The sequence below is a fragment of the Pseudomonas sp. 273 genome (assembly GCF_029201425.1).
GTDB lineage: Bacteria > Pseudomonadota > Gammaproteobacteria > Pseudomonadales > Pseudomonadaceae > Pseudomonas > Pseudomonas delhiensis.
In genome coordinates, this window is record NZ_CP116775.1 from 2,465,564 (window position 1) to 2,580,906 (window position 115,343).

General features: G+C 67.0%; 90 protein-coding genes and 1 pseudogene (1 of these 91 cut by a window edge). 47 read left to right on the forward strand and 44 right to left on the reverse strand.

Features of this window, described 5'->3' with window-relative positions; all coding sequences use genetic code 11:
* The first annotated feature begins 40 nt into the window (after positions 1-40).
* The 16 genes from PKO50_RS11795 (at position 41) to PKO50_RS11870 (ending at position 44,122) form a co-directional block, all read left to right on the forward strand.
* Positions 41-670: a response regulator gene (locus tag PKO50_RS11795; RefSeq protein WP_109935704.1), complete on the forward strand. Its 630-nt coding sequence runs from the start codon at positions 41-43 to the stop codon at positions 668-670.
* 342 nt (positions 671-1,012) lie between these two features.
* The gene (locus tag PKO50_RS11800) at positions 1,013-1,537 is read left to right on the forward strand and encodes a BapA prefix-like domain-containing protein (protein ID WP_275629781.1); all 525 of its coding nucleotides are present in this window, start codon (positions 1,013-1,015) and stop codon (positions 1,535-1,537) included.
* Entirely contained in the window at positions 1,483-13,704 is a 12,222-nt protein-coding gene (locus tag PKO50_RS11805; RefSeq protein ID WP_275629782.1) for an Ig-like domain-containing protein, read from the forward strand. Before PKO50_RS11800 ends, PKO50_RS11805 begins: the two co-directional genes overlap by 55 nt.
* Before the next feature lie 328 nt (positions 13,705-14,032).
* Positions 14,033-16,816 (forward strand): Ig-like domain-containing protein, encoded by a 2,784-nt coding sequence (locus PKO50_RS11810; protein WP_275629783.1) that lies wholly within the window; start codon positions 14,033-14,035, stop codon positions 16,814-16,816.
* A gap of 312 nt (positions 16,817-17,128) precedes the next feature.
* Positions 17,129-26,419, forward strand: coding sequence for an Ig-like domain-containing protein (locus PKO50_RS11815; RefSeq protein ID WP_275629784.1), 9,291 nt, complete (start codon positions 17,129-17,131; stop codon positions 26,417-26,419).
* Between the two features lie 242 nt (positions 26,420-26,661).
* Positions 26,662-30,741 carry a VCBS repeat-containing protein gene (locus PKO50_RS11820; protein ID WP_275629785.1) on the forward strand — a complete coding sequence of 1,360 codons (4,080 nt, stop codon included), beginning with the start codon at positions 26,662-26,664 and terminating at the stop codon, positions 30,739-30,741.
* 290 nt (positions 30,742-31,031) lie between these two features.
* Positions 31,032-32,288, forward strand: a complete 1,257-nt coding sequence (locus PKO50_RS11825; RefSeq protein ID WP_176450310.1) for an HlyD family efflux transporter periplasmic adaptor subunit — start codon at positions 31,032-31,034, stop codon at positions 32,286-32,288.
* Positions 32,289-32,300: 12 nt separating this feature from the next.
* Positions 32,301-34,442: a peptidase domain-containing ABC transporter gene (locus PKO50_RS11830; RefSeq protein WP_275629786.1), complete on the forward strand. Its 2,142-nt coding sequence runs from the start codon at positions 32,301-32,303 to the stop codon at positions 34,440-34,442.
* A complete protein-coding gene (locus tag PKO50_RS11835) occupies positions 34,439-35,206 on the forward strand; it encodes a TolC family protein (protein ID WP_275629787.1) in 768 nt (255 codons plus the stop codon). Before PKO50_RS11830 ends, PKO50_RS11835 begins: the two co-directional genes overlap by 4 nt.
* Positions 35,158-35,844, forward strand: coding sequence for a TolC family protein (locus PKO50_RS11840; protein WP_275629788.1), 687 nt, complete (start codon positions 35,158-35,160; stop codon positions 35,842-35,844). The genes PKO50_RS11835 and PKO50_RS11840 overlap by 49 nt, the downstream gene beginning before the upstream one ends.
* A gap of 334 nt (positions 35,845-36,178) precedes the next feature.
* Positions 36,179-36,556, forward strand: coding sequence for a hypothetical protein (locus tag PKO50_RS11845; protein WP_177412040.1), 378 nt, complete (start codon positions 36,179-36,181; stop codon positions 36,554-36,556).
* Positions 36,557-37,110: 554 nt separating this feature from the next.
* The gene (locus tag PKO50_RS11850) at positions 37,111-37,512 is read left to right on the forward strand and encodes a hypothetical protein (protein WP_109933529.1); all 402 of its coding nucleotides are present in this window, start codon (positions 37,111-37,113) and stop codon (positions 37,510-37,512) included.
* Between the two features lie 559 nt (positions 37,513-38,071).
* Positions 38,072-39,448, forward strand: coding sequence for a TolC family outer membrane protein (locus PKO50_RS11855; RefSeq protein WP_256595838.1), 1,377 nt, complete (start codon positions 38,072-38,074; stop codon positions 39,446-39,448).
* The gene (locus PKO50_RS11860; RefSeq protein ID WP_109933527.1) at positions 39,445-41,610 is read left to right on the forward strand and encodes a type I secretion system permease/ATPase; all 2,166 of its coding nucleotides are present in this window, start codon (positions 39,445-39,447) and stop codon (positions 41,608-41,610) included. The genes PKO50_RS11855 and PKO50_RS11860 overlap by 4 nt, the downstream gene beginning before the upstream one ends.
* Positions 41,611-41,665: 55 nt before the next feature.
* Entirely contained in the window at positions 41,666-42,865 is a 1,200-nt protein-coding gene (locus PKO50_RS11865; RefSeq protein WP_275629789.1) for an HlyD family type I secretion periplasmic adaptor subunit, read from the forward strand.
* 9 nt (positions 42,866-42,874) lie between these two features.
* A complete protein-coding gene (locus PKO50_RS11870; protein WP_275629790.1) occupies positions 42,875-44,122 on the forward strand; it encodes a tetratricopeptide repeat protein in 1,248 nt (415 codons plus the stop codon).
* Positions 44,123-44,323: 201 nt separating this feature from the next.
* Here the strand turns inward: PKO50_RS11870 and PKO50_RS11875 are convergent, their stop codons facing one another.
* Positions 44,324-45,046: a transporter substrate-binding domain-containing protein gene (locus PKO50_RS11875; protein ID WP_109936926.1), complete on the reverse strand. Its 723-nt coding sequence runs from the start codon at positions 45,044-45,046 to the stop codon at positions 44,324-44,326.
* Between the two features lie 151 nt (positions 45,047-45,197).
* On the opposite strand from PKO50_RS11875, the gene dnaX reads away from it, so the two are divergent.
* The 4 genes from dnaX to PKO50_RS11895 all read left to right on the forward strand — a co-directional run bounded on the left by dnaX (position 45,198) and on the right by PKO50_RS11895 (position 49,716).
* A complete protein-coding gene (gene dnaX / locus PKO50_RS11880) occupies positions 45,198-47,360 on the forward strand; it encodes a DNA polymerase III subunit gamma/tau (RefSeq protein ID WP_275629791.1) in 2,163 nt (720 codons plus the stop codon).
* Positions 47,361-47,402: 42 nt separating this feature from the next.
* Entirely contained in the window at positions 47,403-47,729 is a 327-nt protein-coding gene (locus PKO50_RS11885) for a YbaB/EbfC family nucleoid-associated protein (protein WP_009619439.1), read from the forward strand.
* Positions 47,730-47,867: 138 nt separating this feature from the next.
* Positions 47,868-48,461: a recombination mediator RecR gene (recR, locus tag PKO50_RS11890; RefSeq protein ID WP_275629792.1), complete on the forward strand. Its 594-nt coding sequence runs from the start codon at positions 47,868-47,870 to the stop codon at positions 48,459-48,461.
* A 106-nt stretch (positions 48,462-48,567) separates the two neighbouring features.
* Entirely contained in the window at positions 48,568-49,716 is a 1,149-nt protein-coding gene (locus PKO50_RS11895) for an acyl-CoA dehydrogenase family protein (RefSeq protein ID WP_275629793.1), read from the forward strand.
* 408 nt (positions 49,717-50,124) lie between these two features.
* On the opposite strand, the gene PKO50_RS11900 is transcribed toward PKO50_RS11895, so the two are convergent.
* Positions 50,125-51,009, reverse strand: coding sequence for an SDR family NAD(P)-dependent oxidoreductase (locus PKO50_RS11900; RefSeq protein ID WP_109936930.1), 885 nt, complete (start codon positions 51,007-51,009; stop codon positions 50,125-50,127).
* Positions 51,006-52,590, reverse strand: a pseudogene (locus PKO50_RS11905) (NAD(P)/FAD-dependent oxidoreductase). The gene PKO50_RS11900 and the pseudogene PKO50_RS11905 overlap by 4 nt, the downstream one beginning before the upstream one ends.
* A 78-nt stretch (positions 52,591-52,668) precedes the next feature.
* Here PKO50_RS11905 and PKO50_RS11910 point away from each other — a divergent pair.
* Positions 52,669-53,358, forward strand: coding sequence for a TetR family transcriptional regulator (locus PKO50_RS11910; RefSeq protein ID WP_275629794.1), 690 nt, complete (start codon positions 52,669-52,671; stop codon positions 53,356-53,358).
* Positions 53,359-53,531: 173 nt separating this feature from the next.
* Here the strand turns inward: PKO50_RS11910 and PKO50_RS11915 are convergent, their stop codons facing one another.
* Both PKO50_RS11915 and PKO50_RS11920 read right to left on the reverse strand, forming a co-directional pair.
* Positions 53,532-54,362 (reverse strand): metal-dependent hydrolase, encoded by an 831-nt coding sequence (locus PKO50_RS11915; RefSeq protein ID WP_275629795.1) that lies wholly within the window; start codon positions 54,360-54,362, stop codon positions 53,532-53,534.
* Positions 54,363-54,743: 381 nt separating this feature from the next.
* Complete coding sequence (locus tag PKO50_RS11920) at positions 54,744-55,673, reverse strand: LysR family transcriptional regulator (RefSeq protein ID WP_275629796.1); 930 nt, start codon at positions 55,671-55,673, stop codon at positions 54,744-54,746.
* Positions 55,674-55,839: 166 nt separating this feature from the next.
* Between PKO50_RS11920 and PKO50_RS11925 the strand changes: the two genes are divergently transcribed.
* Positions 55,840-57,069, forward strand: a complete 1,230-nt coding sequence (locus PKO50_RS11925; protein WP_109932525.1) for an acyl-CoA dehydrogenase — start codon at positions 55,840-55,842, stop codon at positions 57,067-57,069.
* A gap of 597 nt (positions 57,070-57,666) precedes the next feature.
* Here PKO50_RS11925 and PKO50_RS11930 read toward each other — a convergent pair.
* The 32 genes from PKO50_RS11930 to PKO50_RS12085 form a co-directional block, all read right to left on the reverse strand.
* Positions 57,667-58,461 (reverse strand): DNA adenine methylase, encoded by a 795-nt coding sequence (locus tag PKO50_RS11930; protein WP_275629797.1) that lies wholly within the window; start codon positions 58,459-58,461, stop codon positions 57,667-57,669.
* Entirely contained in the window at positions 58,431-58,622 is a 192-nt protein-coding gene (locus tag PKO50_RS11935) for a Com family DNA-binding transcriptional regulator (protein WP_275629798.1), read from the reverse strand. Before PKO50_RS11935 ends, PKO50_RS11930 begins: the two co-directional genes overlap by 31 nt.
* Positions 58,623-58,760: 138 nt before the next feature.
* The gene (locus PKO50_RS11940) at positions 58,761-62,156 is read right to left on the reverse strand and encodes a phage tail protein (protein WP_275629799.1); all 3,396 of its coding nucleotides are present in this window, start codon (positions 62,154-62,156) and stop codon (positions 58,761-58,763) included.
* On the reverse strand, positions 62,146-62,370 hold the full coding sequence (locus PKO50_RS11945) for a hypothetical protein (RefSeq protein WP_275629800.1): 225 nt from the start codon (positions 62,368-62,370) through the stop codon (positions 62,146-62,148). Before PKO50_RS11945 ends, PKO50_RS11940 begins: the two co-directional genes overlap by 11 nt.
* Positions 62,367-62,594, reverse strand: coding sequence for a hypothetical protein (locus tag PKO50_RS11950; RefSeq protein WP_275629801.1), 228 nt, complete (start codon positions 62,592-62,594; stop codon positions 62,367-62,369). Before PKO50_RS11950 ends, PKO50_RS11945 begins: the two co-directional genes overlap by 4 nt.
* Before the next feature lies 1 nt (position 62,595).
* Complete coding sequence (locus PKO50_RS11955; protein ID WP_275629802.1) at positions 62,596-63,630, reverse strand: phage BR0599 family protein; 1,035 nt, start codon at positions 63,628-63,630, stop codon at positions 62,596-62,598.
* Positions 63,620-64,816 carry a hypothetical protein gene (locus tag PKO50_RS11960; RefSeq protein WP_275629803.1) on the reverse strand — a complete coding sequence of 399 codons (1,197 nt, stop codon included), beginning with the start codon at positions 64,814-64,816 and terminating at the stop codon, positions 63,620-63,622. Before PKO50_RS11960 ends, PKO50_RS11955 begins: the two co-directional genes overlap by 11 nt.
* The gene (locus tag PKO50_RS11965) at positions 64,813-68,595 is read right to left on the reverse strand and encodes a tape measure protein (protein ID WP_275629804.1); all 3,783 of its coding nucleotides are present in this window, start codon (positions 68,593-68,595) and stop codon (positions 64,813-64,815) included. The genes PKO50_RS11960 and PKO50_RS11965 overlap by 4 nt, the downstream gene beginning before the upstream one ends.
* Positions 68,596-68,692: 97 nt before the next feature.
* Positions 68,693-68,836 carry a hypothetical protein gene (locus PKO50_RS11970; RefSeq protein ID WP_275629805.1) on the reverse strand — a complete coding sequence of 48 codons (144 nt, stop codon included), beginning with the start codon at positions 68,834-68,836 and terminating at the stop codon, positions 68,693-68,695.
* 14 nt (positions 68,837-68,850) lie between these two features.
* The gene (locus PKO50_RS11975; RefSeq protein WP_275629806.1) at positions 68,851-69,339 is read right to left on the reverse strand and encodes a DUF6631 family protein; all 489 of its coding nucleotides are present in this window, start codon (positions 69,337-69,339) and stop codon (positions 68,851-68,853) included.
* Between the two features lie 2 nt (positions 69,340-69,341).
* Positions 69,342-70,082: a hypothetical protein gene (locus PKO50_RS11980; RefSeq protein ID WP_275629807.1), complete on the reverse strand. Its 741-nt coding sequence runs from the start codon at positions 70,080-70,082 to the stop codon at positions 69,342-69,344.
* Between the two features lie 6 nt (positions 70,083-70,088).
* A complete protein-coding gene (locus PKO50_RS11985) occupies positions 70,089-70,286 on the reverse strand; it encodes a hypothetical protein (RefSeq protein ID WP_275629808.1) in 198 nt (65 codons plus the stop codon).
* Positions 70,283-70,735, reverse strand: coding sequence for a hypothetical protein (locus tag PKO50_RS11990; RefSeq protein ID WP_275629809.1), 453 nt, complete (start codon positions 70,733-70,735; stop codon positions 70,283-70,285). Before PKO50_RS11990 ends, PKO50_RS11985 begins: the two co-directional genes overlap by 4 nt.
* Positions 70,732-71,247, reverse strand: coding sequence for a DUF1320 domain-containing protein (locus tag PKO50_RS11995; RefSeq protein ID WP_275629810.1), 516 nt, complete (start codon positions 71,245-71,247; stop codon positions 70,732-70,734). The genes PKO50_RS11990 and PKO50_RS11995 overlap by 4 nt, the downstream gene beginning before the upstream one ends.
* Positions 71,248-71,249: 2 nt before the next feature.
* A complete protein-coding gene (locus tag PKO50_RS12000) occupies positions 71,250-71,813 on the reverse strand; it encodes a hypothetical protein (protein WP_275629811.1) in 564 nt (187 codons plus the stop codon).
* 14 nt (positions 71,814-71,827) lie between these two features.
* Positions 71,828-72,721 (reverse strand): Mu-like prophage major head subunit gpT family protein, encoded by an 894-nt coding sequence (locus PKO50_RS12005; RefSeq protein ID WP_275629812.1) that lies wholly within the window; start codon positions 72,719-72,721, stop codon positions 71,828-71,830.
* Between the two features lie 14 nt (positions 72,722-72,735).
* Positions 72,736-73,140: a hypothetical protein gene (locus tag PKO50_RS12010; protein WP_275629813.1), complete on the reverse strand. Its 405-nt coding sequence runs from the start codon at positions 73,138-73,140 to the stop codon at positions 72,736-72,738.
* A gap of 3 nt (positions 73,141-73,143) precedes the next feature.
* On the reverse strand, positions 73,144-74,253 hold the full coding sequence (locus PKO50_RS12015) for a phage protease (protein ID WP_275629814.1): 1,110 nt from the start codon (positions 74,251-74,253) through the stop codon (positions 73,144-73,146).
* A 211-nt stretch (positions 74,254-74,464) separates the two neighbouring features.
* On the reverse strand, positions 74,465-75,040 hold the full coding sequence (locus PKO50_RS12020) for a phage virion morphogenesis protein (RefSeq protein ID WP_275629815.1): 576 nt from the start codon (positions 75,038-75,040) through the stop codon (positions 74,465-74,467).
* 2 nt (positions 75,041-75,042) lie between these two features.
* Positions 75,043-76,287 (reverse strand): PBECR2 nuclease fold domain-containing protein, encoded by a 1,245-nt coding sequence (locus PKO50_RS12025; protein ID WP_275629816.1) that lies wholly within the window; start codon positions 76,285-76,287, stop codon positions 75,043-75,045.
* Positions 76,277-77,863: a DUF935 domain-containing protein gene (locus tag PKO50_RS12030; protein ID WP_275629817.1), complete on the reverse strand. Its 1,587-nt coding sequence runs from the start codon at positions 77,861-77,863 to the stop codon at positions 76,277-76,279. The genes PKO50_RS12025 and PKO50_RS12030 overlap by 11 nt, the downstream gene beginning before the upstream one ends.
* Complete coding sequence (locus PKO50_RS12035; RefSeq protein ID WP_275629818.1) at positions 77,857-79,530, reverse strand: hypothetical protein; 1,674 nt, start codon at positions 79,528-79,530, stop codon at positions 77,857-77,859. The genes PKO50_RS12030 and PKO50_RS12035 overlap by 7 nt, the downstream gene beginning before the upstream one ends.
* Entirely contained in the window at positions 79,530-79,721 is a 192-nt protein-coding gene (locus PKO50_RS12040) for a hypothetical protein (protein ID WP_275629819.1), read from the reverse strand. The genes PKO50_RS12035 and PKO50_RS12040 overlap by 1 nt, the downstream gene beginning before the upstream one ends.
* A complete protein-coding gene (locus PKO50_RS12045; RefSeq protein WP_275629820.1) occupies positions 79,721-80,269 on the reverse strand; it encodes a phage protein Gp27 family protein in 549 nt (182 codons plus the stop codon). Before PKO50_RS12045 ends, PKO50_RS12040 begins: the two co-directional genes overlap by 1 nt.
* A gap of 2 nt (positions 80,270-80,271) precedes the next feature.
* Positions 80,272-80,574: an ArsR family transcriptional regulator gene (locus PKO50_RS12050; RefSeq protein ID WP_275629821.1), complete on the reverse strand. Its 303-nt coding sequence runs from the start codon at positions 80,572-80,574 to the stop codon at positions 80,272-80,274.
* Complete coding sequence (locus PKO50_RS12055; RefSeq protein WP_275629822.1) at positions 80,574-80,891, reverse strand: DUF2730 family protein; 318 nt, start codon at positions 80,889-80,891, stop codon at positions 80,574-80,576. The genes PKO50_RS12050 and PKO50_RS12055 overlap by 1 nt, the downstream gene beginning before the upstream one ends.
* Complete coding sequence (locus PKO50_RS12060) at positions 80,891-81,502, reverse strand: lysis protein (protein WP_275629823.1); 612 nt, start codon at positions 81,500-81,502, stop codon at positions 80,891-80,893. Before PKO50_RS12060 ends, PKO50_RS12055 begins: the two co-directional genes overlap by 1 nt.
* Positions 81,495-81,713: a hypothetical protein gene (locus tag PKO50_RS12065; RefSeq protein WP_275629824.1), complete on the reverse strand. Its 219-nt coding sequence runs from the start codon at positions 81,711-81,713 to the stop codon at positions 81,495-81,497. The genes PKO50_RS12060 and PKO50_RS12065 overlap by 8 nt, the downstream gene beginning before the upstream one ends.
* Positions 81,710-82,453: a transglycosylase SLT domain-containing protein gene (locus PKO50_RS12070; protein WP_275629825.1), complete on the reverse strand. Its 744-nt coding sequence runs from the start codon at positions 82,451-82,453 to the stop codon at positions 81,710-81,712. The genes PKO50_RS12065 and PKO50_RS12070 overlap by 4 nt, the downstream gene beginning before the upstream one ends.
* A 2-nt stretch (positions 82,454-82,455) precedes the next feature.
* On the reverse strand, positions 82,456-82,758 hold the full coding sequence (locus PKO50_RS12075; protein ID WP_275629826.1) for a putative holin: 303 nt from the start codon (positions 82,756-82,758) through the stop codon (positions 82,456-82,458).
* 142 nt (positions 82,759-82,900) lie between these two features.
* Positions 82,901-83,725 carry a TIR domain-containing protein gene (locus PKO50_RS12080; protein WP_275629827.1) on the reverse strand — a complete coding sequence of 275 codons (825 nt, stop codon included), beginning with the start codon at positions 83,723-83,725 and terminating at the stop codon, positions 82,901-82,903.
* Positions 83,726-83,754: 29 nt separating this feature from the next.
* Positions 83,755-84,354, reverse strand: a complete 600-nt coding sequence (locus tag PKO50_RS12085) for a hypothetical protein (RefSeq protein ID WP_275629828.1) — start codon at positions 84,352-84,354, stop codon at positions 83,755-83,757.
* A gap of 541 nt (positions 84,355-84,895) precedes the next feature.
* On the opposite strand from PKO50_RS12085, the gene PKO50_RS12090 reads away from it, so the two are divergent.
* Positions 84,896-85,198, forward strand: a complete 303-nt coding sequence (locus tag PKO50_RS12090) for a hypothetical protein (protein ID WP_275629829.1) — start codon at positions 84,896-84,898, stop codon at positions 85,196-85,198.
* A gap of 33 nt (positions 85,199-85,231) precedes the next feature.
* Positions 85,232-85,480: a DNA-binding protein gene (locus tag PKO50_RS12095; RefSeq protein ID WP_169887547.1), complete on the forward strand. Its 249-nt coding sequence runs from the start codon at positions 85,232-85,234 to the stop codon at positions 85,478-85,480.
* A gap of 408 nt (positions 85,481-85,888) precedes the next feature.
* On the opposite strand, the gene PKO50_RS12100 is transcribed toward PKO50_RS12095, so the two are convergent.
* On the reverse strand, positions 85,889-86,176 hold the full coding sequence (locus tag PKO50_RS12100; RefSeq protein WP_275629830.1) for a hypothetical protein: 288 nt from the start codon (positions 86,174-86,176) through the stop codon (positions 85,889-85,891).
* Positions 86,177-86,392: 216 nt separating this feature from the next.
* Here PKO50_RS12100 and PKO50_RS12105 point away from each other — a divergent pair, with 216 nt between their 5' ends.
* From PKO50_RS12105 to PKO50_RS12185, 17 genes are all read left to right on the forward strand, one after another.
* Entirely contained in the window at positions 86,393-86,785 is a 393-nt protein-coding gene (locus tag PKO50_RS12105) for a hypothetical protein (RefSeq protein ID WP_275629831.1), read from the forward strand.
* Complete coding sequence (locus PKO50_RS12110; RefSeq protein WP_275629832.1) at positions 86,778-87,038, forward strand: hypothetical protein; 261 nt, start codon at positions 86,778-86,780, stop codon at positions 87,036-87,038. Before PKO50_RS12105 ends, PKO50_RS12110 begins: the two co-directional genes overlap by 8 nt.
* Positions 87,035-87,346: a helix-turn-helix domain-containing protein gene (locus PKO50_RS12115; RefSeq protein ID WP_275629833.1), complete on the forward strand. Its 312-nt coding sequence runs from the start codon at positions 87,035-87,037 to the stop codon at positions 87,344-87,346. The genes PKO50_RS12110 and PKO50_RS12115 overlap by 4 nt, the downstream gene beginning before the upstream one ends.
* A gap of 117 nt (positions 87,347-87,463) precedes the next feature.
* Positions 87,464-88,330, forward strand: coding sequence for a hypothetical protein (locus tag PKO50_RS12120; RefSeq protein ID WP_275630467.1), 867 nt, complete (start codon positions 87,464-87,466; stop codon positions 88,328-88,330).
* A gap of 3 nt (positions 88,331-88,333) precedes the next feature.
* The gene (locus PKO50_RS12125; protein WP_275629834.1) at positions 88,334-90,115 is read left to right on the forward strand and encodes a DDE-type integrase/transposase/recombinase; all 1,782 of its coding nucleotides are present in this window, start codon (positions 88,334-88,336) and stop codon (positions 90,113-90,115) included.
* Positions 90,115-91,290, forward strand: coding sequence for an AAA family ATPase (locus PKO50_RS12130; protein ID WP_275629835.1), 1,176 nt, complete (start codon positions 90,115-90,117; stop codon positions 91,288-91,290). The genes PKO50_RS12125 and PKO50_RS12130 overlap by 1 nt, the downstream gene beginning before the upstream one ends.
* Before the next feature lies 1 nt (position 91,291).
* Positions 91,292-91,618: a hypothetical protein gene (locus PKO50_RS12135; RefSeq protein WP_275629836.1), complete on the forward strand. Its 327-nt coding sequence runs from the start codon at positions 91,292-91,294 to the stop codon at positions 91,616-91,618.
* Positions 91,615-91,899: a hypothetical protein gene (locus PKO50_RS12140; RefSeq protein ID WP_275629837.1), complete on the forward strand. Its 285-nt coding sequence runs from the start codon at positions 91,615-91,617 to the stop codon at positions 91,897-91,899. Before PKO50_RS12135 ends, PKO50_RS12140 begins: the two co-directional genes overlap by 4 nt.
* Positions 91,899-92,435, forward strand: coding sequence for a hypothetical protein (locus PKO50_RS12145; protein ID WP_275629838.1), 537 nt, complete (start codon positions 91,899-91,901; stop codon positions 92,433-92,435). The genes PKO50_RS12140 and PKO50_RS12145 overlap by 1 nt, the downstream gene beginning before the upstream one ends.
* Positions 92,428-93,063, forward strand: coding sequence for a DUF3164 family protein (locus tag PKO50_RS12150; RefSeq protein ID WP_275629839.1), 636 nt, complete (start codon positions 92,428-92,430; stop codon positions 93,061-93,063). The genes PKO50_RS12145 and PKO50_RS12150 overlap by 8 nt, the downstream gene beginning before the upstream one ends.
* Before the next feature lies 1 nt (position 93,064).
* Positions 93,065-93,487: a host nuclease inhibitor protein gene (locus tag PKO50_RS12155; protein ID WP_275629840.1), complete on the forward strand. Its 423-nt coding sequence runs from the start codon at positions 93,065-93,067 to the stop codon at positions 93,485-93,487.
* Between the two features lies 1 nt (position 93,488).
* A complete protein-coding gene (locus PKO50_RS12160) occupies positions 93,489-93,878 on the forward strand; it encodes a DUF2528 family protein (protein ID WP_275629841.1) in 390 nt (129 codons plus the stop codon).
* A 1-nt stretch (position 93,879) separates the two neighbouring features.
* On the forward strand, positions 93,880-94,095 hold the full coding sequence (locus PKO50_RS12165) for a hypothetical protein (protein WP_275629842.1): 216 nt from the start codon (positions 93,880-93,882) through the stop codon (positions 94,093-94,095).
* A 1-nt stretch (position 94,096) separates the two neighbouring features.
* The gene (locus PKO50_RS12170) at positions 94,097-94,570 is read left to right on the forward strand and encodes a hypothetical protein (protein WP_275629843.1); all 474 of its coding nucleotides are present in this window, start codon (positions 94,097-94,099) and stop codon (positions 94,568-94,570) included.
* A complete protein-coding gene (locus tag PKO50_RS12175; RefSeq protein ID WP_275629844.1) occupies positions 94,557-95,126 on the forward strand; it encodes a regulatory protein GemA in 570 nt (189 codons plus the stop codon). The genes PKO50_RS12170 and PKO50_RS12175 overlap by 14 nt, the downstream gene beginning before the upstream one ends.
* Positions 95,126-95,752 (forward strand): hypothetical protein, encoded by a 627-nt coding sequence (locus tag PKO50_RS12180; protein WP_275629845.1) that lies wholly within the window; start codon positions 95,126-95,128, stop codon positions 95,750-95,752. The genes PKO50_RS12175 and PKO50_RS12180 overlap by 1 nt, the downstream gene beginning before the upstream one ends.
* Positions 95,736-96,038 carry a Mor transcription activator family protein gene (locus PKO50_RS12185; RefSeq protein ID WP_275629846.1) on the forward strand — a complete coding sequence of 101 codons (303 nt, stop codon included), beginning with the start codon at positions 95,736-95,738 and terminating at the stop codon, positions 96,036-96,038. Before PKO50_RS12180 ends, PKO50_RS12185 begins: the two co-directional genes overlap by 17 nt.
* A gap of 492 nt (positions 96,039-96,530) precedes the next feature.
* Here PKO50_RS12185 and PKO50_RS12190 read toward each other — a convergent pair whose 3' ends face one another.
* Together PKO50_RS12190 and PKO50_RS12195 are read right to left on the reverse strand one after the other, a co-directional pair.
* Entirely contained in the window at positions 96,531-98,609 is a 2,079-nt protein-coding gene (locus PKO50_RS12190) for an EAL domain-containing protein (protein ID WP_275629847.1), read from the reverse strand.
* Between the two features lie 66 nt (positions 98,610-98,675).
* Positions 98,676-100,307 (reverse strand): methyl-accepting chemotaxis protein, encoded by a 1,632-nt coding sequence (locus PKO50_RS12195; protein WP_275629848.1) that lies wholly within the window; start codon positions 100,305-100,307, stop codon positions 98,676-98,678.
* A 220-nt stretch (positions 100,308-100,527) separates the two neighbouring features.
* Here PKO50_RS12195 and PKO50_RS12200 point away from each other — a divergent pair, with 220 nt between their 5' ends.
* Positions 100,528-100,875: a helix-turn-helix transcriptional regulator gene (locus PKO50_RS12200; protein WP_109933727.1), complete on the forward strand. Its 348-nt coding sequence runs from the start codon at positions 100,528-100,530 to the stop codon at positions 100,873-100,875.
* A 36-nt stretch (positions 100,876-100,911) separates the two neighbouring features.
* Here the strand turns inward: PKO50_RS12200 and PKO50_RS12205 are convergent, their stop codons facing one another.
* The 3 genes from PKO50_RS12205 to PKO50_RS12215 form a co-directional block, all read right to left on the reverse strand.
* Positions 100,912-101,097, reverse strand: coding sequence for a hypothetical protein (locus PKO50_RS12205; RefSeq protein WP_109933981.1), 186 nt, complete (start codon positions 101,095-101,097; stop codon positions 100,912-100,914).
* Positions 101,066-102,148: a TerC family protein gene (locus PKO50_RS12210; RefSeq protein WP_275629849.1), complete on the reverse strand. Its 1,083-nt coding sequence runs from the start codon at positions 102,146-102,148 to the stop codon at positions 101,066-101,068. Before PKO50_RS12210 ends, PKO50_RS12205 begins: the two co-directional genes overlap by 32 nt.
* A 155-nt stretch (positions 102,149-102,303) precedes the next feature.
* Positions 102,304-103,683 carry a substrate-binding domain-containing protein gene (locus PKO50_RS12215; RefSeq protein ID WP_275629850.1) on the reverse strand — a complete coding sequence of 460 codons (1,380 nt, stop codon included), beginning with the start codon at positions 103,681-103,683 and terminating at the stop codon, positions 102,304-102,306.
* On the opposite strand from PKO50_RS12215, the gene PKO50_RS12220 reads away from it, so the two are divergent.
* Complete coding sequence (locus PKO50_RS12220; protein ID WP_275629851.1) at positions 103,622-107,428, forward strand: transporter substrate-binding domain-containing protein; 3,807 nt, start codon at positions 103,622-103,624, stop codon at positions 107,426-107,428. The two genes, PKO50_RS12215 and PKO50_RS12220, sit on opposite strands and share 62 nt — an antisense overlap.
* Here PKO50_RS12220 and xthA read toward each other — a convergent pair whose 3' ends face one another.
* On the reverse strand, positions 107,429-108,241 hold the full coding sequence (gene xthA / locus PKO50_RS12225; RefSeq protein WP_109933723.1) for an exodeoxyribonuclease III: 813 nt from the start codon (positions 108,239-108,241) through the stop codon (positions 107,429-107,431).
* A 149-nt stretch (positions 108,242-108,390) separates the two neighbouring features.
* Here xthA and PKO50_RS12230 point away from each other — a divergent pair, with 149 nt between their 5' ends.
* From PKO50_RS12230 to mgtA, 4 genes are all read left to right on the forward strand, one after another.
* Positions 108,391-109,038 carry a GNAT family N-acetyltransferase gene (locus PKO50_RS12230; RefSeq protein ID WP_275629852.1) on the forward strand — a complete coding sequence of 216 codons (648 nt, stop codon included), beginning with the start codon at positions 108,391-108,393 and terminating at the stop codon, positions 109,036-109,038.
* 82 nt (positions 109,039-109,120) lie between these two features.
* The gene (locus tag PKO50_RS12235; RefSeq protein ID WP_275629853.1) at positions 109,121-110,851 is read left to right on the forward strand and encodes an autotransporter assembly complex family protein; all 1,731 of its coding nucleotides are present in this window, start codon (positions 109,121-109,123) and stop codon (positions 110,849-110,851) included.
* Positions 110,848-114,513: a translocation/assembly module TamB domain-containing protein gene (locus PKO50_RS12240; RefSeq protein WP_275629854.1), complete on the forward strand. Its 3,666-nt coding sequence runs from the start codon at positions 110,848-110,850 to the stop codon at positions 114,511-114,513. Before PKO50_RS12235 ends, PKO50_RS12240 begins: the two co-directional genes overlap by 4 nt.
* Before the next feature lie 86 nt (positions 114,514-114,599).
* Positions 114,600-115,343: the 5' end (the start) of a magnesium-translocating P-type ATPase gene (gene mgtA / locus PKO50_RS12245; protein WP_109933719.1), read on the forward strand. The gene runs 1,977 nt beyond the window's last position; 744 of the gene's 2,721 nt are visible here — the first part of the coding sequence; it begins with the start codon at positions 114,600-114,602; its stop codon lies beyond the right edge, outside the window.

The following is a 115,343-nucleotide window of genomic DNA, read 5'->3' on the forward strand; positions in this document are numbered from 1 at the left end:
AGCCGCGAAAGTTGCGGTTATCGTCGTTTGTGAGGTTGCCTTGAAAAAGATCAAGATCGTTCTGGCGGATGATCACGCAGTCGTATTGATGGGAGTTCGTGGAGTTCTGGAACGCCACCCGCAGTATCAGGTGGCATGTGAGGTGCGAACTTCCGGTGAGTTGGTCGAGGCATTGCGACGGGAGCATTTCGATATCGCGATCATCGACTTCAGCATGCCCGGGGACGAAGTCTACGGCGACGGCGTGCGCTTCATCGGCTACCTGGTACGTAACTTCCCCGAGGTGAAGTTCCTGGTCTTCACCATGCTGTCCAACCGCCTGGTGCTGGACCGCCTGTGCGAGCTCGGGGTGCAGGGGGTGGTGCGCAAGGACGCGGGCATGCCCCAGCTGTTGTCGGCCCTGGACGCCCTGTGCAAGGGCCGCAGGGTACTGAGCCCGTGCGCGGGCGAGGGCGGCGACCTGCACAGCCGCCTGACCTCGCTCTCGGTCAAGGAGTACGAGGTGCTGCGTCTGTTCGTCTCGGGCCTGCGCGTCTGCGAGATAGCCCGCCTGCTGCGGCGCAGCGACAAGACCATCAGCGCGCAGAAGGCATCGGCCAAGCGCCGCCTGGGCGTGACCACGGACCAGGAACTGCTGGCCTGTTGCCTGGAGGGGCATTTCTTCGACTGATGAACTTCATCTTATATACAACCTGAAAAAGCGGGCTTGCATGGCCCGCTTTTTTTATTTCTCTTTGGAATTCATTTCGGCGAAAGGGTTAGTTGGGATTTTAAAAGGGCTAAGAATTTTCCGATACGGCGTCGGAATTTATCGCCTGGAGCCGTGAATAAGAAAATTCCCAATTGTATGCCCTGGAGGGCGCCTTATTCTTTCTGGCTAGTAATTAAGGAAGTCCTGGTTTTCCTTGATTTGAATCAAACAGGGCGCTGGCCAAGTGTTTCGGGGGCGAGTCCTCGAATCGCCAGTGTCCTTTTAATTGCAGAAAGATAGCCTCGTCAGGCGGGAGTTCACATGGCCGCAATTCAACTGATTGCGAAGAGTTCGGGACAGGTCAGCGATGTCAGCGGCAAGAACCTGTTGTTGCTGACGCACCCGTGCGTGGTGAAGATCGCGGCCGCGCCGGACAGCATCCAGTCTGTCAGCCGCAATGGCGACAGCTTGGTGATACGTCTGAAGAACGGCGAGGTCGTCACCGTCGACAACTTCTTCCAGGCCGTGGACGGCCTGCGCCACGACCTGGTGCTGGAGGCTCCTGACGGCCAGCTGTGGCTGGCGGACCAGAGCGAACCCTGGCTGACCACCGAGCTGGATTCCATCGAGCAATTGTTGGCCGTGCAGTCCGATGATTCCTACTACGCCTTCGGCCTGCTGCCCATGGCCGGCCTGGGCGCCCTGGGCGTCGGTGGCCTGGCCGCCGCGGCGGGGGCGGTGGCGGCGGCTCGGGTGGCGGCGCCGGCGGCGCGGCCCCGGGCAAGCCGGCCGTGCTGTCCAACAACCTGCAGGGCCTGGCCGGCACCGCCGAGCCCGGCAGCCTGATCACCCTGACCCGCCCGGACGGCAGCACCCTCACCACCACCACCGACGGCAACGGCCACTGGAGCTTCCAGCCCAACCCGCTGGACAACGGCCAGGCCGGTACCGTCACCGCTTCCAACGGCAATGGCACCAGCGAGCCGGTCGGCACCGGCGCGGCCGACCTGCTGGCGCCGCAGGAGCCCACTGTCACCGAGAACAACGCCGGCGGCCTGTCCGGCACTGGCGAGCCGGAAGGCATCGTCACCGTCGAACTGCCCGACGGCAGCACCGTGACCACCGTCGTCGATGGCAACGGCAACTGGGAGTTCCCGGAGAATCCGCTGGAGAACGGCGAGAGCGGCATCATCACCATCACTGATCCCTCGGGCAACATCAGCCCGCCGACCGTGACCGAGCCGGCCGACCTGGTTCCCCCGGAACCGCCGGTGGTCACCGAGAACAACGGCAACGGCCTGGGCGGCACCGGTGAACCGGAAGGCATCGTCACCGTCGAGCTGCCCGACGGCAGCACCGTGACCACCGTCGTCGACAGCAACGGCAACTGGGAATTCCCGGAAAACCCGCTGGAGAACGGCGAGAGCGGCAGCGTCACCATCACCGATCCGTCGGGCAATGTCAGCCCGCCGACCGAAACCGGCCCGGCCGAGATAGAGCCCATCGACACCACGGCTCCGGAACCGCCGGTGGTCACCGACAACAATGGCAATGGCCTGGGCGGTACCGGCGAGCCGGAAGGCATCGTCACCGTGGAACTGCCGGACGGCAGCACCGTGACCACCGTCGTCGATGGGAACGGCAACTGGGAGTTCCCGGAAAACCCGCTGGAGAATGGCGAGAGCGGCATCGTCACCATCACCGATCCCTCGGGCAACGTCAGCCCGCCCACCATCACCGAACCGGCTGACCTGGTTCCCCCGGAGCCGCCGGTCATCACCGACAACAACGGCAATGGTCTGGGCGGCACTGGCGAGCCGGAAGGTATCGTCGCCGTCGAACTGCCGGACGGCAGCACTGTCACCACCGTGGTCGACGAGAGCGGCAACTGGGAACTCCCCGAAAACCCGCTGGAAAACGGCGAGACCGGTATCGTCACCATCACCGATCCGTCGGGCAACATCAGCCCGCCGACCGAAACCGGTCCGGCCGATACCATCGCGCCGGAGCCGCCGGTGATCACCGATAACAATGGCAACGGCCTGGGCGGTACCGGCGAACCGGAGGGCATCGTCACCGTCGAACTGCCGGACGGCAGTACTGTCACCACCACTGTCGACGAAAACGGCAACTGGGAGTTCCCGGAAAACCCGCTGGAAAACGGCGAGACCGGCACCGTCACCATCACCGACCCGTCGGGCAACGTCAGCCCGCCGACCGAAACCGGTCCGGCCGATACCATCGCGCCGGAGCCGCCGGTGATCACCGACAACAGTGGCAATGGCCTGGGCGGTACCGGTGAGCCGGAAGGCATCGTCACCGTGGAACTGCCGGATGGCAGCACCGTCACCACCGTGGTCGACGAGAACGGCAACTGGGAGTTCCCGGAAAACCCGCTGGAGAATGGCGAGACCGGCACCGTCACCATCACCGACCCGTCGGGCAACATCAGTCCGCCGGTGACTACTGAGCCGGCCGACGTCATCGCGCCGGAGCCGCCGGTGATCACCGATAACAATGGCAACGGCCTGGGCGGTACCGGCGAACCGGAAGGCATCGTCACCGTCGAACTGCCGGACGGCAGCACCGTCACCACCGTCGTCGACGGCAACGGCAACTGGGAATTCCCCGAAAACCCGCTGGAGAACGGCGAGAGCGGCACCGTCACCATCACCGATCCCTCGGGCAACATCAGCCCGCCGACCGAAACCGGTCCGGCCGATACCATCGCGCCGGAGCCGCCGGTCATCACCGACAACAGTGGCAACGGCCTGGGCGGCACCGGTGAGCCGGAAGGCATCGTCACCGTGGAACTGCCGGATGGCAGCACAGTCACCACCGTGGTCGACGAGAACGGCAACTGGGAGTTCCCGGAAAACCCGCTGGAGAATGGCGAGACCGGTACCGTCACCATCACCGACCCGTCGGGCAACGTCAGCCCGCCCACTGTGACCGAGCCGGCAGACAACCTTGCCCCCGATATTTCCGAGGCCGAGGCGAGCCTCAGCCTGATCGACGATGTCGGCGCCATCACCGGGCCCATCGCCCAGGGCGGCCACACCGATGACAACCAGCCCGAGTTCAAGGGCCAGCTGGTCGGCGGCGATGCCGTGCTGGTGAACGTCTACGACAATGGCGAGCTGATCGGCAGCACCCCGGTGAACCCCGACGGCAGCTGGAGCTTCACCCCCGAGCAGCCGCTGGAGGAGGGCGAGCACAGCCTGCAGGCCAGCGCGGTGGATGCCGCCGGCAATGCCAGCGCCATGCTGCCGGCCGATGGCTGGAGCTTCACCGTCGATACCCTCGCGCCGGTCACCCCGCCTGAGGCGGTCGGTGCGCTGAGCCTGGTCGACGACGTCGGCGGCGTCATCGGCGAGATCGCCCGTGGCGGCGTGACCGACGATGCCAAGCCGAGCTTCGGCGGCAATGGCGTACCGGCCGATATCCTGAGCGTGAACGTCTACGACAACGGCGTGCTGATCGGCAGCGCCAGTGTCAGCGCTGGCCAGTGGAGCTTCGAACCCGCGCTGCCGCTGCTGGCCGGCGAGCACAACTTCCAGGCCGCGCTGGTGGATGCCGCCGGCAACGAAGGGCCGAAGAGTGCCGACTGGCACTTCACCCTCAAGCTGATGCCGCCGGCCGCGCCCTCCATCGAGCACGTCAGCGACGACCAGGCGCCGCTGACCAGCGAGCACCTGCAGCCCGGTGCGCAGACCGACGACCGTACCCCGACCATCAAGGGCACCGCCGAGGCGGGCACCCTGATCCACCTGTACGTCAATGGCAGCGAGGTCGGCAGCGTCGCCACCGACGCCGAGGGCAACTGGTCGATCACCCTGGACGACCTCGGCGCCGACGGCCTCAAGACCCTCACTGCCAAGGCCGTGGACACGGCCGGGCAGTGGAGCCCGGCCACCGGCGGCTTCGACATCCTCCTCGACACCCGCGCACCGGCCACCCCGGACGCGCCGAGCGCGCTGGACAACGTCGGCGCCGTCACCGGCCCGATCATCGGCGGCATAACCGACGACAGCACCCCGACCTTCAGCGGCAGCGCCGAACCGGGCGCCACCGTCACCATCAAGGATGGCGACAGCATCCTGGGCACGGCCATCGTCGATGGCGAAGGCAACTGGAGCTTTACCCCGGCCGAGGCGCTGGGGGAGGGCGAGCACAGCATCACCACCGTGGTCAGCGATGCCGCCGGCAACGTCAGCGAGCCCAGCGATGCGCTGGTGCTGGTGGTCGACACCCGGCCGCTGGTGGTCAGCGTCGCCAAGGCGCTGGATGACGCCGGCAGCCTGACCGCCGAGCTGGGCAACGGCGCGGTGACCGACGACCGCACGCCGACCCTGGTGGGCAGCGCCACCGCCGGCGCCCTGGTCACCGTCATGGACGGCGCCAGCGTGCTCGGCTCGGTGGTGGCCGATGCCGCCGGTGCCTGGAGCCTGGAGCTGCCGGCGCAGGCCGATGGCAGCTACAGCTACGACGTCACCGCCAGCAACGGCGCCAACAGCGCCAGCACCCGCTTCGAACTGACCATCGACGGCAGCGCGCCGGCCAAGCCGGGGGCGATCCTCGCCGTCGACAACCAGGGCGGCGTCACCGGCCCCATCGACAACGGCATCACCGACGACTCCACCCCGACCTTCAGCGGCAGCGCCGAGCCGGGCAGCGTCGTCACCATCCTGGATGGCGGCAGCGTGCTGGGCACGGCCGTGGCCGATGGCGACGGCAACTGGAGCTTCACCCCGGCGCAGCCGCTCACCGATGGCGAGCACGCCATCAGCGTGACCGCCACCGATGCCGCCGGCAACGTCAGCGAGCCGAGCGACGTGCTGGCGCTCACGGTCGACACCAGTGATGTGTTGGTGAGCATCGAGGCCGCCATCGACGATGTCGGCGAACCCCAGAGCCTGAGCAACAACGCCCTGACCAATGACGCCACCCCGACCCTGGTCGGCAAGACCCTTGCCGACGCGGTCGTGGTCATCTTCGAAGGCGAGGTCGAGATCGGCAGCGTCACCGCCGATGCCGAGGGTAACTGGAGCTTCCAGCTGCCGGCCCAGGCCGATGGCGAGCACACCTATACCGCCAGCGTCTCCAATGGCGCCAACAGCGGCAGCGCCGAGTTCAGCCTGAACGTCGACACCGCCGCGCCGGCCACCCCGGCAGTGGTGCTCGCCACTGACGACCAGGGCCTGGTCCGTGGCCCGATCGCCGCCGGCGGCGTCACCGACGATGCCCAGCCGGTGTTCTCCGGCACGGCCGAGGCCGGTGCCGTGGTCACCCTGCTGGACGGTGCCGAGGTGCTGGGCAGCGTCACCGCCGATGCCAACGGCGACTGGAGCTTCACCCCGGCGCAGCCGCTGGCCGAGGGCAGCCACAGCATCAGCGCGCAGGTCAGCGATGCCGCCGGCAACGTCGGCCAGCCCGGCCCCGCGCTGGCGTTCAGCGTCGACACCGCGCCCATCAGCGTCAGCGTGATCAAGGCCAGCGACAACGTCGGCGCCAAGCAGGGCGACCTGGCCGACAAGGCGCTCACCGACGACAACCGCCCGACCCTGGTCGGCACCGCCAGCGCTGGCGCCATCGTCAGCATCCTCGACGGTTCGACGCTGCTCGGCTCGGTGCTCGCCGACGCTTCCGGTAACTGGAGCCTGGAGCTGCCGGAGCAGGCCGACGGCAATCATGTCTACGACATCCTGGCCACCGCCGCCAACGGCAACGAGGCCGGCACCCGCTTCGAACTGACTCTCGACACCCAGGCCCCCGACGCCCCGGCCGGCATCGTCGTGACCGACAACGTCGGTGCGCAGCAGGGCGGCCTTGAGGCCGGCGCCGCCACCGACGACAGCGCCGCGGTGATCAGCGGCAGCGGCGCCAACCCCGGCGACCTCATCACTGTCCATGACAACGGCAGCGTGATCGGCACCGCCATCGTCGACGCCGACGGCAACTGGAGCTACAAGCCGGAAACCCCGCTGGCCGAAGGCGAGCATGCGATCACGGCCTCGGCCACCGACGCCGCCGGCAATGAAAGTGCCCAGGGCCCGGCCCTGAGCTTCGTGGTCGACACCACCGCGCCGGGCGCGATCACCGGCCTGGCGCTGGTCGACGACGTGGAGGGCGGCATCCTCGGCAGCATCGGCCAGGGCGAGCTGAGCAACGACGCCACGCCGACCTACAGCGGCCATGTCGAGGGCGGCGCCGCGCTGGTGCGCATCTACGACAACGGCGAGCTGATCGGCTCGGCGAGCGTGGACGAAGCCGGCAACTGGAGTTTCGAGCCACAGACGCCGCTGGCCGATGGCGCGCACAGCTTCCAGGCCGAGGCGCTGGACGCCGCCGGCAACCTCGGCCCGCGCAGCGAGGCCTGGGACTTCCTGGTCGATGCCGCCGTCCCCGAGACGCCGCGCATCACCCGCGTGCAGGACGACTTCGGGCCGCAACAGGGCGACCTCGACAAGGGCGCCGGCACCGACGACGCCAACCTGAGCCTGAGCGGCACCGGCAGCGCCGGCGCCACCCTGTTCCTCTACGTGCGCCTGAGCGACGATGCGCAGGCGCCGAGCGAGCTGCTGGGCTCCACCGTCATCGACGCCAACGGCCAGTGGAGCCTGACCACCGACGACCTCGGCCAGTTCGGCGGCGACGGCATGAAGTACCTGTGGGCCAGCTCGCAGAGCCCCTCGGGGCAGATGAGCGAAGCGCCCAGCGAGGACTTCCCGGTCGAGCTGCAGAGCGCGTTGCCGGAGGTGCCGCAGCTGCTGGCGCTGGAGACCGAAGCCTTCACCAGCCTGGTCTCCGGCAACCTCACCAGCGACACCACGCCGAGCATTTCCGGCAGCGGTGCGCCGGGTTCGCTGGTGGTGGTCTACGACAATGGCCAGGAACTGGGCTCGACGCAGGTGGACGAGGCCGGCCACTGGAGCTTCACCCCGCAGGCGCCGCTGGCCGATGGCTCGCACGCGCTCACCGCGACCCTCACCGATGGCGTGGGCAACGTCACCGAGCCCAGCGCGCCCTGGCTGTTCGTGGTCGATACCCTGGCGCCGAACGTCGGCCTGGACATCAACACCGCCGAGCAGCTGGCCGGGCAGACCGAGCCGGGGGCGATCGTCACCGTGGTCGACAAGGCCGGCACGGCGCACAGCGTCACCGCCGACCAGGACGGCCGCTGGAGCATGCAGCCCAACCCCCTGGGCCTGGGCGAGGACGGCAGTCTTTCGGTACAGGACGCCGCCGGCAACCCATCGCAAGCCATCGTCATCCAGGGCGACGTGCTGGCCAGCTACGACCTGAGCCGCTATACCAGCCAGGTCAACACCACCGAGGCCGGGCCCCAGGCCAACCCGAGCGTGGCGACCCTGGCGGACGGCAGGATCATCGTGGTCTGGCAGGGTGGTGATACCAGCAACGATGCCGTCGAAGTGTTCATGCAACTGTTCGAGGCCGACGGCATCACCCGCATCGGCGGCGAGCAGCAGGTCAACCAGCGCAGCGCGTACAACCAGGACAGCCCGCAGGTGGTGGCCCTGGCCGACGGCGGCTACCTGGTGGTCTGGGAGTCCTACCTGGCCGGCCCGGACACCAGCGGCGACGGCATCATGGCACGCCGCTACGGCGCCGACGGCAGCCCGCTGACCGACGAGTTCGCGGTCAACCTGAATACCGCCGGCGGGCAGAAATCGGCCGTCGCCATCGCCCACCCGGATGGCGGCTACACCATCAGCTGGATGAGCGACCCGAACGGCAGCAGCACCGACCTGATCGTGCAGCGCAGCTTCGATGCCGACAACCAGCCGCTGACCGGCGACGTGATCGTGGGCAGCGGCGAGGCATACGGTGCCTCCGGCGCACCGGCCATGGCGGCCTTCGCCGACGGCATGTACGTGACCGTGTGGAGCGGTGCCAAGGGCCCGGGCGACACTTCCGCCAGCGGCGTCATCGGCCAGCTGTACAAGGCCGACGGCACGCCGCTGGGCGGCAACTTCCAGGTCAACGGCAGCACCGGCAACAGCCAGGACTACCCGGACGTGATCACCCTCAGGGACGGCAGTTTCGTGGTGGTCTGGGAGGGCAACCCGCCGGGCAGCAGCGGCTACGACGTCTACATGGCGCGCTACAGCGTCGACCCGGCCAGCGGCGCCGTGCAGCAGATCGGCATGGGCGATGTCCGCGTCAACAGCAACGTGGCGGGCGACCAGTACAAGCCCACCGCGGTGGCCCTGGACGACGGCGGCTACCTGGTCCTGTGGGGCTCGGCCGGCGGCGACGGCAGCGGCTCGGCGGTCTACGCCCAGCGCTACGACGCCCAGGGCCAGCCGCTGGGCCGCGAGTTCCTGGTCAACCCGACCACCGAGGGCAACCAGGGCTGGGCCGGCGACAGCGTCGACATGAAGAACCTGCTGGACGCCACCGTGATGGACGACGGCAACGTCTACGTCACCTGGCAGAGCGACAAGGCCGACAGCAATAGCTGGGGCATCGAAGGCACCGTCATCGACATCGATGCCGGCTACTACTCGGAATTCCGCGTCAACGGCACCCTGGCCGGCGATCAGGACCGCTCGGCCACGGCCAAGCTGCCCAACGGCGGCTTCGTGGTGGTCTGGGAGTCGGCCACGGGCGACGGTTCCAACGACTGCGTCATGGCCCAGTTGTTCGACGCCAGGGGCATGCCGCTGGGCGGCGAGTTCGTGGTCAACGGCAGCACCGCCAACTACCAGGGCCAGCCCGCGGTGGCAGTGCTCGCGGACGGCAGCTTCGTGGTCAGCTGGACCAGCCACGCCGGCGGCAACGACGCCATCCTGCAGCAGAAGTACGGCTACACCTACGACCTCGATGGCCAGATCATCGGCGCGGTACGCGAAGGTACCGAGCACATGGTCAACGTCAACGATGCCGGCCACCAGCGCTTCTCCAGCATCACCGCGCTGGACGACGGCGGCTACATCGTCAGCTGGAGCTCCAACCCCACCGGCACCAGCGGCAAGTGGCAGATGTTCCTGCGCCAGTACGCGGCCGATGGCTCGCCGCAGGGCGGCGACCAACTGGTCGGCGATGCCACCTACCACACCTCGGCGGGGCCGGACGCGCCGTCCCTGGCGACCCTGCCGGACGGCACCGTGGTGATCGCCTACAACCGCGACGCCGGCGCCGCCGCAGGGGTGGAGTCGTACTTCCGCCTCTACGACCCGGCGACCCAGAGCCTGGGCGGCGAAGTGCTGGTCAACCAGACCTCGGCCAACAAGCAGTCCTCGCCGTCGGTCTCGATGCTGTCCAACGGCAATTTCATCGTCACCTGGGACTCCAACGACAATAGCGGGCCCGACCAGTCCGGCGCCAGCATCTGGGGGCGGATCTTCGATGCCGCCGGCCAGCCGCTGGGCAACGAGTTCCTGGTGTCCAACAGCACCCTGGGCGACCAGGCGGAACCGCTGGTGGTGGCGCGCGAGGATGGCGGCTTCGTGGTCATCTACGTGTCCCGCAGCGAGGCGGCGCCGGGCGCCGGAACCTACGGCGTCTACGCCCAGTACTTCGACGATGCCGGGCACAAGGTCGGCCAGCAGCTGCACATCAACCAACTGGTGAGCGGCGACCAGGTCGAGGTCGACGCCACCTTCCTGGACAGCGGCAAGCTGTTCGTCAGCTGGACCGACAAGGGCGTCAGCGACGGCAGCGGCAGCGCCATCAAGGGCAGCCTGGTGGACCTGGACGAGAGCCTCGGCCTCATCGCGCCGCCGCCCGTGGGCGAAGGCGTGACCGGCATCGACTACGTGCCGGCCGACCCGCCGGCCATCAGCGTGCTCAGCGTCGGCTTGGACAGCAACAGCGCCGAGCAGCTGGGCGGCCGCACCGAGCCGGGCGCCATCGTCACCGTGGTGGATGCCAAGGGCGTCACCCACACCGCCACCGCCGACGAGCACGGCCGCTGGGCCATCTACCCCAACCCGCTGGCGGAGGGCGAGCAGGGCAGCCTGTCGGCCCGCGACGCGGCCGGCCACGAGGCGCCGCCGGTGGCCATCCAGGGCGCGGCCCTGGCCGACTACCAGCTGGTCCGCCACACCGTGGAGGTCAACACCACCGAGGCCGGCCCCCAGGCCAACCCGAGCGTGGCGACCCTGGCGGACGGCAGGATCATCGTGGTCTGGCAGAGTGGCGATGCCAGCGCCGGCAATGCCGAGGTGTTCATGCAACTGTTCGCGGCCGACGGCGTCACCCGCATCGGCGGCGAACAGCAGGTCAACCAGCGCAACGCCAGCAACCAGGACAGCCCGCAGGTGGTGGCCCTGGCCGACGGTGGCTACCTGGTGGTCTGGGAGTCCTACCAGGCCGGCCCGGACACCAGTGGCGATGGCGTCATGGCGCGCCGCTACGGCGCCGACGGCACCCCGCTGACCGACGAGTTCGCGGTCAACGTCGCCACTGCGGGCGGCCAGCGGTCGCCCATCGCCATCGCCCACCCGGACGGCGGCTACACCATCAGCTGGCAGAGCGACCCGGATGCCGGCACCACCAACCACATCGTGCAGCGCAGCTTCGACGCCGACAACCAGCCGCTCACCGGCGACGTCATCGTCGGCAGCGGGAACCTCTACGGCAACGAAGGCGCGCCGGCCATGGCGGTCTTCGCCGACGGCATGTACGTGACCGTGTGGACCGGCCACGGCGGCCCCGGGGACAACTCCGCCAGCGGCGTCATCGGCCAGCTGTACAAGGCCGACGGCACGCCGCTGGGCGGCAACTTCCAGGTCAACACCGGCACCGGCAACAGCCAGAACTACCCGGACGTGATCACCCTCAAGGACGGCAGCTTCGTGGTGGTGTGGGACAGCAACCTGCCCGGCTCGGTCGGCTCGGACGTCTATGCCGCGCATTACCGCGTCGACCCGGCCAGCGGCGAGCTGTCGCTGGTGGGCGCGGGCGACTTCCGCGTCAACAGCGGCCTGGCCGGCAAGCAGTACAAGCCCACCGCGGTGGCCCTGGAGGACGGCGGCTACCTGGTGGTGTGGGGCTCGGACGGCGGCGACGGCAGCGGCTCGGCAGTCTACGCCCAGCGCTACGACGCCCAGGGCCAGCCACTGGGCCGCGAGTTCCTGGTCAACCCCACCACCGAGGGCAACCAGGGCTGGGGCGGCGACATGAACAACCTGCTGGACGCCACGCTCATGGCCGACGGCAACGTCTACGTAACCTGGCAGAGCGACAAGGCCGACAGCAACAGCTGGGGCATCGAGGGCACCGTCATCGACATCGACGCCGGCTACTACTCGGAGTTCCGCGTCAACGGCACGCTCTCCGGCAACCAGGACTTCTCGGCCAGCGCGCGCCTGCCCAACGGCGGCTTCGTGGTGGTCTGGGAATCGGCCACGGGCGACGGCTCCAACGACTGCGTCATGGCCCAGCTGTTCGATGCCAGGGGCATGCCGCTGGGCGGCGAGTTCGTGATCAACGGCACCACCGCCAACTACCAGGGGCGGCCGTCGGTAGCGGTGCTCGAGGACGGCGGCTTCGTGGTCAGCTGGACCAGCTACGCCGGCGGCAACGATGCCATCCTGCAGCAGAAGTACGGCTACACCTACGACCTCGACGGCCAGATCACCGGGGCGGCGCGCGAGGGCGGCGAGCACATGGTCAACGTCAACGACGCCGGCAGCCAGCGCTACTCCAGCATCACAGCGCTGGACGACGGCGGCTACATGGTGACCTGGAAGTCGTCGGTGGGCGGCGAGTGGCATGTCTATGCCCGCCAGTACAAGGCCGATGGCTCGCCGGCGGGCGGCGAACAGCTGGTCAGCGATACCAACTATGCCGACAGCCTCGACACCCGCGCACCGTCGCTCAGCACCCTGGAGGATGGTCGCGTGGTGTTCGCCTACGGCCGCAACCTGGGCGGCGGCGCCGGTGGCGAGGTGTTCTTCCGTGTCTACGACCCGGCGACCGGGAGTTTCGGGCCGGAGATCCTGGCCAACCAGACCAGCGCCAACAGCCAGGCCTCGCCCAGCGTGTCGCAACTGGCCAACGGCAACTTCGTGGTGACCTGGGATTCCAACGACCACGGCGGCCTGGACCAGTCCGGCTACGGCGCCTGGGGGCGGGTCTTCAATGCCGCCGGCGAGCCGCTGGGCGACGAGTTCCTGCTCAACACCCGCACGGCCGGCAACCAGGCCCTGCCGCTGGTGGTGGCCCGCGAGGGCGGCGGCTTCGTGGTGGTGTACCAGTCCGCCAGCGATGGCGCGCCGGGGACGGGCAGCTACGGCATCTACGCCCAGTTCTTCGACGACACCGGGCGCAAGGTCGGCCAGGAGCTGCACATCAACCAGCTGCTCAGCGGCGACCAGACGCAGGTTTCCGCGACTTTCCTGGACAGCGGCAAGCTGTTCGTCAGCTGGACCGACAACGGCGTCAGCGACGGCAGCGGCAGCGCGGTCAAGGGGCGCCTGGTGGACCTGGAGGAAACCCTCGGCCTGCCAGCACCCGCCGTGGAAGGCGGCGCCACCCACGTCGACTACCACCCGGTATCGGACATCCTCGGCACCGCCGGCGACGACATGCTCGACGCCCGTGGCTACACCACCGCCAGCGGTGGCGAGGGCAACGACGCCATCCTCATCGACGGTACGGGCTTCGCCCACATCGACGGCGGCGCCGGCTACGACATCCTGGTCTGGGCCTCGAGCAATTCGCTGGACCTGGGCACGATCGCCGACAGGGTGGCGAACATCGAGGCCATCCACCTGGGCGAGGCGCTGGGCCAGACGCTGAGCCTGAGCCTGGCCGACCTGCTGAAGATAGTCCCGCAGGAGGGGGACGCGCAGCGGCTGAGGATCACCGGCGACACCGGCCAGAACGGCGTGACGGATAGCGTCGACATCGATCTCTCGGCATGGGCCCTGGACGCCGGGCAGGCCAAGGTCACCGAGGGGGCGGTCACCTATGACGTCTACACCTCGGCCAGCGCCTCCCATGTGCAACTGCTGATCCAGGAGGGGCTGTACGTGGTCTGAGTGATGCCCGCGGCGAGGGACCGCCGCGTGGCAACGGAAAAAGGCACGAACCTCGGTTCGTGCCTTTTTTCGTTTCCGGCTGGGGCGATGGGCGTTCTTGAGGAAATCCCTAAAGCCCGGCCGGGGCAGGGGGCTTTAGGGGGATTCCTAATGGTTGGGAGCCTGCGGCGCTGTAGCCTTCCCGGCGCCCTCGGCCATTATCCGCGGTCCCGGGGGCGCCGGGCCCTTGGTGCCCACCTGGAAGCTGGCTGTCGGGCAGCCCGCGTTTCGTATCTTCATTGGCTGCCCTAGCCGGGGCGACGCTTCACTGTTTCGGGAGGAATTGAAAATGGACGCGATTGAACTGATTGCGAAAAGCTCGGGAGAGGTGACGGGCCTGACCGGCAACAGCCTGTTGGCCTTGTCGCACCCGAGCGTGGTGAAAATCGCCGCCGCGCCGGAAGACGTCAAGTCCATCAGCCGCGACGGCAACCACCTGGTGGTGCGCCTGAAGAGCGGCAAGGTCATCACGGTCGACAACTTCTTCCAGGACTTCGACGGCGTGCGCAACGACCTCGTTCTGGAAGCCCCCGACGGCAAGCTGTGGCTGGCCGGCTACGAGGAACCCTGGCAGGGCGCGGAGCTGACCGAGCTGGGCTCGGTCGAAGAACTGCTGGCGCTGCAGTCGGACGACCACAACGTCGCCTTCGGCCTGCTGGTGCCGGCCGCCGGGCTCGGCGCCATCGGCGTGGGCAACATGCTGACCCAGCGTGGCGGCGGCGGTGGCGCCTCGCCGCGCAATGGGGACCCCCTGCCGGGAGAGGCGCCGGCCGCGCCGAAGGTCCTCTTCAACAACCAGCAGGGCCTGACCGGCACCTCCGAGCCCGGCAACCTGATCACCCTGACCCGCCCGGATGGCAGCACCGTCACCACCATCGCCAGCACCGACGGCTCCTGGGCCTTCCTGCCCAACCCGCTGGAGGATGGCAAGGGCGGCAGTGTCACCGCCAGCAACGGCAACGGCACCAGCCCCGCGGTCGATACCGGCCTGGCCGACCTGACCCCGCCGAAGGACCCGGTCGTCACCGAGAACAACGCCAACGGCCTGTCCGGCACCGGCGAGGCGGGCGACACCATCATCCTCACCAAGCAGGATGGCAGCACCGTCACCACCACTGTGGACGAGAACGGCAACTGGACCTTCCCGGAGAACCCGCTGGGCAATGGCGAGTCCGGTTCGCTGGTGGAGGTGGACCCCGCCGGCAACCACAGCGGCAGCGTGGACACCGGCCCGTCCGACACCGAGGTGCCGGAGGCGCCGAAGGTGGAGCAGAACAACGGCCAGGGCCTGGCCGGTACCGGTGAGCCGGGTGGCACCGTCACCGTCGAACTGCCCGGTGGAAGCACCGTCACCGCCACCGTGGATGAGGACGGCAATTGGAAGCTCCCGGAGAATCCGCTGGAGAACGGCCAGACCGGAATCGTCACCATCACCGATCCCTCGGGCAACGTCAGTCCGCCCACCGTCACCGAGCCGGCCGATACCATCGCGCCTGAACCGCCAGTGGTCACCGAGAATGGCAATGGCCTGGCCGGCACCGGTGAGCCGGGTGGCACCGTCACCGTCGAGCTGCCGGGTGACAGCACCGTGACCACCGTCGTAGACGAGAACGGTAACTGGACGTTCCCGGAGAACCCGCTGGAAAGCGGCGAGGAAGGCACGGTCACGGTGACCGACCCCGCCGGCAACGTCAGCGGGGAAACGCCGACCGGTCCGGCCACGCCCGATCCGGAAGAGCCGGGCGATCCGCTGGCGGCCCCCGTCATCGACTGGATTCGCGATGACCAGGAAGCGCAGGTCGGCGAAGTCGCGCCCGGCGAAAGCACCAACGACCGCAGCCCCACCGTGGGCGGCAGCGGTGTGCCCGGCAGCCTGCTGACCCTGTACCTCGATGACCAGGTCGTGGGCAGTACTACCGTGGGCCAGGATGGCAAGTGGGAGATCGCTGTCGCCGACCTGGGCGAGGACGGGGCCAAGCGCTTCAGTGCCGAGCAGTCCATCGATGGGAAGGACAGCCCGAAGAGCGAGGTGGTGGAGATTGTGCTGGATACCCAGGCGCCCGGACGGCCGCTGATCGAGGATGTGTACGACAACTTCGGTCCTGACCAGGGCTCGATCGCCAATGGCGGGCAGACCGACGATTTCTGGCCGACCATCAGCGGCCGCATCGAAGGTGGCGATATCGCCTACGTTAAGCTCTTCGACAAGGGCATGCTGGTCGGCTCGGCCGTGGTCGACGCATCCGGTGCCTGGGTGTTCGAGAGCCCCCTGCTTGGCGCTGGCAACCATGGCCTGCAGGTATCGGCGGTGGACAAGGCCGGGAACGAGGGGCCGCTTAGCGCATCCTGGAGCTTCTCCGTTCCCCAGACGGTTCCCCCCTATCCGGTCATCAGCATGGTTGTCGACGACTTCGGCGGCCAGCTCGGTCCGCTGGAAAAAGGCGACTTCACCGATGACCGGACACCCACGGTGAAAGGCACCGGTACGCCGGGGCACACCATGGAGCTGTACCTGCAGCTGCAGGACGACGGCAGCGGGGTGGACCTCGACACGGCCATCCTCCTGGGTTCGGCCACGGTGGGTGTCGATGGCAGTTGGACGATCGATTGCCCGGACCTGTTCGACTACGGCGGCTACGGCGAGAAGTTCCTCTATGCATCGTCCTACGATGCCCAAGGTGACCGCACGCCGGCCACCGGTGCCTACGACATCATCCTCGAACCGGTGGAAGAGGCCGGGTTGCGCGCGTTGTCCGGCGAGGCGACACCGGAGCCGGCCTACGCCCTGGATGAGGGTGGCAGCCTGGTCCTCCAGTTGTTGACCCATGGCGCTGCGCTGGAGGACGTCCAGCCGCGCGGACAGTCCGCCTGGGAGCAGGAAGGACGCATCGACCTGGCCGGGCTGCTGGGTGAAATGGGGCAACCGGGAGAAGGGTTGCTGGCGGCCCTGGCCGGCGCGGGCGACGACAGCGCCACCGGCGCTGTGCCCACCGTCGACGCCGCGGTGCCGATGGCGGCATTGGAGCGCGTCGACCTGCTCGAACTGCTGCAGGGCCAGCAACTGGTCCTCTAAGACCGAGCGGCCGGCCGCCGTTGATGGCGGTCGGTCTCTTTCCCCATCAAGGGCGCGAACCGTGTTCGCGCCCTTTTTTCATCCGCGCCCGAAGTGCCCCGGGAGGCGATTTACGCCCGCCGGCCGGGTGCTTTAGGGGGTTCCCTAGATACCTTCCCGGGCAACTTTCCTAGCATCGCCGGTGGGACTTCAGCACACAACCAACACTGCCAGAAGTGAGTGCGCCCACGCTGGTGGCGATCTGCCCAATGCAATCGGCCGCCCATCCATGGGCGCTATTTCATCATTGAACAATCAAGGAGTTTTCGGCCCATGACCGAAAAGAACTGGAGCGACGATCAGGACAGCATGCAGGCCAACACATCGGCTGCCCAAGAGGCATCGGCGGGGCGAGTCGCGCCCGCTCCGCAGGCCGAGGAAACCACCCAGGCCAAGCCCACATTCCAGATATGGGATGACTATGGTTACCTCAAGGGAGAGGTGACAGAGGGGACGCGTACCGACGATCCCGCCCTGTCCTTCAAGGGGCAGGGGCTGACCGAAGGGCAGGAGGTGACCGTCAAGGCCGTGCTCGAGTCCGGCGAAGTGATGGCGCTGGGCGTCGCAACGGTGCGTAAGAATGGTCACTGGTCCATAAGCCCGAACCTCTCCTTCGTGCAGGAAGGCATGGAAGGCGTGGTGGACTTCTTCATCACCGTCGAGGGTGTCGATTCCGACCCGGTCAAAGGGGTGGTCATCGATCGCATCAGGCCGGAAGAGATTGCGCTGGAGTCGATGCAGGTGCTGGGTGGCGTCCTGCCGGTGACCATCGAGGGTGCCCAGAGCCAGGTCCAGATCAATGCCCAGCGTCCGGTCTTCGACGGGAAATTCAGCCAGGCGGCCAGCCCGGAAGACCTGCAGCACGTGAGGATCGTCATCAAGAAGGATGGCAAGACGATTCTTGGCGACCTGCCGATCGTGGTGAGTGTCGCGGCCGATGGCTCCTGGCATTACGATTGGCCCGAGGAACTGGTTGGGCAGGGCGGCGACTACACGCTCGCCTTCTACATGATGGACGATGCCGGCAACTCCCCCGAGGCGGCTCCGGGCTCCCAGGTTGACAAGCCCTTCCTGCAACTCGAACTGCAACTGGACTTCGTCGCACCCGATGAGGCCGAGCTCAGCCTCACCCTGCACGACGACTTCGGGCCCGTCACCGGTATTATCGCCGCGGGCGGGAAGACCGACGACGCCACCCCGGCGTTGAAAGGGAAGGTGGAGAATTTCGACGCCACCGACGTCAAGTGGGTGGAAATATTCCTCGATGGCACCTCGCTGGGCACGGTGCTGGTGGATGACCAGGGCAACTGGGAATTCACCCCGGAGGAGGGGACGGTGCTCCTTGGCGAGCACAGCTTCGAGGCATACCCGGTGGATGCAGCCGGCAATCGGGGCGCCAATGGGGCAGCCATCGACTTCGAGGTGGTGGACCCCGCAGTGTTGCCGAACGCGCCGGTCATCAATCAGATCGAGGATGGCCATGGTTCTGTCACCGGCCTGCTGAACGATGGCGACGTCACCGACGACACCAGCCTGAGCGTCAGCGGTACCGCCGAAGCCGGTAATCTCGTGCTGCTGTACGTCGACGGCGAACTGGTCGCCAGCGCCACCGCCGACGAACAGGGCAACTGGACGACGGAGCTGCCGCTGAACGGTGAGGATGGCGAACAGGTCATCACCGCCAAGGCGCAGGACGAGGCTGGCCGCCACAGCGACGAGACCGCTCCGGTTTCCATCGTCCTCGACACCACTGCGCCGGACAAGCCGGGGCAGGCTGGCGCCGAGGACAACGAAGGCGTGGTGCAGGGGCCGATCGGCCAGTATGGAACCACCAATGACAATACTCCGGAATTCAGCGGCCAGGCCGAGCCGGACGCCGTGGTCATCATCAGCGACAACGGCAAACCCCTGGGCAGCGTGGTGGCCGACGCCGAAGGCAACTGGAGCTATACGCCCGAGCCGCCGCTGGACGATGGCTCGCACAGCATCACCGTGCAGGCCCAGGACGCCGCCGGCAACCTCAGCGAGCCCAGCGACGCGCTGGAGTTCAGCGTCTGGAGCGAAGCGCCGCAAGTGCAGATCCTGCATGCGCTGGACGCTGTCGACCCGACCACCGGGCCGGTGGCGGACAATGGCAGCACCAACGACAACCGTCCGACCCTGGTGGGGACCGCGACGGCGGGCGCGCTGGTGATCATCTCCGAAGCCGGGATCGTCCTCGGTAGCGTACAGGCGGACGCCGGGGGCAACTGGAGCCTGCAGCTGCCCCTGTTCCAGGGCGACGGCCCGCACACCTACAGCGCCGAGGTCCAGAGCGCCACCGGCGAATTCGGCCGGGACGACTTCACCCTGACGATTGATACCCGGGTTCCGGACCGTCCGCTCATCGACAGCGTGCTGGACAATGTTGGTGCGGTCACGGGCGCCCTGCAGTCCGGCGATACCACCGACGATGCCAACCCGATCCTGGAGGGCAGCGATGCCGAGCCCAACGGGCTGGTCAAGGTCTATGACAACAATGGCCCTGATCCGATCGCCAGCATCACGGCCGACGAAAATGGCAACTGGAGCCTGGAACTGCCGGAGCTGGCTGACGGCGAGCACCGCCTGACCGTCACCGTTTCCGACACCGCGGGCAACGAAAGCAAGCCGAGTCGTCCGTTCGAGCTGACCGTGGACACCGCTGTGCCGACCGACCTGCGTATCGACCGCATCGAGTTGGTCGACGACTTCGGTCCGGTCACCGGGGTGATCGCCAATGGCGGCTCCACCGACGACGCCGCGCCGCTCGTGCAGGGCCATGTCGAAGGCGAGGCCCAGTACGTGGAAATCTACGACGGCGCGACCCTGCTGGGTACCGCCCTGGTGGACAGCGAAGGCAACTGGAGCTTCCAGGCGCCTGACCTGGCTGCCGGCGAGCACAACATCTCCGCCCGTCCGGTGAATGCCATCGGCCAGGTGGGCGAGGCCAGCGAAAGCATCGGCTTCACCGTGGTGGGCGAGGAAACCCCGCTGCCGCCGATGCCGGTCATCAGCGAAATCATCGATGGCGAGGGCTCGGTCACCGGCCTGCTGAACGACGGCGACGTCACCGACGACGCCAGCCTGAGCCTCAGCGGTACCGCTGAAGCGGGTGACACCGTGCTGCTGTACGTCAACGGTGAACTGGCCGCCAGCGTCGTCGCCGACGAACAGGGCAACTGGAGCGTGGACCTGCCGCTGACCGGCGATGGCGAGAAGGTCATCACCGCCAAGGCGCAGGACGAGGCCGGTCGTCACAGCGACGAGACCGCTCCGGTCTCCGTCATCCTCGACACCACCGCCCCGGAGCAACCGGACGTGGTCAGCGCCGAGGACAACGCCGGCGCCATCACCGGGCCGATCGAGCCGGGCAGCGTGACCGACGAGGCCCAGCCGACCCTCAGCGGTTCGGGCGAGCCGGGCGATACCGTGAGCATCCTCGACAACGGTGAAGAGATCGGCACCGCCGTCATCGACGAGAACGGCCACTGGGAATTCACCCCGGAACAGCCGCTGGAAGAGGGCGACCACAGCATCAGCGTGGTCATCACCGATCCGGCCGGCAACGCCAGCCAGCCCAGCGAGTCGCTGGACTTCAGCGTCGACACCAGTGTGCCGCCGATGGTCATCGACCGCATCGAGCTGATCGACGACGTCGACCCGCTCACCGGGGTGATCGCCAACGGTAGCTCCACCGACGATGCTGCGCCGCTCGTACAGGGCCATGTCGAAGGCGAGGCCCAGTACGTGGAAATCTACGACGGCGCGACCCTGCTGGGCACCGCCCTGGTGGATGACGAAGGCAACTGGAGCTTCCAGGCACCCGAGCTGGCCTCCGGCGAGCACAGCATCTCCGCCCGTCCGGTGAACGCCATCGGCCAGGAGGGCGAGGCCAGCGAGAGCATCGGCTTCACCGTGGTGGGCGAGGAAACCCTGCTGCCGCCGATGCCGGTCATCGGTGAAATCGTCGATGGCGAGGGCTCGGTCACCGGCCTGCTGAACGACGGCGACGTCACCGACGACGTCAGCCTGAGCGTCAGCGGTACCGCCGAAGCCGGCAACCTCGTGCTGCTGTACGTCAACGGTGAACTGGCTGCCAGCGTCGTCGCCGACGAACAGGGCAACTGGAGCACCGACCTGCCGCTGGCCGGCGATGGCGAGAAGGCCATCACCGCCAAGGCGCAGGACGAGGCCGGCCGTCACAGCGACGAGACCGCCCCGGTCTCCGTCATCCTCGACACCACTGCGCCGGAGCAACCGGACGTGGTGACCGCCGAGGACAACACCGGTGCCATCACCGGCCCGATCGAAGCGGGCAGCGTGACCGACGAAGCCCAGCCGACCCTCAGCGGCTCGGGCGAGCCGGGCGATACCGTCAGCATCCTCGACAAGGGTGAAGAGATCGGCACCGCCGTCATCGACGAGAACGGCCACTGGGAATTCACCCCGGAACAGCCGCTGGAGGAGGGCGACCACAGCATCAGCGTGGTCGTCACCGATCCGGCCGGCAACGCCGGCGAACCGAGCGATGCGCTGGAATTCGTGGTCGATACGGCTCCGCCGTTCGTGACCATAGACGTGGCCATCGACGAGGTTGGCAACATCACCGGCGAGGTTCTCGACGGCGGCGTGACCGACGATCGACGCCCGACCCTGAAGGGCACCGCCACCCCGGACGCCCTGGTGGTCATCAAGGAAGGCCCGGTGGTCTACGGCAGCGTGGTCGCCGACGCCGAGGGCAACTGGAGCCTGCGCCTGCCGCTGTCGCAGAGCGACGGTGATCATGTCTACATCGCCGAGGTGCAGAACGCCGCCGGCAATTCGGCCCAGGCCGAATTCGTCCTGGTGATCGATACCCAGCTTCCGGATCGCCCGGTCCTCGACAGCGTGCTGGATAATGTCGGTGCGATCACGGGGCCACTGCTTTCCGGCGATACCACCGACGACGCCAACCCGACCCTCAAGGGTGGCGACGCCGAGCCCAACGGGCTGGTCAAGGTCTATGACAACGGCAAACTGATCGCCAGCACCACGGCCGACGAATACGGCGAATGGAGACTGGACCTGGAGCTGGAGGAAGGCGAACACCGCCTGACCGTCACCGCTTGCGACGAGGCCGGCAGCGAGAGCCGGCCGACCCGTCCGTTCGACCTGACCGTGGACACGTCGCAGGCCGACCTGCGCATCGACCAGATCGGACTGATCGACGACTTCGGCCCGGTCACCGGCGCCATTGTCGATGGCGGCAAGACCGATGACACCACGCCGGTGCTCAAGGGGCACGTCGAAGGCACCAACGTCGCCTATGTGGAAATCTACGATGGCGAAACCCTGCTGGGCTCCGCCCCGGTGGACGAAGACGGCAACTGGGAATTCGAGGTGCCGGAACGGGCCACGGGCGAACATGTCCTCAGCGCCGTTCCGGTGGACAGCCTCGGCAAGAATGGCGAGGCCAGCGACAGCATCCGCTTCGAAGTGGTGGGGCCGGAGGTGACGTCGCCGAGCGCGCCGGTCATCAGTGAGATCGTCGATGGCGAGGGCTCGGTCACCGGCCCGCTGAACGACGGCGACGTCACCGATGACACCAGCCTGAGCGTCAGTGGTACCGCCGAAGCCGGCAATCTCGTGCTGCTGTACGTCAACGGCGAACTGGCTGCCAGCGTCATTGCCGACGAAAACGGCAACTGGAGCACCGACCTGCCGCTGGCCGGCGATGGCGAGAAGGCCATCACCGCCAAGGCGCAGGACGAGGCTGGCCGTCACAGCGACGAGACCGCCCCGGTCGCCGTCATCCTCGACACCACCGCCCCGGAGCAACCGGACGTGGTCAGCGCCGAGGACAACGCCGGCGCCATCACCGGGCCGATCGAAGCGGGCGGCGTGACCGACGAAACCCAGCCGACCCTCAGTGGCTCGGGCGAGCCGGGCGATAGCGTGAGTATCCTCGACAACGGTGAAGAAATCGGCACCGCCATCATCGACGAGAACGGCAACTGGGAATTCACACCCGAAGAGCCGCTGGAGGAGGGCGACCACAGCATCAGCGTGGTCATCACCGATCCGGCCGGCAACGCCAGCCAGCCCAGCGAGTCGCTGGACTTCAGCGTCGACACCAGCGTGCCGCCGATGGTCATCGACCGCATCGAGCTGATCGACGACGTCGACCCGCTCACCGGGGTGATCGCCAACGGCGGTTCCACCGACGATGCTGCGCCGCTCGTACAGGGCCATGTCGAAGGTGAGGCCCAGTACGTGGAAATCTACGACGGCGCGACCCTGCTGGGCACCGCCCTGGTGGACGGCGAAGGCAACTGGAGCTTCCAGGCACCCGAGCTGGCCTCCGGCGAGCACAGCATCTCCGCCCGTCCGGTGAATGCCATCGGCCAGGAGGGCGAGGCCAGCGAAAGCATCGGCTTCACCGTGGTGGGCGAGGAAACCCCGCTGCCGCAGCTGCCGGTCATCAGTGAAATCGTCGATGGCGAGGGCTCGGTCACCGGCCTGCTGAACGACGGCGACGTCACCGACGACACCAGCCTGTCGCTCAAGGGCACCGCCGATGCCGGCAACCTCGTGCTGCTGTACGTCAACGGCGAGCTGGCTGCCAGCGTCATTGCCGACGAAAACGGCAACTGGAGCACCGACCTGCCGCTGGTCGGCGATGGCGAGAAGGTCATCACCGCCAAGGCGCAGGACGAGGCTGGCCGTCACAGCGACGAGACCGCCCCGGTCTCCGTCATCCTCGACACCACCGCCCCGGAGCAACCGGACGTGGTCAGCGCCGAGGACAACGCCGGCGCCATCACCGGGCCGATCGAAGCGGGCGGCGTGACCGACGAAACCCAGCCGACCCTCAGTGGCTCGGGCGAGCCGGGCGATAGCGTGAGCATCCTCGACAACGGTGAAGAAATCGGCACCGCCATCATCGACGAGAACGGCAACTGGGAATTCATCCCGGAACAGCCGCTGGAAGAAGGCGACCACAGCATCAGCGTGGTCATCACCGACCCGGCCGGCAACGCCAGCCAGCCCAGCGAGTCGCTGGACTTCAGCGTCGACACCAGCGTGCCACCGATGGTCATCGACCGCATCGAGCTGATCGACGACGTCGACCCGCTCACCGGGGTGATCGCCAACGGTAGCTCCACCGACGATGCTGCGCCGCTCGTACAGGGCCATGTCGAAGGTGAGGCCCAGTACGTGGAAATCTACGACGGCGCGACCCTGCTGGGCACCGCCCTGGTGGACGGCGAAGGCAACTGGAGCTTCCAGGCACCCGAGCTGGCCTCCGGCGAGCACAGCATCTCCGCCCGTCCGGTGAATGCCATCGGCCAGGAGGGCGAGGCCAGCGAAAGCATCGGCTTCACCGTGGTGGGCGAGGAAACCCCGCTGCCGCAGCTGCCGGTCATCAGTGAAATCGTCGATGGCGAGGGCTCGGTCACCGGCCTGCTGAACGACGGCGACGTCACCGACGACACCAGCCTGTCGCTCAAGGGCACCGCCGATGCCGGCAACCTCGTGCTGCTGTACGTCAACGGCGAGCTGGCTGCCAGCGTGGTCGCCGATGAAAGCGGCAACTGGAGCACCGAACTGCCGCTGGCCGGCGATGGCGAGAAGGTCATCACCGCCAAGGCGCAGGATGAGGCCGGCCGTCACAGTGAAGAGACCGCTCCGGTCTCCATCACTCTCGACACCATCGCGCCGGAACAGCCGGACGTAGTGACCGCCGAGGACAACACCGGCGCCATCACCGGCCCGATCGAGCCGGGCAGCGTGACCGACGAAACCCAGCCGACCCTCAGCGGCTCGGGCGAGCCGGGCGACACCGTCAGCATCCTCGACAAGGGTGAGGTGATCGGCACCGTCGTCATCGACGAGAACGGCAACTGGGAGTTCACCCCGGAACAGCCGCTGGAAGAGGGCGACCACAGCATCAGCGTGGTCATCACCGACCCGGCCGGCAATGCCAGTGAACCCAACGAGTCGCTGGACTTCACGGTGCAGGCCCAGGTACCGACCCTTACCCTCGACTCGGTGTACGACGATGTCGAAGGCATCGTGGGCGAGATCGCCCAGGGCGGGTTGACCAACGACGCGCAACCGATGCTGTCCGGCACGGCCGGCAATGGCGCGGTGCGGGTGCTCATCCATGACGGCGAGGTCCTGCTGGGCAGCGCGCTGGTCGATGGCGACGGCAACTGGCAGTTCGAACTGCCGGAGCTGGCCGACGGCGAGCACAGCCTGCGCCTGGTGGCCGAAACCGCCAGCGGTACGCCGAGCGCAAGCCTCGAATGGGGCTTCACCGTCGACACCGAGGTGCCCGGCGCCGTCAGCGGCCTGGACCTGGTCGACGACGAGCCGCTGATCACCGGCACCATCGCGCAGAGCGGCCTGACCAACGACGCCACGCCGACCTTCAGCGGCCAGGCCAGTGGCGCCCAGTGGGTGAACATCTACGACGGCAGCCTGCTGATCGCCAGCGTCGCCGTGGACGCCGAGGGCAACTGGAGCTTCACCCCGGACGAGGCGCTGTACGAAGGCGTGCACCGCTTCAGTGCCGCGGCCGTGGACGAGGCCGGCAACGAAGGTGCGCGCAGCGTTGGCTGGAACTTCACCGTGGATATCACCGCACCGGGCCGGGTCACCAACCTCGGGCTGTACGACATGATCGGACAGAATCCGGAGACGGACTGGGGCGATGTGCCGAACGGCGGCAAGACCGATGACCCCTGGCCGAACTTCTACGGCCAGGTGGACACCTTCGGCGTGAAGTACGTGTACGTCTACGACAATGGCACCTTCCTCGGCTCGGCCACGGTCAACCAGCTCACTCTGGAGTGGGCCTTCGAGCCCTACCTGCAGCTGTCGACCGGAAGCCACAGCTTCCAGGCCTGTGCCGTGGATGAGGCTGGCAACATGGGACCGCTCAGCGACGCCTGGGACTTCACGGTGGCCATTCAAGCGTCGCCCTACCCGTCGATCATCAATGTGTATGACGACGTCGCGGGCGTGTTCCTGCAGAAGGAGGACTTCACCGAGGATACCAATCTGACGGTCAAGGTTTCCTGTGCCCCGGGCAACCTGGTGACGCTCTACGCCAACGGCGTGGCGGTGGGTTCCCATGTGGTGGACGCGGATGGCTACTGGACCTTCTCCACCGGTGAACTGGCCCACCTGGCCAAAGACGATGGTTCGGTGGACCTGGTGGTTGGCGCCGAGGACCTGCCGTCGTCCGGGCCTTACACCATCTTCCTGGAGGACAGCGTACTGCAGCCGCAGGTGCTGGCCGAGCCTTACGAGGCCGGCGATGGACTGGTGGCGGGGCTGCTCGGCGCCCTGGCGTCGGGGCAGGAAGCCCGCGCCGAGGCGAAGCCGTTGTCGCTGGCGGACCTGCTGCAGGCCCGGGAGCCGGTGGCCGAGCCCGCCGCGCCCGAGCTGCTGAGCGCAGCCGCGGCGCAGGCGGCGCCCGTGGCCGAGCCGGTAGTCTTCGACAACTCGCTGGTGAAGCAGGACCTGCTGGCGCTGCAACAGCAGCACCTGGTCTGACCCACCCGGCCCCGGCCGACGCCTGGCGTCGGTCCGGGGTTCCTACCCAGGCGGCATGGGCCCTGGCCCATGCCGCCTTTTTTTGTGTGCCATGCAGCGCGCCGACGGACGTCGGCGGACTTTAGGGCACGCCTTAGATACATCGTTGGGATGGCTTTCTAACATCGCCGCACGCCTGCGAACCGGTTGGCCCCAGGGCATACGGGCAGGCGCATGCCAACAGAAAACTTCAGGAGTAGTACATGACCGTCAGCAAGAACCCGTTCCGGGATGTCGCGGCCTACGCCGTGTCTCAGGACGAACCCGTCATTCCCGTGGCGCCGCCCGCTCCGAACATCCAGTACATCCTCGATGACACCGGAAGGCCCGAGTACCAGGGCATGGTCCAGCTCAACGGCTACACCGACGACACTACCCCATCCATCGTCGGCAACGGTGCCGCGCCGGGCGACACGATCAAGGTCTACCATGGCGACCGCCTGCTCGGCAGCACCACTGTCCAGGGCAACGGTTCCTGGCGCTTCACCCCGAGCGAGCCGTTGCTGGACGAGGGTATGCAGGTGCTGCGCGCCACCGCCACCGACAAGGACAATGGCCTGGAGAGCGGCTACAGCTCGCCCTTCACCTACATCCTCGACCGCACCCCGCCATCGGCCCAGGCCACGATCAGCAATGTCGCCGAAGCCAGTCCGGAACAGCCGCTGGTGACCGCCGACACCTCGCCGTTGCTCTACGGCACCCTGAACGTACCGCTGGCCGCCAACGAGAAGCTGCAGATCAGCCTGGACACCGGCGTCACCTGGCAGGACGTCGACACCGTCAGCGGCGGCTACTGGCAATACCAGGATGTGCGCGAGCTGCAGAACGGCAACTATACCTACCTGATGCGCAGCATCGACGCCGCCGGCAACGAGGGCGCGATGACCGCCCAGCAGATCACCATCAGCCGCGAGGTGGCCCCGCCGCCGTTGGAAGGCATCAAGGTGTACATCACCGGCATCACCCCGGACACCGGCGTTGAAGGCGACTTCATCACCAGCGCCTCGAAGATCACCCTGATGGGCACCCTCAGCGAGGAACTGCCGGCCGGCGCCAAGCTGCAGGTCAGCGCCGACGGCGGCCAGAGCTGGAAGGTCGTGCAGGCCTTCGGCACCGACTGGATCTACATCGACCCCAGCGTGCACAACCTCGGCACCCAGGTTCGCTACGAAATGCGCGTGGTCGATGCCCAGGGCAAGCCGGTGGCCAGCAGCTACGCGGCCCAGGACGTGGTATTCGACGCCGGCGTTCCGCTGCCGGAAATGCACACCACCATCGATCTGGGCACCGATACCGCGGTGGAGATCGCCGGCCAGTACAGCAATGCGCAGACCGCTCAGAACAACGACTTCATCACCCGCGACAACAGCGTCACCCTGTCCGGCAAGCTGAGCGCGGCCCTGCAGATCGGCCAGCACCTGCAACTGTCCCTGGACGGCGGCAAGACCTGGCAGACCATCATGTCCAACGGCGGCCAGCTGTGGAGCTACACCAGCGACCCGCTGCTGGCCAGCCAGCGCCTGGACGTCGAACTGCGCGTGGCCGACAACAGCGGCAGCACCCTTGGCCTCGGCGAGCGCACGCTCATCGTCGACCTCGACTCGCCGGTGCCCTTCGCCTTCGCTCCGCAGATCGCCTCGCTGACCTCCAGTGGCGAGCGCGCCTACTATTCCAGCTCCCAGTATGGCCTGGCCGAAGCCGGCGCCACCGTGGCCCTGGTCCAGGACGTCAACCGCGACGGCCGCTACCAGGAAGGCCTGGACAAGATCGTCGGCCATGCGGTGGCCGGCAACGACGGCCGCTGGAGCTTCGATGCCATCCTCGCCGATGGCCAGCAGCAGCTGGGCTTCGTCACCTGGGACGTGGCCGGCAACAACTCCGGCTTCGGCCCGCAAGTGCTGACCGACGCCCACCGTCCGGTCAACGAGGTGGGCGCCAGCGTCCAGCAAACCAACTGGGGTGGCGCGGTCCAGTCCGAGCGCGGCTCCAATGCCGCGGCCATGACCATGAGCGCCGATGGCACCTGGTCGTTCTTCCAGAGCACCGGCTATGCGCTGAGCTCCGACACCTACAAGAACGCCGGCCACGTCTACAGCGGCTACGACCGTGAAAACTACCGCGCCAGCTACCTGAGCGAGCCGAGCAAGGTCACCGCCGACGGCCACGGCAACATGATCTCCAGGGCCACTTTCGCCGACTACAACCGCGATGGCCTGATGGACGTGATCGGCCACGTCAGCGGCAACTCCGCGAACCTGCCGGTATGGACCGCGAAGGCCGACGGTACCTACACCGCCGGCTGGGCGAACAACCCGAGCTCGCTGAACATCGGCGGCGTCATCGCCTGGGACGGCAACGGCGACGGCTATACCGACTTCATCGTGGTCGACAACAGCATCGGCAAGTGGGGTTTCAACCTCCTCCGCAACGAGAACGGCGTACTGAAAGGGGAGAAGAAGAACAACACCTGGTGGGGCTCCGAGATCAGCGGCGTCGACCTGGACAACAACGGCACCGTGGACCTGGCAGGGCACAACGACCAGTACGGCAATACCGCCCTCGCCGTGCTGCTGACCCAGGATGATGGTTCCTTCGGCAGGGAGCAGACGTTCGGCAATATGTTCCGCAGCGACAGCGCCAGCCGCACGGAGCACAGCAACCTGTCCACCGCCATGACCTGGGCCGACTTCGACGGCGACGGCGACCTGGACCTGTTCCTGGCCCGCGGCAGCCAATCCTCCACCGGCAAAAAGGGCAACGCCGACGACAGCCGCATCTACCTGAACAAGGGCAATGATGCCAACGGCAAGTGGCTGGGGATCGACAACGAAAATCCGCTGTTCTTCAACGACTTCCTCGGCCAGAACCAGGACGGCCAACTGGTGCATTTCGACGGCGGCGTTTCCTTCGCCGTGGACTGGAACCACGATGGCAGGATGGACGTCATCGAGGCGCCGCGGCAGAACGCCGTGAAGTCCGCCTCCAACGCCCCCATGTCTCCGGTGCTGTTCCTCAACCAGGGCAATGGCGACTGGATGAACACCGGCAAGCTGCTGGCCAACGAGGCCTACGGCAACGTCACCGGTGCCGTGGCGGTGGATTATGACTTCGACGGCGCCGTCGACCTGCTGCTGTACCGCACCTCCGGCGAGAAGCACCTGGGCATGATCACCGACTCGGCGCCCACGGTACTGATCCGCAACGAGAACCACGTGGCCGAGGGCACCAGCCTGATCCTGCGCATCCTCGACAAGAACGGCCTGAACAGCTACTACGGCAACACCGTGCAACTGTTCGACTCGGCCGGCCGCCTGGTCGCCACGCAGGTCATCAACCCGCAGTCCGGCGTCACCAACGACAGCTCCGGCCTGGTCTACTTCTACGGGCTCGACTCCAGCGAGGTCTACAGCGCCAAGCTGCTGGCCGCGAAGATCACCGGCCTGGCCGTGCCGGGCAGGTTCGAGGAAGACCTCGGCCTGACCGACCCGACCTGGGGCAACCTGGTCGCCGGCGCCACCGATCACGCCTACGTGCTTACCGCCGGCAAGCCGACCGTGAGCTTCGACAGCCAGGGCGCCGGCACCGTGGGCAGCGGCTACAACGACAGCTTCACCGCCACCGAAGGCAACGATGTCATCAATGGCGGTGGCGGCTGGAACTACCTCACCGACGGCAGCAAGGTCTGGAGCGCCACCCAGGGCATGGACGTGGTCGACTACCAGCACGCCCAGCAGGGCGTGCAGGTCAACCTGCAGAGCGGTCAGTCGGTGGGCATGGGCAACGACACCCTGCTCAACATCGAAGGCCTGAAGGGCAGCGCCCATGCCGACGCCTTCATGGACAACGCGGCCAGCAACCGCTTCGAAGGCCGTGGCGGCGACGACGTCTTCTACCTCTTCGGCGGTGGCAACGACACCCTGGTCTACCGTCCGTCCAGCGGCTGGGACATCTCCGCCGATGGCGGCAACGGCCATGACGTGGTGTTCGGCTTCGGCCTGGGCAACGTGCTGAACAACAGCAACGCCGACATCGTCGACCTGCGCGGCATGCTCGGCTACGGCGGCCCGGTCAGCCTGGTCAAGGATGAGGGCGTGCTGCAGCTGGATGCCTCGTCCCAGGGCCTGCTGGACTACCTGTCGACCCGCGTCGAGGGCAACAACACCATCCTCAGCGTCGACCGCGACGGCATCGGTAGCCAGGTCGGCTCCACCGACCTGGTCCACCTGATGGGTATCCGTACCGACCTGCTGACCCTGATCCAGAACCACCAGATCATGGTCTGAGGCCCCGAACCGCCCCGGCGCCCATGCGCCGGGGCACTCATCCGTTCTGGCGGCGCCGCGTTCTCTCCCCCTTGATGGCGCCGCTTTTTTTCGCAGGGGCACGCTTGTTCGCGAGCTTCGGAACAGGCACGGCGTCTTTCGTCGACATTCAGAAAAATCTGGCCGATGTAGGTCTTTTTACTGCTCCTGAATCGGACATCCCCGGTATTTCCACCCGCGCTCCGCCCTGTAGAAAGACCGTCCGCCCCAAGACAACACAAGTGGTCCCTACCTTGAGTACCGAAACACCGCTGTTCCGCACCGAGGCCCTGCAAGGGCAGAGCGCCCAATGGCTGGGCTCGATCATCCTGATCCGGCCGCTGTCCTTCAGCGTGCTCACCGCCCTGGCCACCCTGTTCGCCCTGCTGGTGATGGGCTTCTTCATCTGGGGCAGCTACACCAAGCGCAGCACCGTGGTCGGGCAACTGCTGCCGGTCAACGGCCAGGCCAAGGTGCACGCGCCGCAGATGGGCGTGATCATCGAGAAGTCCGTGCGCGAAGGGCAGAAGGTCGAGCGCGGCCAGACCCTGCTGCGCCTTTCCAGCGAGCGCTACAGCGGCCAGGACCAGGCGGTGCAGGCCGGCATCAGCCACCGGCTGGAGGCCAGCCGCGAGTCCCTGGAGCAGCAACTGGAGAAGCTGCAGCGGCTGCAGGCCGATGAACGCCGCAGCCTGCAGGCCAAGGTCGTCAGCCTGCGCGACGAACTGGCCACCCAGGCTGCCCAGTTGCACAGCCAGCGTCAACTGGTGGCCATCGCCGGCGACGCCGAAGGACGCTACCGCGGGCTGATGGAGAAAGGCTACATCTCCATGGACCAGTTCCAGCAGCGCCAGGCCGACCAGCTCGGCCAGCGCCAGACCCTGCAGCGCCTGGAGCGCGAGCGCATGGCGCTGCAACAGCAGTTGCGTGAGCAGCAGGCCGGCCTCGACGGGCTCGACGCGCGCCATGCCAACCAGCGCGCCGAACTGCAGCGCCAGCTCAACGGCGTGCACCAGCAGCTGGGCGAGAGCGAGGCCAAGCGCACCCTGCGCATAGTGGCGCCGGAGGCGGGCATCGCCACCGCGGTATTGGCCGAGGTCGGCCAACTGGTCGACCCCTCGCGGCCGCTGCTGAGCATCGTCCCGGAGAACGCCGAGCTGGTCGCCGAACTCTACGCGCCGAGCCGCGCGGTGGGCTTCATCAAGGTCGGCGGCCCGGCGCTGATCCGCTACCAGGCCTACCCGTACCAGAAGTTCGGCCAGTACCGCGGCAAGGTGCTGTCCATCTCGCGCACCTCGCTGCCGTACAACGAGCTGGCGGCCATGGCCGGCAGCGTGCCGGGCGTGGGCCAGAGCGGCGAGCAGTACTACCGCATCCGCGTGCAGCTGGACGAGCAGCAGGTGAAAGCCTACGGCCAGCCGCGCCCGCTGCAGAGCGGCATGCTGCTGGAAGCCGACCTGCTGCAGGAAACCCGAAAACTCTACGAATGGGTCCTCGAACCCCTCTACAGCCTGACCGGCAAACTCTGAGGAACGTGCCGCATGGCTATCTTCGACTCCCTGGCGCTGCGCTTCGGCCGGCGCCTGCCCATCATCCAGCAGACCGAGGCCGCCGAGTGCGGCATCGCCTGCCTGGCCATGGTCGCCGGCTACCACGGCTGCCACAACGACCTGCGCGAGATGCGCCAGCGCTTCAACGTCTCGCTCAAGGGCATCACCCTCAAGCAACTGATCCAGGCGGCGCAGCAGCTGGGCATGGCCACGCGCCCGCTGAAGCTGGGCCTGAATGATCTGCCCAAGCTGCGCACGCCCTGCATCCTGCACTGGGACTTCAAGCACTTCGTCGTGCTCAAGTCGGTGAGCCGGCGCGGCGCGGTGATCCACGACCCGGCCCACGGCATCCGCAAGCTGGATCTTGCGGCGCTGTCGCGCTCCTTCACCGGGGTGGCCCTGGAGCTGTGGCCGGACACCGACTTCCAGAAGAAGGAGGCCAAGCCGAGCCTGCGCCTGCTCGGCATGCTCGGCAAGGTCAGTGGCCTGTACCGTTCCCTGGGCCAGGTGCTGCTGCTGTCGCTGGCCCTGGAGGTATTCGCCCTGGTCAGCCCGTTCTTCATGCAGTGGACCATCGACAACGTCATCCCCAGCAACGACCGTGACCTGCTCACCACGCTGCTGATCGGCTTCGGCCTGATGATGCTGATGCAGCAGGCCATCAGCGCGGTGCGCCAGTGGGTGGGCATGCACATGGGCACGCTGCTCAACGTGCAGTGGCGGGCCAACGTCTTCACCCACCTGCTCAACCTGCCCACGCAGTATTTCGAGAAGCGCCACCTGGGCGACATCGTCTCGCGCTTCGGCGCCGTCGACAGCATCCAGGGCACCCTGACCTCGGCCTTCCTGGTGGCGGTGCTCGATGGCCTGATGACCGTCGCCACCCTGGCCATGATGTTCGTCTACAGCCCGATGCTGGCCTGCATCGCCATCGTCTGCATGACGCTCTATGCGCTGGTGCGCTGGGCCTGGTATCAACCGCTGCGCAATGCCACCGAGGACGAGATCATCCATGCCGCGCGGCAGCAGACGCACTTCCTCGAGACCATCCGCGGGGTCCGTCCGCTGAAGCTGTTCCAGCGCCAGGACGAGCGCCGCGCCACCTGGCTGAGCCTGCTGGTGGAGCAGATCAACGCCAGCCTGCGCACGCAGAAGCTGGGGCTGTTCTACAGCCAGGTCAATGGCCTGCTGTTCGGCATCGAGAACCTGCTGGTGATGTACCTGGGGGCGAGCATGGTGATGGATGGGCATTTCACCGTGGGCATGCTCATGGCCTTCCAGTCCTACAAGGGCCAGTTCGACGGCCGCGTGGGCAGCCTGATCGACAAGTTCTTCGAGCTGCGCATGCTGCAACTGCAGGGCGAGCGCCTGGCCGACATCGTCCTCGAGCCGCCGGAGCAGGTCGGTGGCGGTGCGCCCCCCGAGGTGCTGCAGCAGCGCGAGTTCAGCATCGAACTGCGCGACCTGCGCTACCGCTATTCGGAAAACGAGCCCTATGTGCTCGATGGCATCGACCTGAACATCCGCGCCGGCGAATCGGTGGCCATCGTCGGACCGTCCGGCTGCGGCAAGAGCACCCTGATCAACGTCATGCTCGGCATCCTGCCGCCCTCCGGCGGGCAGATCCGCGTGGCCGGCATGGAGCTGTCGCAGATCGGCCTGGACGGCCTGCGCAGCGTGGTCGGCACCGTGCTGCAGGACGACAGCCTGTTCGCCGGCTCGCTGGCGGAGAACATCGCCTTCTTCGACCCGGCGCTGGACATGGAGCGGGTGATGGAGTGCGCGCGCCTGGCGGCGGTCCACGACGAGATCATGGCCGCGCCCATGGGCTACAACACCCTGGTCGGCGACATGGGCACGGTGCTGTCCGGCGGCCAGAAGCAGCGCGTGCTGCTGGCCCGGGCGCTGTACAAGCAGCCGAAGATCCTCTTCCTCGACGAAGCCACCAGCCACCTGGACGTGGACTGCGAGCGCCGCGTCAACGAAGCCATCCGTTCGCTGAGCATCACCCGGGTGATGGTCGCCCACCGCCCGGAGACCATCGCCTCGGCCGACCGCGTGGTGCTGCTCGGTGCCGGCCGGGTGAGTGCGGAACAACGCAACCACCATGACCTGGAGGGCGCACCGCTATGAAGCGTCTGCTCCTGTGCAGCCTGGTACTGGGCGCCAGTCCCGTGTTGGCCGGGCCGGATGTATTCCGTACCGAGCGCTCGGTGGCCGCGGAAAACATCGCCGAGTCGCACCGTGGCGGGGTGGCTTGCCTGTTCAACGCGCCGACCGGGGAACTGGCGCTGGACGAGGCCATAGAGCGGATGCTCTGCCACGATCCGCAGACCGCCCAGGCCTGGGCCGAGGCCAAGGCCCAGGCCGCGCAGTTGGGCGTGGCCTGGTCGGCCTACCTGCCGCGCCTGGGCGCCAGCCTCGGCAGCAGTGACGGCCGTAGCCGTACCGACTACCTGGATTTCGACGGCGTCGAAAGCTCGGCGCGCCAGAAGTCGCTCAATGCCAACCTCGAGCTGAGCTGGGTGCTGTTCGATTTCGGCCGGCGCCGCGCCGCCCTGCGCAGTGCCCGGCAACTGCTGGTGGCGGCCAACGCCAGCCACCAGGCGATGCTGCAGAGTGCCTTCGTCGACGCCGCGCAGACTTACTACGACGCCCTGGCCGCCCAGGACACGCTGACCGCCGCGGAGCAGGTGCGGGACATGGCCGCGGAGAACTACCAGGCCGCCGATGCCAAATATGCGGCCGGGGCAGCGGCGTTGTCGGACCGCCTGCAGGCGCAGACCGCACAATCGCAATCGGAGCTGCGCCTGGTGCGCGCCCGCGGCAACCTGGACAACGCCCTCGGGTGCTGGCGCTGCGCATGGGGTTGCCGGCGGAAAGCCGCTTCCAGCTGACCAGCGAGCTGGCGCTGATGCCCGACACCACCTTCGTCAGTGCCATCGATCGCCTGCTGGCCCAGGCGCGCGACCGGCACCCGCAGCTGATCGCCGCCCAGGCCCGGGTCGAGGCCGCCAGCCAGAGGGTGCACGAGGTTCGCGCCGAGGGCCTGCCGACCCTGGCGCTGACCGGCAGTCTCAGCCACTCGCGCAATGATCTGCCGCGTGCGCTCAATGGTGACACCCGGCAGCGCGATACGAGTATCGGCCTGCAGCTGAACATCCCGCTGTTCGAAGGTTTCGAGCGCAACTACCGGGTGCGCGGTGCCAAGGCCGAGGTCCAGGCCAGCCGCGCGGCCCTGGCCGGTACCGAGCAACAGGTCTCGCTGCTGGTCTGGGGCAGTTACCAGCGGCTGATGGTGGACAGCCAGAGCCTGAACAGTACCGACGCCCTGGTCGCGCAATCGCGCCAGGCGCTGGAAGTGACCCAGGGGCGTTACCGGGCGGGCGTCGGCAGCATGATCGAGCTGCTCAACGCCCTCAGCGCCTACGCCGACGCCCGCGAACAGCACATCCGGGCGCTGGCCGACTGGCAGAGCGCCCGCCTGCAATTGGCGGCCGGGCTCGGTCGCCTGGGGTTCTGGGCGCTGCGCTGAATGCCTGCGGGCAAGGCCCGACCCCCGCTGACATCGACACTGAAGCCGCGCTGGAATCCTCCAGGCGGCTTTTTTTCTGCCCGCGGCGCAGGCTGCTATTGACCGGGTGAGCTGCTGTTGAGGGGCGCTTGTACGAAGTGGCCGAGTTCGGCCGTTTACCTGACACCTGACTTCCTAATATGTCTGTTCTCAGGGGTTTATTAATCGCTGTGGGTACTCATGAAAATAAACTCCAGGTGTCATTGCATTTCATGCACTTGATATCGCCGCCTGCTGTTGGCGGGCGGTGTATGCATTACCAACTTTAGATTTATCAACCTGCAAGGAGTCCATCATGCAAGAACTCAACAGCCAGGAACTCGAAATGATCGCCGGCGGCGCCACCACCGGTATCCTCGACAGCATCGGCGGCGGCCTGCTCGGTATCTTCGCCGGCGCCATGGGCACCGCCTGGCGCGGCGGCACCATCGCCATCAACAACTTCGGGGGCATCGGTCATATCCTGGCGCCGGCCGCCGGGATCATCGTCGGTGCCTTCGGCACCATCTGGGGCGCGGTCTTCGGCCTTATCAACGGCATCGCCCAGGGGACCGGCTCCCAGGTCCAGGCGCTGGGCGATGTATGGAACGACATCATTGGCCTGCCGGGTTCGGCCACCGGCCAGGGCTACGACGGTTATCTCGGTGGTGGCACCGGCAATGGTCCGCGCTGATTGACCGATTAAAGCAACGCAGCCACCACCAGGCGGTGGTGGCTTCCGACATTCTCCAGGTACTGCCTGTCGTTCGCTGCTGTTGGAAACTTCCCGGTTTCCGGCGTTGTGCAGGATTCAGCAGTTTTATTGAAACGAGCCGCATGAGAAGTCCTTGTATGAAAATTCCAAACTATCGGGTTGTATTCTGCCGGCCATATCCTGCGAATTCCTGATGATGGCACTTTCGAGTGTTTTTGGGTTGTCATCAGTAGTTTGATCAACAAGAATTTACCTGTCGCATCGGCCTTGTGCTTGTTGCGAAATAGCCGGCGCCGAAATTGTCGCGGAGTCTCCGCGTGGTAATTGAAATGGCCTTGGGCTGAAGTACTTCCGGTTGATCAACAAGCCACGATCCTTGGCTGGGCTTTTGCCGTGGATATTGGTTGTTGCGGATCATTCTTGGAAAGCTTCAGACGGCCTTGCTATTGCTGTTCATATCGGTGGCGGTATGTCGAGAAAATGAGCCGTGATTTGAAAGCGGCAATTCTGTTAGCTGCAAGGAGTCTATCCAAATGCAAGAACTGAAAATGCAAGAAATCGAGATGGTAGCGGGCGCGGGTATCATCGAGGACGTGGTCGGTCGCATCGGTGCGGCCATCATGCTGGTCCCGCTGTCCCTCAGCACCGGTGTCGCCAAGGGCGTGGTAACCGGTGGCTCCGTGGGTGGCATCCTGGGCGTTGGTGTCGCCAGTGGTGCCTTCGGTGGTGTCATCGGTGGCGTTCTTGGCGTCATTCATGCGGTTACCTACGGTCTGGTGAATGGCTGGGACATGTCGCTGCAAACCTTCAACGGCAACGCAGAAGGTTGGTGGCGCATGGATTACCCGGCACCGCAGGTCGGCAACGGCGGCGGTCTGCTGGGCGGCCTGATCGGCGGCAGCGGCGGCAACGGCGGTTCTGTGAGCCCGCGTTGATCCCCAGAAGAGGCCATCGCCCATCGGGTGGCCTTTAGCTGTCTCGGAGCCTGCCGGTAAACGGCAGGCTCTGTCGCATATTCGCTTGTGCAGTTTCCATTGCCCGGGTTTGCCGAACTTCATGGGGCGGAAAATAATTCGCTATATCTATGCGGACTGAAAATAATAAGCCGTGCTGGTGCGAGTCATGCTGGTTGTATCGAAAACCACTGCTTCGGTAGTGGTTTTTTATTGTGTCGAATTTAGGGAAGATCCTGCCGGTTCAGGTCGGAGTTGATGGATTTTTGGTTTTTTGTATAAGAAAAATCCTACATGCTGGTTCGTATTTATCCTCTGATGGGACGAGTTGTCGGGTAATAGACTGATAGGCATCAGTAATAAACGGCATTTTCGGATGTTCTCTCAAAGATAGCCTTTGCGGTGATCCGTAGTATTGCCGCCTCGGTTTTTCAGGGTGGTTCGGATGTATCTCAATAAACTGTATTGGGGAATGTTGGCTTGCCTGGCATTTTCTTCTCTGGCAGTTGCCGGCGAGACTGCTGGCAAAAACGGCAAGCGCATGGTCTGCCGGCCCGAATGCCAGTGGCTGGACGCCGCCGCGCCCGTGCCGGCGGCGCCCGCGGCCACGGCGGTGCGCCAGGCCGTGGCGCGGGCCGGTGCGCAGCCCAGGCTGGACCTGTCGGTCGATCACCTGGCCCGGGACTGGCAGCCGGCGGATACCGGGGCGGGGCAGGGCGGTGCCCTGGACCTGTGGCGCGCGGTCGGCCTGGCGGTGGAAACCTACCCGTCGATCCGCGATGCCGCCGCCCAGCTGGACCAGCAACGCGAAGCGATCAACGTGGCCAGGGCCGGCTACCTGCCGACCATCCAGACCGGCCTCAACACCGGCAGGCAGGGCGCCTACGGCAGCGGGCAGAACCTGTCGCTGTCCGCCTCGCAGATGATCTACGACTTCGGCAAGGTGGCCAACGCGGTCAAGGGCGCCGAGGCCGGCGTGCGCGTGCAGCGCTTCCAGCTGATGAGCGAGGTGGACGAGGTCGCCCGGCAATCGGCCCAGGCGCTGATCGAGGTCGCCCGCTACCGCGCCCTGCGCGACAGCGCCCGGACCCTGGTGGACAGCCTGCAGCGCCTGCGGCAACTGGCCCGGCAGCGCGCCGACGAGGGCGCCAGCACCCAGGCCGACCTGATCCAGGCGCAGTCGCGGGTGGAGGCGGCCGAGGCCTCGCTGCTGGCCATCCAGACCCAGCTGCAGCAGCAGAAGAGCAAGCTGCGCACCATGATCGGCCGCGAGGTGAGCGAGGCCGCCGTCAGCGTGCCCGCCGAACGCCTGCAGCGGGCCGCCCGGCTGATCGAGCCGAACCCGCAGATGCCGGTGAGCGTGCGCATGGCCCTGGCCGAGCGCGAGGAGGCCGAGGCCCAGCTGTCCCTGGCGCGGTCCAACACCCGGCCGACCTTCACCGTCGACGGCGGCGTCAACAAGTACTTCGGCAATGCCGGCGACATGGCCGGCGAGCGCGTCTACACCCTGACCCTCGGCGTCAAGCACGACCTCTTCGCCGGCGGCGCGCCCTCGGCGCGGGTGCGCGGCGCCGGCCAGGCACTGCGGGCGGCGGAAGAGCGCATACACACCCGGCAACTGGAGGCTCGCGACCAGTGGACCGCCCTGCAGGAGCAGATGGGCGGCCTCGACGAGCGCCTGCGGGTGCTCGCCGACCGCCAGAAGAGCATCGTCGACACCCAGCGCCTGTACCGCGAGCAGTACCTGTCGCTGGGCACCCGCACGCTGCTCGACCTGCTCAACGCCGAGCAGGAGATCTTCCAGGCGCAGAGCGATTCGGTGAACGCCCGCCATGACCTGTGGAGCGCCCAGGTGGCCTTCATCAACGCCACCGGACGGATGCACGACGTCTTCCAACTCGAGAGTGATTCCCTATGACCGCGCAAGCGCAACGCCCGGTGGCCGACAGCGCCCCCTGGCTGGAAGCCATGCTGATGGTGGCCCGGCACTACCGCCTGGACGTATCCGAGGAGCGCGTCCGCGTCGGCCTGGAATGGCACCGCGGCCTGGACTTGGACGGCCAGTTGCAGCACATGGCCCGCGACATGGGCCTGACGCTGCGCGCCGAGGCCCTGGACAAGGGCGTGCTCGACCCCTGGCGGCTGCCGGTGCTGGCGCAGTTCTCCGGCGGCCAGGTGGGGCTGATCGAGAGCGTCGACGGCAACGGTGGCGTCGGCGTGCGCCTGAGCGGCGAGCAGGGCGTGCTGCAGGCGCTGCCGGCCGCCGAAGTGGCCGAGCGGGTGCAGCGGGTGTACCGCCTGCGCCCCGAGGTGGCGGTGGCGGACGTGCGCGTCGACGACTACATCAAGCCCTACCAGCCCAACTGGTTCTGGAGCCTGGTGCTGCGCGACTGGCGGCGCTACGGCGACGTGATGCTCGCCTCGCTGGTGGCCAACGTGCTGGCCCTGGCTTCCATGCTGTTCTCCATGCAGGTCTACGACCGCGTGGTGCCGGCGCAGTCCGAGCCGACCCTGTGGGTGCTGTTCGGCGGGGTGATGCTGGCGGTGCTCATCGGCTTCGGCATGCGCCTGGCGCGCACCCACATCTCCGACCTGATCGGCAAGCGCGCCGACCTGCGCATCTCCGACCGCGTCTTCGGCCACGCCCTGCGCCTGCGCAACGAGGCCATCTCCAAGTCCACCGGCTCGTTCATCTCGCAGATCCGCGAGATGGAGCAGGTGCGCGAGCTGATCACCTCGACCACCCTGGGCGCGCTGGCCGACCTGCCGTTCTTCTTCCTGTTCCTGGTGGTGCTCTGGTCGGTGGGCGGGAGCATGGCCCTGGTGCCGCTGGCGGTGCTGCCGCTGCTGCTGATCCCCGGCCTGCTGGCGCAGAAGCCGCTGGGGCGGTTGTCCAAGGAGGGCATGCGCGAGTCGGCGATCCGCAACGCCATGCTGGTGGAGGCGGTGCAGGGCATCGAGGACGTCAAGCAACTGCGCGCCGAGCAGCGCTTCCAGAACCAGTGGAACCACCTCAACGAGGTCTCGGCCACCGTCAGCATGCGCCAGCGCTTCATCACCGGCGCGCTCATGGCCTGGACCCAGGAAGTGCAGACCCTGGTGTACGTGCTGGTGGTGCTGGTCGGCTGCTTCCAGGTGATGAGCGGCGACATGACCACCGGCGCGCTGATCGGCATGTCCATCCTGTCCTCGCGGATGATCGCGCCCCTGGCGCAGATCTCCGGGATCATGTCGCGCTGGCAGCAGGCCAAGGTCGCCCGCGAGGGCCTGGAAGAACTGATGAAGCGCCCGGTGGAAAGCGCCGAGGGCGGCAAGCGCCTGCACCGTCCGGTGCTGCACGGCGACTACCAGCTCGAAGGCGTGCGCTTCCGCTACGGCCAGGACGACAAGCGCCCGGCCATCGAGGTGGCCCAGCTGCGCATCGCCGCCGGCGAGAAGGTCGCCATCCTCGGCCGCAACGGCGCCGGCAAGTCCAGCCTGCTGCAACTGCTGGCCGGCATGTACCGGCCGCAGGAGGGCAGCCTGCTGCTCGACTCGCTGCGCCTGGAACTGATCGACCCCTACGACGTGCGCCGCGACGTGGCCTTTCTCAGCCAGCAGGCCAACCTGTTCTTCGGCACCCTGCGCGAGAACCTGAGCATGGGCCGGCCCAACGCCAGCGACGAGGAACTGCTCGAGGCCCTGCGCCTGAGCGGCGCCCTGGGCCTGGTGCAGGCCCTGCCCGACGGCCTGGAGCACATGGTCCAGGAGGGCGGCCGCGGCCTCTCCGGCGGCCAGCGCCAGAGCCTGCTGCTGGCCCGCACGCTGCTGCGCCAGCCGCGCGTGCTGCTGCTCGACGAGCCCACCGCCTGGCTCGACGAGGTGGGCGAGCAGGCCCTGATCCGCCACCTGGAGCCCTGGCTGAAGTCGCGCACCCTGGTGGTGGCGACCCACCGCCCGGCGGTGCTCAAGTGGGTCGACCGCATCATCGTGGTCGACAACGGCCGCGTCGTGCTCGACGACACCAAGCAGGCGGTGCTGGCCAAGCTCGCCGGCCCGCCGCCGGCCAAGCCCGGCGAGAAGGCCCCGGCGGTGGCCTGAGGCCGCCCACGCAATTCGCAGAGGACGCGGGCCCTGGCCCGTGTCGGGAGTGACCATGCAAGCCAATTCGATTCAAGCGCCCGGGGCCGCGCCCCTGGCCCCCTATTTCCAGGCGAAGGAGCGCGCGCCCCGCGCCGCCTGGCTGGTCTGGTGCGTGCTCGGCGGCATGCTGCTGCTGTTCGCCTGGGCCTACCTGTTCGAGCTCGACGAAGTCTCCACCGGCACCGGCAAGGTGATCCCCAGCTCCCGCGAGCAGGTGGTGCAGTCCCTGGAGGGCGGCATCCTCGCCGAACTGCGGGTCAAGGAGGGCGACCGCGTCGACGCCGGCCAGGTGCTGGCCCAGCTCGACCGCACCAAGACCGAGTCCTCGGTGGGCGAGAGCGCCTCGCGCCTGCGCGCCGCCCTGGCCATGGCCGCGCGCCTGCGCGCCGAGGTGGACGGCGGCGAACTGGTGTTCCCCCCGGAAGTGCTGGAGGAGCCGGACCTGGTGAGGTCCGAGACCGCCCTGTACAAGTCGCGGCGCGACAGCCTGCAGAAGAGCCTGCAGGGCATCAACGAGGCCCTGGCGCTGGTCCGCAAGGAGCTGAAGCTGACCACGCGCCTGGCCGAGATCGGCGCGGCGAGCAACGTCGAGGTGCTGCGCCTGAAGCGCCAGGCCAACGAGCTGGAGCTCAAGGCCACCGAGACGCGCAACCAGTACTACGTCAAGGCCCGCGAGGAGCTGGCCAAGGCCAACGGCGAGGTGGAGGCGCAGCAGTCGGTGACCCGCGGCCGCGCCGACTCGCTGTCGCGCCTGACCGTGGTCTCGCCGGTGCGCGGCATCGTCAAGGACATCGAGGTGAACACCGTCGGTGGCGTCATCCCGCCCAACGGCCGCTTCATGGTCATAGTGCCGGTGGAGGACCAGTTGCTGGTGGAGGCGCGCATCTCGCCGCGCGACGTGGCCTTCATCCACCCCGGGCAGCCGGCCACGGTGAAGATCAGCGCCTACGACTACGCCATCTACGGCGGCCTGGACGGCAAGGTGACGCACATCTCGCCGGACACCATCCAGGACGAGGTGCGCCGCGACCAGTACTACTACCGGGTGTTCGTACGCACCCAGACCGACTCGCTGCAGAACAAGGACGGCAAGAGCTTCCCGATCTTCCCCGGCATGGTCGCCACGGTGGACGTGCACACCGGCAGCAAGACCGTCTGGGACTACCTGACCAAGCCGCTCAACCGCGCCCGCGAAGCGCTGCGCGAACGCTGAGGAGGCGCCATGGCCAAGCAACGCACCCCCAGCTACCGCGAGCGCCGCGAGGTGGAGGCCGCCGGCAGGCGCGCAAGCGCGCTCTACGCCCAGGGCCGGCATGAGGAGGCCCTGCAACTGTGCCTGCAGACCACCCGGCGCTGGCCGCAGCTGGCGGTGGCCTGGACCGACGCGGCGGTCAACTGCATCAAGCTGGAGCGCTGGCAGCAGGCCGTCGAGCACGCCGGCCGCGCCCTGGCCGCCGGCGGCACCGGCCTGGCGCTGTTCGACGCCCTGTCCCACGCCCACTGCGCGCTGCGCCAGTGGGACCAGGTGCGCCAGCACGGCCTGCACGCGCTGACCCTGCGCGACCGCCAGTTCGGCGTCGAGCCGCCGCTGGCCCACGCCCTGCCGCCGCTGCCGCCACCACCCAGCGCCGCCACCCGCGGGCGCAACCTGATCGCCTTCTCGCTGTTCGGCGCCAGCGCCAAGTACTGCGAGACGGCGGTGCTCAACGTGCTGGAGCAGCCGCGCATCTACCCGCACTGGACCTGCCGCTTCTACATCGACGACAGCGTGCCCGAGGCCATCGTCCGCCGCCTGCGCGACAACGGTGGCGAAGTGGTGCTGGTCGACGAGGCTGTGCGCCAGTGGCCGGGGCCCATGTGGCGTTTCCTGGCGCTGGACGATACGCAGGCCCAGCGCATCCTGTTCCGCGACGCCGACTCGGTGATCAGCGAACGCGAGGCCGAGGCGGTGGCCGAATGGCTGGCCAGCGACAGGCACTTCCATGCCCTGCGCGACAACGGCACCCACACCGAGCTGCTCCTGGCCGGCCTGTGGGGCGCGGTGGGCGGGGCGCTGCCGCCGCTGGTGGAGCTGCTCCGGCCGTTCTTCGCCGAGCCGCTGGCCTCGCGGCATTTCGCCGACCAGCACTTCCTGCGCCGCTACGTCTGGCCCTACGCGCGGCGCAGCCTGCTGCAGCACGATTCGATGTTCGGCTTCCTGGGCGCCGCCGGCTTCCCCGGTGGGCCCATGCCGGACGACTTCCACGTCGGCTATGCTGAAGGCTCGCCACGCTTCGAAGTGCCCTGCACCCTGGCCGAGGGCACCCGGGTGCGCTGGACCCTGTACCGCCGCGGCGGGGAGGGCGAGCAGGCGATCTGCGACTACGCCGCCACGGTGACTGCCGGCGCGGTGCACGGGCACATCCCGGCGCGCTACGCCGAGTGGATCCGCCGCGGCGAAGCGCGCATCGGGGTGGCGCCGGAGGCGTAGGGCGTACAACCGCTCGCGGTTGTACGCCGCTTCACCGATGCTGCAGGGGCCCGCGCGGGATTCGGCCAAGGCCAAACGGCGGATAACGCGGAGCGTTATTCGCCCTACGCCAGGCCCACCCGTAGGGCGGATAACCGTTCGCGGTTATCCGCCGTTTCACCTTTCTCATCGCCAACGCCATGGCTGGCCCTGGCGCGGCCGTCAGCGATAGTGATCGAGGATGCGCGCGATTTCCCCGGAGGCCTTGAGCTCGGCCAGGGCGTCGAGCACCGCCTGGGTCGGCAGGTGCGGGTCGTCGAGGACCATGCAGCCCAGTTCCGCCTGGTCGAGCTGGGCGGCCGGGTAGAGGCGGTGCTCGGCCGGCCGCGCGAGGTTGAACCAGTTCAGCGCGACCTCGCTGGACACCGCATAGTCGTAGCGCCCGGCCTCCAGCTTCTTCAGTACCAGCTCCTGGTTGCGCGCATCGTCGCGGTGCAGGCGCCCGCTGGCGAACGACAGCTGCAGGTAGGGGTAGGCGTAGCCGAGGACGGTGCCGATGCTCTGTCCGGCCAGGCTGGCGACGTCCACCGGGGCCCGCTCCCGGGCCACCAGCAGGTCGCGCTGGATCATCAGCGGCACGCTCCAGCGGTAGTCGCGGAACTCCTCGCTGAGCCAGGCGGGGGAGATGTAGCAGCGCACGTCGATGCTGTGGTTGTGCAGGGCCTGTTCCACCCGGGCCCGCGGCAGCACGTGGAAGGACGGGGCCATGCCGACCTTGCGCGCGGTACTGGTGAACAGCTCGAAGAGGATACCGCCGGTCAGCTGGCCGTCCTCGACCCGCGCCAGCGGCATGGCCCAGCCCTCGACCACCGAGAAACTCAGCTGCCGGGGATCGGCCTGGGCCAAGCCGGCGATGAGTAGGAGGGCGGGGACGAGTGCGCGCATTCGGGCTCCGGACGTGCGGAAGCAGGACACAATGCCTGTTTCGGGGGGTCTTGCCAAGCCTGTCAGGTTGCAGGCCCTTGCATCGGGTGCAATTTCCGGTCCTCTTCGCTAGGATTAGCCCACTTCCGCCTACCAGCCGCGATGGATTTCAATGAGTTATCAGGTTCTTGCCCGCAAATGGCGTCCGCGTTCGTTCCGCGAAATGGTCGGCCAGGCCCACGTCCTCAAGGCCCTGATCAACGCGCTGGACAACCAGCGCCTGCACCACGCGTACCTGTTCACCGGGACCCGCGGCGTGGGCAAGACCACCATCGCGCGCATCCTCGCCAAGTGCCTGAACTGCGAGACCGGCATCAGCTCCACCCCCTGCGGCCAGTGCTCGGTGTGCCGGGAGATCGACGAAGGCCGCTTCGTCGACCTCATCGAAGTGGACGCCGCCAGCCGCACCAAGGTCGAGGACACTCGCGAACTGCTGGACAACGTGCAGTACGCGCCGAGCCGCGGGCGCTACAAGGTCTACCTGATCGACGAAGTGCACATGCTTTCCAGCCACAGCTTCAACGCCCTGTTGAAGACGCTGGAAGAGCCGCCGCCCCACGTCAAGTTCCTGCTGGCCACCACCGACCCGCAGAAGCTGCCGGTGACCATCCTCTCGCGCTGCCTGCAGTTCAGCCTGAAGAACATGCCGCCCGAGCGCGTGGTGGAGCACCTGACCCACGTGCTCGGCGCCGAGAACGTGCCCTTCGAGGAAGACGCCCTGTGGTTGCTGGGCCGCGCCGCCGACGGCTCCATGCGCGACGCCATGAGCCTGACCGACCAGGCCATCGCCTTCGGCGAGGGCAAGGTGCTGGCCGCCGACGTGCGCGCCATGCTCGGCACCCTCGACCACGGCCAGGTCTACGGCGTGCTCCACGCGCTGCTCGAAGGCGACGCGCGGGCCCTGCTGGACGCCGTGCGCCACCTGGCCGAACAGGGCCCGGACTGGGGCGGGGTGCTGGCCGAGATCCTCAACGTGCTGCACCGCGTGGCCATCGCCCAGGTGCTGCCGGACGCCGTCGACAACGGCCAGGGCGACCGCGACAAGGTGCTGGCCCTGGCCCAGGCGCTGCCCGGCGAGGACGTGCAGTTCTACTACCAGATGGGCCTGATCGGCCGTCGCGACCTGCCCCTGGCGCCGGACCCGCGCAGCGGCTTCGAGATGGTGTTGCTGCGCATGCTGGCCTTCCGCCCGGCGGACGGCGGCGCCCCACCGAGGTCACCGCTAAAGGACCTGGGGATCAGCAAGGCCACGGCTGATTCCAACCGCAACCCAGTGGCCGGCGCCGCCGTCGCGGCGCCGGCAGCCGTTGCCAGCGTGGCGAGCGTGCCGGTGGTGTCCACCGTGCCCGCCGCCGTTGCGCCGGCCGCGCCCGCGCCGCAGCCTGTGGCGGCTCCGGCTCCGGCTCCGGCTCCGGCTCCGGCTCCGGCTCCGGCTCCGGCTCCGGCTCCGGTGGTGGAGGCCGAGCCTGTGCCCGAACCCGCGCCGGCGCCCGTCGTCCCCGTCGTCGAGGCCGCCCCCGTCGAGCCCGCTCCGCAGGCCCCGGTCGAGGCCGCGCCCGCCGAACTGCCCGCGGTCGAACCACAGGCCGCCGTGGAGGCGCCGGCCCCCGCCGTCGACCTGCCCTGGGAAGAACCCGCCGCGCCGGCTGCCGCGCAGCCGCAGGTCGAGCCCCAGCCGGCGCCCGCGCCCGTTGCGCTTCCTGAGCCTGCGCCCATCGTCATGGCCGACAGCGAGGACGACGACCGCGACGAAGAGCCGCCGCCGGCCGACGACTACTATGAAGTCGACATGGATGCGCTCAGCTACCTGGACGCTGGCGACGAGCGGCAGGCCGAGGCCCGGCCCGAGCCGGAACCGGAGCCCGCGGCCCTGCCGGCCACGGGCCTGGCCGCCGAGTGGCTGGACCTGTTCCCGCGCCTGGGCCTGGGCGGCCTGACCGCGAGCATCGGCGCCAACTGCACCCTGGTGGCGGTGGAGGACGACGTCTGGCACCTGCACCTGGACCCGGGGCAGAGCGCGTTGTACAACGCCACCCAGCAGCGCCGCCTGAACGAGGCGCTGAACCAGTACCATGGGCGCCCCCTGAAGCTGGAAGTGACCATCCAGAAGCCCGAGCAGGAAACCCCGGCCCAGGCCGCGGCGCGCAAGCGCGCCGAGCGCCAGCGCGAGGCCGAGGCCTCCATCGGGGCCGACCCGTACGTGCTGCAGATGCGGCAGCAGTTCGGCGCGGTGGTCCGCGCCGGTACCATCGAACCCCTGGCGGCGAAGGCCTGACCGCCTGCGCCCAACCAACCCTGAACGACCGAGGTGATCGAGATGATGAAAGGTGGCATGGCCGGCCTGATGAAGCAGGCCCAGCAGATGCAGGAAAAGATGCAGAAGATGCAGGAAGAGCTGGCCAACGCCGAAGTCACCGGCCAGTCCGGCGCCGGCCTGGTGAGCGTGGTGATGACCGGCCGCCACGACGTCAAGCGCGTCAGCCTGGACGACAGCCTGATGCAGGAAGACAAGGAAATCCTCGAGGACCTGATCGCCGCCGCGGTGAACGACGCCGTGCGCAAGATCGAGCAGAACAACCAGGAGAAGATGGCGGGCATGACCGCCGGCATGCAGCTGCCCCCCGGCTTCAAGATGCCGTTCTGATTCGCGACACCGCCACACCCGTAGGAGCGAGCTTGCTCGCGAACCTTCGCCGCGCCAGCAACGGCAGGCAAAGCGTTCGCGAGCGGGCCCGCTCCTGCGCCGTTTACCCTTCCTGAAATCTCGAGACCGACGCCCGCCATGTTCAGCCCGCTGATCCGCCAACTCATCGACGCCCTGCGCATCCTCCCCGGTGTGGGGCAGAAGAGCGCCCAGCGCATGGCGCTGCAGCTGCTGGAGCGTGACCGCGCGGGCGGCCTGCGCCTGGCCCAGGCGCTGACCCAGGCCATGGAAGGGGTGGGGCATTGCAAGCAGTGCCGCACGCTGAGCGAGGAAGAGCTGTGCCCGCAGTGCGCCGACCCGCGCCGCGACGACTCGCTGCTGTGCGTGGTGGAAGGCCCGCTGGACGTGTTCGCCGTGGAGCAGACCGGCTACCGCGGGCGCTTCTTCGTGCTCAAGGGCCACCTGTCGCCACTGGACGGCCTGGGCCCGGAGGCCATCGGCATTCCCGAGCTGGAAGCGCGGATCAAGGCCGGCAGCTTCAGCGAAGTCATCCTCGCCACCAACCCCACGGTGGAAGGCGAGGCCACCGCCCACTACATCGCCCAGTTGCTGGCCGGCAGCGGCCTGGTCCTGAGCCGCATCGCCCATGGCGTGCCCCTGGGCGGCGAGCTGGAGCTGGTGGACGGCGGCACCCTGGCCCACGCCCTTGCCGGGCGCCGGCCGATCGTCTAGTCGCGGCGCATCTGGGCCGAAACGGCCCAGGCGATGGCAAAAGCCTCGCCTTGTAAACCAAGCAAGCGCTAGGTAAGTTTTCAGGCAACCCGCCTGGAGGCTCGCCATGTCCGCATTCACCGATTACTTCGACGATAGCCACCGCCTGGTCCGCGACTCGGTGCGACGCTTCGTCGAGCGGGAAATCCTCCCGCACATCGCCGATTGGGAAGAAGCCGAGGAGTTCCCCCGCGAGCTCTACCGCAAGGCCGGCGAGGCCGGCATCCTCGGCATCGGCTACCCGGAAACCTACGGCGGCAGCCACGAGGGCGACCTGTTCGCCAAGCTGGCGGCCAGCGAGGAACTGATGCGCAGCGGCTCCGGCGGCCTGGTGGCCGGCCTGGGCTCGCTGGACATCGGCCTGCCGCCGCTGCTCAAGTGGGGCCGCCCCGAGCTGCGCGAGCGCATCGTGCCGCAGGTGCTGGCCGGCGAGAAGATCATGGCCCTGGCGGTCACCGAGCCTTCCGGCGGCTCCGACGTGGCCAGCCTGAAGACCCGCGCCGTGCGCGACGGCGACCACTACCGCGTGACCGGCAGCAAGACCTTCATCACCAGCGGCGTGCGCGCCGACTACTACACGGTGGCGGTGCGCACCGGCGGCGAGGGCTACGGCGGCATCAGCCTGCTGCTGGTGGAGAAGGGCACCCCCGGCTTCACGGTGGGCCGCAAGCTGAAGAAGATGGGCTGGTGGGCCTCGGACACCGCCGAGCTGTTCTTCGACGACTGCAAGGTGCCGGTCGAGCACCTGATCGGCATGGAGAACATGGGCTTCGCCTGCATCATGGCCAACTTCCAGAGCGAACGCCTGGCCCTGGCCACCATGGCCAACATGACCGCCCAACTGGCGCTGGAGGAAGCCCTGAAATGGAGCGCCGGGCGCGAAGCCTTCGGCAAGCCCATCGGCAAGTTCCAGGTGCTCAAGCACCGCCTGGCGGAGATGGCCACCCAGGTCGAGGTGTCCCGCGAGTTCACCTACCGCCAGGCGGCGAAGATGGCCGCCGGGCAGAGCGTGGTGAAGGAAATCTCCATGGCCAAGAACTTCGCCACCGACGTCGCCGACCGCGTGGTCTACGACGCCGTGCAGTTGCTCGGCGGCATGGGCTACATGCGCGAGAGCCTGGTGGAGCGGCTGTACCGCGACAACCGCATCCTCTCCATCGGCGGCGGCACGCGGGAGATCATGAACGAGATCATCGCCAAGCAGATGGGGCTGTGAGGGGAGGGCTGCCTGTAGGAGCGAGCTTGCTCGCGAACAATGGCGTTACCTGGCTGCGCTGGTGCATAGCTGGACCTCGTTCCCTCTCCCTAACCCTCTCCCTGAAGGGAGAGGGGACCGTTGGGCAGAAACGGATGTTCTGGCGTTAGCCGGCAACACCGCAGGTTTCCAGCTGAAACCATTCCTTCTCTCGGCACGGACAAGCCCCCTCTCCCTTCAGGGAGAGGGCTGGGGAGAGGGCGCGGAGTCAACCCCAAACACCGCAGCCGCCGGGAAACGCCATTGTTCGCGAGCAAGCTCGCTCCTACGAAGAGCAAGGCCCCGTAGGATGGCGTTGAGCGAAGCGATACCCATCAAACAGAAAGCCCGCTCCAGGGAGCGGGCTTCTTCTTTCATCGACCCCGGGCCCTACTTGGCCTCGTAACCCTCCGGCCGGGCCTTGGGCTTGGGCGCGAAGCGCGCGGCCAGGCGCATGCTGACGGTAACCACCTTCTGGTACCACACCGGCAACAACCGCAGCATCACATCAATTGCATGTGCATCCGTGCCGATGAGGATGCGCCGGGCGTCGCGCTCCACGCCGCGGATGATCACCTGGGCGGCCTTTTCCGGGGTGGTGCGCAGCAGCTGGTCGTTGAACTGCTGGCGCGCGGCGTTGGCGTTCTGCCCGGTGACCTTGGCCAGGCTGTCGTTCATCCGCGCGGTCTTGGCGATGTTGGTGCGGATGCCGCCGGGGTGCACGCAACTGGCCGAGACCGCGCCGCCTTCCATGTCCAGTTCCTGGCGCAGCGACTCGGTGAAGCCGCGCACGGCGAACTTGGTGGCGTTGTAGGCGCTCATGCCCGGCTGCGAGAACAGCCCGAAGACGCTGGAGACGTTGACGACGTGGCCCTCGCCGGACGCCTTGATGTGCGGCAGGAAGGCCTTGGTGCCGTACACCACGCCCCAGAAGTTGATGTTGGTGATCCACTCGTACTCTTCGTACTCGCTGCCCTCCACCGTGCCGGCGTGGGCCACCCCGGCGTTGTTGAACACCAGGTTGACCTTGCCGTGCTCGGCCACCACCTTGTCGGCCCAGGCGTGCACCTGCTCGCGCTCGGCGACGTTGACCACCTCGGTGGAGATGCGCACGCCGTAGGAGGCCAGGCCCTGGCGGGTTTCCTCAAGGCCGCTGGCGTTGACGTCGGCCAGCGCCAGGTGGCAGCCGCGCGAGGCCAGCTCGCCGGCCAGGGCGCGGCCGATGCCGGAACCGGCGCCGGTGATGGCGGCGACTTTGTTCTCGAAGGACTTCATGCCGGGACCTCCTCGGCGCGGGGTTGCTGGATGGCGTCGGTTTCCTCGAACGGCCTGGCCTTCAGATGATAGGCGGCGGTGTCGAAACTGCGGGTGAGCAGGCGGAAGCGCCAGGTGAAGCCCGGCCACAGGGTGCAGTTGCGCCCGCTCACCGGGTGCAGGTACCAGCTCTTGCAGCCGCCGGTGTTCCACACGCTATGGTTGAGCCCGCGCTGCAGCTTGAGGTTCCAGCGCTTCTGCTCGTCTTCCTTGACCTCCAGGCTGAGCAGCTCGCGGCGCTTCATCAGCTTCAGCGCGCCGAGCACGTAGGCGATCTGCGACTCGATCATGTAGACCATGGAGTTGTGGCCCAGGCCGGTGTTCGGGCCCATCAGGAAGAACAGGTTGGGGAAGCCGCGGGTGACGGTGCCCTTGTAGGCCTCCGGGCCTTGCGGCCAGGTGTCCAGCAGGTCCACGCCGCCACGGCCGAACACGGTGCCACGGGGGATGGGGTCGTTGGCGGTGAAGCCGGTGCCGAAGATGATCGCGTCCACCTCGCGCTCCTGGCCGTCGGCGGTGACGATGCTGTGCTCGCGGACCTCGCGGATGCCGTCGGTGATCACCGAGGCGTTGGGCGCGGCCAGCGCCGGGTAGTAGTTCGGCGACATCAGGATGCGCTTGCAGCCGATGGTGTAGTCGGGGGTGAGCTTGCGGCGCAGCTCCGGGTCCTTGACCTGCTGGTGGATGTAGCGCACCGCCAGCTTGCCGATCATCTTCATCGCCCAGGGCGCGAAGGTGAAGCCCAGCACGCGGCCTTCGAGCATGCTGTACAGGGCGCCGCGCCAGAGCTTCTGCACCAGCGGGAAGTGCTTGAAGCGCGCGCGCTCCTTGTCGCTGATGGCGCGGTCGGGCTTGGGCAGGATCCAGGGCGCGGTGCGCTGGTAGAGGTCCAGCTTGGCCACCAGCGGCTGGATTTCCGGAACGAACTGGATGGCCGAGGCGCCGGTGCCGATCACCGCCACGCGCTTGCCCGTCAGGTCGTAGTCGTGGTCCCAGTGCTGCGAGTGGAAGGCGTGGCCCTTGAAGCTGTCCAGGCCCTTGAGGTCGGGGGTCGAGGGGATCGACAGGGCGCCCATGCCGGAGACCACCGCCTGGGCGGTGTAGTGGTTGCCGGCGGCGTCGTGCAGGTGCCAGAGGTCGCGCGCCTCGTCCCATTCCAGGCGCTGGATCTCGGTGTCGAGCAGGGTGCGGCCTTCCAGGCGGTACTTCTTCCAGCAGTTCTCCAGGTAGGCGCGGATTTCCGGCTGGCGGGCGAACATGCGCGTCCATTCCGGGTTCGGCTCGAAGGAGAAGGAGTAGACGTGGGACTGCACGTCGCAGGCGCAGCCGGGGTAGTTGTTGACCCGCCAGGTGCCGCCGACGCCGGCGTCCTTCTCGAACAGCAGGAAGTCGTCCTCGCCCTCCTGGCTCAGGCGGATGGCCATGCCCAGGCCGGAAAAGCCGGTGCCGATGATGGCTACCTTGCAGTGTCTGACCGCGGCAGTCTTAGGTTGAGTTCCCATTTACCTGGCTCCTGTTATGCTTGTGTGCAGGCGTATACAACTGTCTACGTGTTGCCAATGTAGACATCTGTATACTTCGCGGGCAACCAATCTTTAGGGTGGGCGAGGTGGGGCAAGGATGAGTCTGGAAACGGATGCGGTAACACAACGCCAGGATGCGCCGGGCAAGCGCCTGCTGATGGAGGCGGCGCTGCGCCTGGCCTCCAGCCGGCGCAGCCTGAGCAGCATCGGCCTGCGCGAACTGGCCCGCGAGGCCGGGCTGAACCCCAACACCTTCTACCGCCACTTCGCCGACGTCGACGACCTCGGCCTTGCGATCATCCGCGACATCGCCACCGAGCTGCGCCAGCCGCTGCGCGCACTGCGCCGCGAAGCCGCCGAGCGAGCCCCGGCGGCGGACGGCGCGGCGGGCACCCCGCTGGGCCTGGACTTCGCCCGCGGACAGCGGGTGTGCGAGGAGACGGTGAGGCTGTTCTTCGACTTCGTCGAACGCCACCCCGAGGCCTTCATCATCGGCGTGCGCGAACTGCACGGCCCCTCGGCGGTCCTGCGCGAGGCCCTGGGCCAGGTGATGGACGACTTCGGCGCCGACATGGCCGAGGACATCGCCCTGTTCCGCCTGCTGCCGGACGTACCCGGGGACGAGGTCGCGCAGCTGTCGAGGCTGATCAGCCGGCAGTTGTTCCAGCTGTCGCTGGACTACCTGGAACTGCCGGCGGGGCAGCGGGGCGGGGTCTGCGCGCTGGCGGAGCGGCAGGTGCTTCTGTTGTTCACCGGGGCGGCGGTGTTGCAGGCGTTGGGGGTGTAGAGCCGCCCGCGCCGAGCTGCTCTTCGTAGGAGCGAGCTTGCTCGCGAACAGATTCCGCTGCGGGGTTTGTTCGCGAGCAAGCTCGCTCCTACGAGACGCCGTGCTGCACCTGTAGGAGCGCGCCCTGCGCGCGAATCGCGGACAAGGTCCGCTCCTACGGGTAAAGGGGCGACTCAGCCTGCGAAGTCGAGCTTGTCCTTCCAGTAGGTCTCCAGCGCCTTGGTGTCGTGGTCGAAGGGGTGGAAGCCGGGGCGGAAGTAGTCCAGCCAGGGCAGCACGAGCTGGGTGAAGTAGCCGTTGCGCAGGCCGAACAGGGTGACCAGGCCGTGCTTCCAGCTGCGCCAGTTGAACAGCTGGCGGTCGCGGCGCAGCAGGTGGATCTGGAAGCCGCCGATCACGCCGAGGAAGATCACGGTGGTCAGCAGCATCACCGCGGTACGGGTGAAGTAGCCGCCGTAGACCTGCTGGTAGACGTCGTAGGCCACCGCCTTGTGCTCGTTCTCCTCGATGGCGTGCCACATCCACAGCTTGTACATCTTCGGCGAGCGCATCTGGGTGCTCAGGTCCTCGCGGCGCAGCAGGCGCTCGGCCATGGTCGCGGTGAAGTGTTCCAGGGCGCAGGTGATGGCCAGGTCCTGCTTCTTGGTGGTGACCTTGCCGATGGCGCCGAGCAGGTGCTTGATGCGCAGCTCCAGGCGCTCCAGGTCGATGCCGTGTTCCTCGGCGTACTCGTTGTAGGCCGCGTGCTCCTTGGAGTGCATGGCCTCCTGGCCGATGAAGGCGGACACGTCCTTCTGCAGTTGCGGGTCCTGGATGCGGTCGCGCACGGCGCGCACGCTGTCGACGAAGAACTTCTCGCCGTAGGGGAACAGCGAGGACAGGTTGTTCATGAAGTGCGACATGAAGGGTTGATCGTCCCACCAGTACTTCGGCGTCTCGGTGAAGCTGAAATCCATGCGCCGGACGGGGAAGTGGGCGCGGAGCGGTTCGGTCTGGGCGTTCATGGGCAACTCCTTGTTGTTGTTCGACGAGCCCCGGTGGCGATTTGGGCAGGCAGCGGCGCCGGCGGGGCGGAGGGCCTGACACAGTGAATGTGTCATTGGTTGATGTAATTGTTGGAAGGATTGTCGGACAAAGGAGAGGTCCGATCCGGCCATGGAAGGGTTATTTGCGGCCAAGGAGGGGCCGGCCCGACCTTGGATAGGGGGAGGGTGTAGGAGCGAGCTGGCTCGCGAACGGTGTTTACCGGCAGCTGCGGTATATCGGGTTGACTCGGCCCCTTTCCCCAGCCCTCTCCCTGAAGGGAGAGGGGGCCGTTCGGTGTCTGTGGGGAGAATGGAGTCAGCCGGCAACCCCGGCTATTGCCGTGAAGCGCCTGTGGGGAATCAGCCTTGCTGCGCTTCGCGCGCCTCGCGGGCGGTGACCTGCTGGCAGAGCTCGATCAGCTGCTCGCGCATCCAGCGGTTGGCCGGGTCCTGGTCGGTGCTCTCGTGCCAGTACAGGTGGGTCTCCAGCCTGGGCACGTCGCTCACCGGCAGCTCCACGTAGTGCAGGCTGTGGTGGCGGGCGAAGCGCTCGGGCACGGTCACCGCCATGTCGGTCTGCTGCACCACGTTGGAGGCCATCAGGTAGTGCTGCGAGCGCAGGGCGATCTTGCGCTGCAGGCCCATCTTGCCCAGGGACAGGTCGATGTAGCCCAGGCCGCTGCGGCGGCTGGAAATCTGGATGTGCGTCAGCGACAGGTACTCGTCCAGGCTCAGCTTCGCCTTGACCAGCGGGTGGCCGTGGCGCATGGCGCAGACGTAGCGGTCTTCCATCAGCTTGACGTGGCGCACCTGCGGGTCGGTGTTCAGCGGCGCGTCCACGGCGAAGTCCAGGCGCCCGGCGGCCAGCTCCTTGGTGGTCTCGCGGCGCTTGGAGAGGAAGCTCTCGATGTGCACGTTGGGCGCCTGGCGGCGCAGGCGCTGGAACAGCGGCGGCAGGATGATGGCCTCGGTGAGGTCGGTCATGCTGATGCGGTAGGTCTTGCTCGCCTGCTGCGGGCTGAAGGTGCGGCTCTCCTGCACCGACACCCGCAGCAGCTGCAGGGCGTTGCGCACCGGGCCGATGATGTTCTGCGCCATGGGCGTGGGCACCATGCCCTGGGCGGTGCGCACGAACAGCGGGTCGTTGAAGGTTTCGCGCAGGCGGGCCAGGGCGTTGGACACCGCGGGCTGGGTGATGCCGACGATCTGCCCGGCGCGGGTGAGGTTGGCTTCGGTGTAGATGGCATCGAAGACGATGAACAGATTCAGGTCGACCTTGTTCAGGTTCATCCCGTGGCTCCGCTTGTCATTGTTGTGGCCGGATCATACCCGGGATGGCGGACCATCATGCGGGTTATGAATGTTCATTGATTCGGATAATAGGCTAGGTAAATCGTGCTGCCTATTCTAGCATCTTCCTCGACACAAGACAAACCCCTGCCAGAAGGTAGCCCCCATGGATTTCGCCTATTCCGCCAAGGTCCAGGACCTGCGTGAGCGCGTCACCGCGTTCATGGAAGCCTATGTATATCCCGCCGAGAGCGTCTTCGAGCAACAGGTGGCCGAAGGCGACCGCTGGCAGCCGACCCAGGTCATGGAGGACCTCAAGGCCCGCGCCAAGGCCGAGGGCCTGTGGAACCTGTTCCTGCCCGAGTCCGAATACGGCGCCGGCCTGACCAACATGGAATACGCCCCGCTGGCGGAAATCATGGGCCGCTCGCTGATCGGCGCCGAGCCGTTCAACTGCTCGGCCCCGGACACCGGCAACATGGAGACCATCGTCCGCTACGGCAGCGAGGAGCAGAAGCGCACCTGGCTGGAGCCGCTGCTGCGCGGCGAGATTCGTTCGGCCTTCGCCATGACCGAGCCGGGCGTGGCTTCTTCCGACGCCACCAACATGCAGGCCAATGCCGTGCGCGACGGTGACGAGTGGGTCATCAACGGCCGCAAGTGGTGGACCTCCGGCGCCTGCGACCCGCGCTGCAAGGTCATGATCTTCATGGGCCTGACCAACCCGGACGCGCCGCGCCACCAGCAGCACTCGATGATCCTGGTGCCCACCGACGCCCCCGGGGTGAAGATCCTCCGCCCGCTGCCGGTGTTCGGCTACGACGACGCGCCCCACGGCCATGCCGAGGTGCTCTTCGAGAACGTCCGCGTTCCCTACGAGAACGTGCTGCTGGGCGAGGGCCGCGGCTTCGAGATCGCCCAGGGCCGCCTCGGCCCGGGCCGCATCCACCACTGCATGCGCTCCATCGGCATGGCCGAGCGCGCCCTGGAACTGATGTGCAAGCGCGCCGCCAGCCGCACCGCCTTCGGCAAGCCGCTGGCGCGCCTGGGTGGCAACATCGACCACATCGCCAACTCGCGCATCGAGATCAACCAGGCCCGCCTGCTGACCCTCAACGCCGCGTACATGATGGACACCGTGGGCAACAAGATCGCCCAGAGCGAGATCGCCCAGATCAAGGTGGTGGCGCCCAACGTCGCCCTGCAGGTGATCGACCGCGCCATCCAGATCCACGGCGGCGCCGGCGTCTCCAACGACTTCCCGCTGGCCTACTGGTACGCCATGCAGCGCACCCTGCGCCTGGCCGACGGCCCGGACGAAGTGCACCGCATGGCCATCGGCAAGTACGAGATCGGCAAGTACGTGCCCAAGGAAATGCTGCGCAGCGGTCGTTGAGCCGGCTGTCCGGGCCAGCGGATGGTCCGGCGTGGCCTGCGGGCCCAATCGCGGACGGAGTCCGCTCCTACGATCGTGCTTTCCTGGCGCCCGTAGGAGCGGACTCCGTCCGCGATTTTTTTGTCTTTGGAAACGGCGGATAACCGCGAGCGCGGGAAACCAGTGGCTTGGGGTTTGGTGTAGCGCGCCGCTCCGAGTGCTCGGATGTTTTTTGTTTCGCCCCCTCGGGCGAGTCACTTTTGTCAAACGGTGGAAGGCCACCCCCGCAAAAAGGAACCAAAAAGGCTTGCCCCGACATACGGGCCCGATGGAGCCGGGCTACCCTCGCGAACTCCCCCGCCACGGAGGCCCGCCCCGACAGCACGTCCCTGTGCTGATCGGGGCTCAAGCGACATCCATGTCGCATGACCTCCTGAGCGCCGGTTTCGCTCGGCCTTCTGAAGGGGCGTTCCGGTGCGCTCGGATGTTTCTCTGGAAATCCAAAATCAAGAGCCGCTTTTGCTCTTCGTAGGAGCGAGTGTAGCGCCGCGCGAAATTCGTCTCGCTGATGCGCGATAAATCCAGCGCGCCGCTTCTTTCATAGGTGGAAAAGGAATTTCAGAATAGCCCGGCGGGTTCCGCCTGAATATCCCAGCTGAAGATCAGCACCTCCCTCGCATCACTCCCCTTGCCACCCCCAACCGTATACCGGATGTCCGTCGCCTCGATGTGGAAGCCAGCGAAGCAGCGACGGATGTCCGGGTGGTCGTTCAGGCTGATGATTGCCTTCCCCTTCAGGCGTTTCAGCATCTCGGCCATCTCCAGGTACTGCTCAAAGCCGAACGGCACACCGTAGCCCTCCGTCTCCCAGTACGGAGGGTCCATATAGAAGAGCGTGTGCTCGCGGTCGTAGCGCTTCAGGCAGTCCTGCCAGGTCAGGTGCTCGATGTAGGTGCTGCTCAGGCGGAGGTGCGCCGCTGAGAGCATCTCCTCGATCCGCAGCAGGTTGAGGCCTGGAGGTTGCGTGGTGGCCGTGCCGTAGCTCTGGCCATCAACCCGCCCGCCGAAGGCACTTTGCTGCAGGTAGTAAAACCTGGCCGCTCGCTGGATATCGGTCAGGGTCTCCACGCGCGTCTCCTGCAACCACTTGAAGACCTGGCGAGAGCTGAGCGCCCACTTGAACTGCCTCACGAACTCCTCAAGGTGGTGCTGGACGACGCGGTACAGATTGACCAGGTCGCCATTGACGTCGTTGAGGACTTCGACCTCGGCCGGTACCGGTCGCAAGAAGAACAGCGCCGCACCTCCTGCGAACGGCTCGACATAACACGAGTGGCGCGGGAACAACGGGAAGATGCGGTCGGCGAGCCGACGTTTACCCCCTATCCAGGGGACGATGGGTTGGGCGGACATGATGCCTCCTGACGGCATGTGGCGCTCGGCGGCGCTATCAGGAGGCTCTCGGCCTTCAGGTGATTCAAGGTCCCACACCGGGGGCACTTGATCTGGATCTGGTCGTATTGGCCCACGCGGGCCAGCAGGCGGTTGCAACCGCCACATCGAACCTCTTTCATCCTCTGCAAAGCCTTTTCATTTTTGCTAGGCTCGCCGCGCTCTCGCGAGAGTGGACGGGCCTAGGCCGGCTTGCAGCTATGTCCTGCAGGGAGGTGCCAGCACCTGGTGTTCCCGCACCAGATGCTGGCGCCCGTTCTTTATATGGTGGGAGCTTCCGTCTTGTAGGGATGATCACTCGGCAGCGAGTCGACCAGGCCCCAATGCCAGGCCGCCCAGCCGAATAGCTTGTTGATCTCGTCCGTCGTCGGCAGCGAGCCAGCCCCTACCAGCGCGGCCGCCACCTCGACATCCGCGGCGAACCCGCCGGCCACCTTGCCGGCCCCCAGGCAGAAGGCGATCGCCGAGGTGGTGTCCGAGGTGTTCCCTGCGGTCGTCAGCGTGGTGTTCGAGGCCGTCTGGCTCCCGTTCACCCACACACGCCCTATCCGGTTCTGCCAATCCATCGACACCAGCACCATGCAGAAGCTGCCCACCATGGCAGTGGTGCCGCCCAGCGAGGCGTAGCTGTTGGCATCGAGCCGACGCACACCCATCGACGGGATGTTGCGCAGAGGTGCAGCCTGGCCAGCATCGAGCACGAAGCGGTCGTTGTCGTTCGTACCGATGGCGAACTTCATCACCGAGCGGTAGACATCGCCGGCATCGGTAGCCTGCTTCTTATAGATGCAGAACATCCAGCCTGCAGGTGTGTTGCGCATGATGTCCCGCGCCGCCGTCGCCGATGTCACCAGCATGTCGTCAGTACCATCGAATTTCAGGGTGCGCCGTCCACCGAGGCCCTCCGCTACGATCAGCGGTCGCTGGCCAGCCGTACCCTGGCTCAGGTGATACCCATTGCTGGTCCGGTCGTTCCACTGGCTGGCGGCTCCCGAGACAGCCGTGACGGAGCTGCCATCGTCGAACCACATCTTGGGCGTGACGGTGAGCGCTGCCGGCGTCCAGGGCAATGCACCGTGCTGCAGCTCATGGACGAAGCGCTGCAGCGACGCCAAGCCGCCTCGAACTGTCTCCAGCTCAATGCGGAGCAGCCCTTCGCCCGTGGGGGTGTAGGTCAGCGGACTGGCTGTAACGCCAGTATCCGTATGGACCAGGATGTCGTTGAGGTAGAAGTAGGCGCTCAGCGTGGTGCCTGGTTCGGGCCCAATGCTGTCATCCTCGGCATCGAACAGCTTGTCGGCCTGCATCAGGCGGTCACGCCACACCCACTGCAGGACGATGTCGCCATAGGCGGCATCAGGGTACGCCTCGCCATTGATCCGCACGCGGGCCGGTGGATAGGGCCGGTACTGCCGCTGAGCCATTTCGACGGTGATTGCTGTGGCACTGGCCAGATCCTGCTCGGCCGAGCTGGTACGAGTCAGGAGCTTGGCCGAAACCGTCTCACCCTCCACATATTCGCGGCCGTCGGTCGAGCCCCAGTCGCCGCAGAAGTAGATGCGTGAGTTCGCCAGGTGCTTCGCCGGCAGGGTATCGGCGCAACCACGGCCGAGCGTCAATGTGGCGACCACCGGATCGATGGCGTCCACCCGCACGATTTCATCGCCCCACAGCGCCCAGGAGCCCACCTCCACACGGCCCAGGTCAGTGGCCGCCGCCAGCGTAAAGGCGGTGTCGAGATAATCTGCCGCCTCGGCGATCACCGCCGACGGGCACCAGTCGCCCAGCCCGGCGTCAGCCAGCTCTTCGCCGTCGCCCCCCGCATAGAGGTGGTAGTTGTTCCCAGCTGTCGGCCGGGTGGCCAGCGCTAGCAACAGGCCCGCATCTTCGGCCAGTGCCGCGAGGTCGGCACTGCTCATCGCGGCGACCAGTTCCACGTACGGGGCTTCAATCAGACGCTGGTGCGGAGAGGCAACCGGCGTGACATCGGGCGCCTGACCATTACCCCCTTCGGGCTTCACGTACACGGTCGCAGGCATGCCGAACACGTCCTGGACAGCGTTGATCCGTACTCGACTGTCGGGCAGCGTGCCGCCGTCGTAGTCGCTGACCACGCAGACCATGTCGGAGATACCTTCCGACGGCATCTGCAGGCGGTACGCCTGGCCTGGACGGAACGGGCCCGCTCGCCGGTTGATGGTTAGCTGGAGCTTGTCGGTTGGCGTGGACGCCGCCTGCAGGTCGCGTGCCCCAGCCCGCAGTGCCAGGGACTCCACCGGTATCTCGGGATAGCTGCGCTTCTCACCCCGCACGCCGCCGGCGGCCTTGATCGCCCCGGCACTCTGCAGCGGCGCCGTCGTGCGGCTTTCCTTCGTCTCGGGGTTGAACCACTCGACCACGATCTGGTTGACCAGCTCGGTGATCGTGGACGGCACCCGGTTGAATTCCAGGACATCGTCTTCCGCGACTACGGGCAGCGACTCCACGTCGTAGTCGCCGCGGATGACGTCCAGGTAGTACTGCCCGTCAATCAGCGATTGCGACAGGCAGGCACCGACGACATCACAGATTCGCTGCTGGAAGGCCTCGATGTCTTCATCGCCGCCCTCGTAGCTGGTGCAGAGGCCGAACCCCTCGGCATAGAACCGATCAGCCGCCGCACGGAACGAGGCATCATTGATCAGGCCAACGGGCTCGCCTTGCATTTCCCGCGAGGTCAGGGAGTCGTAGAGGATGTGCGCCGGGTTCATTGCGATCAGCGAGCTGCCCGCTTGGCGCATGGTCAGCCCAGCGAAGATGTTGACGGGGCTCCCCGTGGGGACGGCATCCAGAACGCGCAGCGCCACCACGTTCTGGTCGAGGACTTTCCCTCCAGGAATCGTCAGCACCGAGTGGTAGTAGTCGTCGGTGGCCGTCAGCGGCATCAGCTCACCGTTCCACCAGAGCGTGGCACCGTCATCGTGGAAGATATCGAACTCCACGTCCTGGCCCGCCGTCATGAGGAAGGAGCGCCTGATCCAGATACCGCGCCCAGTGACGCCCGACGGCACATAGGTGCCTACGTTCAGGCCGCCGATGGAGGTCGAGCCGAAGCCACCGGGGCCGATGAGCCAGTCACTGTCGTCAAAGTCCGCGGCCGAGTAGTCGTGGCTGTCGCCGGGCGGCGTGACCTTGTAGCGCCAACCGTCCTGGTCGTAGCTGAAGCTGCTGGACATCAAGACGATTTCCGCGCGCTCGGGATACCAGGGCTCGTCGTCGTCCCAGCCCTTCAGGACGCGCCGTAGCTTGAACGAGGCCGGCTTGGGATAGGGGTTCATCGCGCCGTAGCGACCGCCTCGCCAGACGCCGGTCGCCTTGCCTCGATAGGCCGGCTGTTCGGGCCCGAGTTGCCCGGCCAGGTAGTCGTTGGGCTGCTGGTCTGCCTCGCCCATCATCACGTCGAAGTCGCCGACCAGGCCGCCCTCGGCCTTCTCGCCACCGAAGAGGTTCGGAGCGTTCACGCTGATGCGGCCGCTACCAGTGAGTTCCCCTTTCCAAGCTGCCCGGTCACCGGCACGAAACTCCAGGAAGGCGTCAATCGGTCCCTGGGACCAACCGAAGTGATACAGCATCTCGAACCAATAGCCGATCGTCTGCTTCTTGCTGCTACTGCCCATTGGCTGCCTCGCATTGCTGGGCCCATTTCACCAAGGCCAGGGCCAGTGCATCGCCTGTGGCCAGGAACAGCTCGGCCGGCAGGCCACCGTGCCGGAAGGCGTACCAGTCCAGCCCATGGCGCAGGAAGAACTCCCGCGCCTTGCCAGCGCAGAAGCCTGGCTTCTTTCCGTAGCCCGGAATGCTCCGGAGGTGTTCGAGGGTTACCGTGGTCATTTCTTGCCACCCTTGGTTCGAATGGGGTCCTGGCCGACCTCCTTCCAGCCCAGGACGATGGAGTCGTCTACCCAGACCGTTCCGTAGATGCGCCGGATGCGCTTGCCATCCTCAACGACCGGGGCCGTGGCCTCCTGGGGCTTGGGCTTCTCGGGCTTGGGGCGAGAGGCATAATTGAGCAGTGCCGAGACGACGAGGATTGCAACCTGCACCCACATGGTCATGTCAGGTCACCGGGTTGCCGCTGAACGGGTTTTGCGTCCGAATCCAAAGGTCGCCACCGAAGTTCGGCTCGTTTTCGTAGTACGAGCAGTCGGCCCAGGTGTGAGCGCACCCCGGATACACCGTCACCACCAGGCCAACCGCCAGGTCCTCGGCTCCGTAGTCGATGTCGATGGTGTTGCCGACGTGGCGGCGGATCGTGCGGAACTCCATCAGGCCGTCAGCCCGCAGCCACTCGATGTAACCACCAGCCAGACGACCGCTGAAGTACTCGCCGAAGGCATCGGCGGTCAGCGTCAGCCCACTGACCACCGTCAGCGTGGCCGGCTTCGACAAGGACGAGGTGAACGCCGTCACGCTGGCGCCGACGGCCAGGCCCGGCGCCGTGGCCACGGTGATCGAGGAGCCATCGTGGCCGGTGATCGCGACCTGGTGGGCCGTGCCGTCATTCCATTCGAGCCGGCCACCGGCCAGGCTACGGGGCGCGGCCGCGAACTCTGCCGCCGTGAGCGTCACCCCGTCGGCGCCGGTCAGGGTCGCAGCGACCGGAATGGCGGCCGGGTTCAGGTTGCACTTGCCCAGGCCCTGGCTGTACAGCTCCAGGCCGCAGGGGCGTTGCCAGAAGCGTTGAATCCCCTGGCGCCGGCCGCGCGTCTGCGACGGCTCGCAGGTAAGCGTCAGCACGGCGCCATCGAAGCTCGGGCTGACCACGCGCCCCACCCATTCAGCCATGGCGTCGGCCTCGCCGACGTGGCGCACGAAGATGGTGAGGGCAATCGTCTGGTTCGGCGTATAGGGCCGCCAGTTGTTGGCCACCGGCAGATTGCTTGGCAAGGTCACCTTGATCGAGTTCTTGGCTCGCTCGGTGCCCTGGCGGATTGCGCTACGGGCAATCGCCGCGGGCGTGTAGGTGTCGCCGTTCAGCGTCTCGAAGTACTCGCTGCTGGTGTAGAACCAGTGGATGTTCTCCCGGGTGAACCGGAAGAAATGGACGGGCTGTCCCTGGTCCCAGCTGGCTTCGCGGGCCTCAGACGTCATTGCGTACCCCTTGGAACTTAGTGGAAACGGAGGTGATGCCGTCGGCGTCGGTCACGTGGATCAGCTCCACGGCATCGCTGGACTGCTCGGAGAGCACCAGGAAGCTGATGACGCGAACCTGTGCGGGCGAGACCATGACGCCCAGCGCCGAGTCGATGGCGAGTTGCTCCGCGGGCCCGGCCTGGATCGATGAGGTGATGCGGCGATAGAACACCGCGCCACTCCATAGCTCGATGCGGATGTCGCGCCAGTTCGCCTGCTGCCGGCCGAACAGCGTGTAACCGGTCCACTCGACGGTCAGCGATGTGCTGGCCGCGCCGACGGGCTCGACCAGCACCAGGTCGCTGTTCCAGGTCGGCAGCCACAACGTCGCCATCCGCCCGCGTAGGGCATAGAGCAGCGAGCGCAGCGCGGTGTTGTCGGCCCGGCCGGAAACGATCCAGGTGACCTGGGCCTCGCGGAAGGACCGACCCGGCCAGTCGAAGCGCGCGATGGGCCCGGTGCCGACGTCGACGGTCTCGACCGAGCGTGCGAAGGACAGGCCGAGGTCTTCTCCCCAGTCCGGGCGCATCTCCAGGACGGGGTAGCCGCGGTACAGGGCCTCCGGCAGCACCGCCGGCCAGGCGCACGGCTCGTCGATGAGGAACTGCACCGAGCGCGTGCCCTTGTCGTCGGACCAGCGTGCCTCCTGCGGCTGCTCCACCAGGTGGCCGCGCCGCAGCGGATAGAGCCTGGTCCCAAGCCCCCAGCCGGAGCTGGTAGTGTCATCGAGGACCAGTTGGTCGGCCTCGATCTCCTCGATGCCGACGACTTCCCACTGGTTGACGCCCTGCCAGAGGACAGCCTGGCCGCCCTGGACGAAGTCGAAGCCGGCCGTCCTGCAGGGAATGGCCGGCGAGTCAGCCGGCAGAACCGCGGCGAGCAGCTGCACGTCGTGCCAGATCGGCAGCAGCCAGGTCTGGCTGCCACGGTCGTTCAGCAGGGTGTCGGCCACCCGCGAGAGCTGCTCGTCGGTGATGATGTCGAACTCGAAGGAGCGGCGCGGCACCTGGCGCAGCTGCCGCTTCTGCGTCTTGCGGTTGCGCGCCGGCAGCAGCTCGCTGAGCCACTCCAGGGTTTCCCTGATACCGTTCTCCCAGTCCGGCGGCACCGGCCAGAGGACGTCTTGCCCTGCCTGATAGCTCATCCGTCATTCACCACAGTGCGCAGCAGCCGCGGGTTCGAGCTGATCCAGTTCTGGATGGTCTTCTCGAACAGCGGGTTGCTGGTGACTGCCCTCGACAAGCTGTCGCTATCCAGGAAGTTCTGGATGCGGAAGTTGTTGGCGACGTTCGCCGAGAAGTTCTTGGCCGGATCTGCAGCCTGGCCGCCGGGAAGACTGGGCACCGGCATCGCCGGCGCCGGCACGCCGGCCAGTCCGCCAGTGGCATGACGGACGCGGCGGGCCCAGTCATACAGGGCAGACATGCCGCGGGCGTTGAACTCATGCAGGAAGCCGAGCGCACCAGGTTGTTTCACTACGGCCGCACGGGTGATGAACTCGTAGTCCGAGAGTGCCGCCGGAATGCTATCGCTGGTCTCGGTACCAGGCCCGCGGACGTGGCCACCTGTCGATGCAGCCACTGCTGCCGCACCGGCGCCGCCGAGGATCGAGGAGAAGAGCGAACCCCCGCCACCGGCGCCACCGCCACTGAAGAGGCCGCCCAGGCTGCTGAAGATCGAGCTGAACATGTCGGCGCCACTGCCGAAGATCGAGGACAGCGCGCTGCCGAAGATGCTGCTGCCCTGGCTGGACGCCGAGGTGATCGCATCACCCATGGCCGCGGCGCCCTGAGTCGACGCGGAACTGATGGCATCAGCAGAGGCCGTGGCCGCATCGGCGCCAGGCCAGTTCACCACGTCGGTCGGGGCGCCCACGCCGGAGACGATCGACTCCGTCGTCAGACCACCGCCAGTGCCGCCACCAGAACCACCGGCACCTGAAGCTGCGGCCAAGGCTGCTGCTGCAGTGGAAATTGCCGCGGCGCCGGTCACCAGCGATGCGCCGGCGGCGGACATCTCCGCTGCAGAGGTCGAGACCGCAGCAGCACCGACCGTCAGCGAGGTGCCGCTGGACTCGTCCTGGAACAAGCTGGTCAGCTTCTCGGTGGCCATCTGCGCCAACGTCTGCGAGGCGACGTCGGCGAGAGCCTTGGCGATGTCCTGGACGAAGGCGATCGCCGCCTCCTTCAGGTCCATGGTGCCGGTGGCCAGCCCCTGCAGGGCATTCTGCAGACCGTTCTCCAGGCCCGTCTTCAGCGCCTGAGTGACCTGGTCAGCGGCAGCACGAAGGGTGCCGAGCTGCGCCTCCAGATCCTTCACCCGCTCCAGAGCCTGAGGATCGCCAGTCCTCTCGGCCAGTTCCTTCATCTTGGGCAGGAGCGCCTCGACCTGGTCGGCGGTGGCCTTGTGCAGGTCGACCAGCTTCTGCCGTGCCCCCAGCTCGCTCATCAGCCCAGTCTGTTCCTGGGTCTGGATCGACTGCTCCTGCCGCGACTGCTCACTGAAGATGCGGTCGACCTGCTGCTGCAGCTGCTCCAGCTCGGCCTTGGCCTTCTCGATGCCCATCAGCTTGCTGACCAGGCCGGCGCCTTCGGTGTTGCCCGCCGCCTCCAGGCGCTTGCGCAAAGCGCCGTACTTCTTCTCGATCTCGGCGCCGGCCGCGTCGACGGTCTGGCCGCTGGCCTTCAGGTAGTCCAGGTTCAGCTGGGCGAGGGTCTTGGCGTCCTTCTTCGCCTGATCGTCAGCCTTCTTCTGCTTTTCCGCGGCATCGAGCATGGCCCAGGCCGCCTCGGCGCGGGCTTTCAACGAGCCGGTGAGGTTGCGCTCTTCCAACTCGTATTCACGGCGGGCGGCCTTGGTGGCACCGTAGGTGGCGGCCTCCTTCTCCAGGGCCTTCACCCAGTCTTCGTTCTGCTTGGCCAGGCGCGCCGCGGCCTTGTCCTCGCCGCCGGTGGGTGTGAACGGGGTGGTGGCCGGCGCGGGTGCCGTCACCGTCGAGGCCGGTAGCTCCAGTGGCTTCGCCGTGTTCAGGTTTGCATTCAGCTGGTTCTGCCAGGTCTGAATCTGCTCCTGGGCCTTGGTCAAGGCCTCCTCATAGCGCGCGATCCGCTTCTGGTCGTTCTCGGCATACGCCTTGTCCAGGTCGGCCTGGACGCGCGTCATGTAGCTCGACTCTCGGTCGATCGCGTCCTGCAGGCGTACCGGGTCATCGCCGGCCGGACCGTTGATTCTCGCGGCAGCCTCGTCCGCCAGGAATTTGGTGACGCTCACTGCACCGCCCAGCGCCTTGGCCCCGACCTCGGCCATTTTTCCAAGGGCAGTGATCAGGGTATTAAGGCCTTCGCGGACTGCAGGATCCTTCAACGTCTTCTGCAGCTCGCGCACCGCGTTGGTATAGGAGTCGATGAAGCCGGACTCACCGGCCTGGATCTTCAGGTCGGTGAAGGCATTCTGCAGGCGGTTCAGCTCGGCGTTGAGACCACTGGCTGCCTGCTGGGCGGCCGGGCCGTAGGCTTCCTGCAGGGCAGCGCCGAAGCGCGGCAGGAACTCGGTGGCCGGGATCATGCCCTTCTCCAGCCACTTGCTCAGCTGCTCGGTGTTCGTTCCCAGGGCCTTGGCGGCCAGGCCGAACGCACCAGGCACCCGCTGGCCGAGCTGCAGGACCAGTTCCTGGGTTTGCACCTTGCCCTTGCTGACCATCTGCTCCAGGGCGAGCAGGATGCCGTTGGTCTGCTCGCGGGTCAGGTGCAGAGCGGTGGTGGCAGAGGCGACACCGTCGAATACCGACTGGATCGACTTGCCCAGCTCGGGCGATTCCTTGGCGGCGGCCACCAGCTTGGCATAGGCCTGGCTGGTGTTCAGCAGCTCCAGGCCGAGGCGCTCGGAGATCTCGCGGACATACTCCAGCTCCTGCCTGGCCTTCGCCGCGGAGCCAGTGGCCGCTTCCATGGTGTAGAGGGCCTGCTGCCACTGCAGGTTGGTATTGACCACGGAGCGTGCGGCGGAAGTGACGCCGTAGCCGCCAACGCCGATCACCAGCAGGCTCTGCAGGCGCCGAGCCGTGGCCGCCAGGCTGGTCATGGCCGTGTTGGCGCTCTTGGCCTGGTTCTCGACGCCACTCAGCGCATCGCGCCGCGCCCGGATCTTCTCCATGGAGGCCGCGTACTGATCAGCCTCCAGGCGCCCGGCGCGCAGATGCTCAGCGAGCTGCCGCTCCTGCTGATCCAACTGGGCCAGGCCGCGCTGGGTGCTGTCGAGCTGCCCCAGGAGCTTCTGCAGGGCACGTGTCTGCTGCTCTTCCTCGGCCGCGGCCTTGGCAGCCGCCTCAGCCGCCCGCTGCTCAGCCGCAACCTGGGCAAGCCGCGCCCGCTCGGCGTTGCTGTAGGCGTTCATCGCAGCCGTCTGCGCGCGGGCGTTGGCCTCCCAGTTGGAGTTGCCAGCCGCCACTGCGGCATTCAGGCGCTGAGTGCTGGCCGCGGCGGCCTCCTGGGAGGACTGCTGCTGCAGGCTGGCGGCGACCATCGCCTTGATGCGAGCGGCCTGCTGGTCTGCCGACTCTCCGACCTGGATGATCTGGCGCGCAGCTTCGGTTGCGTGAGTGCCGACGCTATCGAGGCCCTGGCCGAGCTTGTCGACGGCGGTCTGGGCCTGGTCGATGGCGCCGGTGGTGCCGACCTTCTGTAGGTCCTTACCGGCTTCGACCGCCTTGTCACTCACGCCATCCAGCGAGTGGCCGAGCTTGTCGATGGCAGCTTGCGCCTGGTCAACAGCACCGGTAGCGCCGACCTTCTGCAGGTCCTTGTTGGCCGCGCCCGCCTTGTCACCGACATCGCTGATCGCGGCGGCCAGCGCTTCGACAGCTGCCTGGCCGTCTTTCATGTCGGCGCGCAGCCGGAGGGCGAGTTCGAGGTCTTTGCCAGCCATGGGAGTTCACATTCGGAGGGATGCCCCGGATGGTCGCGCGCGTGTGTGGCTGGGTCTTTTGGAAGGCGCGAAAAAAGCGGCCCGGAGGCCGCTGGTGCTACTTGAGCAGGTTCTGGATGTGGGCCGTGGCGTCCTTGCCACCGGCGAAGGCGATGTTGAGGTCTATCACCCGCTCCGCTCGTTCCCGCCGGCGGCGCCGCTCGATGGCATCGCAGTGGAGCAGGATCTGCCGCCGCGTCATCTTGCCGATATCGGCTACGGAGCCGTAGCCGGCAGCGACGAGGTAGTCGATGGCGTCTGCCCAGCCGCTTGCCGCCGCGCCTGTTCTGCCATGACGTGCGCTGTCACCAGGCGCTTCGTGGCGCAGCGCTTGCAGAAAGGGCCATTGACGATCCACCACCACCAGACCAGCTCGTAACCTTGGTCGGCAGTCAGGCCACGCATCCACTCCAGATCCACCGAGGCCGCCTGAGCAATCAGATGGACCAGGACCTTGGCGTGATTGCCGAGGAACGATGGCACCGATTCGAAGCCAGGCCAGGGTGCCCCATCCTTCACCTGTTCCTCCAGGTCCTGCAGGATGGGTTCCAGCAAGGGGAGCAACTCCAGCGAGTCGAAGAAGCCGTACTCGCGCATTACCAGGTCACGGCCGGCCACGGTGACGCGGCGATCAGGCTGCAGCACCGATACATCGTCCGCCGCCTTCTTGGTGGCGGACTTCTTCCTGGCAACTTTCTGCGCCATGGTCAGGCCGCCTTCTTCTCGATGTACCGGCCGTAACCACCCAGGATGGGATCGCCGACGTTGAGGGGATCATAGAGCACCGAACCGGTCAGAGGCAGGTTGCCGTACTCCTCGTGGATCAGGCCGAGGCTACTCACCGGGTTGAACTTGCAGCGGTACAGATCGACGATGACGGACTTCCCGGTTTCGGTGTCGATGCCGTCCAGCACGAACCAGCGCTCGGGAGGCTGCTGAGTGAACATAGTCAGCGCCACGGCTTCCTCGGTTTCGTAGGCTGCCGTCACTGCGCTGGCTTGTGGAGTGAGGAACTCGATCAGCGCCGCATTGGCCGACTCGATCCGGTAGTCAGTACCGGCTACCAGCGCGGTGGACGAGGCGGTCAGCACCAGGTCGCTGATGTACGGTTTGGCCAGTCGGAACATGTCGCCAGCGACTATGGGGCTCGGCAGCGCCTCGCCGGTAACAGTGGCGGCGGCGATGGACTGCTGCTGCGCATACAGCCCCAGGATCAGGTTCGGCAGCAGCCACTCGTCCAGGGTGAGGTTCAGAGTTGCGGTCTTACCCCGCTGAAGGAAGCCATACTGCAGACGGTTGCCGCTGAACGACTCCGTCTTGTTGGTGGTTTCGGCGCCGAGCTGCAGTTCGCAGGTCGGGGCGTTGCCCACCCAGGTGTGCCGGATGGCCTTGCCCAACGCAGTGCGCTCGGCCAGCAGAACCTTGCCTTGAAGGGAAATCAGGGACATGGGGGCTTACTCCTTCGCCTTGGTGGCGGCCGGGGCCTGCTCCGCCGGCGCGATGCGCTCGTGACGAATCAGCCAGTCTTTTTCGATGGGGGTGACCTCGATGGTGTCGCCCACCTTGTAGTCCTGGTCGCCATGGGTGTGAGCCGCGATCAGGGTGACCTTCTTCCGCTTCACCTCGCCAGTGTCGGCTTGCTTGGTACTCATTGCTCTCTCCCGATGGAGTGTTGGGTTGAATAGATCTCGCCCCAGAGGAGCGTGGTGTCGTCGGAATCCAGCACCTTGCCGGTGACGAACTGGGTGCCCCTGGCCAGGGGCAAGCTGGGCGCCCAGCCCACCAGCGCGCCGCGCACCTGGTCGAGAATCGACTGGAGGTCGTCGGCCGCGTCAGCCAACTGGTCGTATCGGTAGCTGCGGACAGCCAGCACGACGCCGAACAGCGCACCGACGCGCTGCCGAGCAGGTCCGCTGTTGTTGCCAGCCGGCCGGGGCTCACCGCTTTCCTCAGCGAGCAGCACATAGGCGGCCGGCGTCGGAAAGTCCCGCAGTTGCTTGACGGCCCTTAAGTCCGCCGCCGTGCCGATCTCCCGCAGCGCAGGCACCGCGACGGTGAGGCGCTCGATGACCAGGCGGTGGTCGAACGGTGCATTGCTCACCGGAAGCTCCTCAGTTGCTGGCGGCTGAAGACGTTCTCGTCCGCGTCGAAGCGCACATCCGCCAGTTGGGGGTTGTTCGCGATCGGATCTTCGGCACCGAGGTTGAAAGAGCCGTCGGCGGTCATCTGCAGGAACTTCAGGGCGTCCTTGTAGTTGCGCAGGATCGCGTCCTTGTCGTCTGAGATCCGGTCCTTGTGCAGCAGGTAGCGACCGATATCGCGCACCCAGCCAATGACCAGACCAGGCACCGGGCTCAGCGGCAGGCTGTAGCCCCGCTTGCCCAGGTAGCCGTTCACGATGCTCTCGGCCTCGGTCATGGCGTTGGTGATTTGTTCCAGGACGAGATCAGCCCCCGCCACCTGCTCGGGCGTCCAGGCGCTGAGATCTTCGCCACGCAACGCAGCATCGAGCAGCGCGGCGTCGACGATTTTCAGGTGCTGGGGGGTGGCGACCTGAGCCAGCTCCTTCGCACCAGGACGCTCGGCGAGGTGGTCGAGGGTGATGTAGTCCATGGTCAGCTCACATCCTTCAGCGGGAACGAGCAGTGCTCGACTACCAGGTTCGGATCATTGAGCAGGGCTTCGACCTGGCGGTCGCTCAGCAGCGAGAGCGCAATGCCGTGGCCTTCGCGAGTGAAGCGATGACCACAGCGGCGAAAGCTCTCCGGCACCGAACGGATGAACAGCGCCTCGACCTCTTCGTCCTCGCCTAGCTCACCGGCGCCGGCCACAGGCTGCAGAGCAGCGCCGGGCGCCGGGGCGGCATCCTCGGTCTGCTGACCGAGGTGGGCGTCCTGCCCATGGGTAACCCCAGGCTGTTCCTGAGCCTGGGGGCCGGCCGAGGCCAGCTCGCTCGCGGTGGGTTGTTCGAAGGTGGTGTCGAGTGCCGGCTCGACCGCGGCCAGTCCCGGCGTGCCGGCCGAGGCCACGGGCGGAGCGGCAGGTTCGTCGCTCGCCTGGACCGTTGCAGCGGGTGCTGCAGTGGCATCGGATGCACCCGCCGGCAGGTTGGCCTGCTGTTCGGCGGTCGCAGCGGCAGCCGGAGCGGCGGCCTTACCTGCAGTTTTCTTTCTGGCCATAGGGCTGCCCTCCATCAGGCCAGCCACGGGGTGACGAGCACGTCCACCACGTCGCGGTTGATGTTGGTAGCGCCGGCGGCGTTGCGTTCGGCTTTCACTACCTCCAGGGCCTGGCTGCGCAGGGACGGCGGGACGACCAGGAGCTTCGGACGAACACCCAGCACCTTGCCCTTGTCGCCTTTCATGCCCTGCATAGCCGCATAGGCAGCGTTGAAGCTGTCCGCATCCAGATCCTCTTTGGAGGCATAAGCCAGTTGCCACAGGCCATAGCCGGCATTCAGGCGGGCATCTACGCCGTAGATGAACTCCTTGCGCATGGCGACGTTCTCGTCCTTCTCGCCATCAAGGGCGATGAAGCTGTAGTCCCGCCGCTTCTGCAGGATCACGGGCTTCATGATCCGAGTGGAATCGAGCAGGAACCACGGGGTGCCGGTGCCGCCCTGGAAGTTACTGACGGAGGTTTCGCCGCCAGTGACGGTGGTCACCGGATGGTCGGTGTCGAAGAAGTACTGGCCGTCGTAGCAGGCCGACGCGAAGCCGGAAGCCAGCAGCGCATACACCAGGGTGGCCGGATGGCTAGCGGCGTCCTGGCCGAGTTGCCCCATCAGCGGGGTGAACAGACCATAGCTGTCGTCTTCGATCGTCTCGCGTGGAACGCCGACGGTGTTCTCGAAGGTCTTGTTCTTGATGCTGTAGTCATGTAGCGCCAGGTTCTGGATGACGCGGTCGCCGATCCACTCACGGAAGGCGGTGGAGTTACCGAGCCAGCCGTACTGCTCGACGGAATTGGTCGACGGCACGGTCATCACGAACTGGTCGAAGTCGGGCTGCACGCCACCGAAGGCGTTCTGGAAGGCGGCACGGTAACCGATGAAGAGGTTACGCAGGTTCGCTTGGTTGATGATCATCTGAGTCCTGCTCCTTAGATCTCTACCCAGACACCGCCGTCGTCCACATCGCGGACGACACCGGCAACCGAGCGGGTGTTGGTGGCAGAGGTCTTGGCGACCGTCTGGTCGTCGACGATGTAGCACTGGGCACCGATATCGGCCCGAGTGATCTGGTCGGTCGACGCGCTGTTGGCGAACTGGAAGATGCCGCGGCGGGTCTCGATGCGCTGGGCGCCCGCGGCGCCGCCGGTGTTGTCGACCTGTTCCTGGGCGACACCGCGCGCTTTGAGGGTGGTCGAGGTGGAACCGGGCACGGCGTTGCCCGATGCATCCAGGCAGGCCAGGCTGCCGGCGTAGATCTTCACGCCAGCCGCCACCGGGTCGTTGAACTGCACGCCATCGCGACGCGGGGTGTTGCGATCCGTGGTCAGGGCCATGATTCAGGCCTCCTTCGCGGCCTTGAAGGCCTCAACGGTGATACCCATGGCCGTGCAAACGGCCAGCTCGTCGGCGGTCAGGCCGGTCTTCTCGTCCGGTACCGGCGCTTCGCCGCGGGTCTGCGAGCCAGACAGCGCAGCGATCGGCTTGGCCGTGGAGAGGTAGGCGGTCAGCGAAGCGCGGTTGGACTTACCCAATTCGCGCGCCCAGGGCTCCATGCTCTTGTGCAGGCGGCCGTCTTCCAGGGCCGCCTTGATTTCGCTGTCCAGGTCCGCCTGCTCGCGCTCACCGAGGCGAGCGGTCAGCGCGGCGATCTCGCCCTTCAGCTCGTCGACGATAGTGACAGGGACATGCTTGGCCGGATCCACGGCGGCAGCAGCCTTGGCCTTGAGGCCGGTACAGGCCGCGAGCATGGCGCTACAGGCGGCGGCATCATCAAGGCCCAGCTGCTTGCGCAGCGAGCCCAGGTCGGTGGTGTGGGCGGTGAGCGCGGCAATGGCCTGCTCTTCGGTGGTGGTCTCGGCCAGGCCGAGGGCGGCGAGCACCGCTTTCAGCAGTGGGTTCACGAGCGTTTCCTCGTTGGGGTGATCGAAGGACAGTTGGAAGGTGGCGGCGGCGCGCTCGGCGAGGGCTTGCATGCCGTCAACTGCAGGGTTGTTGGTAAAGGCCCCCATCTGGAGGTCGAGGACGTCCCCGGTCACTCCGTCGAACAGGAACACGGGGCTGAAGTAGCGGTACTCGCCATCGGCGATGTACTGCTTGGCGCGGGCAGTCAGCTCAACCTGGGCGAACAGCCCCTGGCCTTCCCGCCATTCCAGGGAGCGGAAGAAGCCCGCGGCGGGTGCCGGCTGGCCGTTTTCTTCCTTCCATAGGGTCTGGTGCTCGTAGTCGACTACCGGAGGCGTCTTCTTCTGGGCGAAGCGCTGGATGACGGCAGTGGCAAGGGCAGCGTCGATGTTCCAGGACGGGACCTTCATTTCCCGGCCATCACGCGGCTTGAATCGCCCTGTAGGAGTGACCTGCAGGGTGATGATGTTGCCCTCAGCTGGCACCTGCAGGTCGAAGCTGCAGGCGGCGAGAGCGATGGCGGCGAAGAGCGGTTTCCTTTTCATGGCGCCACTCTGGGCGCCTAGTCGGTCGACTGTATTTTGGAAGGGGCGAAAATCGCGCGGGAGGGGTGAAACTGGCGAAGCGGGGGAATCTCACCCGCGACTCGAAGAGGAAAAGCGCCTGGGCCGATTTATAAACGCCGTAGCGGCGTCGATCGACTGCCGACGTGAACCACGGCAGCCGGGAAGGCCCCCATGGGCCTTTCTGAGGCGCTCAGGAGCCTAGGCCGGAAAACGCCTTGTCGAGGTGTTTGTGGGCGATGGCGAGCAGTTCGTCGTCGTCCCTGTCGCTGGTTCCCAGCCAGGGGCGAGCCGGAATCTTGATGGTGTACGGGCCGAGGGTCACCCATTGCGAGAAGTTCGCCCGGCTCTTGTTCACGAAGTGAGGGCCGACTTCGTTGGTCTTGGCGTCGTAGCGGAAGTGGGCCTGCTGGCTACGCGCAGCGATCTGGATCTCGCCGCCGAAGTGATGGATCGCTGCATATGTGCGGTTGGAGCCGACGGCCAGCTCATTCTCGCTGACTTGGAAGCGGATCGAGTTCTTCAGGTAGCCATTGAGCACCAGGATCTTGTCCTGGTTCTTCCGCTTGCGCTTCAGGTACGCCGGCGACAGCGCCTGCCATGGTGTGCCGTCTGGCGACGCCTGCGTTTCGAACCGCAGCGAGATCTCGGGGGCAAGGTATTCCCCCATGTCGCGAAACATCTGCGAGGGATCCCGCAGCAGGTCGACGGCCGACTGCAGCGCCTCCATGACGCGCGTAACATCGTATTCGAGCGTGGCGCCGGCCATGGTTACTGCTTCTCCTGGTAGAGCCGCACGCCCTGGCGATACGGTGCGAGCGGCTGCTGACCGGCCTGGCCGGTGACCGCCGTAGCCGCCCAGCCATTGGCATCGACCTCGACAACCACCTGGACGGGGGCTGGCTCACCCTTCACCAGCAGGCTGGCCAGATAGCGGCGGCGCACCACAGCCTTCTTGAGCGATTCCACCCAGTCCAGACGCACCCACACCTCGGCCGGCCGGCGCAGTGTCTCGGCCGCCAGCAATAGCCACTTCTTCGCCAGTCCGGGTTGCTGGGCGAGCAGCTCACCGTTGGCTGGGCTGATGAACATTTCCTTGCCGACGACCAGGCGCTGGCCGACAACGTCCTGGAAGATCGCCGGCTCGTCCAGGGTAGCCCCGAGCGGCTGCAGGAAGCGTTGCACCGCCGACGTGTCGGTGACGTCCTCGCCCAGGAGCTGGCTCGCCGGTACAGGCCGGGGCGGCGGCAACGGATCCTCCGGCAGCCGGTTCGGCAGGCTCGGTGCGGGCGATGTCGGGCCGCCATCCCGAGGTTGCGGCACGGCGCTGTCCAGCCTGGCCTGGCCCGGCATGTACTCGAAGCCCGGGTCAATGCCTTCCGGGACCTCGACCACACGCGGGCCATCTGGGCTGTTCTGGCCAATGGTGCGGGTCTGCCAGACGATCGGCGGCGCCTCATCCGGGCCGTCCTTGCCCATGCGGCGCAGGTCATCCTCGCTGAGCGCGCGGACGCTGCACTGGCAACCCCAGGCGTTGATCGGGAAGTGGTACTGCCACCAAGGATCGTCCCAGCGCAGGATCAGACCATTCCAGGACTCATGCTCTGGCCGCGGATGCTCGACCGCATCGCTGTGCAAGTACTGCCAGTAGGGACGCTCCTCGCGTACCGCCATCAGCTGCTCCAGGCGGCCGGCCATGTAGCTGCTGCGCATGTTGGTCTCGTAGATCACCCGGCTGCGCCAGTTTCGACCGCCGCGGTAGCTCCAGCCGTACTTGGCGACGATGCGATCGAAGTCCTTGCGGAAGTCCTCCAGGGTAGTGCCGTCGACGATCGCCTTCTCGACGGCCTGGCGGAAGTCCTGCACCAGGTCGTCGCGGTTGGCGCCGGCGACGACGAAGGCATAGTCATGCTCGCGGGTGTAGATGTCCGTCCAGGCATTGGTCGGCAGATTGAGCTTGCGCCGGAAGAACTGGTTCTGCTCGGCGAAGGGCAGTGAGGTCGCCTTAAGCGCCACCGGTGACCTCCTGCAGGATTTCGACGCGGCCCTGGAGCGCAGCGGCAGCCAGGGCCTGGGCCATGGCGTCCGCATACTGCTCCATGCTCATGTTCGGCAGCAGCTGGTCCAGGCCGTCGCGGATCTCGTCCAGGGTGGCGGCGCTCTGCACCAGGGCGCGAATCTGGTCGATCCACTGGTCTGTGGCCGGACGCATCGTGTCGTCCAGCTGGTCGGCGGCGGTCTTCGGCAGGGTGACCTGGGCGGTGGCCACCGCCTGGCCCGGAGCGCTCGCAGCAGGCAGCGCCGGGCGCGTGGTGGGCTCGGCCACGGCCGCGAGTACTTCCTCGCCCTCGGCCGGTTCCGGGATCGCCAGGCGCTGCTGCGCCCAACTGCGTGGAATCTGGAAGCCCATCTTCACCAGCGGCGGCAGCGCAGTCGCGTAGGCACTCAGGTCCTCGGGCTCCTGGACGTCGAATACCAGGCGCGGACAGCGCGCCCAGCTGTCGGCCAGGCCGTTGAGGACGGCGATCGGATAGACCAGGTCGCGGCTGAGCGTCTTGGCCACCAGCTTCGCATCGGCGTCCCGTAGGTCCTTGCGCACCTCGTTGTGGACGTTGCCCAGGGCGTTGGTGCTGGTCTTGCCGTCGGCCTGGCTGGTCAGAGTTCCGCCGAGGATTGCTTTTGACTGGGTGCGCTCGCACCACTCGATCATCAACTGGAAGGCCGCCGGATCGCCCTGGGCGGCGTTGAGGAACTCCAGTTCCATGCCGTTCGGGATGATCCCAGCGGCGTTATGGCCGAGCGCGGCCAGGGCTCGCAGCAGGGTGAGCTTCTCCTTCTCGGTGGCCCCGGTCGGGTATTTGCCCACCCGCATCGGGATGCCGTAGATCTCCAGGAACTCGGCCAGGTCGCCGACGGAGTAGTTCTTGAACAGGTAGGGCCAGACCAGGACACGGAACAGCGCAGCACGCTCCAGGTAACCGCTCTTGGCCTTGTGGATGTGGGTGATCCAGCCGAAAGGCTGCAGCGGCGTACCGTCCAGCGGGCCGCGCAGGCGGATCTCCTGCCGAGTACCCCGCGGCAATTGGAACCAGGACTGGGGCCGGTGGATGATCGCCTTGGGCAGCCAATTGCCGTCGACACGCTCCCAGCCGTCGAACTCCTGGCAGACGAAGGCCTTACCGATAGCGTCGGTGGTGTCGAACACCACCTCCTCGAAGTCGTCCAGGCCCTGCATGAGGCTGAACAGCGCCGCCGCGGCTTCCTTCTCCTTCGCTGTGGCGTTGTCGGGCGGGACGATGTCCCAGTCCAGCTGGGCCACTGCCCTGCGCCGCTTGGACATCTCGGCGTGGATGTGGCCGTCCTTCTCTTCCATGTCCTCGAACAGCTCGTACTGGGCGACGACGTCGCCCATCTCGGCGGCATCGAGGATGGCGGCCAGCTTCGAGGGAGTCAGGCCGCGCGAGGGGTGCCCGGCGACTTCATGGTGGAGGCTGGTCAGGTGGGCGGTCTGGGCTTCCTTCAGGTCGGCATCGCTGATGCTCGCCTGCCCGAAAATGCGCGCGACAGCGGCGCGCAGCGTCTGCATCACCATGCGGAGGGCTCCGGTAGTTCGATGTCGTTGTCGTGGTCCTGGACGTTGTCGAAACCGCGGGTGTGCCGAGGCAGCGCCGTAAAGGCAATCTCACCGCCCTCCATGTAGCTGGCTCGGACGGCCATGACCAGCGAGACGGCGGCATCGCCATGGCGCTTGCCCTTGCCGCCGGCGGACTCCAGATCCTTCGTGCGCCCCTTGTCGATGACCGGGATGCCTTTCTCGACCTTGATCGACAGCAGGTCGTCCAGTTCGGTCTGGTGCCGCGGGATTTCCAGGTTGAAGGCCTCGAACTCGCCCTTCAGCTTCGGCATCCAGAGGGCGTACCAAGCGAGGTTGAGCTGCACCTGGTCAACCATGCCCGCTCCATACTTCAGCGCCGCCTGCTCGGCCAGGTAGCCGCCGTTGCCGGTGGCGTCGAATGCCAGGCCGCTGAGGCGCGGCAGGCGATCGCAGATGTAAAACATGATGTCGCGCTGGGCCTCGTAGGTGAGGTTCCGCAGCTCGACCTGGAACGGCACTCGCTTGCGCAGCGTCGGCGAGATAGCCAGAGGCGTGAAGACGGACAAGTCGCCGCGGCGGGCGAAGTCCTCGCCGAAGGTATGGCGGTTCTGGTCGCTGAGGCGCGCCAGCTCGGGCCGCAGGTTCTCCTCGCACCAGGCCCGCACCTCGGCCTCGCGCATCGCCGGCGTCCAGCTCTCGAAGCCGGCCGGGGCCTCGTAGCGGTAGATGCGGATCGAATGGTCCTGGACCATCGCCTGCTCGATGAGCACGCGCGACAGGTAGGCGCCGCCGGACTTCTTCGGGACGCAGCCGTACTCTTCCTCGGCCGACTCGATGTTGGGGGCGTTCTTGTACAGCCCGTCTCGCCACTTCTTCTCGGCGTCCGGCGACCACTCCTGCCCGGTGACGTAGCAGATCCGCTGGTACAGGCCGTCAGCGATTGCATCGTCAAGGGTGATGCGATGGATGCTGTAGTCCTTGCGGCCTTCGCGCGCGTCCTGGATGTAGGTGTTGAAGGGGTTGTCGACGCCGTTGTGGGTGCTGATCAGGCGGACCTTGTTGCCCCACATGTTGAGGGCCAGCGCCGCCTTGAGCAGCTCTTCCAGGGACTCGTGGAACGCGGCCTCGTCGATCACGACGTCGCCCTGCAGGCCACGCAGGTTGCTCGGGCGGCTGCTCAGCGCCTGGATTTTCCGCCCCGATTTCGGGAAGCGGATCATGTAGGTGAGGATCTCTTCCTTCTTGCCTTCATCCCAGAACGTCTGCTCGTAAACGTCCGCCTCGGCCAGCTCGTTGAAGGCGCGGGCGAACAGCGCGCAGGCGGCAATGTACTCCAGCGCCATCTCCTGCTTGCTGCCGACGTAGAATGTGTGGCATCCGCCACGGCGGCGAGGCTTGGCCGCGTTCATCACGTTGCGCCCAGCCTCGGCCCAGGTCAGGCCGGTACGGCGGGACTTCTCCGCGATCATGATCGGGCTCTGGTCCTCGAACCAGCGCTGCTGGTAGCCAAGGAACACGGGCTCATTCGACGGCTGGGCCTCGGCGATTTCCTGGGGCACGTCGACGCCGAGCAGCTCCATTTCCTCGGCCAGGTCGATCTTGCGCGGAGTGCTGACGGCCTTGAGGTGTTCGCCCAGCTTGTCTGACGTCGCGAGCATGGCCATCAGTGAAGTGCTCCGTCAGGAAGACAGGAAATACCGCCACTGGTGCCGCCGTACAGCCAGCAGGTCACGCCACGCTTGTCGTCATGCCACACCCGGATGTGAGCAGCACCGTTAGCCACCTCCCGGGGTTCCTTCTCATACGTGCAGCCGACCAGTACCGACAGCAGGACAATCAAGATCAGAGTCTTCATCATGCCTTCCCCAGCAGGATGCCGCGGATGCGATTTTCGAGCTGCTCGCTCATGCCGTCGCTGCCGCGCATTTCCTCGAGGCGCTGCTCCTGTTCCTGGAGCAGCTTCTCGCGGGCCTCGCGCTCGATCTGGCGGCGCTCCTCCATGCTGGCCTTGCGCGCCTGCAGGACGTCCTTGGCTGCACGGGCGAGCTTGCGGACGTCCTCGATGTCGACGTCCTCCTCGTTCTGCGCGGCAAACGCGGCATGGGTAGTCAGGGTGGTGATGGATTGCACCAGGAGCGAACCGGCACGCTCGTCGGGGTTCTCACCCAGCTCTTCCACCAGCAGGCTGGCCATCGCCTGCTGCTCTCGCAGACGCCGGGTCATCTCGTCGAAGCTGACCTTATAGCGGCCGATCGCCGAGCGGCTCGGCCTCTCCTTGCCCGGGAAGCGCTCCTGCAGCTGCTCAATCAGCTGGTCCAGGGTGAGGCGGTTCTCGCGCAGGGCGCGCTCAATGAACGAGCGCACGTCCTGGGACAGCTTGTCGATGCTGGACTTGCGACCCATTGTCAGTTCGCTCCCGGACGCTTCACACCGTCGACTCGGGCGCGGCCGGCAGCCACATCGGCGCCGCGCTCGGTCAGCTTGGCCAGCAGCACCGCACCGTCAGCAACGTCATCCAGCTGGACCAGGCGCTGCTCCTCCAGCCAACGCAGCTCACCCTTGACCTGGTCGCGAGTGGGTTCGTGCCCCCACTCTTGCAGCACGGTGTGCAGCACCGAGCTATTGGCGCGGTAGCCGGGCATCTCGGTCAGGATGCGCAGGATCACCAGGCGGCGGTCCTCGCTCAGGTAGTCAGCGTATTTGCTCATCAGGTCCTCGCGTTCAGCAGGTAGTCATTGATCCGGTCGACCGACCGGATCAGGGGATCTAAAGACTTGGCCACCCCGGCCAGCTCGACTTTGATGGCTTTCATGTCGCCGGCCAGATCGGCCAGTTGCTTGCCGTCGGGCATGTGCTCGACGCACTGCTCCAGGACCAGGATCCGGTTGTTCTGGTCCTGGAGGCGCTCCTCCAACTGGTCGGCCTCGACCTTGGAGCTGGAGCGGCGCGCTGCAGCCAGCGAGTAGAGGCCCACCAGGGCGGTGAATACGAACTGGCCGGCACGCAGCGCGAAGTCCCAATCCATCAGTGAGTTTCCTTGTCGTGTACGTCGAGCAACGCGTTCAGATGCGCCAGGTTGGTGAGGGCCCAGGCGCCGTAGTCGCGGGCATGGGCCAGGATGTCAGCCGCGCGGACTCCGCTTTCCAGTAGCTCGGCGTCAGAGCCGGGGGCGGGCCAGGCCGTTTCCTGAGCGCCGGAGGCAGCTCGGCAGGCGTCTGGGGCGGGCAGATCGGCGCCGAGGGCGAGGTTGTAGTCCCGCAGCCAGCCGCAAGTGACAACAAAGCGAGGAGCAGGCACAGCGGCAGCGCCCGGCGCCGGCCGGTATTGAGTCGAGACATGGGCGATACGCTCCGAGAGCTGTTGCTTGAGGGTGGCGATCTGGTCCTGGGCGCCCAGGAAGCGCTCCTCGGCCTGATTTGCACGGGTTACCTGCTGGCGGTACTCCAGCAGGTTGTCCTGAGCGGCCTCGGCACGGTCGGTGGCGTACTGCTCGCGCAGATCGGCCACGGCCTTGTCGCCTTGAGCCTTGGCTGTCGAGTAGCCGAGGTCGAACTGGTGCTCGCCGGAAATCACCAACGTGCCGAGGAACAGGCCTGCGAGCACCAGGGGACCGGCCAAGCGCAGCCAGCTAGGCATGGTGGGCCCTCCGACGCTTGAACTGGCGGGCCTTCCGCTTGGCCTTGGCTACACCGCTCTTGCCGTGGCGCTCGCGCGGCACCGGCGAGCAGTACAGCTCCGGCGCTGGCAGGAAGTCCCGCGAGGCAGCGAACAGGCGCTCGATCATTGCAGGCGAGACGTGGGTGATCTCGCCGGTGAGGTGAAGCGTGATGCGGGAGGACAGTCTCATAGGGTGTACCTCTCGGCGCAGACACCAGCACCCCATTCGTTATAGAGGCGCTCGTAGCGAAGCAGGATCAGTCGGGGATAGTCGCGGTTCTCCTTGAACGCGGCGGCGGAGCGACCTGCGTTGAATCGCTCGACACCGCCGAACCAGGCCAGCTGATCGGCGCCGGATGCCGATGCCAGTCTGCGGTCGCGGTTTACCCACCCCTGGCCGCCGTTGTATGCGGCCAGGACGAATCCCCAGCGATGGCAGTCGCTGGTGGCCTGGTTACGGGCGTAGAGGTAGCGGTCGTAGGTCACCAGGGCGCGGAGCGCCCAACCTGGATTGAGCGGCTGGTTCGCGCCCAGGGCCGCCGGATACAGGCCGGAGATCCATTCGGCGGTGCCAGGCATGAACTGGGAGAGGCCGAGGGCTCCGACCGGCGAGCGCGCATCCGCTCGCCAGCGGCTTTCCTGGTGGACCTGCGCCGCAAGCGTGGCAACGGGTGCATCCAGGCCCCATTCGGCATGAGCAGCTCGCACCAGGACGCGGCGGTACTGCTCTGCCTGGGCAGGAACTCGATCCGCCGTGGCGGCATGGCATTGGCCAGAGAAGAACCCGCCCCAGGACAGCAGAGCGAGGGCTGCTGCCACCCTGAATAGGGTTCGTGACGCCGATACGGGGATGGTCTTGCCATGCTCAACGGCAGCGGCACCAACAGCGAGACCAGCGAGAAGAAGCCAGATGATCTGCGGGGCCCCCATGATCAGAGCCCCAGCGTCATGCCGAGTACGATGGCGCCGACGATCACTGCGCGCCGGAGCCAGGCGCCGACGATGTGGATGCCACCGATGCACTCGTGCGGCCGGGATTCGACGGTGAACAGAGCACGGTCGGCCCAGTAGCCGATCACTACGGCGCAGGTGACCAGGCTGGTCTTGTAGAGCACGACCTGGAGCTGTTCCGGGCGGATCGCGTGGAGCGCGAGGAACAGGCACAGGGTGATGAGCGCCATCACCGTCTGGCGAGGACCGCGGCGATAGATGGGCTTATGGCGGGGTTGGGGCATGGTGCTCTCCGCGTGGATGGCCATCCTTGGCCTGGGTGAAGGTCCTTCCTGCAGAAGCAGGCAGAACGATCATCCCCACGCGAGAGCGGAATGTATTTTGGAACGGGCGAAAACAAGAAGGGCGCCGAGAGCTCCTACAGCGCTAAGGCTTCCAATCCTTTGGATTCCGGCGGCGGGCACCATGGTGAAGGGGGCCCTGGAGATCTTTGATCAAGGAATCAAGCTTCGCGTACATAGGAGTACCAAGTAGCTCTTCTCGATGCTCGGCCATGAAGTCTCGTACTTTGTTGTATGCATGCCATGCATCCTTCATGACCTGCTCCATTTCATGGCTTCGCATATAGAATTCTTCGACGAGTCTTGGGTGAATCAATGCCCCAGGTTCTCGCAGTAGCTTGTGGTTTGCCCTTGTAAGGTCAATCAACTCCTCCAGCACGCTACTGATCTCGTCAGGAATAAGTTTGTGCTGTGGTTCTGGCTCCGTCGGTGCATTAGCAATGCCATTCAATTGGCTCTCCAGCTCCGGCCACCAGGTGGCGAATGCCTTTTCGAGCCGAACAGGATCCAGGGAATGCTCCGGTAGCGCACTGTTGACGGACTGCATCAACTTCAGCACATCGTCTTTCTCGAAGACTGTTGCTTGGAACTGGACCAGTGGACCTTTTAGCTCTGACTTTTTCAGTCTGAATAGCACAGGACTGACGCGGCTTTTATCGACGCTCTTCCCAAGAGCGCCAGCCTCGAAGTTGATCCACGGAGCATTCACGTTGTCCGGCGTTAGGCAGATAATGCCGTAGCTAGACGAGTCGAGTTCCCCGGCAATATCAGACGACCATCGTGCCCCTTTGTCGATGTCCTCTGACGATACATACGGCTCGATGCTCTGGATCACCGAAGGCAGCCAGTCCCTCAAGATTTTCGCGATTGTATGACTGGTCGGCCCCGACCAACTGAGAAAAACCTTCATTCAATACTCCGCCTCAACGCTCTTATGAGTCACTGCCCCATGATCTCCCGATACCGCCGCTGGTACTCCTCGTAGGGCAGCTGCTGTCGATTTAGCTCGTCTATCTGCTCTTCAACCGATCTAGCCGTAGCAACAGCAGGCTGGCGCTGAGGGCTGACTGTCGACGTCGCGCTAGGCCTGGCTGCGGGACCGATGGCATTCAGGATCGCTGCCTCGAATTGCCCTTTCGAGTTGCACTCTACCTGACTGCTTGAGTAGTCGAGGCTGTTGTAACGAGTTTCGACAAAGCGGCTATTCACCGTGACGACCTGCTGGTTGCCAACTGGTTGTACCAGGATGTTCACCGAGGCAAATCGAGCTATAGGCTTCAAGATACCGGGCGAACCGCAATCCGCTTGCCGCTCGTCAAACCGGAGCGCCTCCACGTAGATCACACCAGAGTCCTTGGCGATCTCTTTTAGTGGCGTATTCGACTTGGCCAACAGCGCAATCAGGCGCGCCCAGACTTGGTCATAACTGGCGTCGTAGGTGCGGCTTCGGGTTACGTCGTAATGCTTCGGAGCAGAGGCACAACCTGTCAATGCCAATACCCCCATCAACGCCATAGCGATACGAACATCTTTGTTCATCGAGCGCTCCCTTCTTCGTGTTGGCTTGTAGTTGTTGGTATGGGCCAGGCGCTCCTCCCCAGGATTGCCTACCCCTAATCATCATTGGCCGCCTTTGCGGTCCTTCTTCGCACTGTCCCTGTGCGCCAAAGCACTCGCTGTGCTCTCTACCGCTCGTCGCCCCTCTTCGTCCGAACCCCGGTAGTTGGCGAGCAGCGCTCGCTCACGAGAGTTCAGCTGCGGAGGCGCTGTTGATCCCGCCCCTTCAGCACTAGATGGGCCTCCCGTCAGCAACCAGCCGGGGTCCACACCGAAATGCTGATGCAGCGAGAGCAATGAGGCCCCATCAGGAAGCGCCTCATTCGCCTCCCAGCGAGTAACCGTTTTGCGGTTAACGCCAAGGCGCTCTGCAAATTCACCAACCCCAAGATCGCCGCGAACCTTGCGGAGTCGTTCTCCGATTGTTTGAGACATAAATGTCGCTTGACCATGGGACGTTAATGTCCCAATATTCACCACACACCACAGCGATTACCCACGTCTAGCCACGAAGGAAAACGCCATGAACCCTGCTATCCAGCGCCTGCAGGATCTTCTTGACCAAGAGCTGCAGAACGCCATTGCCAGCGATCGCCCTGTCGACTATCGCCAGGTCTTCCTGGATCAACTGAACCAGGCAGCCCTGAGCGATTCCGACTGGATCGCCCTTTCTCTTTCCCTACTGCTTGCCGCTGACCGAAACACCCGCAGCAGCGAGCACGCCGTCACCGTAGCGCTTCCTCTCCCGCAAGACCCGGGCTCAGGCCTGAGCCTCAAGCGCGCCGCGGAACTCCTGCGGAAAACCAACCCGCTTCGCCAGCACTAACCAATTTCCGCAATTTACCACACGAGGACCGCCATGAAAGGCAACCGGAAAACCCCGAGCGCGGCCCCGCTGCCGTATCCGCAGACGCCCACTAGCGCCAACGAGTGGTTTATCCGTCACGGCGTCTGCAAAACCCACTGGGCTCGCGACATGGGCCTCGACCGCATGACCGTGGTTGACCTGCTCCGCGGCCGCCTCAAGGGCCTCCGCGGCGACGCCCACAAGGCCGCCGTGGCCCTGGGCCTGAAGGCCAACCCGGACACCGCCCACCGCGCCGCATGAGGATCTCCGCCATGTCGCAGATTCCCACCGAATACATTGACCTCATCCCGCACCCGCTGGACGCCTGGCGCGCAGCCCTGGACGCGGTGATCGCCTGCGCCCCTGGCGATGCCGTCGATGTCGCCTGGCACCTGGCCGACGCGCAGGTCCAGGTACAGCTGTCGCTCGATCGCAGCCCGGCGAGCGCCGGTGTCCGCCAACTGATCGATCGACTGATGCTGATCACGGCCGGGCGCCTTATGGGCGAGCAACTCCAGGCCTCTACCAGCGCCACTGAGCCCCTGGTCCGTAAGGTAACCCCTCGGCTCACGGTGGTGGTGAACGGCGTGGACCGCGACGTGTCGGCGTTGGCCGGCGTTCTGGTCGGGGACATCATCCGCCTCGATCCGAACAACCTGCCTCCAGTGCTCAATCTGGATCAGGGCTTTTCCCCGACTGGATTTGCCTTTCGATCTCCTCGCGACCAAGCCCCTGTGCATGCAGGTAGTTCCGCAGTAGCTGGTCAGCCAGGTACTCCATCTGCTCCAGGACAACGGGGTGCGGCGAATCCAGATCCTCGGCGCGACGTCGAATCCGCGCCTGCAGCAGCTGGCCATCCAGCAGCCCCTGCTGATTCAGCGCCGCGCCCAGCACCAGGAACGCCTGACCAAGTCCATCCATCCGTGCTGCCAGCGCCTCAACGTACCGATCGGTCATGACCATGTCCTCGCTTGTGAATGTGCATGAACAGGCTGGCCGATGGATGCAGCCGCTGCCAACTGATGGATCGAGAGAATTTTCGGACGCCGGCTTGGCGTCCCTGGGGAGTGCCTTCCAATGAGCCGTCGCAATTGGAAAACCTGGGTTCCGCGGTCACCGGTTGAAGCCATCCGCGGTTGCGTTGATGCGGCCCGCGAGCAACGTGGCCGCAGCATGGACCACCTGTCATTCGACTACCTGGCCCTGAACAACGGCTCCAGCCTCTACAAGTGGCAAGCCGACGGCCGCCTCCCTTTGAGCCTGGTCCTACCGCTGGAGCATGCCTGCGGCCAGCCGCTGATCACCCGGTACCTGGCTGCTGCCCACGGGAAGCTGCTGGTGGACATCCCCACCGGCCGCAGCAGCTCGCCCGAGGACATGCAGCGCCTGCAGCAGGTCCTGCACGACGCCGCCGGCGCGCTGATGGCCTTCTACAACAGCCGCCAGAGCGCCCATCAGACGCTGGAGGCGATCCGCGCCGGCCTGGAGTCCCTGGCCTGGCACCACGGCAACGTCATCCAGCACGACCACCCGCAACTCGATCTCGGGAGTACTCACGATGAGTAAGCCGATCAATACCCAGGCATTGCTGCGCCGTTTGGACGAGCAGGCCTATGAGCAGCTCTGCGCCGAGGCTGCACGCCTTGCCGAAGAGAACGAGCACCTGCGCACCGAGCTGACCCGCATGGAGGAATGTGCTGAAGGGTGGTGCAACGAGGCTCAGCATCTCCACCAGCAACTGGCGGAAGCCACCGGTGGCCAGGCCGCTATCACCCAATCCGGCGCCCTGGTCGTCATCCCGATGGAGCGTTGCGCATGAGTACTGTCAATCGCCCCTCCAGCAGCGCTGCACGCGTCCTGCGCGTGCTCAAAGCGCTGCGCGGCCACACCCTGCGTGGCCTTTCCAACACCGAGTTGGCCCAGGCCCTGGGCGAGAGCCCGGCCAACATCACACGGTACATGGACCTGCTGATCGAGGAGGGCTTCGCCACCCGACTCGACACCGGTCGCTTCGCGCCGAGCATCGCGCTGTTGCAGATCGCCCAGGCCCACGCCAACGAGATGGCCTCGGCCCAGCAGCGCATCAACGAGATCAACCAACGTGTGCTGGCGGGAGCCAGCCTCTGACCATAGGAGTAGGACATGGGACGCAAAGCTCAGCCGGCCGCTGAACTGGTGCAAGACGCACCGCTGAACAACGAGGCTCTGGCTCTGGTGCAGAACGCCACCGCCCTGGCTTCGGACATGGGGGAAGAACGCGACCTGGTGAACCAACTGCTGGGCCAGGCGCAGATGGCAGATGCCTTCGCCAAATTTTCCGTGACGGTCACGACTTCTAAACTCGCATTCGTTAAGGAAAACAAGCTGTACCGGGCTCTCAAGGGGCAGAAAAGTCGTGACGGTCACGACTTTCTGTCAGGTACCTGGCAAGAGTTCTGCAGCCTCCTTGGTCGCTCCGTAGAACAGGTAGATGAGGACATCCGGAACCTTCGCCAATTCGGCGAAGAAGCCCTGGAATCCATGTCCCGCATGGGCATCGGCTACCGCGAGCTGCGCCAATGGCGCCGCCTGCCGGAAGACGCCCGCAGCGCACTGATCGAGGCGGCGAAGCAGGGCAACAAGGAAGCGGTGGAGTACCTGGCCGAGGAACTGATCGCCACCCACGCCAAGGAGAAGTCCGCCCTGGAGAAGCAGGTCGAGAACCTGCAGGCGGACAACGAGGCCCTGGGCGAGCGCATTGCACGCAAGTCTCGCGAACTGGATGACACCGCCCATGAGCTGGAGAAGACCAGGCGGCGCATCCAGACCATGAAGGCCGACGAGGCCGAGAAGGCCCTGCGCGAGGAGGTCACTGCGGCGCACTTCGAAGCCGAGGTCGCGCTTTCCAGCACGTTGCGCCAAGCCTTCACGGTCCTGGCCGAACACTCCGAGCAGACCGGCAGCGACCACCGCCCGTTCCAGGCCAACCTGGTGCGCCAGCTGGAAATGCTCCTTCTGCGTATCCGTGAAGAGTTCCAGCTTCCCGAGGGCAGCGCCACGGAAGGTCTTGCTGGGTACGCCTGGCTGCACCAGGAAGGCAACGCCTTGGCGACCGAGCACCCTGAGGGCTAAGCCATGAGCGCCGCTATCATCCAAGCCCTGATCAGCCTGGAGCGCAAGCTGCACAATGCCGAACGCGGCCAGCGCACTGAGCTTATCCGCGACACGGCGCAGCGGCTCGGCATGTCCCTGTCCACCCTGTACCGCAAACTGAAGGAGGTCGCAGTGAAGGATGCCTCCCGCAAGCGCCGTAGCGATGCCGGCATTAGCGTGCTCAGTCGCGACGATGCCCTGACCATCAGCAGCGCCATGATGGAAACTGCGCGCCACAATGAAAAGCGCCTCTACAGCCTGAAGGATGCCGTCAACGCTCTGCGGGCCAGCGGCATGATCCGCGCGGATGTCATCGACGAGCGCACGGGCGAGATCCGTCCGCTGTCCATCAGCGCTATCGGCAGGGCGCTCTACAGCTACGGGGTTCACCCTGAGCAGTTGCTCCAGCCGGCGCCGGTAACTGAGCTGGCCAGCCGCCATCCGAACCATGTCTGGCAGATCGACGCTTCGCTGTGCGTCCTCTACTACCTCAAGCCCGGCGCCGATCCCAAGGCCAACGGCCTGCGCGTGATGGATCACGACCAGTTCTACAAGAACAAGCCGAAGAACCTGGCTCGCATCGCCGCCAACCGCGTCTGGTCCTACGAGATCACCGACCACACCAGTGGCTGGATCTACGTGAAATACGTGATGGGCGCCGAGAGTGGCGAAAACCTGTGCGACGTCCTGATCGACGCCATGCAGGAGCGCGGCGGCAACGACATTCTGCATGGCGTGCCCACGATCCTGATGATGGACCCGGGCTCGGCCAACACCTCGGCCATGGCGCGGAACCTCTGCCGGGCGCTGCGCATCCGCACCATCGTCCACAAGCCTGGCGCAGCCCGCGTTACCGGGCAGGTGGAGAACGCCCGGAACATCATTGAACGCAAGTTCGAAGCGGCGCTTCGCTATCAACCGGTCGCCGACCTGGACGAGCTGAATGCCGCAGCCAAGATCTGGCGCGAATGGTTCAACGCAGCGGAGGTTCATTCGCGGCTCGGCGTGACTCGCTCTGCCGCCTGGATGCGCATCCGCGAGCACCAGCTGGTGAAAGCCCCCGGCGTCGACGTATGCCGCCAGTTGGCGATCGCAGAGCCCGAGAGCCGCAAGGTCACCAGCAAGCTGCGCGTTAGCTTCCAGGGCACGGAATACGACGTGTCCGTCATCCCCTGCGTCATGGTCGGCGAGCAGGTGCTGGTGACGCGCAACCCCTGGCAGAGCGATGCCGCCCAGGTCGTGAGCATCGGCGAGGACGGTTACGAAATCTTCCATGTCATCCCGGCCGTCCAGAGGGACGAGAACGGCTTCGACGTGCGCTCGCCGATCATCGGCGAGGCCTTCCGGCAGCACGCGGAGACGCCTGCACAGAAGGCTCGCAAGGAAGCGGCAAGGCTGGCCATGGGCGCTGAGACCGAAGCCGACGAGCAGGCGGCACGCAAGGCCAAGGCCATTCCCTTCGGCGGCAAGCTCAAGCCCTTCCAGCACATCGAAGACGCCCAGTTGCCGACCTTCATGCCGCGCAAGGGCAGCGAGCTGCAGCTCAACGTGACGGTGGCCACCGTCGAGATCAAGCCCATGAGCCACGCGGCGGCCGCCAAGGCCTTGCGCGCGCGCATGGGCTCCGCCTGGACCGCTGAGTCGATGGCCTGGCTCAAGTCCAACTACCCCGATGGCGTACATGAGGACCAGCTCGACGCCATCGTCCAGCAGCTGCAGGTCCCGGTTCGTCCCGGCCTGCGCATCGTGGGAGGTAATTCGTAATGCTGAAGCTCAAGGAAGTGCTGGCCAGCGTCGGCAAGCCCCAGACCGATCTGGCGCGAGCGGTCGAGCTGAGCCCGGCGGCGATCGCCCAACTGATCAACTACGGCCAATGGCCGAAGTCGCTGGACCAGCAGCAGCTGGCCTGGCGCATCACCGAATACCTGATGGGCCAAGGCGCGCAGTTCGACGACGTGCGTCAGGCCTTCGAAAAAGTGGAGCCCCGGCGCGCCAACGCCGAGGCCCCTGCAACCCCCGAAAACGATCAGGAAACCGAGGAGTGCGACCCCATGCTAATGCCGAAACAGCCCCTGCTGCCAGCAACCAAGCAGGCATTCGAGCTGTACATCGACCCCTTCGACGAGTTGCGCGCGGCCGAAGACATGTACGTCACCCAAGACATGCGCTATGTCCGCGAGGCCATGCACGTCACCGCGCGCCACGATGGTTTCCTCGCAGTGATTGGCGAGTCGGGCGCAGGGAAGTCGGGCCTGCGCAAGGACCTGGAGCAGCGTCTGGCGCGGGAAGGCTCGCCGATCATCGTCATCAAGCCGCATGTCCTGGGCTCCGAAGACAGCGAGGTCAAGGGCAAACCCATGAAGTCCCTGCATATCGCGGAGGCGATCATGACGGCGATCGCACCGCTGGAAACGCCGAAGTCCAGCCCCCAGGCGCGCTTTACCCAGGTTGAAACGGCGCTGAAAGCCAGCAACTCCGCTGGCCAGCGCCATCTGCTGATCATCGAAGAGGCCCACAGCCTGTCGATTCCGCTGCTCAAGCACCTGAAGCGGTACCGCGAGCTGGAGGACGGCTTCACCAAGCTGATCTCCATCATCCTGATCGGCCAGCCCGAGTTGGCGGTGAAGCTTTCGCCCCGCAATGCCGAGGTGCGCGAGGTCGCCCAGCGCATCGAGATCACCTGGCTGCGCCCCCTGCCGGTCAACCAGGTAGAAGCGCACCTGGTGCACCGCCTGGGCCGAGCCAACAAGAAGCTCGGCGACGTCATGGAAGACGGTGCCGTGCAGGCGCTGATCGAGCGCCTGAGCACCAGTGGCAAGGACAAGACCAGCCAACTCTACCCGCTGGCCATCGCCAACCTGGTCCGGGCAGCCATGAACCTGGCCGTACAGATCGGCGAGCCTCGCGTCACCGCTGACGTAGTTCGGGAGGTGGTCTGACATGGGCACCGTTCACCACCTACAGCCCCAACAGCAGCCGGCCGCGCCTGAGCTGCACTGCCTGACCGCGGAGTTCGCTAAGCATCTCGCTGCATTCAACGCCATGACCCGCGCGCTCCGCGAAGCGGGCATCGAGATCAAGGCTTTGGTCGAGAAGGACAACCGCATCTACATCCGCGCCGAGGACTCCGACCTGATCAAGTCCAACTTCCTCTCGGAGATCCGCGGGATGCGCTATCGCGTCGAGGGCAAGCACACACACAACGTCGTGACGATCCGCGGCGTCGACGTGGCCTGGCTGACGCCGATCAAGGAGCAGGACCAATGAGCGGAGTCATCACCCACGCCTACACCCCGTGGCTGAACGTCGACGCCATGAGCGAGCAGGAGTGCCGCGAGGCCCTGAAGGATCTCCTGCAGGAAGCCTTCGCGAAGGACCAGCAACTGATCGAACTGAAGACCGGCTCCCACAAGCTGAACGACATGCTGGTGAAGCTCCTCGACCTGTTCATCTCCGAAAACTACTCGAAGCTGCACGCCGAAATGAAGCCGATGGCTGAGTACCTGCAGGAGCAACGCGCGGCCAAGGCCGCAAGGAAGGTGCACTGATGAACAACGTACCTGTATCAGCTCGTGACCTTGCCATCCGTCTCAAGACCGTGGCCAGGGAACTGGAAGTCGATCCGGCAGAGGTAGATCTGGCCGTGATGATCAACGGCTTGCGCTTCCCCCTGACGCGCAAGTCCTTCCAGGTGGATGAATACGGCACGCTGGAGATCAGTCTGGCCGAGAGTGATTCCGACATTCCGGGCCTCAAGCAGATTCAAGCGCTGGTGATCGAGCGCCTGCGCCAGATCCGCGACGAGGGCTTCAGCGAGCAGCACGACGACGCGCACGATCGTGGCGAGCTGGCGATCGCGGCCGCCTGCTACGCGGAGGAAGCTTTCTGTCAGCTGCGTGATCCCGATCGCTTGCCGGAAATCAGCGAGATCGTGCCCCAGCTCTGGCCTTGGGAACCGTCCTGGTGGAGACCCAGCCTCGACGCGCGCCGCAACCTGGTGAAGGCCGGCGCACTCATCCTGGCGGCGATCGGTGTGATCGACCGCGCCAACGAAATCGAACTGAAGGAACCGAGCCATGGCTGAGACCAAACAAACCCCATCCATCGCTGTCCCGGCCGGCTTCGTCATGAACGCCGCGGGCCACCTGGTGCCCGAGCACCAGGTGCGAGAGCACGACAAGCTGCGCGACCAGGTTGCCCGCGATCTGGTCGAGGAGGCCTTGCATATCCATGACGCGCCGGCCCGGTTCAAGGCTCGTTCCCTGGAAGACATCGCAGACCTGATCCGCATTTCCGGCGACAAGTACGGCGTAACGCTCGGCGGGAAGAAGGGCAACGTCTCCATCCTCACCTACGACGGCCGCTACAAGATCGAGCGCGCACATGCGGATCGCATTGTCTTCACCGAGGAGATCCTGGCAGCCAAGGAACTGATCGACCAGTGCATCCGCACCTGGAGCGAGGGCGCCAACGATCACCTGCGGGTACTGGTAGACCGTGCGTTCCGGGCCAACCGCCAGGGGCAGATCAAGACCAACGACGTACTCAGCCTGCTCCGCGTCGAGATCGATGATCCCAACTGGAAGCGCGCCATGCAGGCCCTGCGCGACTCCATCCAGGTCAACGGCCAGGCCGTGTACATCCGCATTTTCCAACGCGATGGCATGACCGACCGCTATCTGCCGATCAGCCTGAACATCGCAGGGGTGTGACATGGAACCGAAAATCACGATCGAGGACATCATGGAGCAGGCTCAAGTCTACGCCAGCGCCTGGGCTCTGGTTGACGGCGCGTTCGACAGTGGCGACCTGCTTCTAGCGGCCGCCGGAGAGAAGGCTCACCTGCAGATACTGCTGGAGGAGTTCACGGACCAGGTCTTCGCCGGCGCCGGTCCGGAGAATATGCAGGAGATCGCCGAGGGGCTGGTTTCCTGGCACCAGCACCGGATGAAGCAGCTCAAGACCGTACTCGACCTGCCGGCCGACACGGAAATCATGATCGGTAGCGGCGACGACAAGATCGCCCTGACGGGTGATGTAAGGAAGGGTTTCAGGATGGGGATGACGGTCGCTCGGGATTTGTTCGAGAACTTCCCCCTGCAGGTCACCAGCAACGAACCGGCTGAGGAGGAGTGACATGGCGAACCTGAAGCGTTTCACCCTGAAAGACGACTGGAAGGACTGGGACATCGTCCTGGAAGTCGACCTGGACCAACTCACCAGCGAGCGCGCCACCCTGATCAACGAGTTCTGGTCCGGTGATGACGACCGCCTCGACGACGCTGACGGCGATGCCGTGCGTGCTGTCATCAAACTTGCTGCGGAACGCCTGGTGTACGCGCTACTGGAACGTGGCGGCGGCGTCATCCGTGATGGAGAGCAGTCGAAAATCTGGACACTGGATTACCTGCACGACCAGGAGGGCTGGGGTGGCGCCGAGGAGGGAGGCCTCTTTGGCTGGTGCGGGATTCGCCTGGTCAGAGCCGACGTCCAGGTTGAACTCGACCTTGAGTTCCAGGAGGGCTGACATGGCTACCAACGTCGAGCTGGTCACCCAGCTGATGGAATACTCGCGCAGTGGGCCGCTGATGCACGTCATGGTCCTGCAGGCTCTGGACCAATTCAGCAAAGGCGTACTGGCTTCCGCGCCGGGGAGCCTGGGAGGCCTTGTTTCCGAAGAGGCCTGGCGGGGGTGCGCCCAGGAAATCCAAGGCGCTCTCGTTGCCCACTGGGGAGAGCGCTGATATGGAGCGCTATCACAAGACCGCCGGGGATCCGCCCCGGCGCGACATCGACGGCAAGCGCCAGGAGGCCGAAGAGCTTGGCTCGCTGGTCGAGCAGTTCCTGGCCGACGGCGGGCAGATCGAGCAGGTCGGCTACCGGATGCGCGAGAAGCCGGACACATTCGTGATCAACCCGATGAACACGCCGGTCTATAACGGCGCACTGGCCGCGGAGCAGCCCATCAGGGCCAAACCCACGGCGCCGCGCGCTGCTGCAGCTGTTCCGAAGCCGCTGCAACCGACGCCGGCTCCCCGGATGCTGCCCCTCGATCCAGGTCTCGACAAGAAAGCCTGGCTGATCGGCATGCTCAAGACCCAGGCTCTGATCGCGGAGCAGACCTTCAAGCTGGCCCGCGAGCTGGGCATCGGCAACGCTGAACTGCGACGCCTAGGTCGCCGGCACGGCCTTCCGGAGGTGCTCTATGGCGCTCGCTAAGGGGCTGCTCAGCAAGATCCACATTGCCCGGCAGCAGGTGGAGATGGACGAGGACGTGTATCGCCAGAAGCTCCAGGATATGTTCGGCAAGAAGTCGGCGAAGGACCTGAGCCTTCGCCAGGCCGAGCGGCTCCTAGAGGAGTTCAAGCGCTTGGGCTGGAAACCTAAGCCCAGCAAGCGAGCGGCCGGGAAGCCGCACAACTTCAGCAAGCTCCCGGCCGAGATCGAGGTCATCGAAGCCCAGTTGACCGAAATGCGGCTCCCCTGGAGCTACGCGGACAAGATCGCCAAGCAGATGTTCGGCGTTGCAAAGGTCGCCTGGCTGGCCAAAAAGCCTGACCAGGTCAAAGCAGTCCTGGCCGCGCTGCACGTCGAGCAAGAGAAGCGACATCTGCTGGCTGAGGTGGATCGCCTCTGTCAACGCCTGGGTATCGAGCATCCAGAACAGGCCGCTGGATTGGATCAGCTACCGAAAGGCTGGCAGCGGCAGCGTCCAATTCTCAAGGCTCTGGTGGATGCCCTGAATGCCGCATTTGAAGCAAAGGAGGGCCGCTGATGGAGCTGCAGTGCCCATGCTGCGGCGAGCAATTCCCGTTCGAGGCGGGCTTCGCTGATGCAGACGGGAAGCAGCTGACCGCTCAGTTCGCCGGCATGGACCCGAAACTGGGGCGTGCCGTGCCGGGCTACCTCCGCTTGTTCAGCCCGCGCAGCCGCGGGCTGCGCACCACCAAAGCGATCCGCTTGGTGGCAGATCTGGTCCAACTGATAGATGCAGGGCAGGTCCAGCGGGACACACGGACGGCGGAGTTCAAACCGGCTCCGCCTTGGCTGTGGGTTGCAGGGATCGAGCAGATGCTGGCGCAGCGCGAGCGGCTCCAGTTGCCGCTGGAGAACCACAACTATCTGCGGGCTGTGGTGTGGGGCCTGGCCAGCGATCCAGCGCAGGCTCAGGCGGAGCTTCCGCGGAAAGCACGAAGCGGAGGCCTTACCCCGCAAGGGATCTACCAGGACCAGGTCGGACGAATCCGCTCGGACATGCTGCTCGGCCTGATATCTAAAGAGGATGGAGAGCGCCAGATCGCGGCGCTGAAGGGGGAGTATGAAGCAGGGTTCGATTCTGGCGGAGAACCGTCACGAGTTGCTGGAGGACATTGCAGCGCACACGATGACGATTCTTGCTGAGCATGGCATTGCGACTGATCTGGCCGAGCAGGTTGGACATGCCCTTGCAGATCACATCGCCAACCAGTGGCGGGGCACCACTCTTTATATCCCCTCCGACTATCGCCACCAGATCACCAAGCGGGATCTGCAGATCTTGGCCGAGTTCAATGGCCGTAACCATCATGCGCTGGCGCGGAAATACGGCTTGGTCCCTAGCACCATCTATAAGCTGTTGAAGCGCACCCAAGATCGAAAATTTGAGCGAGACCAAGGTAAACTGGACCTGGGCGACGGCCTGCCCTGACGGGCCGTCGCCATTTTCATCCTTGGTAACTCTTTTCCATTTTCCATCCCGCTAAATCCCTTTCCCTTCCTCTATATCCCGCAATTATCTCGCTTTACCCTTCTGGTTTATCTCAGTCCCTCTCAAGCGAGCTTGCTCGCGAACCCTGGCTCCGCTCCCCCTCCCTAACCCTCCCCCGCAAGCGGGAGAGGGGACCGTTCGGCGTGAGGCGGAATCACGAAGCTCCCGGGTTCCCCGTAGGGCGCATAACGCCTACGGCGTTATCCGCCAAATCGCGGACAGAGTCCTCCTACGCAGCCCGAGTCATGCCATTCCCCTATAGGAGCGCGCCCTGCGCGCGAAATCGCGGGCAGGGCCCGCTCCTACAAAGAGCACCCCGGCGCGGACTGTAAGACAGTTGCTCCTACGGTTCCAGGAGGCACGGACGTAGGAGACTCCGTCCGCGATCGGATTCACCGGACGCGCCGGACCATCCGCTGGCGCGGCCTGTGCTTACGGCGACTCCCTCGCTTTCAACCAGGCCGCGAGGCCCTCGGCCGGTAGCGGCGGGGACAGCAGGTAGCCCTGGGCCAGCGTGTAGCCCTGGGCTTCGAGGATGCGCAGTTGCTCGGGGTTCTCGATGCCCTCGGCGACCACCGTCATGCCCAGGCTGCGGCCGATGTGCAGCACGGCGTCGCTGAGGGTGCGGCTGGTGCTGTTGCTCTCCAGGTCGCGGACGAAGCTGCGGTCCAGCTTCAGTTCCTGCACCGGCAGGCGGTTCAGCCGGGCCAGGCTGGAGTAGCCGGTGCCGAAGTCGTCCAGGGCCAGGCGGATGCCCAGTTCGTGCAGCTGGTCGAGCACGCCCAGGGTGTCGCTGTCCGCTTCCATCAGCGCGCTCTCGGTGATCTCCAGGGTCAGGTCGGCGCCGTGCAGGCCGTGTTCCTCCAGGGTGCGCAGCACCGCGGCGGGCAGTTGCGGGTCCTGGAAGTCGCCGGCGGACAGGTTGACCGATATCTCCGGCACCCGCAGGCCCGCGCGGCGCCAGGCCGCCAGTTGCCGGCAGGCTTCGCGCAGCACCCAGCGGCCCAGTTCGATGCTCAGCCCGCATTCCTCGGAAAGGGGGATGAAGCGTTCCGGGGAGATGTTGCCCAGCTGCGGGTGGTGCCAGCGGGCCAGGACCTCGACGCCGCGCAGGCGGCCCTCGCGGATGTCCACCAGCGGCTGGTAGTTCAGGTGCAGGCGCTGCCTGGCGAGGGCTTCGCGCAGGGCGCTTTCCAGCGCCACGCGTTCCTGCGCCAGGCGTTCGAGTTCCTCGCTGAAGAAGACGTGGCCGCCGCGGCCCTTGCCTTTGCCCTTGGCCTGGTTCATCGCCATCGCCGCATGGCGCAGCAGCGTCTGGAAGTCCTCGCCATCTTCCGGGAACAGGCTGACGCCGATGCTGGCCGACGGGTTGTGGGGCGCGCCGGCGACCCGCCAGGGCGCGTCGAGCGCGGCCTTCAGGCGGGCGATGTGGCGGCTGGCCGCCGCGCGGTCGCAGGCCGGCAGCAGGACGACGAATTCGTCGTTGGCCTGGCGCCCGACGTGGTCCTCGCTGCGGCAGGCCTGGCGCAGGCGCCGGGCGATGGTGCGCAGCAGCTCGTCGCCGGAGGGGCGGCCGAAGGAATCGTTGATCTGCCGGAAGCGGTCCAGGCCGATGTACAGCACCGCCAGGCCCTGCCGGCCGGCCAGCTCGGTGCCGGCCAGGACCTGCAGCAGGTGGCGGTTGGGCAGGCCGGTGAGGTCGTCGTAGTAGGCGAGCTGGTGGATGCGGGCGCGCGCCTGGTCGCGCTCCAGGACCAGCGCGCAGAGGTGCGTGCAGATGTCCAGCAGGCACTGCTGCGTCGCGCAGGGCAGCTGCGCCCCTTGGCCGTAGCAGACGAAGCAGCCGATCAGCTGGCCGCCGCTGGAGCGGATCGGCGTGACGCTGCAGCTGCGCAGCTCCGGCGGCAACAGGTGGCGGTAGGCGGACCACAAAGGGTGCTGCTCGATGTCGCCGGCCCAGGCCTCCTCGCTACCCGGGCCATCGCCCAGCGGCAGGCCGTCCAGGGCCTGCAGGTAGGCGGGGGGCAGGCTCGGCCCGGCCAGCGGGTACAGGCGGCCTGCATTTATCCGCAGGACCGAGGCGCTGACCCGCGGCAGCAGCCGTTCGATTTCCAGGCAGGCCGCTTCCATCAGGCGTTCCGGCGCCTCGTCGCGGGCCATGCCTTCGAGGAGGCGGTCCAGCAGCACCTCGTGGATCTTCGACTGGGTGATCTCGGTGAGCGCCAGCAGTCGCAGGCCGGGTTCGCCGGGGGCGCTGTCCAGCCCGGTGCTGGCGATGCCGCACCAGATGCGCCGGCCGTCGCGGCAGCGCACCAGGGTTTCCAGGCGGCCGTTGGCCGCCGGCTGCGCGGGCCGCGGTGCCCCCGCCAGTTCGTCGAATGCCCGGCCCACCAGGGTTTCCGGGGCATGGCCGAGCAGCCGGCCGAAGGCGGGGTTGCAGTACAGCAGGCGCCGGCTGTCATCGTGGATGCAAAGGGCGGTTTCGGCATGCTCCAGGGCTTTGCAGAGCATCCGGGGAGGTCGGGAATACTGTGGATCGGCATGCTTGCACTCCGGCCTGGCGATCGAGGAACGGCGCTAGAGCTTGAAGCGCAGCACCATGTCGTTGAGCTCCACCGCCAGACGCGACAGCTCGTGGCTGGCGGCGCTGGTCTGCTGGGCCCCGGCCGAGGCGCGGGTCGACAGGTCGCGGATGTTCAGCAGGTTGTGGTCCACCTCGCGGGCCACCTGGGCCTGTTCTTCGGCGGCGCTGGCGATGACCAGGTTGTGCTCGCTGATCTGGCCGATGGTCTGGAACACCTGTTCCAGGGTCTGGCCGGAGGCGCGCGTACGCTCCAGCGTCGCCCGCGAGCGCTGGGCGCTTTCGTTCATGGACTCGACGGCGCGCCCGGTGCCCTGCTGGATCTCCTCGATCATCTGTTCGATTTCCTGGGTCGAGGCCTGGGTGCGGTGCGCCAGGGTGCGCACCTCGTCGGCGACCACCGCGAAGCCGCGCCCGGCTTCCCCGGCGCGCGCCGCCTCGATGGCGGCGTTCAGCGCCAGCAGGTTGGTCTGCTCGGAAACCGTGCGGATCACGTCGAGCACCTTGCCGATGCCGTTGGCCTGGGCTTCCAGCGCCTGCACGTGCTGGGCCACCGCCTGGATGCCGTCGGCCATGGCGCCGATTTCCTCCAGGGTGGTGCGGACCTGGCTGCGGCTCTGCTGGGCGAGCTGGTTGGAGGCCTGGGAGGTTTCCGAGGTGGCGCTGGCGTTGCGCGCCACTTCCTCGGCCGCGCTGGTCATCTCGGTGACGGCGGTGGCCGCCTGTTCCAGCTCGCGGTGCTGCTGGTTCAGGCCCTGGTTGCCGTCCTCGGTCACCGCGCTGAGTTCCTCGGCGGCCGCGGCCAGGCGGCTGGCCGAGGCGGAAATGCCGCTGAGCATGCCGCGCTGGCCGTCCTGCATGTGCCCGAGGGCGGCGAGCAGCTGGCCGATCTCGTTGTCCGAACCGGCCTCTATGCCCTGGCGCAGGTCGCCCAGCGCCAGGCGGTCGCAATGCTGGCCGGCCTCGCGCAGCGGGGCGAGCAGGCAGCGGGCGACGAACCACCAGCAGGCGCCGAGCAGCAGCACGGCCAGGCTGGCCAGCAGGACCGCCTCCAGGCGCGCCATGCCGTAGCGGTCGTGGGCGGCTTGCATCACCGCCTGGGCGTGCGCCTCGATCAGGGCCTCGAAGGCCTCCAGCGCGTGCTCGAAACGGTCGTTGGCCTCCCGCGCCCTGAGGTTGGTCTGGATGTAGCCGCTTTCCGAGCCGGCGCGCAGCACCTGCATCTGCTCGACCAGCACCGCGCTGTAGTCGCCGAAGGCCGCCTGCAGGTCCTTGCCCTGGGCTTGCCAGTCGGCCTCCGCGCCATTGGCCTGGGTGAAGCGGGCGAAGCCCTCGCTGGCCTCGCGGAACAGCTCTTCGCTGCGTTGCACGCTGACGCGGGCCTTGTCGGCGTCGCCGGCGCGCGCCTCGAGGAAGGCGCCGGCCATGGCGATGCGTGCGCGCAGCAGGCGTTCGTAGGCTTTCTGCAACTGGTTGTTGCGTTCCACCGCCACGCGGTTCAGCGACTGGATCTGCTGGTCGCTGCTGCGGGCGCTGCTCCAGCCGGTGAAGATCGAAAGCAGCAGGGCGGCGGCCAGGGTGGCCAGGACGATGAGCATTCCCGTGCGTATTTTCAGCTTGTACAACATGCGGACTTCCTTTCGTGGCGAACCACCATCGAACTGGCTGCGCCGGTGCGGCGGAATGATGGCAATCAGCCGTTATCCTGTTCTCCGGACAAAAGGAAAGTCAATTAGTCAATGATCTATTAAGAAACTTTTATAGACGTCATGCGTCCTTCGGCCGCACGCAAGCTCCCCTGAAAATGGCGTGGGGCGTTATATCGAATGATGTGTGAGGTCAATTTCCATGAAAGGTCGGAACGTGGTCCATGAAGTCGGCGCAGCCATCGCCAACCGCCGCAGGTCCAAGGGGCTGACGCAGGCGCAGATCGCAGAGGGGATAGGGGTGGAAAAGGAAACCATCAGCCGCATGGAGAACGGCGTGATATCGCCGACGCTGCATCGTCTGGGGCAGATCGCGGAGATTCTCGAATGCCCGCTGAGCGATCTGTTCCGCAAGGATTCGATCGACGTCGCCGGGCAGGCCGAGGCCATCGGCGACATGCTCCAGGAACTGGCGGAAAGCGAGCGGGCGCTGGTGGTGAACCTGATCGGCGAGATCGTCAAGGTGCTCAAGGGCCGGCGCAGCCACTAGCGCCGGCGGGCGCCCCGCCCGGCAGCGGGCGGGGGCTCAGGTGCGTTCGTGCGGTTCGTCTTCGCCGCGTTGCTGCCACCACTGGCGGCGCACGTGCAACTGGGCGGCGAAGGCGCGGGCCAGGGGTTCCTGGGAGAAGCGCAGGCCGCGGCGGCCCAGGCGCACCAGCCAGCAGGGCCGCCCCTGGAATTCAATGGCCTCGATCTTCACCTCGTCCTGCATGCAGGGTCTCCCGGCTGACGATTTCCAGCTCCTGCTCGCCTGCCTTGCGCGTCTTGAGCAGTGACAGCAGTATGCCACCAGCGAGCAGGCCGAAGGTTACCCCAAGCGACAGCACCGCGGGAACCTTGCCGATGAAGCCGTGGGCGAAGATCTTCGCGCCGATGAACACCAGCACCATGGCCAGGGCGTACTTCAGGTAGACGAAGCGGTGGATCATCGCCGCCAGCGAGAAGTACAGGGCGCGCAGGCCGAGGATGGCGAAGATGTTCGAGGTGTAGACGATGAACGGGTCCTTGGTGATGGCGAAGATCGCCGGCACGCTGTCCACCGCGAACACCACGTCGGCCAGCTCGATCAGGATCAGCGCCAGGAACAGCGGGGTGGCGAAGCGCACCAGCCTGCCCGAGGCGTCGGGCTTGCGCACGAAGAAGTGGTGCTCGTGGAGCTGCTCGGTGACGCGGATGTGCCGGCGCAGGAAGCGCAGCACCGGGTTGTTGGCCAGATCCGGCTCTTCCTCGTGCCGGACGAACAGCATCTTCACGCCGCTGAACAGCAGGAAGGCGCCGAACACGTACATGATCCACTCGAACTCGCTGACCAGGGCGGCGCCCAGGCCGATCATGATGGCGCGCATGACGATGGCGCCGAGGATGCCCCAGAACAGCACCTGGTGCTGGTAGCGGCGGGGGATGCCGAAGAAGCCGAAGATCATCGCCATGACGAACACGTTGTCCATCGACAGCGACTGCTCCACCAGGAAGCCGGTGTAGTACTCCATGGCGCTGGTGGCGCCGAACTCGTACCAGACGAAGCCGCCGAAGGCCAGGCCGCAGCTGAAGTAGCCGGCCGAGAGCAGCAGGCTCTCGCGCACGCCGATCTCGTGGTGGTCGCGCTGCAGCACGCCAAGGTCCAGGACCAGCAGGAGGATGACGATGGCCAGGAACAGCAGCCAGAACCAGGCGGCGGTGCCGAGGAAGGGGTATTGAGGAAATCCAATAGGGGTGCCATGCGGGCCCTCTCTTGCTGTCGTTGTCGAAAGTGACTCCGACATGGCGGTCAGCGACCGTCAGAGGGGCCCGGCGTCACGGCGGGAAAAATAGCAGAGCGCGGTCGCGAGGCAAGCGGGGGAAAGTAACAAGTTCCTACGACCATCCACGCCTTCAGGACAGTCTAGACCAGGGTGCCGGCAGCGCGGGCTGCCCTGGGTCAGTACACCCAGACCTCCACGCGGCGGTTCTTCACCCGGCCTTCCTGGTCGTCGTTGGCCGCCACCGGCAGGGCCGCGCCCAGCCCTTCGATGCCCTGGAACACGACCCCTTCCCTGGCCAGCTCGCGGCGCACCGCCATGGCCCGCAGCTTGGACAGCAGCTGGGCGCGGGCCGGGTCCTGGCGGGCATCGCCGAAACCGACCAGCACCGCCTTGCCGTCGAGCTTGTCGTGCTGGCGCAGGTAGGCCAGCAGGCGCTCGACGTCGCGCCGGGCCTTGTTGTCCAGGGTGGCGCTGCCCTCGTGGAAGCGGAAGTTCACCGACAGCCGCCGGGCCTCGCGGGCCAGGGCCTGGTAGGCCTCGGGCATGCCCTGGGCGGGCTGCACGCGCATGGCCTGCACGCGCTGGCCGACGAAGCCGCTGCCGCTGACCAGGGCCTGGCCGCGGTCGCCCTGGGCGAACTGCACCAGGGCCAGGGCCCAGGGGTTGCGTTCGTTGGGCTTGATGTACAGGTACAGGCGGCGCGCCAGCGGGTAGTCCTCGGTGGCGATGCCGCCGGGGGTGGGCAGCATCGCCCGCGACTCGCCGTCGGCGATGGCCAGGGCGCGCGCCTTGAGCACCGAGGCCAGGCCGACGAAGCCGATGCCCTGCGGGTCCGCGGCGACCTGGGCCGAGAGCGCGTCGCTGGACTCGAAGCGCTGGGCGGAGGCGGCCAGGGGCTTGCCGTGGCTGGCCAGGACCAGCTCCTTGAAGGTATCGAAGGTGCCGGAGTTGTCGTCGCGGGCGTACAGGTGGATGGCGCCGCCGCGGCCGCCGAGTTCCTCCCAGGTCGTTACCTCGCCGGCGAAGACCTGGGCCAACTGGTCGGTGGTCAGCTCGCGCAGGGGGTTGTCCGGGTGGACGACGATGGCCAGGCCGTCGATGCCGATCACCTGCTCGGCCGTGGCGCTGCGCAGGTTGCCCGAGGCGGACAGGGCCACGGCCTCGGCGTCCTTGATCGGCCGCGAGGCGGCAGCGATCTCGGCGCTGCCGTCCTTCAGCGCGGCGAAGCCGGTGCTGGAGCCATGGGCGGCCACCGTCACCACGACGTCATGGCCCTGGGCGTCACGGGCGCGGACCCGCGTCTCGTTCTGCGCCTGGCCGGGTTCGGCGAGGATGGCCTTGTAGCCCTGTTCCAGCAGCAACCCCTTGACCAGTTCCGGCAGCAGGTGCGCGCCTATGGTGTTGGAGCCCTGGATGCGCAGCACCGGCTGGCCGTCCTGGGAGGCGGGCAGCGCGGCGAAGGCGTGCCAGGGCAGGGCGTAGCAGACGAAGGCGATGAGCAGCCAGGCGAGGGTGACCGGCCAGGCGTCCTTGTCGTGGCGTGTGAAGTGCGGCATCGGCGGTTCCAGAGCGGTTGCGGACCAGGCCGGGAGCATAGGCCGGCAAGGTTTCACTGCGGTGACGCCGGGCGCCGCGGCCGTCCGGGCTCTTGGCTATAGTCATTCAACAGCGGGCAGCCGGACGGCCGCCGACCCACCTCGCCAGGAGCGCCATGGACCTCGCACGCGGCCTCATCCTCTGCTGTGCCCTGCTGCTGGGTGGAGCGCCGGCCCTGGCCGCCGAGCCGCAGCCGCTGACGCTGTCCGGCTACAGCGCGCACATGCCCGACAGTTGGCTGAGCCCCGCCGAGCGGGCCTGGCTGACGCAGCGCGGCCCGCTGCGCGTGGGCGTGGCGCTGAACGACCGGCCGCCGCTGCAGATCGTCGGCGGCGGGCGCCTGGAAGGCGTCAGCGCCGACTACCTGGGGCTGCTGGCCGGCGGCTACCAGCGCGTCTACGCCTACCCTCGCGGGAGGCGGCGCTGGAGGCGCTGCGCAAGGGCGAGATCGACCTGGTCGGCGGCGGCACCGCCAGCGAGGCCGAGGCCCGCGGCCTGTTGCGCAGCCGCGCCTACCTGCAGGACCAGCCGGTGCTGGTCAGCGACGAGACGCGCCCCTTCGACGCCGGCCGGCCGGGCACCACCCTGGCGCTGGTGGCCGACTACCTGCGCCTGCCCCAGGTGCAGGCGGCCTACCCGAACAGCCGCATCCTGCTCTTCGCCTCGCCGCTGCGGGCCCTGGAGGCGCTGAGCCTGGGCAACGTCGACGGCATGCTCGGCGACGCGCTGTCGGTGCACTATCTGATCAACATGAACTACCTGTTCAACCTGCGCATCGACAACTTCGCGCCGCTGGAGAGCGCCGGCTTCGGCTTCCTCCTGGCGCCCACCGGGGAACGCCTGCTGGGCCTGGTGGACCGTGGCCTGGCGCGCATCGACGTGCAGCGCAACGAGGAGATCCTGCGCCGCTGGAGCGCCGGCGAGCGCCTGCGCCTGGGCGGCCAGCGGGTGGTGCTGACGCCGCGGGAGAACCGCTGGCTGGCGGCCCACCCGCAGGTGCCGGTGGTGCTCAACCGGCACAGCGGCTCGCTGGCCCAGGCCGACGCCGCCGGCCGCGTCAGCGGCATCGCCCGCGACTACCTGGACCTGCTGGGCCGGCGCTCCGGGCTGCATTTCACCTATGCCGCGGTGGACGACTACGCTGATGTGTTCGCCGAACTGCAGGCCCGGCGCGCCTGGCTGACGCCGGTGGTGGTGCCCAATGCCGAGGGGCTGACGCTGCTGCCGCCCTACCTGCGCGCCACCATGATCCTGGTGACGCGCAAGGGCGAGGAGGGTGTCCACGACCTCGGCGACCTGGCCGGCAAGCGCGTGTCCGTCGCCATCGGCCCCTACCTCAACCGCACGCTGGCCGAGCGCTACCCCGAGGTCCGCCTGGAGTCGTCGAGCAACCAGCGCAGCGCCCTGCGCGACGTGGTCGAGCGGCGCAGCGACGCCGCCGTCAGCACCCTGTTCAGCGCCCGGGCGCTGATCGCCGGTGAGTTCAAGGACAGCCTCAAGGTCGCCGGCATACTCGAGGACCTGAGCACCCCCTTCGGCATCGGCGTGCTGCCGGACCAGCCGGAGCTCTACTCCATCCTGGAGAAGGCCCAGCTGTCGGTGGACCCGGAGGAGGTGGCCGAACTGGTGCGGCGCTGGGAGCCGCGCCTGGCGGCCAGCGGCGGCGACTTCTGGAGCCGCTACCGCGAGGCGATCCTCGCCGGCCTCGCGGTGGCCACGGCGCTGGTGGCGCTGTCGCTGGTCTGGGGCTTCTACCTCAACCGCCAGGTGCTGCGCACACGGCGCGCCGAGCAGCGCCTGGGCGAGCAGGTGGGCCTGCTCAACGAGTTGATCGAGGCCTTGCCCAACCCGGTCTACCGCCTCGACCGCGAGGGCCACCTGGACCACTGCAACCAGGCCCTGCTGCGCCTGTTCGACGCGCGCCTGGCGGATTGCCGGGGCAAGGCCATCGGCGAGCTGGACTGGTTCCCCGGGGAGGAGGCCGAGCGCCTGATGCAGACGCACCGGCGGCAGGTGGCCGACGGCCAGATGCCGGTGCCGGGCGACTACGTGCTGCGCCTGCGCGACGGCGAGCACTACGTCTACCACTGGGCGGTGGCCCAGCGCGACGAGGCGGGGACCATCCAGGGCGTGATCGGCGGCTGGATCGACCTGACCGAGCGCCAGCAACTGGTGAACCAGCTGGAGGGCGAGCGGCAGCGCGCGGACCAGGCCAGCGCCGCCAAGAGCCAGTTCCTCTCGACCATGAGCCACGAGATCCGCACGCCGATGAACGCCATCGTCGGGCTGCAGGAGCTGGTGCTGGAAAAGGCCCGCGGCGGCGTGCTCGACCGCGAGGCGCTGGAGGTGGCGCAGGACGCCGCGCGGGCCCTGCTGATGCTGATCGGCAACGTGCTGGACATGGCGCGCATCGAGTCCGGGCGCATCGACTCGACGCCGCAGCCGGCGCTGCTGCGCCGCGAGATCGAGGGCGCGGTGGCGCTGTTCGCCGGCCTGGCCACGCAGAAGGGCCTGGGCCTGGACCTGGAAACCGAGGGCGAGTTGGACCACTGGGTGTTGCTGGATGCGCTGCGCTTCAAGCAGGTGCTGTTCAACCTGCTGAACAACGCGGTGAAGTTCACCGAGCACGGCGGCGTCCGCGTGCGTGCCGGCGCCCGGCGGCAGGGCGAGCGCCTGGAGCTGCGGGTGGAGGTGATCGACAGCGGCATCGGCATTTCCGCCGAGGACCAGGCCCGGCTGTTCCAGCCCTTCGCCCAGGTGCAGCAGCCGGCACGCCAGGCCGGCAGCGGCCTGGGCCTGCACATCAGCCGCCACCTGGCGCAGCTGATGGGTGGCGACATCGGCCTGCGCAGTACGCCCGGGGAGGGCTCCTGCTTCAGCCTGCGCCTGCCGCTGGTGCTCACCGCGGCGCCGGAGCAGGCGCCCCGCCAGGGCTCACCGCAGGCTGGCGGGCAGGGGCTGCGGGTGCTGGCGGTGGACGACCACCCGGCCAACCGCATGGTGTTCCGCCAGCAGCTGGCGCACCTGGGCCACAGCGCCACCCTGGCGGCCGGCGGCGAAGAGGGCTGGCTGGCCTGGCTGGCCGGCGACTTCGATGCAGTGGTCAGCGACTGCCGGATGCCCGGCGTCGATGGCTACGAGCTGAGCCGGCGCATCCGCGCCCACGAGCGCCAGGAAGGGCGCAGGCGGTGCCGGGTGATCGGCGCCACGGCCAATGCCCAGGAGGAGGAAGTGCAGCGTTGCCTGGACGCCGGCATGGACCAGGTGCTGTTCAAGCCGCTGACCCTCGAAGTGCTGGCCCAGGCGCTGGCCGGCGCCCAGGGCGTGGCGCCGGCCGGGCCGGCCGGGCCGGCCGAGGAACCGGCGGCCTTCGACCTGGGTGGCCTGTTCGGCCCGCAGCCGCTGGAAAGCGAGGCGGCGCGGGAGTTCGTGCGCACCCTGGCGCAGACCAACGCCCGCGACATCGAGCAGATGCACCAGGCCTGGCGCAACGGCGAGCGCAAGGCCCTGGGCGACCTGGCCCACCGCCTGGCCGGCGCCGCGGCGATCATCGGCGCCGCCGAGGCGGAAGGGCATTGTCGCGCCCTGCAGCGGATCTGCGAAGGCGACGGCGAAGGGCTGGAGGCGCGCCTGGGCCAGGCCGACGCGGCGCTGGCCGGACTGCAGCGCGCGCTGGCCGAGTGGCTGGCGCGCGCCGGCGGCTGATCAGCTCAGCTTGAGCCAGATGGGCGCGTGGTCGGAGGGTTTCTCCATGCCGCGGATCTGGTAGTCGATGCCGGCATCGGCCAGGCGCGGGCGCAGCGCCTCGGAGGCGAGGATGACGTCGATGCGCAGGCCGCGCTTGGGCTCGTCCTCGAAGCCGCGGCTGCGGTAGTCGAACCAGCTGAAGCGGTCGTCCACCTGCGGGTGCAGCTGGCGGAAACTGTCCACCAGGCCCCAGGCCTTGAGCTTGCCGAGCCACTCGCGTTCCTCGGGGAGGAAGCTGCACTTGCCGGTGCGCAGCCAGCGCTTGCGGTTCTCCTCGCCGATGCCGATGTCGCAGTCTTCCGGCGAGATGTTGATGTCGCCCATGATCACCAGGCGCTGGTCGGGCTTGAACTGGTTCTCCAGCAGGTGCTGCAGGTCGGCGTAGAAGCGCTGCTTGGCCGGGAACTTCACCGGGTGGTCGCGGCTTTCGCCCTGGGGGAAGTAGCCGTTCATCACGGTGATCGGCTGGCCGTCGGCGTCGGCGAAGGTGCCCCAGATGAAGCGGCGCTGGGCGTCCTCGCCGTCGTTGGGGAAGCCGTAGCGGATCTCCAGCGGCGCCTGGCGCGAGAGCAGAGCCACGCCGTAATGGCCCTTCTGGCCGTGGAAGTGCACCTGGTAGCCCAGGGCCTCGATCTCTTCGCGGGGGAACTGGTCGTCGGCGACCTTGGTTTCCTGCAGGCCGATGACGTCGGGCTGGTGCGTCTCGACGATCGCCTTGAGTTGGGCGGGGCGGGCACGCAAGCCATTGATATTGAAGGAGACGATTTTCATCCGCAGCGTCCTGGGCAAAGTGACGATGCTAGCCGCTGGCGCTGGCAGCGGCAAATGCCGTAGCGGCCCGACGGCGATGCTGGCGGTGCGGGCGCGGCGCTGCTAGGGTTCGGCTCTGGGCCCACAACAGTATAAGAAGAGGTGTCCGCATGCCTGAGACGCTCGCCGAAGTCCGCTTCCTGGGCGATTCCTATGCCCGGGAGATCCGCTCGCTGCTCTACCACGCCTACCGCCACGAGCCGACCTTCGCCTACCTGTTCGAAAGCGACCGCCCCGGCTTCGACCAGCGCGTGCGTGCCACCGTGCGCGAGCTGACCAACCGGCACCTGTCCGAGGACCTGCCGGTGCTCGGCCTGGTGATCGACGAGCGCCTGGTGGCGGTGGCGCTGATCGCGCCGCCGCAACGCCGCCTGGACATCACCGACAGCTGGGCCTGGCGCATGCGCATGCTGCTCACCACCGGCTTCCGCTGCACGCGGCGCTACCTGGGCTACCACGAGGCGGTGCTCGGCTGCCTGCCGCCGGGGCCCTACCACGTGCTGCCGCTGCTGGGCGTGCACCCGGAATTCCAGGGCCGCCACCTCGGCGAACAGCTGCTCGACGCCCTGCATGCCTGGTGCGCCGAGGACGTGAACTCCCAGGGCCTGGTGCTGGACACCGGCAACGCCCGCTACCTGGATTTCTACCGCCGCCACGGCTACGAGGAGGTGGGCGAGGTGGCCCTGGGGCCGATCCGCGAACACGTGCTGTTCCACCCCAACCCGCAGCCGGAATCGCGCCTGGCCCGCGAGGGCTGATAGCCCCTCGCCATCGCGCAAAGCCGCGGCGCAGGGGCCGCGGCGCTGGATTGTCACGGCCATCGTGCTAGCATCTCGCGCCATGAGACTCCAAGGAACGATTCGGCTAGCGCTGATGGGCCTGCTGTGCTGGATCGGCGCGGCAGTGGCAGCGGAAAGCCAGCTCGACGTACGTATCGACCCCGCCAACTCTGCGCTCAAGGCCAATATCGAGGCCTATGTGGGCAGCGTGGAAGGGCGCGACGAAACCGCCCTGCGACGCCTGCGCCGCACGGTCCAGCAGCAGGCCGTGCAGGCCGCCCAGGCGCTGGGCTACTACCAGGCGCGCATCCGCGCGCGGGTGCGCGGCGACGACAAGAACCCGCGCCTGCGCATCGACGTCTCGCCCGGCGAGCCGGTGAAGCTGCGCACGGTCGACATCCGCATCGAGGGTCCGGCGGCGAAGCTGAAGAACTTCCGCACTCCCGCCGGCGATGGCCTCAAGCCCGGCGCGCAGCTCAACCACGGCACCTACGAGGACGCCAAGCGGCTGATCCAGAACCAGGCCTCGCGCTTCGGCTTCTTCCGCGGCCAGTTCACCCGCCAGCAACTGCGCGTCGACCCCGAGGCCGGGGTGGCCGACATCGAGCTGGTGTACGCCAGCGGCCCGCGCTACGCCCTGGGCGCGGTCAGCTTCAGCGGCGACTTCCCCTTCGACGAGGAACTGCTGCAGCGCATGGTGCCCTTCCACCAGGGCGAGGCCTACGACTCCGAACTCATCGCCGACCTCAACCAGGCCCTGCAGTCCAGCGGCTACTTCGACGGCGTGCGCGTCGACGCATCGCCCCTGCAGGCCAAGGGCGAGAGCATTCCGGTGGCGGTCCACCTGACCGCCCGCAAGCCGCGTTCCCTGGGCGTCGGCCTGGGCTTCTCCACCGACGTGGGGCCGCGCGCCAAGTTCAGCTGGACGCGCCACTGGGTCAACCCCCAGGGCCACAGCCTGGGTACCGAAGCCGAAGTCTCGGGGCCGCGGCAGAACGTCGGCGCCTGGTACGAGGTGCCGCTGGACCCGCCGCTGACCGACAAGCTGCGCTTCACCACCGGCTACCAGAACGAAGACCTGGTGGACACCGAGAGCAAGCAGTTCACCATCGGCGGCGAGTGGCTGCGCAAGCTGCCCAGCGGCTGGCAGCGCTCCTTCTCCCTGGGCTGGCTGCACGAGGAATACCTGCTGGGCGACGACTCGGGCAACAGCAGCTTCCTCATGCCCGGCTTCGGCTATTCCATCCTGCACGCCGACAACAAGGTCGACCCCCACCAGGGCTACCGCCTGCAGCTGGAGACCAAGGTGGCCAAGGAGGGCCTGCTGGCCGACGCCGACCTGGCCCACGTCAGCGCGCAGGCCCGCGGGTTGACCACCTTCGCCGGCGGCCACCGCCTGCTCGGCCGCGCCCAGGTCGGCTTCATCGCCACCAACGACTATTCGAGCATCCCGCCGTCGCTGCGCTTCTTCGCCGGCGGCGACCAGAGCGTGCGCGGCTACGACTACCAGACGCTGTCGCCGAAGAACTCCCAGGGCGACCGCATCGGCGGGCGCTACATGGTCGCCGGCAGCGTCGAGTACCAGTACCCGCTGGCCGAAAAATGGCGCCTGGCGACCTTCATCGACCAGGGCAACTCCTTCAACTCGCTGGACTTCCCCTCGATCAAGACCGGCGTCGGTTTCGGCATCCGTTGGGTGTCGCCGGTGGGGCCGCTGCGCCTGGACCTGGCCGACGGCCTGGACGAGGGTGGCGGCTGGCGCATCCACTTCTCCATGGGGCCCGAGCTGTGACGCGCCTGCTGAAATACTTCCTGGCCGCGCTGCTCGGCCTGATCCTGCTGCTGGCCGTGGCGCTGTTCGCCATCCTCGGCAGCGAGGCCGGCAGCCGCTGGGCCCTGGGCCTGGTGCCGGGCCTGCAGGTGCAGGGCTATGCCGGCCGGCTGGGCGGGGCCTGGCAGGCCGAGCACCTGGCCTGGAGCGACGGCGCCACCACGCTCGAGGTCGAGCGGCCGCAGTTCGCCTGGTCGCCGGCGTGCCTGCTGCAGGGGGCGCTGTGCATCGACCGCCTGGTGGTCGAGCGCGTGCAATTGCGCCTGGCGCCGGGGCCTGCGGAACCCAGCGAAGGGCCGATCCAGCTGCCGGCGCTGAAGCTGCCGCTGGCGGTGCGCCTGGGCGAAGTGCGCCTGGGCAGCTTCCTGCTCGATGGCAACGAACAGGTCAGCAACGTCCAGGCCAGCGCCCACTGGGAGGCCGACGGCCTGCACATCGACACCCTCAAGGCCGCTCGCGGCGACCTCGCCGTGGACCTGAGCGGGCTGCTCGTCCCCCAGGGCAACTGGCCGCTGCAGGCTCAGGGCAGCCTGCGCCTGCCGGCGCCCGGCGAGCAGCCCTGGGCATTGAAGCTGCAAGCCAAGGGCGAACTGCTCGGCCACCTATTGCTGGAAGCCGACAGCAGCGGCTACCTGCAAGGCCACCTGAGCGGCGACCTGCAACCGCTGGCGGAGAACCTGCCGGCCAGCGCGAAGATCACTGCCGACGGCTTCCGCGGCGCAGCGGACCTGCCCGACACCCTGGTGCTGAACAAGGTGCTGCTGCAGGCCAGGGGCGACCTGGCCTCCGGCTACCAGGTCAGCGGCTCGGCGGTGCTGCCGGGGGAGGGCGGCGACGTCGCCCTGGCCCTGCAGGGCCGCGTCGACGCCAAGGGCGCGGACATCGCCGCGCTGAACCTCAGCGCCGCGCCGGAACAGCGCCTGGGCCTGAGCGGCCGCCTCGACTGGCAGGACGGCTTTGCCGCCGACGCCAGGCTGGACTGGCTGGACTTCCCCTGGCTGCGCCTGTACCCCATGGAGCCGCCGCCGGTGGCCATGCACCGCCTGCAGGCCGACCTGCAGTACCGCGACGAGGCCTACCTGGGCAACTTCGCCGCTGAACTCAGCGGCCCGGCCGGGGCCTTCCAGCTGAGCAGCCCGGTGTCCGGCAACCTCGCCGAGGTGCACCTGCCGTCGCTGCAGCTCACCGCCGGCCAGGGCAAGGCCGAGGGCAGCCTGGGCCTGAAGTTCGCCGGCGGCCTGGCCTGGGACGCGCAACTGAAGCTGAGCGACCTCGACCCGGCCTACTGGGTGGCCGAGCTGCCGGGCACGCTGGCCGGCCCGCTGAGCAGCCAGGGCAGCTACAAGGATGGCGTGCTCGCCCTGCAGGCCAACCTCGACCTGCAGGGGCGCCTGCGCGGCCAGCCGGCGGTTTTCAAGACCGCCGCCAACGGCCAGGGCCAGAACTGGAAAGTCGACGGCCTGGAGCTGCGCCTGGGCGACAACCGCATCAGCGGCCAGGCCAGCCTCGACCAGCGCCTGGCCGGGCGCCTGGACATCGCCCTGGCGCGCCTGGGCCAGCTCTGGCCGCAATTGCAGGGCCAGCTGAACGGACGCCTCGACCTGGCCGGCACCCTCAAGGCGCCCCAGGGCGAGCTGAGCCTCAAGGGCCAGCGCCTGGCCTTCCAGGACAACGGCGTGCGCAGCCTCGACCTCGCCGCCCGCCTCGATGCCGGCCAGCGTGGCCGCCTGGAACTGCTGGCCGACGGCGTGCGCGCCGGCGAGACGCGCTTCGGCCAGTTCAAGGCCAGCGGCCAGGGCGACCTGCAACGCCAGCAGCTCGAGCTGGCCCTGCAGGGCCGCCCGCTGGTGCTGGCGCTGGGCTTCGACGGCAGCTGGAACGGCCGCGACTGGCGCGGCCGCCTGGCCAGGGGCGAGATCCAGAGCGGCGGCCAGGACTGGCGCCTGCAGCAGCCGGCGCGCCTGGAGCGCCTGGCCGACGGCCGGCTGAACCTCGGCGCGCATTGCTGGGCCTCCGGCGCGGCCAGCCTGTGCGGCGGCGAGCAGCGCCTGCTGCCGGAGCCGCAACTGCGCTGGCAACTGCGCGACTTCCCGCTGGACAGCCTGGCGCGCTGGCTGCCCGAGGACTTCGCCTGGCAGGGCAAGCTCAACGGCGAGGTCAAGCTCGACCTGCCGGCCCGCGGCCCCAGCGGCAACATCCTGCTGGATGCCGGCGCCGGCACCCTGCGCCTGAGGGAGCAGGAGCAGTGGGTCGACTTCCCGTACCAGAGCCTGCGCCTGGAAAGCCGCCTGACGCCCACGCGCATCGACAGCAGCCTGCAGTTCCACGGCAACAAGCTCGGCACCCTGGAAGCCCAGGCCGTGCTCGACCCGCGGCCGAAGAGCAAGCCGCTGACCGGCAGCTTCACCCTGGCCGGGCTGGACCTGGCGGTGGCGCGGCCCTTCGTGCCCATGGTCGAGACCCTCAAGGGCCGCCTGGATGGCAGCGGGCGCATTTCCGGCGGCCTGCTGCAGCCGCGCCTGGATGGCGAGCTGCGGCTGTCCGGCGGCGAGCTGTCCGGCGGCGACCTGCCGACGCGGGTGGCCAACCTGCAGGTGCTGGCGCGCATCGCCGGCGAGCGCGTCGACCTCAGCGGCAGCTGGAGCGGCGGCGAAAAGGGCAACGGCAGCCTGGGCGGCTACCTGGCCTGGAGCCAGGGCCTGGACATGGACCTGGCGCTGCGCGGCACCGACCTGCCGGTGACGGTCGAGCCCTACGCCACCCTGGAAGTCACCCCGGACCTGGCGCTGCGCATGGCCGACCAGAAGCTCAGCGTCGCCGGCAAGGTGCAGGTGCCGCGCGGGGCCATCGTCATCCGCCAGTTGCCGCCCTCGACGGTGAAGCTCTCCGACGACACCGTGATCGTCGGCGCCCCGCCCAAGGAGGCCAGCGGCACCCACCTGGCCATGGACGTGGACGTGCTGGTCGGCCAGGACAAGCTGACCTTCGAAGGCTTCGGCCTGGGCGCCGAGCTGGCCGGCCAGGTGCACGTCGGCAACGACATGGATACCCGCGGCGAGCTGAGCCTGAACAGGGGCCGCTACCGCGCCTACGGCCAGAAGCTGACCATCCGCCGTGCGCGGCTGCTGTTCGCCGGCCCCATCGACCAGCCGTACCTGGACATCGAGGCGATCCGCAAGGTCGACGACGTGGTCGCCGGCCTGCGCCTGTCGGGCAACGCCGAGCAGCCGCGCAGCGAGGTCTTCTCGGAGCCGGCGATGAGCCAGGAGCAGGCGCTGTCCTACCTGGTCATGGGCCGCCCGCTGTCCACCGGCGAGGACAGCAACATGCTCGGCGAGGCCGCCCTGGCTCTGGGCCTGGCCGGCAGCGCGCCGGTCACCGGCGAGGTGGCCCGGCAACTGGGCATCAAGGACTTCGAACTGGGCACCGAGGGCACCGGCAACAGCACCAGCGTGGTCGCCAGCGGCCAGCTTTCCGAGCGCCTGAGCCTGCGCTACGGCGTGGGCGTGTTCGAACCGGCCAACACCATCGCCCTGCGCTACCTGCTGAGCAAGAAGGTCTACCTGGAAGCCGCCAGCGGATTGGCCAGCTCGCTGGACATCTTCTACAAGCGCGACTTCTAAGGGCCCCCTGGTCTTCATGGCGCCTTAAGGAACACCTCGCAGACTCCCGCTGCCGCCGGCCAGGGCGGCAGTGATGGGGAGTCGTCATGCGTTTCGAACAGATCCGGACCCACCTGCTGGAGTTCCTCAACAAGGGCCTGCCCGCCCGGCAGCTGCGCCGGCTGGTGCTGCTCGACCTGCTGCGTGGTTCGGCGGCCGGGCGCCAGGCCCCGGCGCAACTGGCCCAGGGCCTGCTGGAGTGGTCGGTGCTGGAGCCGCAGGCGTTGTTCGAGCGCCTGGGCAGCCGCCGCGAGGGCCTCAGCGAGGCCGAGGCCGCCGAGCGCCGCGACAGCGTCGGGCTCAACGAGGTCGACCAGGCGCGCCCCATGCCCTGGTGGACGCACCTGTGGCTGTGCTACTGCAACCCCTTCAACCTGCTGCTCAGCGTGCTGGCGCTGGTGTCGCTGTTCACCGGCGACAGCCCGGCGGCGGTGGTGATCGGCGCCATGGTGGGCATTTCCACCCTGCTGCGTTTCGTCCAGGAGAAACGCTCCAACGACGCCGCCGAGCAGCTCAAGGCCATGGTCAGCAACACCGCCACCGTGTTCCGCTGTGCGGAGGGCGGGCAGGGCACGGCGCAGCGCCTGGAGGTGCCGATCCGCCAGCTGGTGCCCGGCGAGGTGCTGTGGCTGTCGGCCGGCGACATGGTGCCGGCGGACGTGCGCCTGTTCAGCGCCAAGGACCTGTTCGTCAGCCAGGCTGCGCTCACCGGCGAGTCGCTGCCGGTGGAGAAGTTCGCCCAGGTCCGCGACGCCCGCCAGGGCAACCCGCTGGAGCGCGACAGCCTGTGC

Bases quoted from the DNA above. Each gene is read 5' to 3' on its own strand.
- PKO50_RS12170 (WP_275629843.1), top strand. From the start codon at position 94,097: ATGGAGCGCTATCACAAGACCGCCGGGGATCCGCCCCGGCGCGACATC.
- PKO50_RS11860 (WP_109933527.1), top strand. From the start codon at position 39,445: ATGACCGCGCAAGCGCAACGCCCGGTGGCCGACAGCGCCCCCTGGCTG.
- PKO50_RS12185 (WP_275629846.1), top strand. From the start codon at position 95,736: ATGACGATTCTTGCTGAGCATGGCATTGCGACTGATCTGGCCGAGCAG.
- PKO50_RS12080 (WP_275629827.1), bottom strand. From the start codon at position 83,725: ATGAAGGTTTTTCTCAGTTGGTCGGGGCCGACCAGTCATACAATCGCG.
- PKO50_RS11830 (WP_275629786.1), top strand. From the start codon at position 32,301: ATGGCTATCTTCGACTCCCTGGCGCTGCGCTTCGGCCGGCGCCTGCCC.
- PKO50_RS12140 (WP_275629837.1), top strand. From the start codon at position 91,615: ATGAGCGGAGTCATCACCCACGCCTACACCCCGTGGCTGAACGTCGAC.
- PKO50_RS11995 (WP_275629810.1), bottom strand. From the start codon at position 71,247: ATGGACTACATCACCCTCGACCACCTCGCCGAGCGTCCTGGTGCGAAG.
- PKO50_RS11935 (WP_275629798.1), bottom strand. From the start codon at position 58,622: ATGAAAGAGGTTCGATGTGGCGGTTGCAACCGCCTGCTGGCCCGCGTG.
- PKO50_RS11835 (WP_275629787.1), top strand. From the start codon at position 34,439: ATGAAGCGTCTGCTCCTGTGCAGCCTGGTACTGGGCGCCAGTCCCGTG.
- PKO50_RS12095 (WP_169887547.1), top strand. From the start codon at position 85,232: ATGAAAGGCAACCGGAAAACCCCGAGCGCGGCCCCGCTGCCGTATCCG.
- PKO50_RS12065 (WP_275629824.1), bottom strand. From the start codon at position 81,713: ATGAGACTGTCCTCCCGCATCACGCTTCACCTCACCGGCGAGATCACC.
- PKO50_RS12135 (WP_275629836.1), top strand. From the start codon at position 91,292: ATGGGCACCGTTCACCACCTACAGCCCCAACAGCAGCCGGCCGCGCCT.
- PKO50_RS12060 (WP_275629823.1), bottom strand. From the start codon at position 81,502: ATGCCTAGCTGGCTGCGCTTGGCCGGTCCCCTGGTGCTCGCAGGCCTG.
- PKO50_RS11865 (WP_275629789.1), top strand. From the start codon at position 41,666: ATGCAAGCCAATTCGATTCAAGCGCCCGGGGCCGCGCCCCTGGCCCCC.
- PKO50_RS12125 (WP_275629834.1), top strand. From the start codon at position 88,334: ATGAGCGCCGCTATCATCCAAGCCCTGATCAGCCTGGAGCGCAAGCTG.
- PKO50_RS12090 (WP_275629829.1), top strand. From the start codon at position 84,896: ATGAACCCTGCTATCCAGCGCCTGCAGGATCTTCTTGACCAAGAGCTG.
- PKO50_RS12070 (WP_275629825.1), bottom strand. From the start codon at position 82,453: ATGGGGGCCCCGCAGATCATCTGGCTTCTTCTCGCTGGTCTCGCTGTT.
- PKO50_RS11950 (WP_275629801.1), bottom strand. From the start codon at position 62,594: ATGACCATGTGGGTGCAGGTTGCAATCCTCGTCGTCTCGGCACTGCTC.
- PKO50_RS11850 (WP_109933529.1), top strand. From the start codon at position 37,111: ATGCAAGAACTGAAAATGCAAGAAATCGAGATGGTAGCGGGCGCGGGT.
- PKO50_RS12205 (WP_109933981.1), bottom strand. From the start codon at position 101,097: ATGCAGGACGAGGTGAAGATCGAGGCCATTGAATTCCAGGGGCGGCCC.
- PKO50_RS12230 (WP_275629852.1), top strand. From the start codon at position 108,391: ATGCCTGAGACGCTCGCCGAAGTCCGCTTCCTGGGCGATTCCTATGCC.
- PKO50_RS11920 (WP_275629796.1), bottom strand. From the start codon at position 55,673: ATGAACCTGAACAAGGTCGACCTGAATCTGTTCATCGTCTTCGATGCC.
- PKO50_RS12150 (WP_275629839.1), top strand. From the start codon at position 92,428: ATGGCTGAGACCAAACAAACCCCATCCATCGCTGTCCCGGCCGGCTTC.
- PKO50_RS12130 (WP_275629835.1), top strand. From the start codon at position 90,115: ATGCTGAAGCTCAAGGAAGTGCTGGCCAGCGTCGGCAAGCCCCAGACC.
- PKO50_RS12045 (WP_275629820.1), bottom strand. From the start codon at position 80,269: ATGGGTCGCAAGTCCAGCATCGACAAGCTGTCCCAGGACGTGCGCTCG.
- PKO50_RS12100 (WP_275629830.1), bottom strand. From the start codon at position 86,176: ATGACCGATCGGTACGTTGAGGCGCTGGCAGCACGGATGGATGGACTT.
- PKO50_RS12235 (WP_275629853.1), top strand. From the start codon at position 109,121: ATGAGACTCCAAGGAACGATTCGGCTAGCGCTGATGGGCCTGCTGTGC.
- PKO50_RS11885 (WP_009619439.1), top strand. From the start codon at position 47,403: ATGATGAAAGGTGGCATGGCCGGCCTGATGAAGCAGGCCCAGCAGATG.
- PKO50_RS11820 (WP_275629785.1), top strand. From the start codon at position 26,662: ATGACCGTCAGCAAGAACCCGTTCCGGGATGTCGCGGCCTACGCCGTG.
- PKO50_RS12035 (WP_275629818.1), bottom strand. From the start codon at position 79,530: ATGGCCATGCTCGCGACGTCAGACAAGCTGGGCGAACACCTCAAGGCC.
- PKO50_RS12110 (WP_275629832.1), top strand. From the start codon at position 86,778: ATGAGTAAGCCGATCAATACCCAGGCATTGCTGCGCCGTTTGGACGAG.
- PKO50_RS12010 (WP_275629813.1), bottom strand. From the start codon at position 73,140: ATGGCCCTGACCACGGATCGCAACACCCCGCGTCGCGATGGCGTGCAG.
- PKO50_RS12160 (WP_275629841.1), top strand. From the start codon at position 93,489: ATGGCGAACCTGAAGCGTTTCACCCTGAAAGACGACTGGAAGGACTGG.
- xthA (WP_109933723.1), bottom strand. From the start codon at position 108,241: ATGAAAATCGTCTCCTTCAATATCAATGGCTTGCGTGCCCGCCCCGCC.
- PKO50_RS11965 (WP_275629804.1), bottom strand. From the start codon at position 68,595: ATGGCTGGCAAAGACCTCGAACTCGCCCTCCGGCTGCGCGCCGACATG.
- recR (WP_275629792.1), top strand. From the start codon at position 47,868: ATGTTCAGCCCGCTGATCCGCCAACTCATCGACGCCCTGCGCATCCTC.
- PKO50_RS12105 (WP_275629831.1), top strand. From the start codon at position 86,393: ATGGACCACCTGTCATTCGACTACCTGGCCCTGAACAACGGCTCCAGC.
- PKO50_RS12015 (WP_275629814.1), bottom strand. From the start codon at position 74,253: ATGAAAAGGAAACCGCTCTTCGCCGCCATCGCTCTCGCCGCCTGCAGC.
- PKO50_RS12175 (WP_275629844.1), top strand. From the start codon at position 94,557: ATGGCGCTCGCTAAGGGGCTGCTCAGCAAGATCCACATTGCCCGGCAG.
- PKO50_RS11970 (WP_275629805.1), bottom strand. From the start codon at position 68,836: ATGACGCGGCGGCAGATCCTGCTCCACTGCGATGCCATCGAGCGGCGC.
- PKO50_RS11845 (WP_177412040.1), top strand. From the start codon at position 36,179: ATGCAAGAACTCAACAGCCAGGAACTCGAAATGATCGCCGGCGGCGCC.
- PKO50_RS12155 (WP_275629840.1), top strand. From the start codon at position 93,065: ATGGAACCGAAAATCACGATCGAGGACATCATGGAGCAGGCTCAAGTC.
- PKO50_RS11900 (WP_109936930.1), bottom strand. From the start codon at position 51,009: ATGAAGTCCTTCGAGAACAAAGTCGCCGCCATCACCGGCGCCGGTTCC.
- PKO50_RS11875 (WP_109936926.1), bottom strand. From the start codon at position 45,046: ATGCGCGCACTCGTCCCCGCCCTCCTACTCATCGCCGGCTTGGCCCAG.
- PKO50_RS11925 (WP_109932525.1), top strand. From the start codon at position 55,840: ATGGATTTCGCCTATTCCGCCAAGGTCCAGGACCTGCGTGAGCGCGTC.
- PKO50_RS11930 (WP_275629797.1), bottom strand. From the start codon at position 58,461: ATGTCCGCCCAACCCATCGTCCCCTGGATAGGGGGTAAACGTCGGCTC.
- PKO50_RS12215 (WP_275629850.1), bottom strand. From the start codon at position 103,683: ATGCCGCACTTCACACGCCACGACAAGGACGCCTGGCCGGTCACCCTC.
- PKO50_RS12165 (WP_275629842.1), top strand. From the start codon at position 93,880: ATGGCTACCAACGTCGAGCTGGTCACCCAGCTGATGGAATACTCGCGC.
- PKO50_RS11815 (WP_275629784.1), top strand. From the start codon at position 17,129: ATGACCGAAAAGAACTGGAGCGACGATCAGGACAGCATGCAGGCCAAC.
- PKO50_RS12020 (WP_275629815.1), bottom strand. From the start codon at position 75,040: ATGGCCGGCGCCACGCTCGAATACGATGTTACGCGCGTCATGGAGGCG.
- PKO50_RS12220 (WP_275629851.1), top strand. From the start codon at position 103,622: ATGAGCAGCCAGGCGAGGGTGACCGGCCAGGCGTCCTTGTCGTGGCGT.
- dnaX (WP_275629791.1), top strand. From the start codon at position 45,198: ATGAGTTATCAGGTTCTTGCCCGCAAATGGCGTCCGCGTTCGTTCCGC.
- PKO50_RS11975 (WP_275629806.1), bottom strand. From the start codon at position 69,339: ATGGCGCAGAAAGTTGCCAGGAAGAAGTCCGCCACCAAGAAGGCGGCG.
- PKO50_RS12030 (WP_275629817.1), bottom strand. From the start codon at position 77,863: ATGGTGATGCAGACGCTGCGCGCCGCTGTCGCGCGCATTTTCGGGCAG.
- PKO50_RS11940 (WP_275629799.1), bottom strand. From the start codon at position 62,156: ATGGGCAGTAGCAGCAAGAAGCAGACGATCGGCTATTGGTTCGAGATG.
- PKO50_RS12180 (WP_275629845.1), top strand. From the start codon at position 95,126: ATGGAGCTGCAGTGCCCATGCTGCGGCGAGCAATTCCCGTTCGAGGCG.
- PKO50_RS12040 (WP_275629819.1), bottom strand. From the start codon at position 79,721: ATGAAGACTCTGATCTTGATTGTCCTGCTGTCGGTACTGGTCGGCTGC.
- PKO50_RS12190 (WP_275629847.1), bottom strand. From the start codon at position 98,609: ATGCTCTGCAAAGCCCTGGAGCATGCCGAAACCGCCCTTTGCATCCAC.
- PKO50_RS12195 (WP_275629848.1), bottom strand. From the start codon at position 100,307: ATGTTGTACAAGCTGAAAATACGCACGGGAATGCTCATCGTCCTGGCC.
- PKO50_RS12210 (WP_275629849.1), bottom strand. From the start codon at position 102,148: ATGTCGGAGTCACTTTCGACAACGACAGCAAGAGAGGGCCCGCATGGC.
- PKO50_RS11870 (WP_275629790.1), top strand. From the start codon at position 42,875: ATGGCCAAGCAACGCACCCCCAGCTACCGCGAGCGCCGCGAGGTGGAG.
- PKO50_RS12005 (WP_275629812.1), bottom strand. From the start codon at position 72,721: ATGATCATCAACCAAGCGAACCTGCGTAACCTCTTCATCGGTTACCGT.
- PKO50_RS11980 (WP_275629807.1), bottom strand. From the start codon at position 70,082: ATGTCCCTGATTTCCCTTCAAGGCAAGGTTCTGCTGGCCGAGCGCACT.
- PKO50_RS12050 (WP_275629821.1), bottom strand. From the start codon at position 80,574: ATGAGCAAATACGCTGACTACCTGAGCGAGGACCGCCGCCTGGTGATC.
- PKO50_RS12145 (WP_275629838.1), top strand. From the start codon at position 91,899: ATGAACAACGTACCTGTATCAGCTCGTGACCTTGCCATCCGTCTCAAG.
- PKO50_RS12120 (WP_275630467.1), top strand. From the start codon at position 87,464: ATGGGGGAAGAACGCGACCTGGTGAACCAACTGCTGGGCCAGGCGCAG.
- PKO50_RS11960 (WP_275629803.1), bottom strand. From the start codon at position 64,816: ATGAGCTATCAGGCAGGGCAAGACGTCCTCTGGCCGGTGCCGCCGGAC.
- PKO50_RS11800 (WP_275629781.1), top strand. From the start codon at position 1,013: ATGGCCGCAATTCAACTGATTGCGAAGAGTTCGGGACAGGTCAGCGAT.
- PKO50_RS12200 (WP_109933727.1), top strand. From the start codon at position 100,528: ATGAAAGGTCGGAACGTGGTCCATGAAGTCGGCGCAGCCATCGCCAAC.
- PKO50_RS12115 (WP_275629833.1), top strand. From the start codon at position 87,035: ATGAGTACTGTCAATCGCCCCTCCAGCAGCGCTGCACGCGTCCTGCGC.
- PKO50_RS12075 (WP_275629826.1), bottom strand. From the start codon at position 82,758: ATGCCCCAACCCCGCCATAAGCCCATCTATCGCCGCGGTCCTCGCCAG.
- PKO50_RS11895 (WP_275629793.1), top strand. From the start codon at position 48,568: ATGTCCGCATTCACCGATTACTTCGACGATAGCCACCGCCTGGTCCGC.
- PKO50_RS11945 (WP_275629800.1), bottom strand. From the start codon at position 62,370: ATGACCACGGTAACCCTCGAACACCTCCGGAGCATTCCGGGCTACGGA.
- PKO50_RS11955 (WP_275629802.1), bottom strand. From the start codon at position 63,630: ATGACGTCTGAGGCCCGCGAAGCCAGCTGGGACCAGGGACAGCCCGTC.
- PKO50_RS12000 (WP_275629811.1), bottom strand. From the start codon at position 71,813: ATGGCCAGAAAGAAAACTGCAGGTAAGGCCGCCGCTCCGGCTGCCGCT.
- PKO50_RS12085 (WP_275629828.1), bottom strand. From the start codon at position 84,354: ATGAACAAAGATGTTCGTATCGCTATGGCGTTGATGGGGGTATTGGCA.
- PKO50_RS11855 (WP_256595838.1), top strand. From the start codon at position 38,072: ATGGTCTGCCGGCCCGAATGCCAGTGGCTGGACGCCGCCGCGCCCGTG.
- PKO50_RS12055 (WP_275629822.1), bottom strand. From the start codon at position 80,891: ATGGATTGGGACTTCGCGCTGCGTGCCGGCCAGTTCGTATTCACCGCC.
- PKO50_RS11915 (WP_275629795.1), bottom strand. From the start codon at position 54,362: ATGAACGCCCAGACCGAACCGCTCCGCGCCCACTTCCCCGTCCGGCGC.
- PKO50_RS11985 (WP_275629808.1), bottom strand. From the start codon at position 70,286: ATGAGTACCAAGCAAGCCGACACTGGCGAGGTGAAGCGGAAGAAGGTC.
- PKO50_RS11810 (WP_275629783.1), top strand. From the start codon at position 14,033: ATGGACGCGATTGAACTGATTGCGAAAAGCTCGGGAGAGGTGACGGGC.
- PKO50_RS11910 (WP_275629794.1), top strand. From the start codon at position 52,669: ATGAGTCTGGAAACGGATGCGGTAACACAACGCCAGGATGCGCCGGGC.